This window comes from Streptomyces sp. NPDC028298, from assembly GCF_055565895.1.
This window is the reverse complement of the sequence record NZ_JBVHTL010000009.1, coordinates 244,173-358,025: the sequence shown is the minus strand read 5'-3', so window position 1 is coordinate 358,025 and position 113,853 is coordinate 244,173. Positions and strand designations below refer to the sequence as shown.

At 71.8% G+C, this 113,853-nt stretch carries 98 protein-coding genes and 1 tRNA gene (2 of these 99 running past the window's edge); 50 read left to right on the top strand and 49 right to left on the bottom strand.

Annotation, left to right across the window (positions count from 1 at the left end; genetic code table 11):
* Positions 1-698: the 3' portion of a DNA polymerase III subunit alpha gene (locus ACZ4TO_RS34415; protein WP_468026258.1), read on the top strand. 3,019 nt of this gene lie to the left of the window's left edge; only the last 698 of its 3,717 coding nucleotides appear in the window; its start codon lies off the left edge, out of view; its stop codon occupies positions 696-698.
* Positions 695-1,669, top strand: coding sequence for a DNA polymerase Y family protein (locus ACZ4TO_RS34410; RefSeq protein ID WP_468026257.1), 975 nt, complete (start codon positions 695-697; stop codon positions 1,667-1,669). Before ACZ4TO_RS34415 ends, ACZ4TO_RS34410 begins: the two co-directional genes overlap by 4 nt.
* A gap of 12 nt (positions 1,670-1,681) precedes the next feature.
* On the opposite strand, the gene ACZ4TO_RS34405 is transcribed toward ACZ4TO_RS34410, so the two are convergent.
* Positions 1,682-2,056, bottom strand: a complete 375-nt coding sequence (locus ACZ4TO_RS34405; RefSeq protein ID WP_382789440.1) for a cupin domain-containing protein — start codon at positions 2,054-2,056, stop codon at positions 1,682-1,684.
* 126 nt (positions 2,057-2,182) lie between these two features.
* Between ACZ4TO_RS34405 and ACZ4TO_RS34400 the strand changes: the two genes are divergently transcribed.
* Together ACZ4TO_RS34400 and ACZ4TO_RS34395 are read left to right on the top strand one after the other, a co-directional pair.
* The gene (locus ACZ4TO_RS34400; RefSeq protein WP_385042613.1) at positions 2,183-2,629 is read left to right on the top strand and encodes a MarR family winged helix-turn-helix transcriptional regulator; all 447 of its coding nucleotides are present in this window, start codon (positions 2,183-2,185) and stop codon (positions 2,627-2,629) included.
* A gap of 169 nt (positions 2,630-2,798) precedes the next feature.
* The gene (locus tag ACZ4TO_RS34395) at positions 2,799-3,659 is read left to right on the top strand and encodes an esterase/lipase family protein (protein ID WP_382789434.1); all 861 of its coding nucleotides are present in this window, start codon (positions 2,799-2,801) and stop codon (positions 3,657-3,659) included.
* 157 nt (positions 3,660-3,816) lie between these two features.
* Here ACZ4TO_RS34395 and ACZ4TO_RS34390 read toward each other — a convergent pair whose 3' ends face one another.
* Positions 3,817-4,863, bottom strand: a complete 1,047-nt coding sequence (locus ACZ4TO_RS34390; RefSeq protein ID WP_468026256.1) for a lytic polysaccharide monooxygenase auxiliary activity family 9 protein — start codon at positions 4,861-4,863, stop codon at positions 3,817-3,819.
* Between the two features lie 503 nt (positions 4,864-5,366).
* Between ACZ4TO_RS34390 and ACZ4TO_RS34385 the strand changes: the two genes are divergently transcribed.
* Entirely contained in the window at positions 5,367-5,912 is a 546-nt protein-coding gene (locus ACZ4TO_RS34385; RefSeq protein WP_385042608.1) for an NUDIX hydrolase, read from the top strand.
* A gap of 61 nt (positions 5,913-5,973) precedes the next feature.
* Here ACZ4TO_RS34385 and ACZ4TO_RS34380 read toward each other — a convergent pair whose 3' ends face one another.
* A complete protein-coding gene (locus ACZ4TO_RS34380) occupies positions 5,974-7,119 on the bottom strand; it encodes a hypothetical protein (RefSeq protein ID WP_468026255.1) in 1,146 nt (381 codons plus the stop codon).
* Positions 7,120-7,406: 287 nt separating this feature from the next.
* Between ACZ4TO_RS34380 and ACZ4TO_RS34375 the strand changes: the two genes are divergently transcribed.
* Positions 7,407-7,904 carry a GNAT family N-acetyltransferase gene (locus ACZ4TO_RS34375; RefSeq protein WP_468026289.1) on the top strand — a complete coding sequence of 166 codons (498 nt, stop codon included), beginning with the start codon at positions 7,407-7,409 and terminating at the stop codon, positions 7,902-7,904.
* 150 nt (positions 7,905-8,054) lie between these two features.
* Here the strand turns inward: ACZ4TO_RS34375 and ACZ4TO_RS34370 are convergent, their stop codons facing one another.
* Complete coding sequence (locus tag ACZ4TO_RS34370; RefSeq protein ID WP_263974428.1) at positions 8,055-8,189, bottom strand: hypothetical protein; 135 nt, start codon at positions 8,187-8,189, stop codon at positions 8,055-8,057.
* Positions 8,190-8,406: 217 nt separating this feature from the next.
* Between ACZ4TO_RS34370 and ACZ4TO_RS34365 the strand changes: the two genes are divergently transcribed.
* Entirely contained in the window at positions 8,407-9,030 is a 624-nt protein-coding gene (locus ACZ4TO_RS34365; protein WP_468026288.1) for a class I SAM-dependent methyltransferase, read from the top strand.
* Between the two features lie 202 nt (positions 9,031-9,232).
* On the opposite strand, the gene ACZ4TO_RS34360 is transcribed toward ACZ4TO_RS34365, so the two are convergent.
* Positions 9,233-9,733 carry a ribonuclease FAU-1 family protein gene (locus ACZ4TO_RS34360; protein WP_468026254.1) on the bottom strand — a complete coding sequence of 167 codons (501 nt, stop codon included), beginning with the start codon at positions 9,731-9,733 and terminating at the stop codon, positions 9,233-9,235.
* Positions 9,714-10,643 carry a GNAT family N-acetyltransferase gene (locus tag ACZ4TO_RS34355; RefSeq protein ID WP_468026253.1) on the bottom strand — a complete coding sequence of 310 codons (930 nt, stop codon included), beginning with the start codon at positions 10,641-10,643 and terminating at the stop codon, positions 9,714-9,716. Before ACZ4TO_RS34355 ends, ACZ4TO_RS34360 begins: the two co-directional genes overlap by 20 nt.
* Before the next feature lie 71 nt (positions 10,644-10,714).
* Between ACZ4TO_RS34355 and ACZ4TO_RS34350 the strand changes: the two genes are divergently transcribed.
* A complete protein-coding gene (locus ACZ4TO_RS34350; RefSeq protein WP_382789402.1) occupies positions 10,715-11,089 on the top strand; it encodes a GntR family transcriptional regulator in 375 nt (124 codons plus the stop codon).
* Between the two features lie 55 nt (positions 11,090-11,144).
* Here the strand turns inward: ACZ4TO_RS34350 and ACZ4TO_RS34345 are convergent, their stop codons facing one another.
* Positions 11,145-12,239 (bottom strand): DUF5925 domain-containing protein, encoded by a 1,095-nt coding sequence (locus ACZ4TO_RS34345; protein ID WP_382789400.1) that lies wholly within the window; start codon positions 12,237-12,239, stop codon positions 11,145-11,147.
* A gap of 352 nt (positions 12,240-12,591) precedes the next feature.
* On the opposite strand from ACZ4TO_RS34345, the gene ACZ4TO_RS34340 reads away from it, so the two are divergent.
* On the top strand, positions 12,592-13,398 hold the full coding sequence (locus tag ACZ4TO_RS34340) for an SGNH/GDSL hydrolase family protein (RefSeq protein WP_382789398.1): 807 nt from the start codon (positions 12,592-12,594) through the stop codon (positions 13,396-13,398).
* A 106-nt stretch (positions 13,399-13,504) separates the two neighbouring features.
* Here the strand turns inward: ACZ4TO_RS34340 and ACZ4TO_RS34335 are convergent, their stop codons facing one another.
* From ACZ4TO_RS34335 to ACZ4TO_RS34320, 4 genes are all read right to left on the bottom strand, one after another.
* Positions 13,505-15,145 carry a serine/threonine-protein kinase gene (locus tag ACZ4TO_RS34335; RefSeq protein ID WP_468026252.1) on the bottom strand — a complete coding sequence of 547 codons (1,641 nt, stop codon included), beginning with the start codon at positions 15,143-15,145 and terminating at the stop codon, positions 13,505-13,507.
* A gap of 45 nt (positions 15,146-15,190) precedes the next feature.
* Positions 15,191-17,083 (bottom strand): urease accessory protein UreH domain-containing protein, encoded by a 1,893-nt coding sequence (locus ACZ4TO_RS34330; RefSeq protein ID WP_468026251.1) that lies wholly within the window; start codon positions 17,081-17,083, stop codon positions 15,191-15,193.
* Positions 17,080-18,771: a tetratricopeptide repeat protein gene (locus ACZ4TO_RS34325; RefSeq protein ID WP_468026250.1), complete on the bottom strand. Its 1,692-nt coding sequence runs from the start codon at positions 18,769-18,771 to the stop codon at positions 17,080-17,082. The genes ACZ4TO_RS34330 and ACZ4TO_RS34325 overlap by 4 nt, the downstream gene beginning before the upstream one ends.
* A 150-nt stretch (positions 18,772-18,921) precedes the next feature.
* Positions 18,922-20,463 (bottom strand): DUF4331 domain-containing protein, encoded by a 1,542-nt coding sequence (locus ACZ4TO_RS34320; RefSeq protein WP_382789387.1) that lies wholly within the window; start codon positions 20,461-20,463, stop codon positions 18,922-18,924.
* Positions 20,464-20,746: 283 nt separating this feature from the next.
* On the opposite strand from ACZ4TO_RS34320, the gene ACZ4TO_RS34315 reads away from it, so the two are divergent.
* From ACZ4TO_RS34315 to ACZ4TO_RS34305, 3 genes are all read left to right on the top strand, one after another.
* Positions 20,747-21,289, top strand: a complete 543-nt coding sequence (locus tag ACZ4TO_RS34315) for a sigma-70 family RNA polymerase sigma factor (protein ID WP_382789619.1) — start codon at positions 20,747-20,749, stop codon at positions 21,287-21,289.
* 55 nt (positions 21,290-21,344) lie between these two features.
* A complete protein-coding gene (locus ACZ4TO_RS34310) occupies positions 21,345-22,133 on the top strand; it encodes an anti-sigma factor (protein WP_382789385.1) in 789 nt (262 codons plus the stop codon).
* Positions 22,134-22,248: 115 nt separating this feature from the next.
* The gene (locus ACZ4TO_RS34305) at positions 22,249-22,518 is read left to right on the top strand and encodes a hypothetical protein (RefSeq protein ID WP_382789382.1); all 270 of its coding nucleotides are present in this window, start codon (positions 22,249-22,251) and stop codon (positions 22,516-22,518) included.
* A 156-nt stretch (positions 22,519-22,674) separates the two neighbouring features.
* Here the strand turns inward: ACZ4TO_RS34305 and ACZ4TO_RS34300 are convergent, their stop codons facing one another.
* The 4 genes from ACZ4TO_RS34300 to hmgA form a co-directional block, all read right to left on the bottom strand.
* Positions 22,675-23,883 carry a CaiB/BaiF CoA transferase family protein gene (locus ACZ4TO_RS34300; protein ID WP_468026249.1) on the bottom strand — a complete coding sequence of 403 codons (1,209 nt, stop codon included), beginning with the start codon at positions 23,881-23,883 and terminating at the stop codon, positions 22,675-22,677.
* 70 nt (positions 23,884-23,953) lie between these two features.
* Entirely contained in the window at positions 23,954-25,168 is a 1,215-nt protein-coding gene (locus tag ACZ4TO_RS34295) for a type ISP restriction/modification enzyme (RefSeq protein ID WP_468026248.1), read from the bottom strand.
* Between the two features lie 41 nt (positions 25,169-25,209).
* On the bottom strand, positions 25,210-25,959 hold the full coding sequence (locus tag ACZ4TO_RS34290) for a GntR family transcriptional regulator (RefSeq protein ID WP_382789373.1): 750 nt from the start codon (positions 25,957-25,959) through the stop codon (positions 25,210-25,212).
* Positions 25,960-26,008: 49 nt separating this feature from the next.
* A complete protein-coding gene (hmgA, locus tag ACZ4TO_RS34285; protein WP_382789371.1) occupies positions 26,009-27,349 on the bottom strand; it encodes a homogentisate 1,2-dioxygenase in 1,341 nt (446 codons plus the stop codon).
* A gap of 192 nt (positions 27,350-27,541) precedes the next feature.
* On the opposite strand from hmgA, the gene ACZ4TO_RS34280 reads away from it, so the two are divergent.
* From ACZ4TO_RS34280 to ACZ4TO_RS34245, 8 genes are all read left to right on the top strand, one after another.
* A complete protein-coding gene (locus tag ACZ4TO_RS34280; RefSeq protein ID WP_382789368.1) occupies positions 27,542-28,051 on the top strand; it encodes a hypothetical protein in 510 nt (169 codons plus the stop codon).
* Positions 28,052-28,287: 236 nt separating this feature from the next.
* Entirely contained in the window at positions 28,288-28,905 is a 618-nt protein-coding gene (locus ACZ4TO_RS34275; RefSeq protein WP_382789365.1) for a TetR/AcrR family transcriptional regulator, read from the top strand.
* Between the two features lie 219 nt (positions 28,906-29,124).
* Positions 29,125-31,383 carry a molybdopterin oxidoreductase family protein gene (locus ACZ4TO_RS34270; RefSeq protein WP_468026247.1) on the top strand — a complete coding sequence of 753 codons (2,259 nt, stop codon included), beginning with the start codon at positions 29,125-29,127 and terminating at the stop codon, positions 31,381-31,383.
* 151 nt (positions 31,384-31,534) lie between these two features.
* Positions 31,535-32,287, top strand: a complete 753-nt coding sequence (locus ACZ4TO_RS34265) for a hypothetical protein (RefSeq protein ID WP_468026246.1) — start codon at positions 31,535-31,537, stop codon at positions 32,285-32,287.
* On the top strand, positions 32,274-33,050 hold the full coding sequence (locus ACZ4TO_RS34260) for a class F sortase (protein ID WP_468026245.1): 777 nt from the start codon (positions 32,274-32,276) through the stop codon (positions 33,048-33,050). The genes ACZ4TO_RS34265 and ACZ4TO_RS34260 overlap by 14 nt, the downstream gene beginning before the upstream one ends.
* A gap of 239 nt (positions 33,051-33,289) precedes the next feature.
* On the top strand, positions 33,290-34,633 hold the full coding sequence (locus ACZ4TO_RS34255; protein WP_468026244.1) for an ABC transporter ATP-binding protein: 1,344 nt from the start codon (positions 33,290-33,292) through the stop codon (positions 34,631-34,633).
* Between the two features lie 164 nt (positions 34,634-34,797).
* Positions 34,798-36,186, top strand: a complete 1,389-nt coding sequence (locus tag ACZ4TO_RS34250) for an aldehyde dehydrogenase family protein (protein WP_382789352.1) — start codon at positions 34,798-34,800, stop codon at positions 36,184-36,186.
* A gap of 10 nt (positions 36,187-36,196) precedes the next feature.
* The gene (locus ACZ4TO_RS34245) at positions 36,197-37,279 is read left to right on the top strand and encodes a Zn-dependent alcohol dehydrogenase (protein WP_382789350.1); all 1,083 of its coding nucleotides are present in this window, start codon (positions 36,197-36,199) and stop codon (positions 37,277-37,279) included.
* Here ACZ4TO_RS34245 and ACZ4TO_RS34240 read toward each other — a convergent pair.
* Together ACZ4TO_RS34240 and ACZ4TO_RS34235 are read right to left on the bottom strand one after the other, a co-directional pair.
* The gene (locus ACZ4TO_RS34240) at positions 37,276-38,277 is read right to left on the bottom strand and encodes a DMT family transporter (protein WP_468026287.1); all 1,002 of its coding nucleotides are present in this window, start codon (positions 38,275-38,277) and stop codon (positions 37,276-37,278) included. The two genes, ACZ4TO_RS34245 and ACZ4TO_RS34240, sit on opposite strands and share 4 nt — an antisense overlap.
* 343 nt (positions 38,278-38,620) lie before the next feature.
* Positions 38,621-39,271: a TetR/AcrR family transcriptional regulator gene (locus ACZ4TO_RS34235; protein ID WP_382789345.1), complete on the bottom strand. Its 651-nt coding sequence runs from the start codon at positions 39,269-39,271 to the stop codon at positions 38,621-38,623.
* 80 nt (positions 39,272-39,351) lie between these two features.
* Between ACZ4TO_RS34235 and ACZ4TO_RS34230 the strand changes: the two genes are divergently transcribed.
* The 3 genes from ACZ4TO_RS34230 (at position 39,352) to ACZ4TO_RS34220 (ending at position 41,543) form a co-directional block, all read left to right on the top strand.
* Positions 39,352-40,503 (top strand): acyl-CoA dehydrogenase family protein, encoded by a 1,152-nt coding sequence (locus ACZ4TO_RS34230; RefSeq protein WP_468026243.1) that lies wholly within the window; start codon positions 39,352-39,354, stop codon positions 40,501-40,503.
* Between the two features lie 65 nt (positions 40,504-40,568).
* Positions 40,569-40,823: a YiaA/YiaB family inner membrane protein gene (locus tag ACZ4TO_RS34225; protein ID WP_382789340.1), complete on the top strand. Its 255-nt coding sequence runs from the start codon at positions 40,569-40,571 to the stop codon at positions 40,821-40,823.
* A 93-nt stretch (positions 40,824-40,916) separates the two neighbouring features.
* Entirely contained in the window at positions 40,917-41,543 is a 627-nt protein-coding gene (locus tag ACZ4TO_RS34220) for a TetR/AcrR family transcriptional regulator (RefSeq protein ID WP_382789337.1), read from the top strand.
* Between the two features lie 30 nt (positions 41,544-41,573).
* Here ACZ4TO_RS34220 and ACZ4TO_RS34215 read toward each other — a convergent pair whose 3' ends face one another.
* Positions 41,574-42,035 carry a MaoC family dehydratase gene (locus ACZ4TO_RS34215; protein WP_382789334.1) on the bottom strand — a complete coding sequence of 154 codons (462 nt, stop codon included), beginning with the start codon at positions 42,033-42,035 and terminating at the stop codon, positions 41,574-41,576.
* Between the two features lie 106 nt (positions 42,036-42,141).
* Between ACZ4TO_RS34215 and soxR the strand changes: the two genes are divergently transcribed.
* Positions 42,142-42,690 carry a redox-sensitive transcriptional activator SoxR gene (gene soxR, locus ACZ4TO_RS34210; protein WP_468026242.1) on the top strand — a complete coding sequence of 183 codons (549 nt, stop codon included), beginning with the start codon at positions 42,142-42,144 and terminating at the stop codon, positions 42,688-42,690.
* 15 nt (positions 42,691-42,705) lie between these two features.
* Here soxR and ACZ4TO_RS34205 read toward each other — a convergent pair whose 3' ends face one another.
* Complete coding sequence (locus ACZ4TO_RS34205) at positions 42,706-43,812, bottom strand: RNA ligase (ATP) (RefSeq protein WP_468026241.1); 1,107 nt, start codon at positions 43,810-43,812, stop codon at positions 42,706-42,708.
* 157 nt (positions 43,813-43,969) lie between these two features.
* Entirely contained in the window at positions 43,970-44,572 is a 603-nt protein-coding gene (locus ACZ4TO_RS34200) for a hypothetical protein (protein WP_382789327.1), read from the bottom strand.
* Positions 44,573-44,870: 298 nt separating this feature from the next.
* On the opposite strand from ACZ4TO_RS34200, the gene ACZ4TO_RS34195 reads away from it, so the two are divergent.
* Positions 44,871-47,663, top strand: coding sequence for a penicillin acylase family protein (locus tag ACZ4TO_RS34195; protein WP_382789324.1), 2,793 nt, complete (start codon positions 44,871-44,873; stop codon positions 47,661-47,663).
* A 78-nt stretch (positions 47,664-47,741) separates the two neighbouring features.
* Here ACZ4TO_RS34195 and ACZ4TO_RS34190 read toward each other — a convergent pair whose 3' ends face one another.
* Positions 47,742-49,064: a lipase family protein gene (locus ACZ4TO_RS34190; protein WP_468026240.1), complete on the bottom strand. Its 1,323-nt coding sequence runs from the start codon at positions 49,062-49,064 to the stop codon at positions 47,742-47,744.
* 122 nt (positions 49,065-49,186) lie between these two features.
* Positions 49,187-50,434 carry an exo-beta-N-acetylmuramidase NamZ family protein gene (locus ACZ4TO_RS34185; RefSeq protein ID WP_468026239.1) on the bottom strand — a complete coding sequence of 416 codons (1,248 nt, stop codon included), beginning with the start codon at positions 50,432-50,434 and terminating at the stop codon, positions 49,187-49,189.
* A 216-nt stretch (positions 50,435-50,650) separates the two neighbouring features.
* Here ACZ4TO_RS34185 and ACZ4TO_RS34180 point away from each other — a divergent pair, with 216 nt between their 5' ends.
* The 3 genes from ACZ4TO_RS34180 (at position 50,651) to ACZ4TO_RS34170 (ending at position 53,729) form a co-directional block, all read left to right on the top strand.
* Positions 50,651-51,415, top strand: coding sequence for an SDR family oxidoreductase (locus tag ACZ4TO_RS34180; RefSeq protein ID WP_385042585.1), 765 nt, complete (start codon positions 50,651-50,653; stop codon positions 51,413-51,415).
* Complete coding sequence (locus ACZ4TO_RS34175; protein WP_468026238.1) at positions 51,412-53,073, top strand: class I adenylate-forming enzyme family protein; 1,662 nt, start codon at positions 51,412-51,414, stop codon at positions 53,071-53,073. The genes ACZ4TO_RS34180 and ACZ4TO_RS34175 overlap by 4 nt, the downstream gene beginning before the upstream one ends.
* Before the next feature lie 62 nt (positions 53,074-53,135).
* Entirely contained in the window at positions 53,136-53,729 is a 594-nt protein-coding gene (locus ACZ4TO_RS34170; RefSeq protein ID WP_328454182.1) for a TetR/AcrR family transcriptional regulator, read from the top strand.
* 275 nt (positions 53,730-54,004) lie between these two features.
* On the opposite strand, the gene ACZ4TO_RS34165 is transcribed toward ACZ4TO_RS34170, so the two are convergent.
* From ACZ4TO_RS34165 to ACZ4TO_RS34140, 6 genes are all read right to left on the bottom strand, one after another.
* The gene (locus ACZ4TO_RS34165; RefSeq protein WP_382789310.1) at positions 54,005-55,219 is read right to left on the bottom strand and encodes an acyl-CoA dehydrogenase family protein; all 1,215 of its coding nucleotides are present in this window, start codon (positions 55,217-55,219) and stop codon (positions 54,005-54,007) included.
* A gap of 6 nt (positions 55,220-55,225) precedes the next feature.
* On the bottom strand, positions 55,226-56,248 hold the full coding sequence (locus tag ACZ4TO_RS34160; protein WP_468026237.1) for a phosphotransferase family protein: 1,023 nt from the start codon (positions 56,246-56,248) through the stop codon (positions 55,226-55,228).
* Positions 56,249-56,453: 205 nt separating this feature from the next.
* A complete protein-coding gene (locus tag ACZ4TO_RS34155; protein ID WP_468026236.1) occupies positions 56,454-56,786 on the bottom strand; it encodes a DUF202 domain-containing protein in 333 nt (110 codons plus the stop codon).
* Positions 56,783-57,175 carry a YidH family protein gene (locus tag ACZ4TO_RS34150; RefSeq protein ID WP_382789302.1) on the bottom strand — a complete coding sequence of 131 codons (393 nt, stop codon included), beginning with the start codon at positions 57,173-57,175 and terminating at the stop codon, positions 56,783-56,785. The genes ACZ4TO_RS34155 and ACZ4TO_RS34150 overlap by 4 nt, the downstream gene beginning before the upstream one ends.
* A 166-nt stretch (positions 57,176-57,341) precedes the next feature.
* On the bottom strand, positions 57,342-57,857 hold the full coding sequence (locus ACZ4TO_RS34145; protein ID WP_385042582.1) for an NUDIX hydrolase: 516 nt from the start codon (positions 57,855-57,857) through the stop codon (positions 57,342-57,344).
* Between the two features lie 94 nt (positions 57,858-57,951).
* A complete protein-coding gene (locus ACZ4TO_RS34140; RefSeq protein WP_382789296.1) occupies positions 57,952-58,845 on the bottom strand; it encodes a DMT family transporter in 894 nt (297 codons plus the stop codon).
* A gap of 300 nt (positions 58,846-59,145) precedes the next feature.
* Between ACZ4TO_RS34140 and ACZ4TO_RS34135 the strand changes: the two genes are divergently transcribed.
* From ACZ4TO_RS34135 to ACZ4TO_RS34115, 5 genes are all read left to right on the top strand, one after another.
* Positions 59,146-60,801 carry an FAD-binding dehydrogenase gene (locus ACZ4TO_RS34135; protein ID WP_468026235.1) on the top strand — a complete coding sequence of 552 codons (1,656 nt, stop codon included), beginning with the start codon at positions 59,146-59,148 and terminating at the stop codon, positions 60,799-60,801.
* A 292-nt stretch (positions 60,802-61,093) separates the two neighbouring features.
* Positions 61,094-62,044 carry a hypothetical protein gene (locus tag ACZ4TO_RS34130; protein WP_382789290.1) on the top strand — a complete coding sequence of 317 codons (951 nt, stop codon included), beginning with the start codon at positions 61,094-61,096 and terminating at the stop codon, positions 62,042-62,044.
* A gap of 40 nt (positions 62,045-62,084) precedes the next feature.
* Positions 62,085-63,650, top strand: coding sequence for an APC family permease (locus tag ACZ4TO_RS34125; RefSeq protein WP_382789287.1), 1,566 nt, complete (start codon positions 62,085-62,087; stop codon positions 63,648-63,650).
* A 195-nt stretch (positions 63,651-63,845) separates the two neighbouring features.
* Entirely contained in the window at positions 63,846-64,580 is a 735-nt protein-coding gene (locus ACZ4TO_RS34120; RefSeq protein WP_382789617.1) for a molybdopterin-dependent oxidoreductase, read from the top strand.
* Positions 64,564-65,199, top strand: a complete 636-nt coding sequence (locus ACZ4TO_RS34115) for a cytochrome b/b6 domain-containing protein (RefSeq protein WP_382789285.1) — start codon at positions 64,564-64,566, stop codon at positions 65,197-65,199. The genes ACZ4TO_RS34120 and ACZ4TO_RS34115 overlap by 17 nt, the downstream gene beginning before the upstream one ends.
* Before the next feature lie 111 nt (positions 65,200-65,310).
* Here the strand turns inward: ACZ4TO_RS34115 and ACZ4TO_RS34110 are convergent, their stop codons facing one another.
* The gene (locus tag ACZ4TO_RS34110) at positions 65,311-66,708 is read right to left on the bottom strand and encodes a GntT/GntP/DsdX family permease (protein ID WP_382789282.1); all 1,398 of its coding nucleotides are present in this window, start codon (positions 66,706-66,708) and stop codon (positions 65,311-65,313) included.
* A gap of 189 nt (positions 66,709-66,897) precedes the next feature.
* Complete coding sequence (locus ACZ4TO_RS34105; RefSeq protein WP_468026234.1) at positions 66,898-67,425, bottom strand: gluconokinase; 528 nt, start codon at positions 67,423-67,425, stop codon at positions 66,898-66,900.
* Between the two features lie 130 nt (positions 67,426-67,555).
* Here ACZ4TO_RS34105 and ACZ4TO_RS34100 point away from each other — a divergent pair, with 130 nt between their 5' ends.
* Entirely contained in the window at positions 67,556-68,257 is a 702-nt protein-coding gene (locus tag ACZ4TO_RS34100) for a FadR/GntR family transcriptional regulator (protein ID WP_468026233.1), read from the top strand.
* 14 nt (positions 68,258-68,271) lie between these two features.
* Here ACZ4TO_RS34100 and ACZ4TO_RS34095 read toward each other — a convergent pair whose 3' ends face one another.
* From ACZ4TO_RS34095 to ACZ4TO_RS34070, 6 genes are all read right to left on the bottom strand, one after another.
* Complete coding sequence (locus tag ACZ4TO_RS34095) at positions 68,272-68,646, bottom strand: YchJ family protein (RefSeq protein ID WP_382789274.1); 375 nt, start codon at positions 68,644-68,646, stop codon at positions 68,272-68,274.
* Between the two features lie 4 nt (positions 68,647-68,650).
* Positions 68,651-70,066: a M1 family metallopeptidase gene (locus ACZ4TO_RS34090; RefSeq protein WP_468026232.1), complete on the bottom strand. Its 1,416-nt coding sequence runs from the start codon at positions 70,064-70,066 to the stop codon at positions 68,651-68,653.
* Positions 70,067-70,139: 73 nt separating this feature from the next.
* Positions 70,140-74,015 carry a Pls/PosA family non-ribosomal peptide synthetase gene (locus ACZ4TO_RS34085; protein WP_468026231.1) on the bottom strand — a complete coding sequence of 1,292 codons (3,876 nt, stop codon included), beginning with the start codon at positions 74,013-74,015 and terminating at the stop codon, positions 70,140-70,142.
* A 338-nt stretch (positions 74,016-74,353) separates the two neighbouring features.
* Positions 74,354-75,349: a polysaccharide deacetylase family protein gene (locus ACZ4TO_RS34080; RefSeq protein WP_468026230.1), complete on the bottom strand. Its 996-nt coding sequence runs from the start codon at positions 75,347-75,349 to the stop codon at positions 74,354-74,356.
* Between the two features lie 35 nt (positions 75,350-75,384).
* The gene (locus ACZ4TO_RS34075; RefSeq protein ID WP_468026229.1) at positions 75,385-76,410 is read right to left on the bottom strand and encodes a glycoside hydrolase family 11 protein; all 1,026 of its coding nucleotides are present in this window, start codon (positions 76,408-76,410) and stop codon (positions 75,385-75,387) included.
* Positions 76,411-76,766: 356 nt separating this feature from the next.
* Positions 76,767-76,854 (bottom strand) — tRNA-Leu (locus ACZ4TO_RS34070).
* A gap of 225 nt (positions 76,855-77,079) precedes the next feature.
* Between ACZ4TO_RS34070 and ACZ4TO_RS34065 the strand changes: the two genes are divergently transcribed.
* The 3 genes from ACZ4TO_RS34065 (at position 77,080) to ACZ4TO_RS34055 (ending at position 80,125) form a co-directional block, all read left to right on the top strand.
* Positions 77,080-78,405, top strand: coding sequence for a M20/M25/M40 family metallo-hydrolase (locus ACZ4TO_RS34065; protein WP_468026228.1), 1,326 nt, complete (start codon positions 77,080-77,082; stop codon positions 78,403-78,405).
* 215 nt (positions 78,406-78,620) lie between these two features.
* Positions 78,621-78,854 carry a chaplin ChpH gene (gene chpH / locus ACZ4TO_RS34060; RefSeq protein WP_359021972.1) on the top strand — a complete coding sequence of 78 codons (234 nt, stop codon included), beginning with the start codon at positions 78,621-78,623 and terminating at the stop codon, positions 78,852-78,854.
* A 212-nt stretch (positions 78,855-79,066) separates the two neighbouring features.
* On the top strand, positions 79,067-80,125 hold the full coding sequence (locus ACZ4TO_RS34055; protein ID WP_468026227.1) for a chaplin: 1,059 nt from the start codon (positions 79,067-79,069) through the stop codon (positions 80,123-80,125).
* Positions 80,126-80,356: 231 nt separating this feature from the next.
* Here the strand turns inward: ACZ4TO_RS34055 and ACZ4TO_RS34050 are convergent, their stop codons facing one another.
* Positions 80,357-80,545, bottom strand: a complete 189-nt coding sequence (locus ACZ4TO_RS34050) for a DUF5703 family protein (protein WP_081223519.1) — start codon at positions 80,543-80,545, stop codon at positions 80,357-80,359.
* Positions 80,546-80,592: 47 nt separating this feature from the next.
* Between ACZ4TO_RS34050 and ACZ4TO_RS34045 the strand changes: the two genes are divergently transcribed.
* Positions 80,593-81,291: a hypothetical protein gene (locus tag ACZ4TO_RS34045; protein WP_385042575.1), complete on the top strand. Its 699-nt coding sequence runs from the start codon at positions 80,593-80,595 to the stop codon at positions 81,289-81,291.
* A gap of 408 nt (positions 81,292-81,699) precedes the next feature.
* On the opposite strand, the gene ACZ4TO_RS34040 is transcribed toward ACZ4TO_RS34045, so the two are convergent.
* Positions 81,700-83,985, bottom strand: coding sequence for a helix-hairpin-helix domain-containing protein (locus tag ACZ4TO_RS34040; RefSeq protein ID WP_468026226.1), 2,286 nt, complete (start codon positions 83,983-83,985; stop codon positions 81,700-81,702).
* Positions 83,982-84,965 carry an aldo/keto reductase gene (locus ACZ4TO_RS34035; RefSeq protein ID WP_382789248.1) on the bottom strand — a complete coding sequence of 328 codons (984 nt, stop codon included), beginning with the start codon at positions 84,963-84,965 and terminating at the stop codon, positions 83,982-83,984. The genes ACZ4TO_RS34040 and ACZ4TO_RS34035 overlap by 4 nt, the downstream gene beginning before the upstream one ends.
* Positions 84,966-85,109: 144 nt before the next feature.
* Between ACZ4TO_RS34035 and ACZ4TO_RS34030 the strand changes: the two genes are divergently transcribed.
* Complete coding sequence (locus tag ACZ4TO_RS34030; protein WP_382789246.1) at positions 85,110-86,165, top strand: LLM class F420-dependent oxidoreductase; 1,056 nt, start codon at positions 85,110-85,112, stop codon at positions 86,163-86,165.
* A 227-nt stretch (positions 86,166-86,392) separates the two neighbouring features.
* Positions 86,393-87,181: a ferritin-like domain-containing protein gene (locus ACZ4TO_RS34025; protein ID WP_382789243.1), complete on the top strand. Its 789-nt coding sequence runs from the start codon at positions 86,393-86,395 to the stop codon at positions 87,179-87,181.
* Between the two features lie 13 nt (positions 87,182-87,194).
* Here ACZ4TO_RS34025 and corA read toward each other — a convergent pair whose 3' ends face one another.
* Complete coding sequence (gene corA, locus ACZ4TO_RS34020; RefSeq protein ID WP_385042572.1) at positions 87,195-88,193, bottom strand: magnesium/cobalt transporter CorA; 999 nt, start codon at positions 88,191-88,193, stop codon at positions 87,195-87,197.
* 164 nt (positions 88,194-88,357) lie between these two features.
* Between corA and ACZ4TO_RS34015 the strand changes: the two genes are divergently transcribed.
* From ACZ4TO_RS34015 to mshC, 4 genes are all read left to right on the top strand, one after another.
* Positions 88,358-89,044 carry a histidine phosphatase family protein gene (locus ACZ4TO_RS34015; protein ID WP_382789240.1) on the top strand — a complete coding sequence of 229 codons (687 nt, stop codon included), beginning with the start codon at positions 88,358-88,360 and terminating at the stop codon, positions 89,042-89,044.
* Between the two features lie 115 nt (positions 89,045-89,159).
* Positions 89,160-89,750, top strand: coding sequence for a DUF3090 domain-containing protein (locus ACZ4TO_RS34010; protein ID WP_326788750.1), 591 nt, complete (start codon positions 89,160-89,162; stop codon positions 89,748-89,750).
* Positions 89,714-90,541 (top strand): SCO1664 family protein, encoded by an 828-nt coding sequence (locus ACZ4TO_RS34005; RefSeq protein WP_385042571.1) that lies wholly within the window; start codon positions 89,714-89,716, stop codon positions 90,539-90,541. The genes ACZ4TO_RS34010 and ACZ4TO_RS34005 overlap by 37 nt, the downstream gene beginning before the upstream one ends.
* A gap of 94 nt (positions 90,542-90,635) precedes the next feature.
* Positions 90,636-91,865: a cysteine--1-D-myo-inosityl 2-amino-2-deoxy-alpha-D-glucopyranoside ligase gene (gene mshC, locus ACZ4TO_RS34000; protein ID WP_382789234.1), complete on the top strand. Its 1,230-nt coding sequence runs from the start codon at positions 90,636-90,638 to the stop codon at positions 91,863-91,865.
* 100 nt (positions 91,866-91,965) lie between these two features.
* Here the strand turns inward: mshC and ACZ4TO_RS33995 are convergent, their stop codons facing one another.
* From ACZ4TO_RS33995 to ACZ4TO_RS33965, 7 genes are all read right to left on the bottom strand, one after another.
* The gene (locus ACZ4TO_RS33995) at positions 91,966-92,631 is read right to left on the bottom strand and encodes a hypothetical protein (RefSeq protein ID WP_468026225.1); all 666 of its coding nucleotides are present in this window, start codon (positions 92,629-92,631) and stop codon (positions 91,966-91,968) included.
* 64 nt (positions 92,632-92,695) lie between these two features.
* Positions 92,696-94,444 (bottom strand): S8 family peptidase, encoded by a 1,749-nt coding sequence (locus ACZ4TO_RS33990; protein ID WP_468026224.1) that lies wholly within the window; start codon positions 94,442-94,444, stop codon positions 92,696-92,698.
* A 318-nt stretch (positions 94,445-94,762) separates the two neighbouring features.
* Entirely contained in the window at positions 94,763-95,914 is a 1,152-nt protein-coding gene (locus ACZ4TO_RS33985; protein ID WP_468026223.1) for a PAC2 family protein, read from the bottom strand.
* 294 nt (positions 95,915-96,208) lie between these two features.
* Positions 96,209-97,825, bottom strand: a complete 1,617-nt coding sequence (locus tag ACZ4TO_RS33980) for a glycerol-3-phosphate dehydrogenase/oxidase (RefSeq protein WP_382789223.1) — start codon at positions 97,823-97,825, stop codon at positions 96,209-96,211.
* A 19-nt stretch (positions 97,826-97,844) separates the two neighbouring features.
* A complete protein-coding gene (gene glpK / locus ACZ4TO_RS33975; RefSeq protein WP_382789220.1) occupies positions 97,845-99,383 on the bottom strand; it encodes a glycerol kinase GlpK in 1,539 nt (512 codons plus the stop codon).
* 116 nt (positions 99,384-99,499) lie between these two features.
* A complete protein-coding gene (locus ACZ4TO_RS33970; RefSeq protein ID WP_382789217.1) occupies positions 99,500-100,288 on the bottom strand; it encodes an MIP/aquaporin family protein in 789 nt (262 codons plus the stop codon).
* A 463-nt stretch (positions 100,289-100,751) separates the two neighbouring features.
* Positions 100,752-101,516, bottom strand: a complete 765-nt coding sequence (locus ACZ4TO_RS33965; protein WP_355774955.1) for an IclR family transcriptional regulator — start codon at positions 101,514-101,516, stop codon at positions 100,752-100,754.
* Positions 101,517-101,783: 267 nt separating this feature from the next.
* On the opposite strand from ACZ4TO_RS33965, the gene metH reads away from it, so the two are divergent.
* The 3 genes from metH to ACZ4TO_RS33950 all read left to right on the top strand — a co-directional run bounded on the left by metH (position 101,784) and on the right by ACZ4TO_RS33950 (position 108,221).
* A complete protein-coding gene (metH, locus tag ACZ4TO_RS33960; RefSeq protein ID WP_468026222.1) occupies positions 101,784-105,311 on the top strand; it encodes a methionine synthase in 3,528 nt (1,175 codons plus the stop codon).
* Positions 105,312-105,451: 140 nt separating this feature from the next.
* Positions 105,452-106,153 carry an HAD family hydrolase gene (locus ACZ4TO_RS33955; RefSeq protein ID WP_382789211.1) on the top strand — a complete coding sequence of 234 codons (702 nt, stop codon included), beginning with the start codon at positions 105,452-105,454 and terminating at the stop codon, positions 106,151-106,153.
* 466 nt (positions 106,154-106,619) lie between these two features.
* Positions 106,620-108,221, top strand: coding sequence for an ABC transporter substrate-binding protein (locus tag ACZ4TO_RS33950; protein ID WP_382789208.1), 1,602 nt, complete (start codon positions 106,620-106,622; stop codon positions 108,219-108,221).
* Positions 108,222-108,451: 230 nt separating this feature from the next.
* On the opposite strand, the gene ACZ4TO_RS33945 is transcribed toward ACZ4TO_RS33950, so the two are convergent.
* Together ACZ4TO_RS33945 and ACZ4TO_RS33940 are read right to left on the bottom strand one after the other, a co-directional pair.
* Positions 108,452-109,123 (bottom strand): response regulator, encoded by a 672-nt coding sequence (locus ACZ4TO_RS33945; protein WP_037628456.1) that lies wholly within the window; start codon positions 109,121-109,123, stop codon positions 108,452-108,454.
* 14 nt (positions 109,124-109,137) lie between these two features.
* The gene (locus ACZ4TO_RS33940) at positions 109,138-110,073 is read right to left on the bottom strand and encodes a RecB family exonuclease (protein ID WP_382789206.1); all 936 of its coding nucleotides are present in this window, start codon (positions 110,071-110,073) and stop codon (positions 109,138-109,140) included.
* Between the two features lie 194 nt (positions 110,074-110,267).
* Between ACZ4TO_RS33940 and ACZ4TO_RS33935 the strand changes: the two genes are divergently transcribed.
* The 3 genes from ACZ4TO_RS33935 to ACZ4TO_RS33925 form a co-directional block, all read left to right on the top strand.
* Positions 110,268-112,079, top strand: a complete 1,812-nt coding sequence (locus ACZ4TO_RS33935; protein WP_468026221.1) for a site-2 protease family protein — start codon at positions 110,268-110,270, stop codon at positions 112,077-112,079.
* Positions 112,080-112,120: 41 nt separating this feature from the next.
* The gene (locus tag ACZ4TO_RS33930) at positions 112,121-113,023 is read left to right on the top strand and encodes a tRNA (adenine-N1)-methyltransferase (protein ID WP_269658250.1); all 903 of its coding nucleotides are present in this window, start codon (positions 112,121-112,123) and stop codon (positions 113,021-113,023) included.
* A 772-nt stretch (positions 113,024-113,795) separates the two neighbouring features.
* Positions 113,796-113,853 carry the 5' end (the start) of a hypothetical protein gene (locus tag ACZ4TO_RS33925; RefSeq protein ID WP_385042562.1) on the top strand. The gene runs 521 nt beyond the window's last position, so 58 of the gene's 579 nt are visible here — the first part of the coding sequence; the start codon lies at positions 113,796-113,798; its stop codon lies beyond the right edge, outside the window.

The following is a 113,853-nucleotide window of genomic DNA, read 5'->3' as shown; positions in this document are numbered from 1 at the left end:
TGGACGCCTCGCGGAACCTGATGGACGACCACCGTGCGTTCCTGGGGGAGCTGGGCGTCGTCACGGCACGTCGGCTGCGCGAGGCGCGGCACGGGGAGACGGTCCTGGTCGCGGGCGCCAAGGCGGCCACCCAGACCCCGCCGATCCGCTCCGGCAAGCGGGTCATCTTCAGCACGCTGGACGACGGGACGGGCCTGGTCGACCTCGCCTTCTTCGACGACTCCCACGACGCCTGCGCCCACACGGTCTTCCACTCCTGGCTGCTGCTCGTGCGCGGAGTGGTGCAGCGCCGCGGCCCGCGCAGCCTCAGCGTGGTGGGCGCGGCGGCCTGGAACCTCGCCGAACTGGCCGAGCTGCGCGCCGAGGGCGGCCTCGACGTGGTGGCGGCGCGACTGGCCGAACCCGCGCCGCGGAAGCCGGGGGAGCCGGACGGACCGGGGGAGTCGAGCGCTCCGGGTGAGCCGGGCGGTCCGCGGGGATCGCGGCGGCCGGGACCGTCGGGCGACGGCGGCCCGTCCGGCGATGGCGGTCCGTCCGGTGACGGTGGCCGGTCCGCTGACGGCGGCCGGTCCGGGGGCCGGACGATCCGGATGCCCACGGGGTACGAGATGCACCCCTGGGCCGATCTGCGTCCCGCGGGCGAAGGGCCCGCGGGTGGAAAGAAGTTGTGGCACCAGAGCCCGGGGAGTGCGGGATGACCATCCTCTGCGTACGTTTCAAGCTGCCTCCGATGTACGAGGCCGCCCTGCCCCGACTCCTCGGCGTCCTGGAGGAGTTCACCCCTGTCGTCGAGGCGCTGCCACCCGACGGCGCCCTGCTCGATCTGCGGGGTGCCGAGCGGTACTTCGGGCGCGGCACCGTCGAGTTCGCCTCGCTCATCCGGGTGCGGACCCTCGCCCTGCACGGGATCGACTGCGTGATCGGCGCCGGGCCCGGACCGATGCTGGCGCGGATGGCACTGCGGGACGCCGTGCCCGGCGTGCCCCGGGTGGTGCCCGAAGAGCCGGACGCCGTCGCGGAGTTCCTCGCCGACCGGCCCGTCGCCGCGCTGCCCGGCGTCGGCGGTGCCACCGCGCGCACCCTGTGCGAGTACGGCCTCGACACCATCGGCAAGGTCGCGGCCGCGCCCCTGTCCACCCTTCAGCGTCTCACCGGTGCCCGGCCCGGCCGCGAACTGCGCGAGAAGGCGTCCGGCATCGACCGCGGCCGGGTCGTGCCGAACGCCACCTCGCGCTCTCTGGCCGCCGAACGAGCCTTCCGGAGCGACGAGTTGGATCCGGTCCAGCACCGCCGGGCGTTGCTCTCCGTGACCGAGGAGCTCGGCAGCCGGCTGCGCTCCCTGGAGAAGGTCTGCCGCACGCTGACCCTCACCGTGCGGTACGCCGACCGCTCCGCGACCACCCGCGGCCGCACCCTCAAGGAGGCGACCGCCCACTCCCCGACGCTGACCGGCACCGCGTACCGCATGTACGAGGCGCTCGGCCTCCAGCGCGCCAGGGTCCGTGTGATCGCCCTGCGCGCCGAGGGGCTGACCTCCGCGGAACAGGCCTCCCACCAGCTCACCTTCGACCCGGTCGACGAGAAGGTCCGCCGCATCGAGGAGGTCGCCGACCGGGCGCGGGCGCGGTTCGGCCCGCACGTGATCGGCCCGGGGACGCTGGCCGCGTAGGAGCCCCGGGCCCTAGTTGGCCCAGGGCGGGGTGAGGGTCGTGCCGTCGGCCAGCTCCGCGCGGAGGCCGATGGACGTGGTGACCCAGGAGAGCGCGGCCTCCTGGGTCGGGTTCTCGATGCCGAGGACCGCGCCCGGCGTGATGATCACGGTGTCCCCCGCGGTGATCCGCTCGGTGCGGCCGTCGAGGGTGACCAGCAGTTCCCCGGAGAGGAGATGGAAGATCTCCTCGCGGTTGACGGTGTGCACGGGGGCCTGATGCCCCGCGGGGATCTCCGCGCGCCAGGCGCACAGCTCCTTGCTGCCGCTGCGGGGAGCGGCGTACGAGGTGAAACGGGCGCCGTGGACCTCGTGGACCACGGCTTCGGACGAACGGACGACGGGCACGGGTGCCTCCGGAATCGGCGGGGTGTCCGGCCAAGGGCTCGGAATATGGTCAATCTGCTTGACTACTTGCTCCAGGAAGATGGTCAAGCAGCTTGACCGAATAGTCAAGGGTGTTTGAATGCGTGCGTGCAGAACTCCGAGGCCATGGCCCTGTCCGCCGCCCTGCTCGCCGCCGCCGGCGAGCTCACGCAACGTATTCACGAGGGTGTGGTCGCCCGGGGGTTCGAGGGGGTGCGGCCCGCGCACGGCTTCGCCTTCGCGCGGCTCGCGCCGGGCGGGGCGACCGTCACCGAGGTCGCGGCCCATCTGGGGGTCACCAAGCAGGCCGCCAGTCAGCTCGTCGAGGAGCTCGTCCGCAAGGGGTACGTGGAGCGGCGGCCGCACCCCGACGACGCGCGGGCCCGGCTCCTCGTGCTCACCGAACTCGGATGGGCCTGCACCCGGGCGGCGGAAGAGGCGGCCGCGGACGCCGTACGGGCGTGGGCCGAAGTGCTGGGGGAGGGTGAAATGCGCGCGTTGTGCACGCGTTTGGCGAGCATCGCGCCCTACGGTCCCATCAGGCCCGCCTGGTGACGCTCGGTCACCGTCGGCGGCCGCCTGGTTATCACTGAAAGTTTTTACTGACGCGTAACTTCACACGTCTGCTACTCGACCGTAACTTGACGAGTGAACAGCATCCTCGTGATCCGGATCACTGGGCGTACACCCCCACAACTCCCTTGAGCCGCAAGGAGATCACCCGATGCTGCCCTGGAAGCGAGTGCTCAGACCCCTGGCCGCGCTGATCCTGACCGCCACGGTCGCGGTCGTCCCCGCTGCCACAGCACAAGCTGATTCCGCCCCCAGCAGTGGCTGGAACAACTACTCCTGCAAGCCCTCCACCACGCACCCCCGCCCCGTCGTCCTCGTCCACGGCACCTTCGGGAACTCCGTCGACAACTGGCTGGCCCTCGCCCCCTACCTGACCAGCCGCGGGTACTGCGTCTTCTCCCTCGACTACGGGCAACTGCCCGGCGTCCCCCTGTTCAACGGTCTCGGCCCCATCGACAAGTCGGCCGCACAGCTCCAGGTCTTCGTCGACAAGGTCCTCGCCGCGACCGGCACCGCCAAGGTCGACGTGGTGGGCCACTCGCAGGGCGGCATGATGCCCCGCTACTACCTCAAGTTCCTCGGCGGAGCCGCCAAGGTGAACGCCCTCGTCGGTCTCGCCCCCGACAACCACGGCACGACCCTCAACGGACTCACCAAACTGCTCCCGTACTTCCCGGGCGCGGAGGACCTGCTGACCACGGCGACCCCGGGACTCGCGGACCAGATCGCCGGTTCGGCGTTCATGACCAAGCTCAACGAGGGCGGCGACACCGTCCCCGGCGTCCACTACACGGTCATCGCCACCAAGTACGACGAGGTGGTCACGCCGTACAGCTCCGGGTTCCTGAGCGGATCCGACGTCCACAACGTCCTGTTGCAGAACCTGTGCGGGCTCGACCTCTCCGAGCACGTGGCCATCGGGATCTTCGACCGGATCGCGTACCACGAGGTGGCGAACGCGCTCGACCCGGCGCACGCGACCACCACCAACTGCGCCTCGGTCTTCAGCTGACAGGCTCGGCGGACCACTCGTCCATGACGGTCCGCCCGAGCGCCCCGGCGTGACCGTCCGTCCGTCCGCGTTCCCCCCTGCGGAACGCGGACGGCGGGCCACGCCGCCGGGGGCTGTCCGGCCTGAGCCGCCGGTCAGCCCCCGGAGTCGTCCGCGGTCAGCGCCCGCGCCGGCCGCCCGGCGTCGCGCGCCGCCGCACGGAGGCGAACAGCGCCGCGGCACCGAGCGCGAGCGCGGCGGCACCGCCGATCGCGATGTACGAGGTGGAGGCGTCGCCACCGGTCTCGGCGAGGCTCCGGGGCGAACCGGCGGCCTCCGGCCGGTCGTCCGGGACGTCCGCGGAATCGGTGCCCGCCGCCGACGCGTCCTCGGCCCCACCGGAAGTGCCCCCGGCCGCCTTGGTGGTGCCGGTGCCCGGGGTCGGCTCCGCCGACGTGGCGGCGTCGTCGTCGCCGTGGCCGTGGTGCTCCACGGTCGACTCGTCGCTGCCGTCCTCGATCTGCTTCTCGGAGGGCGCCGAGGCGCTCGGCGCGGGAGCGCCGCCGCCGGTGCCCTTGCCGCCGCTCGCGCCGCCGAACGCCACGTCGGAGCAGGAGTAGAAGGCCTCCGGGCTGTCCGAGCGCTGCCAGACCGCGTACAGGAGCTGCTTGCCCGAGCGCTCCGGCAGGCTGCCGGAGAACGTGTAGAAGCCGCCCGAGGCCACCGGGTCCGTGGCCGTCGCGACCGGATGCGCCAGGTCGAGATCGCCCCAGCCCAGCGGCCGCGAGGGGTCGTAGCCCGCCTTCGTGATGTACACCTTGAACGTGCCCTTGTGGGGTGCGGTCACCCGGTACTTGAAGGTGTACGAGCCGGCGCTCACGCCCGTCGCGGGCCAGTCGGAGCGCGCCAGGTCGAGCCCCTTGAACTCTTCGTTGCCGGCGCTGCACAGCTTGCCGTCCGGGATCAGCTCCTGGTGCCGCCCGTTCGCGTCGCCGATGCGGATGCCGTTCCAGTCGTAGAGCGCCTGCGTGCCCCCCGCCGCGACAGCCGCCTTGCAGGCGTCCGACCTGGGGTTCTCCGGCCCTTCCGCGTAACACTGGGACACCCGGCTCACCGGGTCCCCCATCGACCCGTGCGCCGAGGCGGGCACCGCGGCCAGCGCGGACAGGGCGAGCGGTACGACACCGACGACGGCGACACCGAGGGCCTTGCGGCGTACGGACATGGGGAACTCCTCGAACGGTCCAGATGCGTGGGGTGAGCGAGCCCCGCACGACGCCGCGTGCGGGGGGATCCCGTGGGGGGTGATCAGAAAACTAGCCCCAAGAAACCGCGAAATCGCCTGCTGAAGCCGGGTGGGGGAGATCCTTATGGTGGCTTTAAGGCGGGGCTAACGGGGGGCTGAGGAAGGGGGGTTGGGGAGGCCGCGTTGAACTGCTGCCGAGCGCTGCCGCTGTCCGTGGTGGTCCACGCTCGTCCGTCGTCGGACGCCTCGGTTGGCTCCCAAGGGCCGTCGGCCCGTGGGGGCCGTTCCCGCCACTCCACCGTCAGACGCAGGTGGTGATGGACCTGTATACGAGCGTCGGTCAACAAGTCGTCGAGGAAGGCCGTTCCCTCGACCTTTCCCCGCTTCGGGAGTAGGTCGATCCCTCGGCCTTCCCCCGCTTCGGGCGTGCTCACCCGCTGTAGCGTGATGTCGCCTGATGAATCCGTTCTCGGAGGCCGTCGATGCAACCACGTCGTATCCGCAGGCAAGAGGCCGTCGAGGTGTACCGGAACGCCTACGGGAGCCTGTACGACGATGCCGTCGTCTCTCCGGAGGGAAAACCGGGGCGCTATCTGCGGTGGGCGTGGTCGACGCCGGGTGTCGTCGTCGTGCCCCGGTGGGCCGACACCGTCGCGCTCGTTCCCGCGTTTCGCTATCCGATCGGCGAACTGTCCTGGGAATTCCCGCGAGGAGGCCGGGAGCCAGGTGAGTCGGCCGAGGAAGCCGCGGTCCGGGAACTGAACGAGGAGACCGGTCTGACCGCGGCCACCACCAAGCGACTGGGCGCGCTCTACGCGGAGACCGGCCTGATCGAGTCTCCCATCGAGGTGGTCGAGGCCTTCGTGGAGGGCCCGGAATTCGGGAAGCGGTCACCGGACGTCATGGAATCGGTGGAGGAACCGGTCTGGTTCAGCTCCTCCGAGTTGCTGACCGCCTTCGCGGACCAGCGAGTACGGTGCGCGATCACCATCGCCGCCGCCGCACTCGCGTGGCCACGGGAGTCCTAGGGCCTGCCTGACAATTCCCGCCCGCCCGGCGACGCCTGGCATGCCTTGGCGGCCGTTCATCTCATTCGGGAGGTTCCGTCGGGCTGACGATCCGCAGCAGCTTCTCGTGCTCGGGGAGCTGCTTCTCCAGCCGCCAGGCGTTCTTGAGCCGCTCGGATTCCCGCTTCAGTTTCCTCTCCTTCTTGTCCTGGGCGATGTCGAAGGGCATGGAGAGCAGATTCAGCATGAGCGAGGCGGGGCTGAAGCCGGAACTGATCAATCCGATCAGGGTGTCGAGCGACCCGGTGGCGACGGACGACGCCGAGACGTGGAGCCTGGCCGTGACCCGCTCGTCCCGGACAGCGACCAGGGCGTCGGCGTCGAGGCCACGGAAAGCGGCGACCGCGGCTTCCTGGAGGTGCATGCAGAAGTCCTCGACGCCGTCCCTCAGCGCGTCGGTGTCCACCGGTCGGCCGCCGTGAGCCTTCGCGAACTGATCGACGACCACTTTCCGGGATTCCAGCCCGACGGCTTCGTTGACCACGCCCGCGGGGAGGCGTGCCAGCACATAGGGGTTCAGTACATAGCCGGGCAGGGTCAAGTCGCCTCGGGGAGCGTCCCCTTGCAGCGCGACCGTGGACGGCGTGCGCTGGGCGCCCCATGCCACGGGTATCTCCAGTTCGGCGGGCAAGGAGGTCCTGTAGGCCCAGTTCGCCGACCGCTCGACAGCCGCCAGCGCGACCTCGGAGCTCTCCCGGTGAGCCGTTCGCCGCTCCTCGATCCATCGGCGCAGGGAGTTGTAGTACAGCGGATCCTGGCCGTGGATCCATTCCACCGCGGCACGCAGGGTCCGGGCATAGGAGTCGTCGGGCGGCCCGATCAGCTCGGTCAGACGGTCCTCCGTCCTGCGCTTGAAGCGCTCGCTGACCTTGTCCACCGAGTACGGGGTGATGTGCCCTTCGGTGATCTCGTCCATGAGCTCGGCGTATTCCTCGGTCGGGACATCGCCCACACCGCGCGCCTCATGGTCGTCCCGGATCTCACGAAAGGAACCCGCCGCGTCGCGGCGCACGACGACCAGCATGCCCGAACTGATCAATTCGGCGAGATCCGCGCGCCATTCGCGGGTCGACGGGGTCCGCCCGTCGAGGAGTGAACGCAATGCCACGTTGAGGAGCACCTGGGAATCGGTGACGACCAACCGCTCGGCGAAGAGGGCGTTCTGCACTATCCGCGCCCGTAATCCTCCAGGGTCGGTGACAGCGCCGCCATGATGTTCCGTCTCGCTCAGAAAGACATGGGTGCTGTTTCCCGCAGCAGGAGACACTCTTCCTCCGACAGTGGTGTTTTCGGGCGTGCCCGAGAAAGGCACGCTCGCGGTCTTCGCGGCGACGGTATCGGCTCCGGCGCGCCGCCTCCAGGGCTCTCGGCGGCGCAGCGTCGCGGCGGCGTTCGGTGTACAAGGGGGCGTACGTGACGGCGATCAAGTGGGCAGGTGGGCAGGTGGGTGCGGGCATGGCGCGGACGCCGGGCGAATCCGGGGACACGGGCGAGGGGTTCGGGGTACGGCCGGCCCGCGCCGCCGACGTGCCCGTCGTGAAGGCAGTGATCGACGCCGCCTTCCAGCCCTACGTGGAGCGCATCGGGCTCGTTCCGGTGCCGATGGAAGCCGACCACGCGGCGAACGTGGCCGCGGGGCGGGTGTTCGTCACGGGGGAGCCCGTGCTCGGACTCGTGGTCGTCGAGGAACGCCCGCACCATCTTTACCTCGACATCGTCGCGGTCCGGCCCGATGCCCACGGTCAGGGCATCGGAGGCCGGCTGCTGCGCTTCGTCGAGGCACACGCGCGGGCGCTCGGGCTGGACGAGATCAGGCTCTACACCAACGCGATGATGTGGGAGAACCAGAAGATCTACCCGAGGTACGGGTACGAGGTCGCCGAGCGGCGCGCCGACGGGCCGTACGACCGGATCCACTACCGCAAGCGGCTGACCGGACCGGACCCGTCGTGAGCGGCCGACCGGACCGCAACGGCCGCGAGCGGCTGACCGGACCGGTCGTGAGCGGTCTGCGAGAGTCCACCGTCATCCGGTCGTGAGCGCCCCGGGGGAGGGGAGTCCACCGCGATCCGGCCGCACGCGCGCCGGCCACGGCACGGTGGCTCAGCCGTCCGGCCACCAGGTGCGCGCGATGTCCTTCCGGACCTCCGGGCGCTCGGCGGGGCGCTCGTCGGGCTCGTCCCGCACACGGCGGGAGTCCGACTTCCTCAGGGGCTTCTGCACGGTCACACGGCGCATGGCTGCCTCCTCGGGCGTCTACCGGATTCCGCGGTTGTACGGAGGTAGACCCTTTCGGGGAGAGTTCCTCATCGGTCGCGATCTGTCTGTGGCGGCCGTCACCCAACGGGTCCCCCATCGCCCCCCCATGGCCCCGCATGGGCCGCCCGCGGCCTGTCCACGGACCGACCGCGCAGGCCGAGGCCGATTGTCAGTGGTGGGTGACATCGTGGAACGCATGGTGAGCGACGGCGGTACGCAGGCAGGGGCGGACTTCGACTGGGACGCGGAGTCCGGCACGTTCGACGAGGAGCCCGACCACGGGCTGCGCGACCCCGAGGTGCGCGCCGCCTGGGCTGCGCGGCTGCGCGACTGGCTGCCCGAGAAGCCCGGCGATCTGCTCGACGTCGGCTGCGGCACCGGCAGCCTGTCGCTCATAGCCTCCGAGCAGGGCCACAGCGTCACCGGCGTCGATCTCGCCCCGGGCATGATCGACCGGGCCCGCGCCAAGCTGGCCGGGCGTGACGCGGTCTTCCTCCTCGGCGACGCGGTGGCGCCGCCCGTCGGAGAGCAGCGCTTCGACGTCCTGCTCAGCCGCCATGTGCTGTGGACGCTGCCCGATCCCGCGCGCGTGCTGCGGCACTGGCGCGGGCTGCTGCGCCCGGGAGGGCGGCTGGTGCTCGTCGAGGGCGTGTGGGGGACCCTGAGCCCGGTCGGCATATCCGCCGAGCGGACGGCCGCCCTGCTCCGGCCGCTGCTGTCCGACCCCGCCGACCTGCGGGTGGAGCCGCTGTCGGCCGACGCGCGGCTGTGGGGCCGGGACGTGGAGGACGAGCGGTACGCGGTGGTGGCCCGCTTCTGAGCACCGAGTCGGGCAGTGTCACCGGGCAGGCTCCAGGGCGTGCCCGGTGGCACTGCCGTGCGGGCCCGCCCTAGGGCCCGCACGCACGGTCTCGCACGCACGGTCTCGCACGCACGGCCTCGCACGCACGGCCTCGCCGGCCGGAGACGCCTGGCACGGTCCCCCGAGCTCTTCGAGCAGGGGGACCCCACCCGGACAGGCCCTAGGCGAGCAGGGCCTCGAAGCCGCCCTCGCGGGCGAGGTGTTCGAGGTCGTCCAGGGCCTTCTCGGCGGCGGCCGCGGCGGCCGGGTCGCTGCTCGCCAGCCCGCTCTCCGCGAACTCGTCCTCGTCCAGGCGCCGTACGTCCCTGCCGTCGGCCGAGCGCCACAGGTCGAGGTCGAGGTCCTCGACGACGAGCCGGTCTCCGGACACGGTGGCCGGGCGGGTGATGTCGCAGTACCAGCCCTTGCGTTCACCCGAGGCGTCCCGGACCTCCTTCACCGAGTACCAGCGGTCCCGCCAGTAGTACTCGGTGAAGATGTCGCCCTTCTCGAACTGCACGAAGCCGAAGTCGCGGATGCCGTCCCCGGCCCAGGGGGCACGGACGACCACCCGGGTGCCGTCGTCGGCGAGCAGCTCGGCCGGGTAACTGATCTTCGTACGGCCTGCCTTGACGAGTACGATCTCCAACGTGCCGGGCGTGTCAGCCGAGGTCACGGACATACTTCACCTCCGTCGCGCAGATTTCATAGCCGAACCATGTGTTGATCGCCAGCATCGGGCCGTTGCCGGCGTCGTTGCCCGTGAAAGCCTCCGTGAACCCCGCCGCGCGGGCCCGGTGCAGGGAGTGGTTCTTGGCGAGTTTGGCCAGACCCCGGCCCCGGAAGGCGCGGGCGGTGCCCGTCATCACGGTGCCGTAGCGGGTGCCGCCGTCGGTGCGGGCCGCGCTGAACGCCGCCGGGCGTCCGTCGACGAGCGCGACGGACGTGAGTTCACGGTCCAGGAGAGGGTGGTTCCAGGTCTCCGTCAGCCAGGCCTCGTAGTCCGTGAACTCGCGCTCGATGTCGCTCGGTTCGTCGAGAAGCGTCTCCGCGTCCAGCCTGAACAGCGGCCGGGGGTCGTCGGCGAAGTCCGCTCCGGTACGCAACTCCACACCGTCCGGCGGGGACTGGAGCGGGGGCAGGGTGCCGTTCGCGAGGTCGAGGCGGAGGAAGTGCGCCGAGCGGGCGGCGCGATAGCCGCGCTTCTCGGCGAAGGCGCGGTTCTCGGGCGTGTCCAGCACCCAGGCGTGCAGGCGGGTCGCGCCCAGGGCGGCCAGTCGCTCCTCGGCGGTGCGGGCCAGCAGCGAACCCGCCCCGCGTCCCGTCCGTTCCGGGTGCACGTAGATGTTGAGGTTCCCCTGGCCGGGCTCCGGGCTGTCGTACACGAGGCCCACCTGCGCGGTGCCGATCAGCTCACCGTCCTCCTCGGCCAGCAACGGCCGGTAGTGGGAGTCCGGGTGGGCGCCCTCCACGTCGTAGACGACGGACTCGGGGGTGAAGAGCATGAACGGGAGTGCCTGGTGCCGGACGCGCGCGTAGCCCGCGGCGTCCTCCGGGTCGTCGTGCCGAAGTTCGCGAACGATCACGGTCATGTGATCGCACGTTACGCGGGCGCCGTGGGCGGATGCCTCTCATTTTCGCGCGCGTACGGGACAATCGCCGGGTGACCCTGAAGATCCGCATCGCAGAGGGGGCCGCGCCGTACGAGCAGGTGCGCGCCCAGATTTCCGAGCAGGCCAGGTCCGGTGAGCTGCCGGTCGGCTACAAGCTGCCCACGGTACGGGGGCTGGCCGAGTCGCTCGGTCTCGCGGCCAACACCGTGGCCAAGGCGTACCGGGCGCTGGAGTCGGACGGGGTGATCGAGACACGGGGCCGCAACGGTACGTTCGTGGCCGCCGCCGGGGACGCCGCGTCCCGCGAGGCCGCGTCGGCGGCGCAGGCCTACGCGGAGCGCGCACGCCGGCTCGGCCTGACCGAGGACACCGCGCTGGCCGCCGTACGGGACGCCCTGCGGGCAGCCTTCGAGGACGCCGGCTAGCCACCCTCCCTCGGGTCCCCCGGGCCCCGGCCCTCCGGCCTTCGGGCCCGGGGTGTCACAGATACAGCCCCGCGTCCGCGCCCTCGCGTTGGTCCGGGACCGACGTCGGGGTCGTTCCGCGGCGCAGTGCGTACAGCTCCGCCAGGGTCGCGCCCTCGCGTGAGACGCCTTCCTCGGTGCCCAGCCAGCTCACCGCCTCGCGGCGGGTGAGCGCTCCGACCTCGATGCGGGCGAGGCAGCGGCCGGGGCGGACGACGGCCGGATGGAGGCGCTCCAGGTCCTCGTTGGTGGTGACCCCGACGAGGACGTTGCGGCCCTGGCCGAGCAGTCCGTCGGTGAGGTTGAGCAGCCGGGACAGGGCCTGGCCCGCGGTGTGCTTGGCCTCGCCGCGGATCAGTTCGTCGCAGTCCTCCAGGAGCAGGAGCCGCCAGCGGCCCTTGCCGCTGCCGTCCTCCTCGCCGATCGCGATGTCCATCAGATAGCCGACGTCGGAGAAGAGGCGCTCGGGGTCCAGCACGCAGTCCACCTGGCACCAGTCGCGCCAGGAACGGGCCAGTGTGCGCAGGGCGGAGGTCTTGCCGGTGCCGGGCGGGCCGTGCAGCAGGAGCAGCCGGCCCGCGATGTCCTCCGGCGTCGTCTTCATCAGGCGGTCCATGGCATCCGCGACCGGCGCCGTGTAGTTGGGGCGGACCTCCTCCCAGGTGCCCGCCGAGATCTGCCGGGTCGTGCGGTGCGGTCCCCGGCGCGGTGACACGTACCAGAAGCCCATCGTGACGTTCTCCGGCTGCGGTTCGGGCTCGTCCGCCGCGCCGTCCGTGGCCTGCTTCAGCACCTTCTCGGCGAGCTCGACGCTGGTCGCGGTCACCGTGACGTCGGCACCGCGGTTCCAGCGGGACACCAGCAGCGTCCAGCCGTCGCCCTCGGCGAGGGTCGCGCTGCGGTCGTCGTCGCGCGCGGAGCGCAGCACCCGGGCGCCCGGTGGGAGCAGCGTGGCCCCGGACCGTACGCGGTCGATGTTCACCGCGTGCGAGTGCGGCTGCTCGCCCGTCGCGAAGCGACCGAGGAACAGCGCGTCGACGACGTCCGACGGCGAGTCGCTGTCGTCGACGTTGAGCCTGATCGGCAGAGCGTCGTGTGGGTTCGCAGACATGTCGCCATGATCTGTCACGCGGGCGCCCCGTGCACCCGGTTTCCGCGGTGCGTCGCATGTGTCGCGCTCGTTCCCGCTCTTCGGGTGTATCCCCTCCCTCTTGTTCCCCAAGGGCGTTGCGGCCGTCCCGGACCGGACGGCCGCTGATCTCCCGTGCTGCGTAAGGGAGTTGACGCCTCGTGTCCTCGTGTCACGCGCCGGTCATCCAACCGACATGGACATGTAGAGAAATATGTGATGAACGGGGGCGGATCGGCTGGTTGATGCATAAGAGTCTTGGCATGGACACTTCCTGTCAACACGCGTAGCTGCTACCAAAGTCGTGGCAGAGATCCTGCTAAAGGGAGGTTCCATGAGACGTCCCAGATTTTCGGCATACATGACCTCACTCCTCCTGGCCGCCGGCCTCGCCCTCACCGGGGCGGCAGCGGCTCAGGCGCAAACCGCGGCGGCCACCGGCTATGTGGCGCTCGGTGACTCCTATTCCTCCGGTGTCGGCGCGGGCAGCTACATCAGCTCCAGCGGCGACTGCGACCGCAGCACGAAGGCGTACCCCTATCTCTGGAACGCCGCGCATTCACCGTCGTCGTTCGACTTCACCGCCTGCTCGGGCGCTCGTACGGGTGATGTCACGGCGAATCAGCTCGGCCCGCTCAGCTCCTCCACGGGGCTCGTCTCGATCACCATCGGCGGCAACGACGCGGGCTTCTCGGACGTCATGACGACCTGTGTCCTGCAGTCCGAGAGTTCCTGCCTCTCACGCATCGCCACGGCGAAGGCGTACGTCGACTCCACGCTCCCCGGCAAGCTCGACTCGGTCTACTCGGCGATCAGCGCCAAGGCCCCGGCGGCCCACGTGGTCGTCCTCGGCTACCCCCGCTTCTACAAGCTCAACGGAAGCTGCCTGACCGGCCTTTCGGAGGCCGAACGGTCCGCCATCAACGGCGCGGCCGACTATCTGGACAGCGCCATCGCCGCTCGTGCCTCCGCCCACGGCTTCACCTTCGCCGACGTCAGGGGCAACTTCACCGGCCACGAGATCTGCTCCGGCAGCGCCTGGCTGCACAGCCTGAACTGGCTGGACATCGGCGTGTCGTACCACCCGACCGCGACCGGTCACTCCGGCGGTTACCTGCCGGCCTTCTCCGGAGCCGCCTGACCTCCGGGTCCCCACCCCGGACTCCGGGCCCCACCCCGGAACCCTTCGAGAGAACACCCGTCCCGGCAGGGAGAACGCCCGCCCTGCCCGGGACACCGCCAGCCCCTCAGGGGGAGGCGGACACGGATGCGGAGGCCCCGTCCGTCGGGGTCTCCGTCTCACACGTGATGGTGAACGGAACGGAGTCGGAGGTCACCCGCACCGGGCTGCGCACCTCCACGCTGATCGAGTTGGCGAACTCCCCGCTCGTGTCGTACGTCGTCGCCACCACCGTCTTCTGCTGCGTCCTGCCGCCGCTCGCGGGGAACGACAGCGTCTTCCATCCCGGATCGGTCACCTCGCCCGTCTTCGTCACCCAGCGGTACTCGACATCCACCGGAACACGGCCCACCGTGAACGTCGCCGTGAACGAGGGAGCCTCTCCACTCGGCGGGGGACAGGTGCCCCGGTAGTCGGTGTGATGCCCCGTCAGCGTCACATGGACGGACTGCGCGGGCGGCGCGGTGGTCGAACTCCCGCCCCCGGGAGCGCTGCTGGAGGGACTCTGACCGCCGGTCGCGCCCGCGGTCGCGCTCTCGCTCTTCCTGCCCGAGGTACCGCCGTCGGTGGTGCCGGTGCCGCCGCTGCTGGTGTTCCCCTGCCCGGTGTTGTTCCCGCCGTCACCCTTGTCCTTGTTCAGCAGGGCGTACGTCAGTCCGCCGAGGGCGAGTGCCAGCGCGACCAGGCCCGCGATGATGGCGAAGGCCGCCCGGCGATTGCGCTCGGGCTCCGCGGCGGGGGTGGCCGAGGGCAGGGTCGCGGGAGGCGGGCCGAACCCCTGGGGCGGTGTCGCGGAGGACGGCCCCGGCACGCCGAACCCCCCGACGGTCGGCGCCTCGGAGGAGCGGGTCGCGGCGCCCATGGGGCGCGTGGGCGCCGTACCGCCCGCCGCGACGAGCCGCAGCTCGCGCTCGGCCGACTCGGCGCTCGTCCGTTCGGCCGGATCCTTGGCGAGCAGCCCCTCGATGACGGGGGCGAGCGGGCCCGCGCGACGGGGCGGCGGCAGCGGTTCGTCGACGATGGCCCGCAGGGTGCTCAGCGGAGTGGGCTGCCGGAAGGGCGAGTTGCCCTCGACCGCCGCGTACAGTAGTACGCCGAGCGACCACAGATCCGACTCGGGTCCGGGGGTGCGTCCCAACGCCCGCTCCGGGGCGAGGAATTCCGGCGATCCGATGACCTCGCCCGTCATGGTCAGGGCGGAGCTGCCCTCGACCGTCGCGATGCCGAAGTCCGTCAGGACGACCCGTCCGTCGTTCGCCATCAGCACGTTGCCCGGTTTGACGTCCCGGTGCAGGACCCCCGCCTCGTGCGCGGCGCGCAGCGCGGCGAGGACCTCGGCGCCGATGTGGGCGGCGCGCTGCGGATCCAGCGGACCCTCGGCGTCCAGCAGGTCGGAGAGGGCGATCCCGCGGATCAGCTCCATCACGATCCACGGCCGGCCGTCCTCCATGGCCACGTCGTACACCGTCACGACATTGCGGTGGGAGACACGGGCGGCCGCCCACGCCTCCCGCTCCAGACGCGCGTACATCCGCTCGATCTCGGCGTCGGGAAGCCCGGCCGGGGCACGGACCTCCTTCACGGCGACCTCGCGTTGCAGCACTTCGTCGCGTGCGCGCCACACCGTGCCCATGCCGCCTTCGCCCAACGGCGAGAGCAGCCGGTAGCGCCCCGCGATCACACGTTCACTGCCCGGATCTTCGGACACGTGCGTCCCCCATTCGCATCCGCGCGTTTTCTCCCCAAAAGTAGCTCAGCCGAGTACGGATGCCGCCCCCTTGAGCACCAATCCGGCCCCGAGCGCCACGACGATCAGCGCCGAGCCGAGGGGCGCGAACCTGCGGACGAGGAGGACGAGGCGGCCTCCGGCCCAGCGCCGGCGTCCGGCGAGGGCGCGGTTCACGCCGCTGCCGAGCTTGACGACGGCGAACCCGGCCGCCGTCAGCGTCAGGGCGAGTCCGACGCCGTACGCGAGGACGAGAAGAAGGCCGAACCAGGCCTGTCCGAGCGCCGCGGCGCCCACGAGGACGACGACCGCCGACGGACTGGGCACCAGCCCACCGGCGAACCCGAGCAGGATCGTCCCGCGGACGGTGGGCGCGATCTCGTGGGTGTGGGTGAAGCCGCCGTGGGTGTGTTCGAGGGTGGGGGAGTGGGGGGCGCGGGCCGGGACATGGCCGTGGTCGTGGTCGTGGTCGTGCGGATGGGGGTGCGGGTGCGTCTGGACGTGGTCGTGGGTGCGGGTCGCCGTCGCCGTCACGGTGGCGGTCCCGGCCGTGGCGGACGCGGTGGCATGAGCCAGAACCAGGGGACGCGCGGTGTCCATGTGGTCGTGGCCGTGCGCGTGATCGTCGTCGGGCGCGTGCGTGTGCGCGGGGACGGACACGGGCTCCCGCTCGTGCTCGTGCGCGTGGTCCCGGCCATGGTCGTGGGGATGGACCGGAGCGCGATCGTGATCGTGATCGTGCGCGTGGTCGTGAGGGGATGAGTGGTCGTGGTCGTGCGCATGGCCGTGGTCGTGCCCGTGCCCGTGGTCGTGCCCGTGCCCGTGGTCGTGCCCGTGTCCGTGCTCATGCCCGTGCTCGTGGTCATGGCCGTGCGCGTGTGCGGAGGGCCGGTTGCGCCAGGCCCGGCGCAGGAGGGTGGCGCCCGCGCCCGTGACGAGGACGCCGCTGGACACGCCCAGCCAGGCGATCACGGAGGGGGCCGCCGCCGAGCCCGCGGTGACCAGCAGGCCGAGCGCGACCACTCCGAGTGTGTGGGTGACCGTCACCGAGGCGGCCAGCGGCAGCACGTCCTTGAACCGGGCCCGGCCCCCGCGCGCCGCCGCCGTCGCGGCCATCAGGGTCTTGCCGTGGCCGGGCGCGAGCGCGTGGAGTGCGCCCAGGCCCACGGCGATGACGAGGGCGAGGGCGGCGAAGCCGAAGGTGAGGTCGTGGCGGGCCACCAGGTTGTTCAGCGCCTGGGTCCAGCGGTCGGCGCCGCGCGGGAGCACGGAGGCGGCCGGGGCGTCGCGCCGTTCCTCGACGAGGGCGGGGCCACCGGGGCGGATCCGCAGCGAGGCCGTGGCGGTGTCGGCGGGCGAGGAGAGCAGTGCCTTCGGGTACTCGGTCAGCTCCGCCGAGACGGACTTGCGCGGCACGTCCGAGGAGGTGAGCGTCATCCGGTCGCCCCGGGCGGTGATCTCCCGCCAGCCGGGGCCGTGATCGGCGCCCGCGCCGTGGAAGCCCACGGTGAGCGCGCCCTCGCCGGACAGCGGAGCCGTCAGCCGGCACTCGACGCGCAGGGTGTCGAGTCCCGCCTGGCCGGGCCGCAGGTGTGCCGTGCTCGCGCCCGCGGTCAGCTTCACCGGCCGCCCGTTCACCGTGACCGCGCTGCCGTGCGCGGCGGTCTCGCACCGCTGCCGGGCCCAGTCGCCCATGCCGAGCCGCTTGATGTCCGGCTTGGCCTGGGTGGCGGGGATCTCGGCCAGGTCCTCGACGTGATCGACACGCAACTGCCCGGGGGCGGCGACGAGTCCGTCGTAGCGGTTGACGGTGAAGTTGCCGAGCGGATGCGCGTCGGCCGCCCCCGAGGGGACCAGCACGAGCGCGCAGGCCGCGGTCAGGACCGTGCCGCACAGGGCGAGGAACCGGGGCGCCCTCACTTCGTGGCCTCCAGACCCTTACGGGCCTCGCGCGCGCCCAGCGGCGAGAAGCCCGGGTTCAGGTCCAGGGCCGCCGTGAGCGCGGTGCGGGCCTTGCCGGTGTGGCCGGTGGCCTTCTCGATGACACCGAGGTGGTAGAGGAAGGACGCGTTGCGGTAGCCCGTGGCCGTGGCCCGGCGCGCGTACGGCAGGGCCTCGGCGTCGCGGCCCGACACGTGCAGGGCCCAGGCGAGCGCGTCCGCGGTGTGCACGGTGTGCCGGCGGGCCCACTCCGCGCGGGCCGCCGTGAGCGCCGCCTTGTGGTCGCCGTGGTCGGCGGCGGCCAGCGCCGTGTCGAGGTCGGCGTTGACACCGTAGGCGTGGGCGAGCGAGATCCAGGCGTTCACCAGCGTGTACTGGTCGCGGGCCTTCTGCTTGTCGCCGGCCGCGCCGCGCGCCTCGTACAACTCCCCGAGCTCGACGAGAGGTTGAGGCAGGGGATAGCGCTGCACGACCAGTTCCATCCCCTTGATCGCCGCCGCCCGGTCGCCCTTGGCGGCCTGGGTGCGGGCCCGGCCCTCCAGGGCGGGGAGGTAGGCGTCGTCGGCCGCGAGCGCGCGTGCGTAGTAGGTGAGGGCGGAGTCGTAGTCGCCCTGGTTCCAGGCGAGTTGGCCGAGCGCGGAGGCGACGTACGAGATGTCGCCGCGGCTGGTCGCCGTCGCGAGCGCCTGCTCCAGGACCCGCCGGGCCGTCTTCACGTCGCCGCGCAGCTCGTGGACGTAGGCGTAGCGGGTGAAGACGGGGACGCCCGGGCGCCGCGAGTCCGCGAGGTCGGCGGCCTTCGACGCCTCGTCGTAGCGGCCGAGTTCGACGAGGGCGTCGATGCGGGAGGACAGGGCGCGCTCGCTGTACGGGTTCTGCTTCAGCGCGAGGTCCGCGTACGTGAGGGCGTCGGTGAAGTCGTGCCGGGCGGCGGCGAGTGCGGCCTGTCCGGCGAGGGCGGGATCGTAGTCGGGGCGCAGCTTCAGGGACTTGCCGAGCGCCTTCTGCGCCTGGGGGTAGCGGGAGGGGTCGCCCTTGGTGCGGGCCTGCTCGACATAGGCGAGGCCGAGGGTGGCCCAGCCGCCGAAGTCCTTGGGCTGGGAGCGGAGATGGGCCTGGAGGGAGAGGACGCTCGCGTCGAGGTCGCCGCTCGCGAGCAGTTGCGGTGACACGCCGTTGGACACGGCCGCGACGGCGGGAGTCGTCGCGCCGTCCCGCAGCGCGCCGAGCACCACGGCGCCCGCCGTCATGGCGACGGCCAACGCGGCGGCACAGAAGCCGAGTTGAGCGGCCCGCCAGCGGCGCTGCGCCTGCGAGACCCGGCGCACGGCGGCCACCCGCTCGTCACCGCCGTCTCCGACGCCGTTCTCGGCGTGGGTCTCCGCGTCAGGCACGGTCACCGGGGCGTCCGGGCCGCCCGTGGTCTCCGCGGCCGGAGTCGGCGGCTCGGCAGGAGTCGCCTCCGCGGCCGGAATCGCCTTCTCGGCGGGAGTCGCCTCCGCGGTCGGAGTCGGCTCCTCGGCAGGAGTCGCCTCCGCGGCCGGAATCGCCTTCTCGGCGGGAGTCGCCTCCGCGGTCCTCTCGGCGGGCGTGGCCCCCACGGGGGTCTCGTCGGGCGTGGCCCTGTCGGCGTCCGGCGTCGCGTTGTCGTTCGTACGCGGGGACATGCCCTCTCCTCAAAGTCCTTGGTGGAACGGTCGTCCTGGGGGGTGGGGCGGCGCGGCCCGCACCGTGGGGGGTCTAACTGCGTGCGGGCCGCGCCAGTAGGGGAGCCGGGTCAGTACACCCGGTGTCGGGTCAGTACGCCCGGTGCCGGGTCAGTACGCCCGGTTGTACATCCGTCGGCGCCACCACAGCAGACCGGAGCCGATGAGCAGGATGCCCGCGGCGCCCGCCGCGGCGGAGCCCGCGATCAGCACGGTGTCGGTGCCGCCGCCGGAGCCGCTGCCGGCCGGCTGCAGCGCGTCGCCGAGCTGGCTGCGCACGTCGGTCCCGCTGGTCGTGCCCTTGGCGAGCGCGCCGCGCGAACCCGAGGTCGGCTCGGCCACGTACGGGAACGACTTCTCGAAGCCCTTGTCGTTCTTGTCGACCGCGTCGCCCAAGTCGTTCTTGGAGCCGACCAGTTCACCCTCGACGACCTGGAGCGAGGCGTCGATCACGTCGTCCGTGAGCCGGCGCCCGTTCGGGAAGCCCGCGTTGTCACCGTCGAGGACACCGAGCCGCTTGGGGTGCATGGTCGGCTTGATCGAGGTGTTGAGGCGCAGTTCCTCCGCCGGACGCACGTGCGGCGGCTGGTTGAGGCCCTTGACGCCCTTGAGGAACACGTCGACCAGGTCGTTGCGGGGCTCGGCCGGGGCCTTGATCTTGTAGATCCCCTCGATGAGCTTCGGCAGCTCCGGGTTGGTCACGTTCTTCAGGAACTGGGCGTCCTCCCAGGGCGCGGACGCGTTGAACTTGTCCTTGTCCTTCTGCGGGTTGACGACCTCGTTGACCAGCGGCATGCCAAGACGCGAGACCTGGGTGTAGTGGCCGCGGGCGTCCCTGCGCTGCGTGGTGGACCAGATGCCGACGATCGGCTGGCCCTCCGACTCACGGATCATGTCGTTCGGGACCTGCAGGGCTATGGAGTTGACGTTGTAGCCCTTGAGAGTGTCCCGTCCGACCTCGGTCAGGTTCCCGCCGTACAGCAGGTCGAAGACGCGCAGGTCCAGGAAGAACGGGTCGTCCGCCTGGCCGGCGAACGTCGTCGTGCCGCCCGCGAGCTTGGAGATCGCGTGGTGGCGCAGCTTCGCGTAGTCCGGCATCGACGCCTTGCCGACGTTGGACGGCGCGACCGGGACGTCGTCCGCGACCTTGGTCTTCGACACCAGCCGCTGGTTGTGCAGCCGCAGCAGATCGATGTCGTACGTCTGCGTGATGTTGAGGTCCGGGTCGTCCAGGCTGGTGACCGGACCGGTGTTGTAGAGGAACGTGTCCCCGTTCTTGCGGTGCGTCTTGAAGGTGTAGCGGTAGATCAACTCACCTTGCGCGTCACCGTTGTTGTCGATGTGGATGTCGTACTGGGCGTCGTCCGCGAACGTGTAGAAGTTCGGTCCGCCCGCGGGCTCCTCGAAGGGGATCCAGTTCGCCACGATCGTCGTCGTGTCCGGCTTGTCCGGGCTGACGAAGGCGTACACGTCCGTGTTGTCGTACTGCGGAGTGCCCGAGATCAGCGGGGCCTCCCGGTGGCTGGAGGCGGAGGCCGCCCCCGGCGTCAGCGCCGTGGCGCCGGCGGCCGCGAGCCCCCCGGCAGCCAGCGCACCGCATACGAGGGTCACGAGAGTCCTGCGACCCGCGCCGCTCCTGGAGATAGGTGTCATGCCGTCCGTCCTCTGTCCAACTTGCCTGACGCACGCCATTCGGAGCGGTCGCCGGGGTGGATTGGTCGAAATCCCAAACGTCTTTACGGCGGTTCCCCCGGCTTGTTTCATCTGCGGGGAGGCTTCTTCGGCCGGACGGGCGGGCCGACCGCTCGCGGACACCGGAACTGATCAGCGAAGAACACGCGTTTTCGGCTTCCTGATCCGTAACCCATCCGTAGACGGGTTCGCTGCGAAGACGTAAGGGAAAGGACGGTCCGTGCACGGCCGCAGAGGGGGACGGGTGGAGGCTGACGAACTACTGGTACTGGTGGCCGGAGGCGACCAGAAGGCGTTCGAGGAGCTGTACGGACTGGTGTCCGGGCCGGTGTTCGGACTGGTGCGCCGTGTGGTGCGCGACCTCGCGCAGTCGGAGGAGGTGTCGCAGGAGGTCCTGCTCGAACTCTGGCGCTCCGCGCCGAAGTTCGACCCCCGCCGCGGCAGCGCGCTGTCCTGGATTCTCACGCTCGCGCACCGCCGTGCCGTCGACCGGGTGCGCAGCGCCCGCGCGGCCACCGAACGCGAGCAGCGCGAGGGGCAGCGCCATCACCACCCCGCCTTCGACCAGGTCGCGGAGGAGGTCGAGGCGGGGCTCGAACGCGAGTGGGTCCGCCGCTGCCTGGACCGGCTCACCGCCCTGCAACGGCAGTCCGTCACGCTCGCCTACTACGACGGCTACACCTACCGAGAGGTCGCCGAACGGCTCTCCCTGCCGCTCGGCACCGTCAAGACCCGTATGCGCGACGGGCTCACCCGCCTGCGCGACTGCCTGGGAGGAGTCGCGTGAACGCCACCGACCGCCTGCCGGGCCGTGATCCGAACGGAAGAGAGGGGGGTGCCGCATGAGCGTCCTCGACCGACTGCTGGGCCGCGATCTGCACTCACTCGCCGCCCCCTACGCCCTCGACGCGCTGGACGGCGACGAGAAGCGCCGCTTCGAACGCCATCTGAGGGGCTGTGACCGCTGTGCCGAGGAGGTGCGGGCGCTGACGGAGGACGCGGTACGGCTCGCCTGGTCCACGGCGGCGGCCCCGCCGGCCGCGCTGCGCGAACGGGTGCTGACCGCGATACGCACGGCACCCCAGGAACCCGCCGGACGGGAGCTGCCCCGCGTGCGGCCCTCCCGGCAGCCCGCGCGTGCGCGCGCCCCCCGGTTCCGTCCGCTGTTCGCCCCGCTCGCCACCGCCACGGCCGCCGCGGCGCTCGTCGTCGCCGCGCTCTTCGCCGTGCAGGCGACCCAGGCGCGCGACGACCTGAACCAGGAGCGCGCCCAGGCGCGTGAGATCGCCCACGTTCTGGCGGCGCCGGACGCGCGGGCGACCGCGGAACGGGACGCGCGGGGCCGCGGAATCGGAGTAGTGGCCTCCGCGTCGGAGCGGCGCGCCGTCGTGACACTGAGCGGACTCGGCACCCCCGCCGGCGGACGCGTTCATCAGCTCTGGCTCATGCGCCCCAACGAGAAACCGCGTTCCCTCGGTCTCTTCGACGGCGACACGCCCCTCGTCGCCGACGGACTGAACCCGAGCGCGACGTCACTCGCAGTGACCGTCGAGCCTCACGGCGGATCGGAACAGCCCACCACCTCGCCTGTTGTCCAACTCGCCCTGGAAACGGTTGGATTCGGAGAGTAACCGTCAACCCCCTTACGGGGAAGGTGAATCCTTTGTCCGGGATACACGCGCGCCACGAGGGGGCGATAGGGTTAGTCTGCCCGGGCCGGGTGGACTTGTACGGGTGGGGAGTGACATGGAACAGATAACAGTGCGCAGCAGGGCACGCGTCCCTGCGATCACGTGCGGGAGCAGCGCGACCAGTTCGCGCCTCGACCGACATCTCGCGGTGCTCGGCGGTCCCGCCATACCGCAGCGCGAGACGGTCGAGGCGACGTCGCTGATGCGTGAGCTCACGACCCGCGACCACGCGCGCGACAGCGGCTCCAGGGGTGCGCGCGTGCGGCGGGTCTCGCTCTTCGCCCCGCTCAGGCGGCTGCGGCGCTCGCTGTTCGGCGACCGCTGACCGCTGTCGGTACCGGCCTTCTCGACCCGCGCTCCGGCGACTCCACCGCACCGGCGCACCGCTGTCCTTCCGCGTCCGTCATCCCCACGGCGGGCAGCGTGCCCGGTGATCACCACCTCCGGAGCGCGGGTCACCACCCTCACTGAGCCCTGAGGCTCAGCGCACCACCCCGTCCCGCCGCAGCTCGGCGACGTCCGCGTCCGTCATGCCCAGCGCCCGCAGCACCGACCCCGTGTGTTCGCCGAGCCGCGGTACGGGCCCCATGCGTGCCTCCTCCCCGCCCGGCAGCGTGATCGGAGGCAGCAGCGCCCGCAGCGGCCCCACCGGCGATCCCACCTCCCGCCAGCGGTTCCTGGCCGCGAGCTGCGGATGCTCCGCTACCTCCGTCACGTCCCGCAGCCGCGCGCAGGCGATGCCCGCGGCCTCCAGGCGGGCCACCGCCTCGTCGGCGCCGAGCTTGCCCAGTGCCTCGGCGACGAGGGCGTCCACCGTCTCCCGGTGGGCCACCCGTGCCGCGTTCGTCGCGAAGCGCGGATCGTCCGCCGTCTCGGGCCGCCCCACCACCTGCTGGGCGAGCCGCCGCCACTCGCGGTCGTTCTGCACCGACAACAGCACGCGTCCGCCGTCCGCCGTCGAATAGACGTCGTAGGGGACGATGACGGCGTGGGCGAGGCCCGTACGGGCCGGCGGGGTCCCGTCGTGCATCGCGTGGTGCAGCGGATGCCCCATCCACTCCGCGAGCGCGTCCAGCATCGACACCTCGATGGGGCCCCCGCGCCCGGTCGTGCCGCGCCGCACCAGGGCCGCGAGGACCCCCGAGAACGCGTACATGGCCGCCGCGATGTCCGCGGCCGGGATGCCCGCCTTCACCGGGTGCTCGGGCGTCCCCGTCACCGACACGAGCCCCGCCTCGCACTGCACGAGCATGTCGTACGCCCGCTTGCCGGCGTACGGCCCCGACGGCCCGTAGCCGGAGACGTCCACGGCGATCAGCCGGGGGTGCTCGGCGCACAGGGTCGCCGCGTCCAGGCCCAGCCGTGCCGCCGCCCCCTGGGCGAGGTTCTGCACGAACACGTCCGCGTCCGCGACGAGACGGCGTACGACGTCGAGTCCGCGCGGGTCCTTCAGGTCGAGGGCGACGGACTCCTTGCCCCGGTTGCACCACACGAAGTGCGAGGCCAGGCCCTGGGCGGCGGTGTCGTAGCCGCGCGCGAAGTCCCCGCCGTCGATCCGCTCGATCTTGACGACCCGGGCGCCGAGATCGGCGAGCTGCCGGGTCGCGAAGGGCGCGGCCACGGCTTGTTCGACGGCGACGACGGTGATGCCTTCGAGGGGCAGAGGATCGGGCTGCATGCGATGGATCATGGACCCTGGACATACTTTTGTCATGCACTGATTTCGTGGAGGTGCCGCGGCGGCCGTCCGCCGGCGGATCCTAGATCAGGGCGAACTGGCCGTCCGGACCCTCCTCGTGGTGGTCGAGCACCGAGGCCGGGCGGCGTGCCGCGGCCGGGACGGGGAGGACGCCGGCGGTGCGCAGCTCCGCCCGGGTGATCGGTGAGACCGGCTCCAACGCGGCCTGCTGGGGACGCAGTTCCGCGAGGAGGGCGAGCACCGTGATGAGTTCGAGGAGCTCGGACGTCCAGGCCTGCGGCCAGCCGGCCGGGCCGATCGCCTCCAGCGTGCCGGGCTCGCTCGCCCCGGTCCGCGCCGCGAACCACTGTTCCAGCACGCGCACGCCGCCGACCTCGAAGTCCCAGGCCTCGGGCGGCACGGGCGAGATCCTGCCGTCGCCGAGGTGCAGGCTTTCCTCGGCGCGGTCGTAGAACGGGTCGGTGAGGAGCGGGCCCGTGACCGGCCGGACTCCCTGGGGGAGCGCGGACAGCGGCGCGCGCACATAGGGGCGGCGGCCGCCGGGGAGTTTGGGGCGCTCGCCGTCGCGCCGCATCAGCCGCAGCATGCTCCGCCCCAACTCGACGCCGTGCGACCACACTTCCGGGTCGGCGGTGAGCGGGACCAGGCAGCCGTCCCGGCCGTGCCGCGCGACCGCCATCGTCCAGGCGAGGACGTCGACGGGCGCGGGAGCGTGGCCCAGACGTGCGCCAAGATGCTCCAGCAGACCCGGCGCCAGGTTCGGTTCGCGGCCGCCGGGGCGCCGGTAGAGGGGACGCACCCGCCCGCCGCGGCCCGCGCTCAGCGGCAGCACGGAGGCGGCCAGCAGGGCCGGCCCGGAGGACTCGGGCACCGGGGTCTGCTCGACGGCGAAGACCTGTTCCTCGCCCGCCACCCGCCACAGCTCGGGGCGGGCGGAGTCGATCAGCCGGTGGTCGGGAATCAGCCACTGTTCGTCGAAGGGCGCGCTCAGCACGCGCACCGGTACGGGACAGGGGTCCGACACCCGGGCGAGGCGGCCCGTCCCGCTGGACTGGCCCGGGAGCTGGGCGACCGCGGAGTGCGTGGTGCGCGCCCGCGTCGGCCCGAACAGCGCCTCCCGGTCCTCCCCCTCGGCCCGTACGAGGGCGTCCCAGCGTGCTTTCAGGGACGCCGCGTCGGGGGCCGTCGGCCACCTCCGGCCCAGCCTCGGCGGTGCGACGGACCACGGCATGAGATCCGCGAGCAGCGGAGCGGCGTCGGACGTCACGCTCGGCATCGTACGACGCGGGCGCCTCCCGCCGTCCCCGGACGCCATCGTCAGTGGGCGTCGAGCGTGACCGTGAACGAGAAGCGGTCGCCCCGGTAGTGGATGACCGCCACGTCCAGCGCCTGCCCGTCCGTGCCGTGGATGACGCCCGTGTAGCGCAGGATCGGGCTGAGCAGCGGCACTTGGAGCAGCCGCGCCGTCTCCGGGTCCGCGAGCGTGGCCTCCACCGTGTCGGTGATCCGGCTGATGCCGACCCCGAGCACGTCCCGCAGCACCTTGGTCATCGGCCAGCGGATCAGATCCTCCCGGTCGATGCGGTCGGCCAGCTCCGGCCGCAGGTAGTTGCGCGCGTGGTTCGTCGGCTCGCCCGTCGTCTCGTCACTGCGCAGCCGGTGGTACGTCGCCACCTCGTCCACATCCGGGAAGAATTCCGCCAGTTCGCCGGACACGGGCGTCTTCCCCTGGTCCAGCAGCTCGGTCGTCATGCCCGACTGCTGCGCCACGATCGCGTCCACCGAGCCGAGCAGCCGCACGGGCGCGCCCCGCCGGGCGCTCGGCTCGATGAACGTGCCCCGCCGGCGGTGCCGGGTGATGAGCCCCTCGGCCTCCAGCTCCTTGAGCGCCTGCCGCATGGTCAGCACGCTCACCCCGTAGTGCCCCGCGAGCTGCTCCTCGGTGGGCAGGCGCAGGGGATCCTGAGGGGTGCGGCCGAGTATGGAGGCGCGCAGGGACTGCGACACCTGATACCACAGCGGCAGCTTGCGGTTCAGGACGATCGAATCGGGAGCGAAGGAGGTCACGAGGGTATCCGTACCGGTCGCGGGCGTGGAAGGCAACGGCCGGCGCTGTTCAGCCGGCCGGACGGAAGTGCCGTCCGAGCCCCTTCCACACGTCGTCGTAGCCGCGCTGGAGGTGTTCCGCCCCGGCCGCCTGGGCCGTCGCGGTCACCGGCCACCGGGTCTCGAACATGAACGCCAGACCGTCGTCGATCTTCTGCGGCTTCAGCTCGGCGGCGCTGGCGCGCAGGAAGGTCTCCTCGTCCGGTCCGTGCGCCGACATCATGTTGTGCAGCGAGCCGCCGCCCGGCACGAAGCCCTCCGCCTTCGCGTCGTACGCGCCCTCGATGAGGCCCATGTACTCGCTCATCACGTTCCGGTGGAAGTACGGGGGCCGGAACGTGTCCTCGCCCACCAGCCAGCGCGGCGCGAACACGACGAAGTCGACACCGGCGAGCCCCGGGGTGTCGGACGGCGAGGTGAGCACCGTGAAGATCGAGGGGTCCGGGTGGTCGTAGCTGATGGAGCCGATCACATTGAAGCGGTGCAGGTCGTAGACGTACGGCACGTGGTTGCCGTGCCAGGCGACGACGTCCAGCGGCGAGTGGTCGTACGTCGCCGTCCAGAGGTTGCCGCAGAACTTGTTCACCACCTCGACCGGGCCCTCGACGTCCTCGTACGCGGCGACCGGGGCGAGGAAGTCGCGGGCGTTGGCGAGGCCGTTGGCGCCGATCGGGCCGAGGTCGGGGAGCTGGAAGGGCGCCCCGTAGTTCTCGCACACATAGCCCCGGGAGCCACGGCCGCGGCCGCCCTCGGGCGCCGTGTCCAGCAGCTCCACCCGGAAGCGCACCCCCCGGGGGATCAGCGCGATCTGCCCCGGCTCCACGTGCAGCAGGCCGAACTCGGTGCGCAGCAGCAGGCCGCCGCGCTCCGGCACGATCAGCAGCTCGCCGTCGGCGTCGCTGAACACCCGCTCCATCGAGGAGTTGGCGTGGTAGAGGTGCACCGCCATGCCGGTGCGCTGGCTCGCGTCGCCGTTGCCGCCGAGGGTCCACAGGCCCGCGAGGAAGTCCGTCCCGGCGGGGGGCTCGGGCAGCGGGTTCCAGCGCAGCCGGTTCGGGTCGGGCACCGTCTCCGTGAACGGCGCCGTGCGCACCGCGCCGTTGTCGGCGCGGGTGAACGCGGGGTGCGCGGCCGACGGGCGGATCCGGTAGAGCCACGAGCGCCGGTTGGACGCCCTCGGTTCGGTGAAGGCCGAGCCGCTGAGCTGCTCCGCGTACAGGCCGAGCGGTGCGCGCTGCGGCGCGTTGCGGCCGTGCGGCAGGGCCCCCGGGACCGCCTCCGAGCTGTGTTCGTTGCCGAATCCGGTGAGGTAGGCCAGCCCCTCGGCCGTCTTCCTCGCGTCCCCGCTCATGATCGCTCCCTCGCGCCTGATTCCTATGCATCACCGTAGGATTCGGTTCGGTCCCGCGCAAGAGGTGGACCGGAGCGGTTCGCGGGTTGGCCGGATTTGCCAGGGGACTAGTCCTCAAGGGCGTCCGCGCGGTCGAAGAACCCGACTTCAGGGGGATCCGGCCGGGATGGGCCTTGTTCTACGCTCCCGCCCATGCGGTGGACACGAGGACTGCTCGCCGCGCTCGCGATCTGCGCCCTGTCCGGCGGAGCCGCGGGCTGCGGCGCCGGTGAAGCGCACGAGCGGGGGACCAGGATCTCGGCCTCGCCCGTGGGCACGTTGCTCGACGAGATGGACGAGGAGGGGCGGCTCTACCGTGAGGTGGCCAGGAAGGGGGCACCCGAGGTCGCGATCGAGATCCAGCCGGACTCCGCCTCCGGCTGGGACGTGCGGCTGACCGTCCGCCACTTCGGCTTCTCGCCCGCCGGCACGCGCGCCGTGCCGGTCGCCGGGCGCGGCATCGCCCACCTGTACGTCGACGGCCGTACCGTCGCGCGGCTGCGCACCGCCGAGTACCACCTGGCCGAGGACCTGGTGCCGCGCGGCACCCACCACGTCACCGCACGGCTGTACGCGGACGACGGCACCGTCTGGGCCGTCCGCGGCAAGCCCGTGGAGAGCACCGCCGACATCACGGCCTCGGGTTCCGCCGCGAACGGCTGACGCCGGCGGCCGCGCCGTCCGGTGCGCAGTGACCGGGCGTTCTCGGAGAAGGCCGGCGTCGGGCGCCCGTGCGACCTCGGGGACGCCTGCGTCGTGCCTCCGGGCGCCGTCGACGGCGCCCGGTCCGGGGTGCGACGGGTGGTCACGGCACGCGAGCGCCCGCCGGAAATGAGTGGTCACGGCACGCAGACGCGTACTGAAGGGCGAGGTTCACCCGACCCCGGCGGAAAGGCATCATGAAGAGCGTGCCCCATGCGACATCGCTCCGCAGAGCGCCCGTACAGCGGCGTAGCGCAGAACGACTGACCAGAATCCTCGACGCCTGCGCCGACCTCCTCGACGAGGTGGGCTACGACGGGCTGAGCACCCGGGCCGTGGCCCAGCGGGCCGGTGTGCCCATCGGCTCCGTCTACCGCTTCTTCGGCAACAAGCGGGCGATGGCCGACGCACTCGCCCAGCGCAACCTGGAGCTCTACACCGAGCGCGTCACCCAGAGCCTGAGCGAGACGGGCGGGGGAGACTGGCGGGCCGCGATGGACGCGGTGCTCGACGAGTACCTGGCCATGAAGCGCACCGCGCCGGGCTTCTCCCTCGTCGACTTCGGCAACCAGATCCCCGTCGGAGCCCGGTACGCCGAGCCCAACACCCGGGTCGCCGACCGTCTCACCGACCTGCTCTCCGGCTATCTCGACCGCACCCCGGACGACGATCTGCGCCGCTGCTTCCTCGTGGCCGTGGAGAGCGCCGACACCCTGGTCCACCTCGCCTTCCGGGTCGATCCGCAGGGGGACGAACGGATCATCGAGGAGACGCGCGAACTGCTGCGGGCCTATCTGGCCAGGGTCCTCGACTAGCCGGACCCCGGCCCGCTCGGCCCCGTCCGGCCACCGACTCCCGCTTCCCGGCCGTCCGCCGCCCCCGGGTGCCCCGGCCGTTCGCCCGCTTCCCGGGGCCCGTCGGCGTCCGCGCGCCGGAATCCGACATGACCCCCCTCACGCCCTCCCCGTCATGCGTACCGGTCGGTATGCTCGCTCGCGTCCGTGCCGTCCCTGTCACCGCCTCCGGGAGGACCCGTGTCCCGTACCTCCGGTACCACCCCCGACTCCCGAACCGCGCTGCGCGTCTGTCCCCTGTGCGAAGCCACCTGCGGGCTCACCCTGACCATCGAGGGCACCCGGGTGACCGGCGCCCGGGGTGACCGCGACGACGTGTTCAGCAAGGGCTTCATCTGCCCGAAGGGCGCCTCCTTCGGCGCGGCCGACGGCGACCCCGACCGGCTGCGCACCCCCCTCGTCCGCGAGGACGGCGCACTGCGCGAGGCCACCTGGGAGGAGGCCTTCGACGCCGTGGCCGCCGGACTGCGCCCGGTCGTCGAGCGGTACGGGCCGCACGCCCTCGGCGTCGTCCTCGGCAACCCGAACGTGCACACCATGGCCGGCGCCCTCTACCCGTCCGTCCTGCTCGGCGCCCTGCGCACGCACAGCGTCTTCTCGGCCTCCACGCTCGACCAGATGCCCAAGCACGTGTCGAGCGGCCTGCTGTACGGGGACGCCAACGCGATCCCCGTGCCCGACCTGGACCACACCGACCACCTGCTGCTCATCGGCGCCAACCCGCTGGAGTCCAACGGGAGTCTGTGCACCGCCCCCGACTTCCCCGGCCGGCTCCGCGCGCTGCGGGCCCGCGGCGGCACGCTGACCGTCATCGACCCGCGGCGCACCCGCACGGCCAAGCTCGCCGACCGTCACGTGGCCATCCGCCCCGGAACCGACGCGATGCTGCTCGCGGCGATGGCGTACGTCCTGTTCGAGGAGAAGCTGGTCGACCTCGGCGCGCTCGCGCCGCATGTCCAGGGGGTCGACGAACTCCCGGACGTGCTCGCGGACTTCACCCCCGAAGCGGCGAGCGCGGCCTGTGACGTGGACGCCGGGACGATCCGGGAGCTGGCGCGCGAGCTGGCCGCCGCGCCCACCGCCGCCGTCTACGGCCGCATCGGCAGCTGCACGGTCCCGCACGGCACCCTGGCGAGCTGGCTGGTGGACGTCCTCAACATCCTCACCGGCAACCTCGACCGGCCCGGCGGCGCCCTGTTCCCGACGGCCGCCACCGACCGGACACCGCGCCCGGCGGGCCCCGGCCACGGCTTCGCCCTCGGCCGCTGGCACAGCCGCGTGAGCCGGCACCCGGAGGCGAAGGGCGAACTGCCGCTGGCCGCGCTGGCGGAGGAGATCGACACCCCGACCGAGGAGGGCACCCCGGTCCGCGCGGTCGTCGTCGTCGCCGCCAACCCCGTCCTCTCCGCGCCCGACGGCCTCCGCCTCGACAAGGCCCTCGAATCGCTGGACTTCATGGTCAGCGTCGACCCCTACCTGAACGAGACCTCGCGGCACGCCCACGTCGTCCTGCCGCCGCCCCCGCCCTCCCGGAGCGCGCACCACGACTTCGCGTTCAACACCCTCGCCGTCCGCAACCAGGTCCGCTACAACCGCCCCGCCGTTCCCCTGGAGGAGGGCCGGATGGCGGAGACCGAGATCCTCGCCCGGCTCGTCCTCGCCGCGACCGGCATGCACGGCGCCGACCCGTCCGCCGTGGACGCCATGGTCGTCGAGGGCACCCTCGCCAAGGCGGTCGGGGACACCGCCTCGCCGGTGCACGGACGCGACCCGCGGGAACTCGCCGCCGCCCTCACCGGCGAGAACGGCCCCGAACGCCGGCTCGACATGATGCTGCGCCTCGGCCCGTACGGCGACGGCTTCGGCGCGCGCCCCGACGGCCTGACCCTGGACCGGCTGCTGGAGCACCCGCACGGCATCGACCTCGGACCGCTCGCCTCCAGCCTGCCGCGCCGGCTCAAGACCCGCAGCGGGAGGATCGAACTGCTTCCCGGACCGATCGCGGACGATCTGCCGCGGCTGCGGGACGCGCTGCGCGAACGCCCGGCGGCCATCGTCCTCGTCGGCCGCCGTCATCTGCGCTCCAACAACAGTTGGATGCACAACGTCCCCGCGCTCACGGGCGGTTCCAACCGCTGCACCCTGCACGTCCACCCCGACGACGCCGCCCGGCTGGGGCTCGCCGACGGGTCGGCCGTGCGCGTCAAGGGGGCCGGGGGAGAGGTGACCGCGCCGGTGGAGGTCACCGACACCGTACGGCGCGGGGTGGTGAGCCTTCCGCACGGCTGGGGGCACGACCGCCCGGGCACCCGCATGAGTCACGCCGCCCTGGACCCCGGCGTGAACGTCAACCAGCTTCTCGACGGCTCGCTGCTCGACCCGCTGTCCGGAACGGCGGTCCTCAACGGCGTGCCCGTGGAGCTGACGGCCTGCCCCTGATCCGGCACCCGGGAGGCGGGGCGCCTTTGCGCCGGTCGAGCGATACCTGACCGGGGTCCGGGCGCAGTTGCGGCCCTCCGTGGATCTTCTGTGAGAAGTAGTCAGATGACCAGAAATATGTATGAAAATCATCTGACTCGGAGGAGTCCGCATGCCGACCCCGTCCCTCTCCGCGCCACAGCGCGGCACCGGTGTTCTCTCCGCGCCCCGGCGCGGCGCAGGCGCCCTCGCCGCCCTCGCGGTCGCGGGCACCGCTCTCCTCGGTGCCCCGGCCGCCGTCGCCGCCCCCGGTGACAACGGCGACGTCAAGGTCCACGACGCGAACACGCCGTTCGACAACCAGCGGGACGATCCGAAGGTCTGCCGGTTCTACCTCGACGGCTTCAACTTCGACGCGGGGCAGCAGATCTCCTGGTCGATCGCGCACCAGCCCGGCGCGGCGGGCGATCCCGTCCTGGCGGGCACGCTCGCCGCGTCCCCGACCGGGCGCGCCGGGACCCGCATCCTCACCCTGCCCGACGGCCAGTACAAGCTGACCTGGAACTTCCAGGGCGAGAACGGCGCGGGCAAGAGCAAGGTCTTCAAGGTCGACTGCCCCGTGAGCGCTCCGAGCCCGACACCGACCGGCAGCGGCGGACCGAGCGGGACACCCGGCCCGCAGGGCGGCCCCGGCGGACAGCAGGGTGGCCCGGGCGGACAGCAGGGCGGTCCGGGCGGGCAGCAGGGTGGCCCCGGCGGGCAGCAGGGCGGCCAGGGCCCCAACGGCGGACCGCCTGCGGGCGGCGGCGGACTCGCCCACGCGCGTGACTTCTCGCCGGTGGCCGGTGCGGCGGCCGCCGGTCTCGTCGTGGCCGGGGGAGTCGTGTTCCTGCGGCTGCGCCGACGCGGCAATGGCGCCGCGTAGACGACGGAGGCCCTGGTACCGGACGCGCGCCTACCGCCTGACGAGGACCCTGGTGGTCGCCGTCGCGCTGGTGGTGGGCGGCGTCTGGTGGGCGGGCGACGACGAGCCCGCCGGGACGGTGGCGTCCGGAGCCGTACGCGACGACGGCGCCGCCTCCCGGGCGCCGTCCGGGAAGCCGGGCGCCGGGCCCACGCCCGACGCCCGCCCCGGCGGCGCGCACGCCCCGCGGCGGCATCCGTCCCCGGCCGCCCGCCGGGCGGCCCGGCCCGCGCCCCCGCCCGCACCGCTGCCCCGCTCCCGGGCCGCCTCCCTGCGCATTCCCTCTCTCGGCGTCGACGCGCCGGTCATCGGTCTCCGGCTCGACCGCGAACGACGGCTCACCGCCCCGCCCGTGGACGACCCGAAGCCCGTCGGCTGGTACACGGACGGCCCCTCGCCGGGCGAACGCGGCACGGCGCTCGTCGTCGGCCACCGCGACACCCGGACGGGACCAGCCGTCTTCGCCCCGCTCGAACGCATCCGTCCCGGCGCGCGCGTCGAGGCACGGCGCGTGGACGGGCGTACCGCCGTCTATACGGTGGACGTCGTACGCACGTACGCGAAGGCGCACTTCCCCGACCAGGAGGTGTACGGCGCCCGCGGGCGCCCCGAACTGCGTCTGATCACCTGCGGCGGCGCCTACGACCGGAAGACGGGGTACGCCGCCAACGTCATCGCCTTCGCCCACCTCACCCAGATCCTGGGGCGGGCCGGCCCCCGCTGAGACGAACCCCGGTACGGATCACCGCAGTTGCGGCCACGGCTCCCGTGACCGTCCCCGCCCCGACCGGTAGCCGATCGTCCGTTTCCGCCCGTACCGAACCCGCCCGTCCGAATCCGCCCCGTGTCTTCCCCCGGACGTGTGCGGTCCGTTAGCTTCCGTGACTCAAGGTCCCGTACGACCCGTGCGGGACGACCGGCCGCGGAGCACCAGCGCCTTGCACGCCCCCGGGGGCACCTGTCATGACACGCGCCATCTCCCTGCACCACGTCAGCAAGTCGTACGCCCGCGGGCCCCGCGCGGTGGAACGGTTCTCGCTGGACATCAGGCCCGGCGAATTCCTCGTGCTGCTCGGCCCCTCGGGCTGCGGCAAGTCGACCGTGCTGAGGATGATCGCGGGGCTCGAGGAGGTCACCGAGGGCGAGGTGCGCCTGGACGGTGAGTACGCCAACGACCTGCCGCCCTCCGAGCGCGACATGGCCATGGTCTTCCAGAACTTCGCCCTCTATCCGAGCATGACAAGCCGCGACAACATCGGCTTCCCGCTGCGGATCGAGACGCCCGGCGAGGACCCCCGGGCCCGGGTGGACGCCACCGCCCGGATGCTCGGCATCCAGGACCTCCTCGACCGCTTCCCCAACCAGCTCTCCGGCGGCGAGCGGCAGCGCGTCGCGATGGGGCGGGCGATAGCGCGCCACCCCTCCGCGTTCCTGATGGACGAGCCGCTGTCCAACCTCGACGCCAAACTCCGCAACCACCTGCGGGCCGAGATCTCCAAGCTCACCAGGGACCTGGGCGCCACCACGGTCTATGTCACCCACGACCAGGCGGAGGCCATGTCGCTCGGCGACCGGGTCGCCGTGATGCGCGGCGGCGTCCTCCAGCAACTGGGCACGCCCCGCGCGGTCTACGGGCTGCCCGCGAACGTCTTCGTCGCCGCGTTCATCGGCACCCCGCGGATCAACCTGCTGCGCGGACTCGTCCGGGCCCCGCTCGACGGCGCCATGACGATCAGCCTCGGCAAGCAGTATCTGCGCCTGCCCGAACCCCTGTGCCTGGACCACCAGTTGCTCCGGGTGCAGCAGGGCCGCGAGGTGATCGTGGGGCTGCGCTCCGAGGCCATCCGGCTCGCCAGGGCGTCGCAGGCGCGGCCGGGCGAGGTGCCGATCACCGGTCTGGTGGAGCACGTGGAGTTCCAGGGGCACGAGGTCCTCGTCCACTTCAACACGGGCTCGCGGCCCGCCTTCGTGCCCGAACTGGAGTCGCCGCGCCCGTCCCGCCCGACACGCCGGCGGCGCCGTGACGGCACCGTCCTGGACCGGCTGCGGGGGCGCGCCGGGGCGCTGCGGGCCGGACCCGTCGTCGTCCTCGACCATCCCACGGACGACGAGGCCGATCACGCCGGACACACACCGCCCGAGGGGCGCCTGCCCGGCGATCTCGTCGTGCGCACCACGCCCGACATCGACCTCCGCCACGGCATGCAGGTCCCGCTGCTCGTGGACCTGGCCCATCTGTTCGTCTTCGACCGGAGCGGCGAGCGGATCTGCCCGGCGCCGGAGCGGCTGCCCGATCTGGAGGAGTGACGTGCCGGGCGTGGGGCGGACTCCCTGGGGCGAGGGTGGCGGACTGCCCGGGCGAGGGTGACCGGTGCCGCTGACCTGCGGTGCGGCAGGTCACCCTGGCGCCGCAAAACTATCATCGCTAGTTTAGGGTCCGGACGACGCTGCCCCCGCCCGGGAGGAACACGATGAAGGCACATGACGGCATGTACATCGACGGGGCATGGCGCCCCGCCGCCGGACGGGACACGATCGAGGTCGTGAACCCGGTCGACGAGCAGGTGATCGGCCAGGTCCCGGCCGGCACCGCCCTGGACGTCGACGCCGCCGTACGCGCCGCGCGTGCCGCGTTCCCCGGCTGGGCCGCCACCCCGCCCGCCGAACGGGCCGCCCGCCTCACCGCGCTCAGGGACGTCCTGGCCGCCCGCAAGGACGAGATCGCCGAGACCGTCACCGCCGAACTGGGAGCGCCGCTCGCGTTCTCCCAGGCGGTGCACGCCGGCGTCCCCGTGCTGGTCGCCGGCTCCTACGCCGAACTGGCGGCGACGTACGCCTTCGAGGAGAAGGTCGGCAACTCGACCGTCTACCAGGAGCCCGTCGGTGTCGTCGGCGCGATCACGCCCTGGAACTACCCGCTGCACCAGATCGTCGCCAAGGTCGCCCCCGCCCTCGCCGCAGGCTGCACCGTCGTGCTGAAGCCCGCCGAGGACACCCCGCTCACCGCCCAGCTCTTCGCCGAGGCCGTGGCCGAGGCGGGCGTCCCGGCCGGTGTCTTCAACCTCGTCACCGGCCTCGGCCCGGTCGCTGGCCAGGCACTCGCCGAGCACCCGGGCGTCGACCTGGTCTCCTTCACCGGCTCCACCGCCGTCGGCCGGCGGATCGGCGCGACCGCGGGCGCCGCGGTCAAGCGCGTCGCCCTCGAACTGGGCGGCAAGTCCGCCAACGTCATCCTGCCGAGCGCCGACCTCGCCAAGGCCGTGAACGTCGGCGTCGCCAACGTGATGTCCAACTCCGGTCAGACGTGCAGCGCCTGGACCCGCATGCTGGTCCCCGCCGAGCGCTACGACGAGGCGGTCGAGCTCGCCGCGGCCGCCGCCGCGAAGTACGGCGACCGCATCGGACCCGTCGTCAACGCCAAGCAGCGGGACCGGGTGCGCGGTTACATCGAGAAGGGCGTCGCCGAGGGCGCGCGGCTCGTCGCGGGCGGCACCGAATCCCCGCGCGAGCAGGGGTACTTCGTCAGCCCCACCGTCTTCGCCGACGTCACCGAGCAGATGACGATCGCGCAGGAGGAGATCTTCGGACCGGTCCTGTCGATCCTGCGCTACGAGGACGAGGAGGACGCCCTGCGGATCGCCAACGGCACCGTGTACGGGCTCGCGGGCGCGGTGTGGGCGGGCGAGGAGTCCGAGGCGGTCGCCTTCGCCCGGCGGCTCGACACCGGCCAGGTCGACATCAACGGGGGACGCTTCAACCCCCTGGCCCCTTTCGGGGGTTACAAGCAGTCGGGCGTGGGGCGCGAACTCGGCGCCCACGGCCTGTCCGAGTACCTCCAGACCAAGTCCCTCCAGTTCTAGGAGCGTTCACGTGGTTCGCGCCGCCGTCCTGCCCGCCGTGGGTGCCCCGCTGGAGATCGCCGAGATCGAACTCCCCGATCCCGGACCGGGCCAGGTCCGGGTGCGCCTCGCCGCCGCCGGGGTCTGCCACTCCGACCTGTCCCTGTCCAACGGCACCATGCGGGTCCCGGTGCCCGCCGTGCTCGGCCACGAGGGCGCCGGCACCGTCGTCGCCGTCGGCGAGGGCGTCGACCAGGTCGCCCCCGGCTCGCCCGTCGTCCTCAACTGGGCTCCCTCCTGCGGCCGTTGTCACGCCTGCTCGCTGGGTGAGGTGTGGCTGTGCGCCGACGCGCTCACCGGTGCGGGGTCGGTGTACGCCCGCCGCGCCTCCGACGGGAGCGATCTGCACCCCGGCCTGAACGTCGCCGCGTTCGCGGAGGAGACGGTGGTGCCGGTCTCCTGCGTGCTCCCCGCCCCGGACGGCATCCCGCTCACCGAGGCCGCCCTGCTCGGCTGCGCCGTCCTCACCGGCTACGGCGCCGTCCACCACTCCGCCCAGGTCCAGCCGGGCGAGAGCGTCGCCGTGTTCGGGGCCGGCGGGGTCGGGCTCGCCGCCCTGCAGGCCGCCCGGATCGCGGGCGCCCCGAAGATCGTCGCGGTGGACGTCTCGCCCGAGAAGGAGTCCCTCGCCCGTGAGGCCGGGGCCACCGACTACGTCGTGGCCTCCGACACCACCGCCCGCGAGATCCGTGCCCTGACCGGCGGTCACGGTGTCGACGTCGCCGTCGAGTGCGTCGGCCGTGCCGTCACCATCCGTACCGCCTGGGAGTCGACCCGGCGCGGTGGCCGCACCACCGTCGTCGGTATCGGCGGCAAGGACCAGCAGGTCACCTTCAACGCCCTGGAGATCTTCCACTGGGGCCGGACCCTGGCCGGCTGTGTCTACGGCAACTCCGACCCGGCGCGCGATCTCCCGGTGCTCGCCGAGCACGTACGCGCGGGCCGGCTGGACCTCGGCGGCCTGGTCACCGACCGCATCGCCCTGGACGGCATCCCGGCGGCCTTCGACAACATGATCGCGGGCAAGGGGGGCCGGGCACTGGTGGTCTTCTAGCCGCGGCTCTCCGGGGCGGCCGCACCGGACGCGTCGGCCGCACCGGACGGGTCGACGGTTCCGGCGGCGGCCGGCACGGGCGGCCGCTCCGGGGCCGCCTCCCGGCGGGGCCGGGAGCGCGACACCGCCACACCCGCCAGGCACAGCACCCCGCCGGCCAGCGTCAGCAGCCCCGGGACCTCGTCGAGGAAGAGCCAGGACATCAGCACCACCAGGGCGGGCACCGCGTACGTCGTCGCGCCCATGCGGCTCGCGCTCGTCCGGGACAGGGCGTACGCCCAGGTCGTGAAGGCCAGCGCGGTCGGGAAGACGCCCAGGTAGACCATGTCGAGCGTGGCCGACAGGGGAGCGGCGGCCGCGTCGTGGACGAGCTGTCCCGCGAACGGGAGACACACCACGGCCCCGACCAGACAGCCGAACGTCGTCACCTGGAGCACGCTCGCCCGCCCGAGCGCCGGCTTCTGCGCGACGACGCCCGCGGCGTATGCGACGGCGGCGAGCAGACACAGGACGACCCCGAGCACCGAGGAACCGCCGCCGCCGGACATCGACAGCCCCACCGCGACCGCGCCCGCGAACGACACGGCCATGCCGGCCAGCAGCCGTGGCGGCATCGCGTCCCCCAGCAGCCGGGCGCCGAGCAGGGCGATCAGGATCGGGCCGATGTTCACGACCAGTGCCGCCGTACCGGCGTCCACCTGCTGCTCGCCCCAGTTCAGGGCGACCATGTAGAACCCGAACCACAGCACCCCGGATATCGCGATGCCGCGCCACGCGCCGCGCGGCGGCAGTCCCTCACCCCGGACGACGCACACGGCGCCGAGCACCAGGGCTCCGGCCAGCAGTCGTCCGAGCGCCAGCGCGCCGGGTGAGTACGCGGCGCCCGCGCTGCGGATCGCGACGAACGCGGAGGCCCACAGCCCGACGGTGACGGTCGCCGCACCGGCGGCGAGCAACGGGGCGCGTCGGCCGGGCGCCGAGACGGGGGAGGTGTTCATCATGCTCCAGAGGCTAGGCGGGACACCGCGGCCGGTCTCGCGGATTTCCGACGTCGAGCCCGCCCCGACCCCGCCCCTGCCGCAAGCCGGCACCCGACCCCGCGGCCTGCCTCAAGCGGGCGCCCGAGCCCGCCGCGGCCTCAACCCGGCACCCGACCCCGTCGCCTGCCTCAAGCGGGCAGCCGAGCCCGCCGGGGCCTCAAGCCGGCACCCGACCCCGCGGCCTGCCTCAAGCGGGCAGCCGAGCCCACCGGGGCCTCAAGCCGGCACCCGAGTCCGGCCCCGGCCTCAGGCCCGCACCGGCCTCAAGCCCGCCCCCGAGCACCCCCGGACCCCGGCCTGCTCAGCCCTCCCCGGCCAGCCCCGCGTACTGCACCGCGAGGCCGTCCAGCAGGGCGCCGAGCCCCGTCTCGAAGGCCCGCTCGTCGATCTTCTCCTGCTGTTCGGCGAGCAGGTGCGCCTGCCCCAGGTGGGGGTAGTCCTCCGGGTCGTACGCGCTCTCGTCGTCCACGAAGCCGCCGGCGAACGAGCCCAGCGCGGACCCCATGATGAAGTACCGCATCAGCGCCCCGATCGAGGTGGCCTGGGCCGGCGGCCAGCCCGCCCGGACCATGGCACCGAACACGGCGTCCGCGAGCCGCAGTCCGGCCGGCCTGCGGCCCGGCCCGCGCGCGAGGACCGGAACGATGTTCGGGTGGTCGCGCAGGGCCGCGCGGTAGGAGACGGCCCAGTCGTGCAGCGCGGTCCGCCAGTCACGGCCGTCCTCGAACATCGACAGCTCGACCTGCGCGCTCACCGAGTCCGCGACCGCCTCCAGGATCTGGTCCTTGGTGCTGAAGTGGTTGTAGAGGGAGGGCCCGCTCACTCCCAGTTCCGCCGCGAGCCGACGCGTCGAGACGGCCGCGAGGCCCTCGGCGTCCACCAGCGCCCGTGCCGTCTCGACGATGCGGTCGGTGCTGAGGAGGGGCTTGCGCGGTCGGGCCATGGCGCACATAGTAGGGCTGCACCATGAAACTAGCAGTGCTAATTTAAATGTTCGGCATTCAAAGTCCGCTACCAGTGGGGTGACCCGGCATGAACCTCGGGCTCAGCGATGAGCAGACCGCCGTCCGGCAGCTCGCCAAGGACTTCGTGCACCGCGAGATCGCCCCGCACGTCGTCGCGTGGGACCGCGCGGAGGACGTCGACCGGTCCATCGTGAAGAAGCTCGGCGAGGTCGGCTTCCTCGGCCTGACCATCGACGAGGAGTACGGCGGCAGCGGCGGCGACCACCTCGCCTACTGCCTGGTCACCGAGGAACTCGGGCGCGGGGACTCCTCGGTGCGCGGGATCGTCTCCGTCTCGCTCGGGCTCGTCGCCAAGTCGATCGCCGCCTGGGGGGACGAGGAGCAGAAGCGGCGCTGGCTGCCGGGGCTGACCTCCGGCGAGTACGTCGGCTGCTTCGGGCTCACCGAACCCGGCACCGGCTCCGACGCGGGACAGCTCTCGACCCGGGCCGTGCGCGACGGCGACGACTACGTGATCAACGGCAGCAAGATGTTCATCACGAACGGCACCTGGGCCGATGTCGTGCTGCTCTTCGCCCGCTCCACCGACGCCCCGGGCCACAAGGGCGTCTCCGCCTTCCTCGTGCCCACCGACACCCCCGGTCTGACCCGCCGCACCATCAACGGCAAGCTCGGGCTGCGCGGCCAGGCCACCGCCGAACTCGCCCTGGAGGACGTGCGCGTGCCGGCGAGCGCGATGCTGGCGCCCGAGGGCAAGGGCTTCACCGTGGCCATGTCGGCGCTCGCGAAGGGCCGGATGTCGGTGGCCGCGGGCTGTGTCGGCATCGCCCAGGCCGCCCTCGACGCGGCGGTGGCCTACGCGACCGAACGGGAGCAGTTCGGGAAGACGATCGCCCACCACCAGCTCGTCCAGGAGCTGATCAGCGACATCGCCGTCGACGTGGACGCGGCACGGCTGCTGACCTGGCGGGTCGCCGACCTCGTGGACCGCGGACTGCCGTTCGCGACCGAGTCCTCCAAGGCCAAGCTCTTCGCCTCCGAGGCGGCCGTGCGCGCGGCGAACAACGCCCTCCAGGTGTACGGGGGTTACGGCTACATCGACGAGTACCCGGTCGGCAAGCTGCTGCGCGACGCCCGCGTGATGACCCTCTACGAGGGCACCAGCCAGATACAGAAACTGGTCATCGGACGCGCCCTGACGGGTGTCTCGGCGTTCTGACCCTGAGTACGTGTCTGAGTACGACGGCGGATGTGGCGGCGGCCACATCCGCCGATCCTTGTCCCATGACCGAGACACCCGTCAAACAGCAGAACACGGCCGCCTTCTACGGACAGGCCGTGGCCTCCTTCTCCGTCGCCATGGCCGCCACCGCGCTCGGCATCTTCAAGCTCCAGGCCGACGCGTGGGTGCGGGGCTTCCTGGCCATCGCCGTCCTCTATCTGGTGACGTCCTCCTTCACCCTGGCCAAGGTGATCCGCGACCGCCAGGACGGCGGCCGTCCCGGCGGCCGGGTCTACGACCCCTTCGAGAAGCTCTGATCACGGTGCGGCCCGGAGCCGGTCGGCGCTAAGCGCCCGCTCAGGTTCGGGGGTATGGTGTTCACCCTGTCAGTGGAGAAGGGGCGAACAGCGATGAGTGCGGCGCAGGAGACGTCCGGCGGCGAGATGCAGCCGTGGGCCGAGGTGACCCCTGACGCGGCGCGGCGGCTGCTGGTGGCCGCGGTGGAGGCCTTCGCCGAGCGCGGGTACCACGCGACGACCACCCGGGACATCGCGGGCCGCGCGGGCATGAGCCCGGCCGCGCTGTACATCCACTACAAGACCAAGGAAGAGCTGCTTCACCGGATCAGCCGCATCGGCCACGACAAGGCGCTCGACATCGTGCGCACCGCCGCGGAGGCCGAGGGCACGCCGTCCGAGCGGCTCTCCGACGCCGTGCGGTCCTTCGTACGGTGGCACGCGGGCCAGCACACCACCGCCCGCGTGGTCCAGTACGAGCTGGAGGCCCTCGGGCCCGACGCGCGCGCGGAGATCATCGCGCTGCGCCGGCAGGTCGACGCGGAGGTCCGGCGCATCATCCAGGACGGTGTCGCGACCGGCGAGTTCGACGTCCCGGACGTCCCCGGCACCACCGTCGCCGTGCTGTCCCTGTGCATCGACGTGGCCCGCTGGTTCAACGTCGAGGGCCCCCGCACGCCGGACGAGGTCGGTGCGCTGTACGCCGACCTGGTCCGGCGGATGGTGGGCTTCAAGGGGTAGCCCCGGCCCGTCGCGGCCCGGGGCGTGGTGTCAGAGGTAGTAGCGCGAGACCGACTCCGCCACGCAGACCGGCTTGTCGCCGCCCTCGCGCTCCACGGTGAAGGCGAGGGAGACCTGTACGCCGCCGGGCACGTCGTCCACCGCGGTGATCGTGCCGGTGGCGCGCAGCCGCGAGCCGACCGGGACGGGCGCGGGGAAGCGGACCTTGTTCGTCCCGTAGTTGACGCCCATCCTCACGCCCTCGACGCCGATGAGCTGCGGGCCGAAGAGCGGCAGCAGCGACAGGGTGAGATAGCCGTGCGCGATCGTCGTGCCGAACGGACCCGCCGCGGCCTTCTGGGGGTCGACGTGGATCCACTGGTGGTCGCCGGTGGCCTCCGCGAAGAGGTCGATGCGCTTCTGCTCGATCTCGACCCAGTCCGTGTACCCAAGCTGCTCGCCCACGGCGTCCCGCAGTTCCTCGACCGTCGCGAACGTCCTCGGCTCTGCCATGTCCCTGGCCTCCCGCATCTCATAGTCTAAGCGACTGCTTAGCATGGTCGGCCGGGCGGCGCATGTCAACGGACCGGACGGGTGGCGCGGTAGGTAGGTTGGAGGAGTGCCCCAGATCCCCGAGACGGTCCACGAGCTGACCGTCGGACAGTTGTCGGCCCGCAGCGGCGCGGCCGTCTCCGCCCTGCACTTCTACGAGTCCAAGGGCCTGATCTCCAGCCGCCGCACCTCGGGCAACCAGCGCCGCTACCACCGGGACGCGCTGCGCCGCGTCGCCTTCGTCCGGGCCGCCCAGCGCGTCGGCATCCCGCTCGCCACGATCCGGGAGGCGCTGGCCGAACTCCCGGAGGAGCGCACGCCGACCAGGGAGGACTGGGCCCGGCTGTCCCGGGCCTGGCGCTCCGAACTCGACGAGCGCATCAAACAGCTCGGCCGGCTGCGCGACCACCTCACGGACTGCATCGGCTGCGGCTGCCTCTCCCTGGAGACCTGTGTGCTCTCCAACCCCGACGACGTCCTCGGCGAGCGCCGGGCCGGCTCCCGGCTCATGACGGAGCCCGCCGGCGCACAGCCGCCGGCCCCGCGGGAACGGAGGCCGGCGGCGTGCGAACCCGGACCGTCGCGCGGGGAGCCGGCGGCGGGCGACCGCCGCTGACGCCCCCGCCCGCGCCTACTCGTACTCCGTGCCGCCCTTGCGGGTCAGGTAGGCCGGGCTGACCGCCTTCGCTATGGCCCGTCCGCCCGTCACCGGGCTGTAGCGCTCGGCGGCGACGAAGGTCCCCTCCGGTCCGTCGGGCGCGGGAGCGCCGGGGCGGATCACGACGCCCTCGCGCAGATGCAGGGCGCGGCCGGACACCGTCTCCCGGCCGGACGCGATCCCCAGGACGCGCTCGACGTCGTACGGACCCTCGTACAGCCGTGGCACCAGCGGGAGTTCACCCTCCAGCAGCTCCTGCGCGTCCAGCCAGCGGACCTCGCCGTCGATCTCCGCGGACACGTCGAAGACGGCGTAGCCGATCGTCTCGCGGCGGCCGTCGGCGCCGTACGACAGGTCCTGCACACCGGCCCCGTACACCTCGCCGAAGACGCCGACGCGGCGCGCGCCGAGGCGTCCGGCGATCCGGGCGGCGGCCTCCGCGACCCCGTGTCCGCGCACCGCGCGCCAGTACAGATTGCGCGGATCCTCCTTCAGGGCGAGGGACTTGGCGCCGAAGCCCTTCGAGGACACCTGGACCCGGTCCTCGTCGGCGAGGTAGGTCAGCAGACAGGCCGAACCGTGCAGCTTCTCCGTCACGACGACGGGCTCGCCCGGGGTGAAGATGTCCGGATAGCGCTGGATGTTCTCGATGTCGACCCAGGGCAGCAGATCGGGCGCCGCCTCCACGTCTCCGTTCATCGTGGGCGGGACCGGCGGGACCCACTTCACGATGCCGAGGAACTCCGCGAAGTCCGTGCCCTCCTCGGCGGCCCGCGCCAGGTCCACGTCCGCGAGCGCCTTCGGACGGCACACGATCCCCTGCGACAGCTCGCCGCGCAGCCGCACCGCCTTGACCCGGTCCGCCGAACTGCCCGCCAGGCGCCCCGTCAGCCCCAGCTCCTCGATGAGCGGGGCCGGCAGCACGGACTGCTCCGGGATGTAGAGCGCCCACTCGCCGGTGCGGTACGCGCCCTTGGCGACCACGGCGCGGTACAGGCCCACCTGGGCCAGTTCGAGCGCGTCGGCGTTCGGATGGTCGTGGACGGTCAGCACTTCGGCGGTGACGCGCAGCGTCGACATGGAGGACTCCTCGGGTTGCTCAGCCGTGTTTCATCGCACCCAACTGTCCGGTGGGGAAACGGCTGGAACCAGCGGATTTCCTGCTGCTACCGTCGCCACGCCGCCCTCGCGACGTACACCCGGCCGCGCGGGCGGACCGCTCGGCCGGGCGGGGTGCTCACGCGGACACGAGCAGCCGGCCGCGCCTGGCGCCGGCCAGCGCCTCCGGGGTCAGGACGGGCCGCGGCACCACGATTCCGCAGCTCGTGCAGACGGGGCCCGACGACGGTTCGTGGGCCAGTTCGTACATCCAGACCAGGCGCTCGCCGGCGCACACGGGGCAGACGGTGCCCGGTTCGCGCTCCAGGGCCGCGATCAGCCGTCGCAGCACCTCGGCCAGCGGTTCATGGGGGTGGACACGGGGGTTGTCGCACCAGGCGACGCCGAAGCCGCCCCAGGTCAGCCGGTGCCAGTCGTCGACACTGCCCGGCCTGCGCAGCCCGTCGTGCTTCTCCTTCTTGCGGCGCTTGGCGAACTCGACCTCGTAGGCGAGCCAGACGGAGCGGGCCTCCTCCAGTTCGTCCAGTGCGGCCACGAGCCGCGCCGGATCGGGGGAGCGGTCCTCGGGGCCGAACCCCGCCCGGGAGCACAGATGGTCCCAGGTCGCCCGATGCCCGTAAGGGGCGAACCTCTCCAGGCACTTGCGCAGTGAGTACCGCCGCAGTGCCAGATCACACCTCGGATCTCGCGCCTGTCTCGCCAGACTCCGGAAACCGGCCATCGTCCTGCACCTCCGTCACACCTGCACCTGTACTCCGGTCACTTCGGCGCCGTCCCGTACGGACGTCGTCGAGTAGACGTATCGACAAGCGATTCGGCTCCATCCAATTTTTCGACGACCCCCGAGAGCCACCCGCCGAGTGTCCTGAGCCCGCCTCCCGTCACCGTCGGCCGGCCGCCCACCGGATCTCCGGCGGGACCTCGTTCACTGTGAATCCAAAAAACTGACGCATGTTCATCTTCAAACTCGGGGATACCGGCGGTAACGTCCGGCCCACCCCCCGTCGGTAGGAGCTGACATGCCACCGAGCACCCCACGCACCACCTTGGACAGACTGAGAACTCCCCGCCGATTCCCCAAGTTCCTCAAGGCGGCATCCCTATGCGTGCTCATTGCCGGTCTTTTGTCGCCGCTTTCCCCGGCGGCCGCCGCGGACACCTCGGCCGCGGCCGCCGCGAACGACTACTGCGGCGGCCAGTGTTCGGACATCCTGCCGCCCGGTGAGAACGGCAACGCCACCCTCGCCCAGATCCTGCTCAACCAGGTCTTCGGCACCCAGCCCGGCCACGCCGAGGACCAGCTCGGCCTCTACGGCAACCTGCCCTCCGGGTACTCCACGCTCACCGACACCAAGATCAACGACTTCTTCAACGACGCCTCCTTCGGCGTCGCCTCCGGCCAGGTCGAGTCGACCACCAAGCCCGGCGGCCGCACGGACGTGACGATCGTCCGCGACAAGAAGACGGGCGTCCCGCACATCACCGGCACCACCCGCTACGGCACCGAGTACGGCGCCGGGTGGGCCGCCGGCCAGGACCGGCTGTGGCTCATGGACGTCTTCCGGCACGTCGGACGCGGCCAGCTCACCAGCTTCGCCGGCGGCGCGCCCTCCAACCAGGGCCTGGAGCAGGAGTTCTGGCGCAGCGCGCCCTACACCGAGGCCGACCTGCAGGCCCAGATCGACAGCGCCACCGCCAAGGCCGGAGCCCGCGGCGCCCAGGCCCTCGCGGACGCCAACGCCTACATCGACGGCATCAACGCCTACATCGACGCCTCCGACAGCGGCCGCTACTTCCCCGGCGAGTACGTCCTGACCGGCCACAAGGACTCCATCACCAACGCGGGCACGATCGACCATTTCAAGCTGACCGACCTCGTCGCGCTGGCGTCCGTCATCGGCTCGCTCTTCGGCTCGGGGGGCGGCGGCGAGGTCAACAACGCCATCTCCCTGCTCGCCGCCCAGTCCAAGTACGGCGTCACCGAGGGCACCAAGGTCTGGGAGTCCTTCCGCGAGCGCAACGACCCGGAAGCCGCGCTCACCGTGCACGGCGGCGAGAGCTTCCCGTACGCCTCCAAGCCCGACAGCGCGCAGGGCCAGGCCCTGCCCGACGCCGGCTCGGTGACCCAGGAACCCCTCGTCTACGACCGCACCGGCAGCGCGGCCACCGCGAGCGCCACCGGCGCCTCGGCGACCGCGGCCACGACCTCGCTCACCTCGGCCAAGCGGGGCATGTCCAACGCCCTCGTGGTCAGCGGCAGACACACCGCCAGCGGCCACCCGATCGCCGTCTTCGGGCCGCAGACCGGCTATTTCGCGCCACAGCTCCTCATGCTCCAGGAGATCCAGGGACCCGGGATCAGCGCCCGCGGCGCCTCCTTCGCGGGTCTGAGCATGTACGTCGAACTCGGCCGCGGCCAGGACTACTCCTGGAGCGCGACGACCTCCGGCCAGGACATCATCGACACGTACGCCGTCGAACTGTGCCAGGACGACTACCACTACCTCTACCACGGCACCTGCACGGCGATGGACAAGGTCGAGCGGACCAACTCCTGGAAGCCGACCACCGCCGACGGCACCGCCGCCGGTTCGTACCGGATGCAGGTCTACCGCACCAAGTACGGGCCCGTGGAGTACCGCGCGACGGTGGGCGGCAAGAAGGTCGCGTACACCACCCTGCGCACCTCCTTCCTGCACGAGGCCGACTCGATCATCGGCTTCCAGATGCTCAACGACCCCGACTACGTGAAGAGTCCGGCGACCTTCCAGAGCGCCGTGCAGAACATCAACTACACCTTCAACTGGTTCTACGCGGACTCGGCGCACACCGCCTACTACAACAGCGGGGACAACCCGGTGCGGGCGAGCGGCGTCGACGCGGAGTTCCCGGTGTGGGCGCAGTCCGCGTACGAGTGGCGGAACTGGGACCCGGCCACGAACACCGCCTCCTACACGCCCGCGTCCGCGCACCCCAACTCGGTGGACCAGGACTACTACATCTCCTGGAACAACAAGCAGGCCAAGGACTACACCACGGCCTCCTGGGGCGACGGCTCCGTGCACCGCGGGGACCTGCTGGAGGACCGGGTGTCCAAGCTCGTCGCGGCGGGCGGGGTGACCAGGTCCGCGCTGGTGAAGGCGATGGCCGACGCGGCACTCGCCGATCTGCGCGCCGAGGACGTGCTGCCCGGACTGCTCAAGGTCGTCAACAGCTCGCCGGTCACGGACTCCACGGCCGCCGCGGCCGTCAGCAAGCTCTCCGCGTGGGTGACGGCGGGCGCCAAGCGCAAGGAGACCTCGTCGGGTTCGCACACCTACGCCGACGCCGACGCGATCCGCATCCTGGACGCCTGGTGGCCGCTGCTGGTGAAGGCGGAGTTCCAGCCGGGGCTCGGCAGCGACCTGTACACCGCGTTCGGCAACAACCTCCCCGTCGACGAGGCGCCGTCCGCCGGACACGGACCGACCGGCTCGCACGCCGGAAGCTCCTTCCAGTACGGATGGTGGAGCTATGTCGACAAGGACATCCGGGCGGTGCTCGGGGAGCCCGTGCAAGGCGGTCTGTCGCAGACGTACTGCGGCGGAGGCAGCCTCACCGCCTGCCGGGACCTGCTGATCAGCTCGCTGAAGGAGGCGGCCGGCAAGACCGCGGCGACCGTCTACCCCGGGGACGACCAGTGCTCGGCGGGTGACCAGTGGTGTGCCGACTCGATCGTCCAGCGGACGCTCGGCGGCATCAAGCACGGCAAGATCACCTGGCAGAACCGGCCGACCTTCCAGCAGGTCGTCGAGTACACCTCGCACCGATGAGCACGAGCGCACAGCGGCACCGGCGCAGCACCCTTCGGGGCACGCCCTAGGGCGGTTCGGAGCCGAAGCGGCGGCGGGTCAGCGGACGCGGCCCGCCGCCAGCACCACCTGGGCCAGCTCACGGTGGCAGATGTCGCTGTGCGCGCCCGCCGGGGCGCCGCCGCGGCACACCACCGAGGCGGCGTCGACGTTCACGCACCCCGAGACCGGAAGCCGGGTGCGCAGCGCCTCGGCGAGCGTGAACGACTTCGTCCCCGGCACCGCCTGCACCCCGTCGTGGCCCATCGCACCCCACTGCGCGCCGAGCGCGCGGCCGATCCCGAAGTCCGCCACCACGGACCGGTCGTCCCCCGCCATCCGCGAGGCCAGCGGGTAGACCGTGCCGAGCGCCGAGTCGAAGTGGGAGTAGCAGCACACCAGCGGGCCGTCGATCCGGTGGTACTGGCCGTCCAGCACACCGCTCGCGCGCGGATCGTGGGGCAGCCGCGCGGCGAACGCGTAGTGCGAGAAGGCGCCTTGGAGCAGTGTCACCGACTTCACCGCGCGCACTCCGGGAGGCAGTCCGCGCAGCGCGAAGGAGACCAGCCGGCCGCCGAAGCTGTGCCCGACCAGGTGCACGCGCACGTCGGGCGCCACCGCCGCGAGCCGGCCGATCGCCGGCCCGAGCCCGCGTTCGCCGACCGTGCCCGCGCGTCTCTTCATCGCGTAGTACGTCGCCTGGCGCAGCAGTTCGAGCGCCCCGTCCCAGAGCCGGGGCAGCGCGAACGTCCCGGCGCCGGGGGCGTCGGTCCCGGCGAGCGCCCGCGCGAACTCGCCGCACACCGCCGCGGTGTCCCCGAAGAGCATCTCGGGGTCGCTCTCCGGGACGCCCTCGGCGAGGGTGTCCGCGGCGAAGGAGGTCTGCGGTCCCTGCGGCCGGACCTCGACGAGCAGCCGTACGAGACGGCCGAACTCCTCCAACGAGGCCTCGTCGTCCGGCTGCTGGTCGAGCAGCCTGGCTATCTGCTCGACCACGGTGGCCCGGCCGGGGAACACCTCCAGGAGGGCGTGCCGGGTGTCCTTGTCGAGGGGTGAGGCGCTGTCCGGGACGAGGGCGGCGGCCACCGACCGCGGGAAGTCGGGGATCGGTTCGTCCGAGAACCGCATCGAGGGCCAGACCACCCCCACGTAGCCCAGGCGCGCGGCCGGCGCGAGCTCGGGGACCGGGGCGAAGAACTGGCTGAAGAGGCGGGTGGCGGCCGAACGGTCGCTGTTCCAGCCGTGCGTGAAGACGATCAGGTCGCGGACCTTTCGCCGTGGCACCTCCTCGAGCCACCGGTCCCGTTCTCGGCCGTCCACGTCACCGTCCGCGTCGAACGTCAGCTCCCAGTAGGGAGAAACACTCACTGCCGGTTCCGTCATGTCAGGCCCCCTGACCCCGCGGGCGGTGCGATATGGGCGCATCGTCCACCCGGCGGGGAAAGTTGGCCATACATGACGACCTATCCGTCACGCATTCACTCGTTCGTGGAAGCGGACCCGGCCTACTTGTAGCTGAGGTAGTGCTTCCGGACCGTGCGGAAGGCCTCCAGGTCGTCCTGCCAGGCGGCCACGACCTCGTCGGTTCCGGCGCCCGCGTCGATCATCGTGCGCACCTGCGTCGAGCCCGTCAGCTTGTCGATCCAGTTGTCGGAGCGCCAGGCGAAGCCGCTCCAGACCTTCTTCGCGGTCACCAGAAGGGCGATCCCGGTGCGGACCGGCTCGTACGCCGCCCGGTCGTGCACATGGATCTGCACGCCCCCGATGGTCTTTCCCTGGAACTTGGAGAACGTGGGAGCGAAGTAGGCCTCTCTGAAGTGCACGCCGGGCAGGGCCAGTTCACCGGCCGCCGCCGCCCAGCGCCCGTCGACGCCCTCCGCGCCGAGCAGTTCGAACGGACGCGTCGTGCCCCGGCCCTCCGACAGGTTCGTCCCCTCGAAGAGGCAGGTCCCGGAGTACACCAGCGCGGTGTCCGCCGTCGGCATGTTCGGGCTCGGCGGCACCCAGGGCAGCCCCGAGGCGTCGTAGAACCGGTCGCGGCGCCAGCCGGACATGAGCACGGTGTCCAGTTCCACCGGCGCCGCCAGGAACTCCCCGTTGAAGAGCCGGGCCAGCTCCGCCACCGTCATCCCGTGCGCCTGCGCGATCGGCTGCCGCCCGACGAACGTCGCGAACTCCTTGTGCAGGACCGGCCCTTGGGCCGAGCGCCCGGTGACCGGGTTCGGCCGGTCGAGGACCACGAACCGTTTCCCGGCGAGCTGCGCCGCCTCCATGCAGTCGTACAGCGTCCAGATGTACGTGTAGAAGCGCGCCCCCGCGTCCTGGATGTCGAAGACGACGGTGTCCACGCCGGACGCGGTGAAGACGTCCGCGAGCGCCTGGCCGCTCTTCAGGTACGTGTCGTAGACGGGCAGTCCGGTCGCCGGATCGTCGTAGCGCCCCTCGGACCCGCCCGCCTGCGCGGTGCCCCGGAAACCGTGCTCGGGGCCGAAGACCGCCGTCAGGTCCACACGGGAGTCCGCGTGCATCACGTCGACGATGTGCCGGACGTCGCGGGTGACGCCCGTGGGGTTGGTGACGATCCCCACACGGCGGCCGTCGAGCAGGGCGTACCCGTCCCCGGCCAGACGCTCGAATCCGGTGCGCAGCCGGGCGCCGGGACTCGCTCCCCGCTCCGCCGCTCCGGCGGGCAGGGGGGTCAGGGCGGCCGCGGCGGTGCCGGCCGCGAGCAGGGACCGTCGGGACATGCGCATGATGGGACCTCCGTGATCGCGGAAGGCTGGCACAGGCACGCTAAGGGCTCCGGGGGGAGGTTCGCAGGGTCCGGATACGGCCGACCTGTGTGGACTCGTGGCGGGGGTTGTGTCCGGACCGTCCGCGCGGCCGCCTGGAGCCCTTCCCTTGTTACATACCGACTGGTTAGTCTGGCGTCGCAGCAGAGCCGTGTCACGTCGCGTCGAAGGAGACCCGTGGTGGAAGCCATGCAGGGTGCGGGAGTCGTCGTCACCGGAGCGGGGGGCGGGATCGGGGCCGCGCTGGCCCGCCGCTTCGCCGCCGAGGGAGCGCGGGTCGTGGTCAACGACCTCGACGCCGCCAAGGTGAAGGCCGTGGCCGACGAGATCGGCGGCATAGCGGTCGTGGGCGACGCCTCCCGCATCGTGGCCGAGGCCCGCGACGCCCTCGACGGCACCGTCGACGTCTACTGCGCGAACGCCGGAGTCGGCTCGGGCGGCTCCGAGGCGGCCGACGAGAGCGTGTGGGCCCTGGCCTGGGACGTCAACGTCATGGCCCACGTACGCGCCGCCCAGGCGCTGCTCCCGGACTGGCTGGAGCGCGGCGGCGGCCGGTTCGTCTCCACCGTCTCGGCCGCCGGACTGCTCACGATGATCGGCGCCGCCCCGTACAGCGTCACCAAGCACGGCGCCTACGCGTTCGCCGAGTGGCTGTCCCTGACGTACCGCCACCGCGGCGTGAAGGTGCACGCGATCTGCCCCCAGGGCGTGCGTACCGACATGCTGGAGGCCACCGGCAGCGCCGGCGACCTGGTGCTCCAGCCCACCGCCATCGAGCCCGAGGCCGTCGCCGACGCGCTCATGAAGGGCATCGAGGAGGACCGCTTCCTGGTCCTGCCGCACCCCGAGGTCGCCGGCTACTACCAGGCGCGCGCCGCCGACCCCGACCGCTGGATGACGAACATGAACCACCTCCAGCAGAAGTGGGAGACCGCCGAGTGACCCGCTACGCCGACAAACCCTGGGTGGCCCTGCTCAGCGAGGCCCAGCGCGGCCCGGTGAACCCCGCCGACACCCTCGTGCACGCCCTCGCGGACGTGGTCGGGCAGACCCCGGACCGCACCGCGCTCGCCTACTTCGACGGTCGGCTGAGCTACCGCGAGCTCGACGAGTTGAGCGACTCCGTGGCCGGACACCTCGCCGCCCGGGGCGTCGGACGGGGCGACCGCGTGGCGATCATGCTCCAGAACTCGCCGCACTTCGTCCTCGCCCTGCTCGGCGCCTGGAAGGCCGGCGCGACGGTCGTGCCCGTCAACCCCATGTACAAGTCGGGCGAGGTACGGCACGTCCTGCACGACGCCGAGGTGGCCGCCCTCGTCTGCTCCGACCGCGCCTTCGACGCGTACCTGCGCGAGACCGCCGCCGACTCGCCCGTGCGCGTCGTCCTGACGGCCTGCGAACTCGATCTCCAGACCCGGAACGACCCGCGCGTGCTGGCCTTCGAACGCCTGCCGCTCGACGACACGGCCGACGACCTCCTCGCCGTCGCCCGCCAGGGCCACAAGGCTCCCGGCGACCGCTCCCTCGGCCCGTCCGACATCGCGCTCATCAGCTACACCTCGGGCACCAGCGGCACCCCCAAGGGCGCCACCAACACCCACGGCAACATCATGTACAACGCGGAGCGCCAGCGGACCGGCCTCGCGCTGCCCGAGGCGCCCGTGTACTTCGCGATGGCGCCGCTCTTCCACATCACCGGGATGGTCTGCCAGCTCGCCGCCTGCCTCGACAGCGCGGGCACCCTGGTCCTCGCCTACCGCTTCGAGTCCGGAGTCGTCCTCGACGCCTTCGCCGAACACCGGCCGCTCTACACCGTCGGCCCCTCGACCGCGTTCATGGCGCTGGCCGCGCACCCGGACGTCACGCCGGACCACTTCTCCTCCTTCGTGAACATCTCCTCCGGCGGGGCCCCGCTGCCGCCCGCCCTCGTCGAACGGTTCCGGGCCGGCTTCGGCCCGTACATCCGCAACGGCTACGGGCTCACCGAGTGCACCGCGCCCTGCGCCTCCGTGCCGCCCGGCCTGGAGGCACCGGTGGACCCGGCCTCCGGCACCCTGGCCGTGGGCGTCCCCGGCCCCGAGTCGGTCGTACGCATCGTGGACGACCTCGGCCAGGAGGTCCCCTTCGGAGAGCAGGGCGAGATCCTCGTCCGCGGCCCGCAGGTGGTGCCCGGCTACTGGCGCCGCCCCGAAGCCACCGCCGAGACCTTCCCGGACGGCGAACTGCACACCGGCGACATCGGCTTCATGGACGAGAACGGCTGGCTCTACGTCGTCGACCGGAAGAAGGACATGATCAACGCGTCCGGCTTCAAGGTCTGGCCGCGCGAGGTCGAGGACGTCCTGCACACCCACCCGGCGGTCCGCGAGGCGGCCGTCGTGGGGGTCCCCGACGGCTACCGCGGGGAGACCGTCATGGCGTACATCAGCCTGCGCCCGGGGACCGCCGAGGACCCCGAAGCGCTGGCCGCGTACTGCAAGGAGAGACTGGCCGCCTACAAATATCCCCGGCGGGTGGAGATCCTGCCCGAACTGCCGAAGACGGCGAGTGGGAAGATCCTTCGTCGGGAACTGCGTTCCCGGTCCCAGGACTCCCAGTAGTCTCCAGGACTCCCCGCAGACGACGGACATCGATGTGAACGCACGGAAGGCAGGTGGCGGCAGTGCCCAGGACGACGGACGGTGACGGCACGCCCGTCCCGCAGCGGCTGCTCGCCGCCGCCACCCGGCTCTTCGCCGAGCAGGGCTACGACCGCACCTCGGTGCAGGAGATCGTCGAGGCGGCCGGCGTCACCAAGGGGGCGCTGTACCACTACTTCGGCTCCAAGGACGACCTCCTGCACGAGGTCTACGCGCGCGTGCTGCGGCTCCAGCAGGAGCGGCTGGACGCCTTCGCGGACGCCGACGCGCCGGTCGAGGAACGGCTGCGGCGAGCAGCGGCCGACGTGGTCGTCACGACCATCGACAACCTCGACGACGCGTCGATCTTCTTCCGGTCCATGCACCATCTCGGGCCCGAGAAGCTCAAGCAGGTGCGGTCCGAGCGGCGGCGCTATCACGAGCGGTTCCGCGCGCTGGTCGAGGAGGGCCAGAAGAAGGGCGTCTTCTCCACGGCCACGCCGGCCGACCTGGTCGTCGACTACCACTTCGGCTCGGTCCACCACCTGTCCACGTGGTACCGCCCCGACGGCCCCCTGGCCCCCCAGGAGGTAGCCGACCACCTGGCCGACCTCCTCCTGCGCGCCCTGCGCCCGTAAGAACGTCTCTCGCCCCCCCGCCCCTACCCTCCCCCAAGGTCTCGGCTTCGCTCGACCAGGGGGACCCCCATCGTCCCCGGGGGCGCTGCCCCCGGACCCCCGCTCCTCAAGCGCCGGAGGGGCTGAACTTTTCCCCGCCGGGAAGTTCCAGCCCGTCCGGCGCTTGAGGACGAGGCCGTTCAGGCCGAAGCGGGGGTCTGGGGGCGGCAGCCCCCCAGGTAAGGGACGGGCAGGGGCGGAGGGGGCGAAGAACGTCCGCCCCCGCCCCCGCGGCGTCAGACGTGCTTCTTGATCTCCCGGTGGGCCAGCGAGCGCTGGTGGACCTCGTCGGGACCGTCCGCCAGCTTCAGCGTCCGGGCCGCGGCCCACAGCTCGGCCAGCGGGAAGTCCTGGCTGACCCCACCCGCCCCGTGAAGCTGGACCGCCTTGTCGAGGATGTCCACGACCGCCCGCGGAGTGGCGATCTTGATGGCCTGGATCTCGGTGTGCGCACCCTTGTTGCCGACCGTGTCCATCATCCACGCGGTCTTCAGGACCAGCAGACGAAGCTGCTCGACGGCCACCCGCGCGTCGGCGATCCAGTTCTGCACGACCCCCTGCTGCGCCAGCGGCTTGCCGAACGCCGTACGCGACACCGCCCGGCGGCACATCAGCTCGATGGCCCGCTCGGCCATGCCGATCAGCCGCATGCAGTGGTGGATCCGGCCCGGGCCCAGCCGCGCCTGCGCGATGGCGAAACCGCCGCCCTCCTCGCCGATCAGATTGCTCGCCGGAACCCGCACGTGGTCGAAGACGACCTCCGCGTGCCCGCCGTGCGAGTGGTCCTCGTAGCCGTACACCTGCATGGCCCGCCGGACGACGAGCCCGGGGGTGTCGCGCGGGACCAGGATCATCGACTGCTGGCGGCGGATGTCGGCGCCGTCCGGATCCGTCTTGCCCATCACGATGAAGATCTTGCAGTCGGGGTTCATCGCCCCGGAGATGTACCACTTGCGCCCGGTGATGACGTACTCGTCGCCGTCCCGCTCGATCAGCGTGGTGATGTTCGTGGCGTCGGAGGAGGCGACCTCCGGCTCGGTCATCGCGAACGCGGAGCGGATCTCCCCGGCGAGCAGCGGCTCCAGCCACTGCTTGCGCTGCGCCTCGTCACCGAACTGGGCGAGCACCTCCATGTTCCCGGTGTCCGGGGCCGCGCAGTTCAGCGCCGTGGGCGCCAGGTGCGGGCTGCGGCCGGTGATCTCGGCCAGCGGCGCGTACTGGAGGTTGGTCAGCCCGGCACCGTACTCGGAGTCCGGCAGGAAGAGGTTCCACAGACCCTGCCTGCGGGCCTCGGCCTTCAACTCGCCGACCACGGCGGGCGTGTCCCACGGCGAGGCCAGCAGCGCGCGCTGCTCCTCCGCGACCGCCTCCGCCGGATAGACGTACTCGTCCATGAAGGCGAGCAGCTTCCCGCGCAGCTCTTCGGTGCGCGCGTCGAATGCGAAGTCCATGGCGGATCAGCCTTCCTGAAGGGTGGTCAGGCCGTGCTCGATGAAGACGGGGACCAGCTCGCCGATGCGGTCGAAGCCCGCGCCGACCGTCTGGCCCTTGGTGTAGCGGTAGTGGATGCCCTCCAGGATCACGGCGAGCTTGAACCAGGCGAAGGCCGTGTACCAGGAGACCGCGGAGACGTCGCGCCCCGAGCGCGCGGCGTACCGCTCGACGATCTCGGCCGCCTCGGGATGTCCGGCGGCCGAAGCGGTCGTGCTGATGGGGGAGTCGGGCAGCTCCAGGCGCGTGCTGTACATGACGAGCAGCCCGAGGTCGGTGAGCGGATCGCCGAGGGTGGACATCTCCCAGTCCAGGATCGCCCTGATCCGGTCGTCGGGCCCGATCAGCACGTTGTCCAGGCGGTAGTCGCCGTGCACGACGGTGGGCGCGGGGGAGGTGGGCAGTTCGCGGCCCAGCGCGGCGTGCAACTCGTCGATGCCGGCGAGTTCGCGGTTGCGGGAGGCGTCCAACTGCTTGCCCCAGCGCCGCAGTTGCCGGTCGAGGAAGCCCTCGGGACGGCCGAAGTCGGCGAGGCCGACCGCGGCGGGGTCCACCGCGTGCAGCTCGACCAGGGTGTCCACGAGGGCGAGGACGGCGTCGCGCGTGCGCTGCGGGCCGAGCGGGGCGAGCTGGTCGGCGGTGCGGAAGGGGGTGCCCTCGACGAACTCCATGACGTAGAACGGGGCACCGAGCACCGAGTCGTCCTCGCACAGCAGCACGGGGTCCGGGACCGGCACGGCCGTCGGGTGCAGCGCGCTGATCACCCGGTGCTCGCGCTTCATGTCGTGCGCCGTGGCCAGCACGTGGCCGAGCGGGGGCCGCCGTACGACCCAGCGGGAGGCGCCGTCGGAGACCGCGTAGGTGAGGTTCGACCGTCCGCCCTCGATCAGCCGGCCGGTCAGCGGGCCGTTCACCAGTCCGGGCCGCTCACGGTCGAGCAGGGCTCGCAGCCGGTCGAGATCGAGACCTGGCGGGTGGTCCGGGCTCATCTGTTGCTCCTCAGCACGCGGGTGACAGGACATGACCATGATGCCGACCAGTCGGTATGTCGTCCAGCGGCAGCACCAAACGTGATCGGCGTCTCGCCCCCGGAACACCCGCGCGGGGGAGCGGGCCGCGGTGCCGGGGCGGCCCGCGGCCGTGCGGGAGTCCGCCGGTGCGCCAAGGCACGCACGCCCACGGGACGCCGGTGTCTCAGAACACCAGGGCCACCGCGAACACGGCCAGCGCCACCGTGCACAGGGCCGCCGCCGTCGCGTGCCGGGGCGCGAGCGCGGCCGGACCCGCGGGGCCCGCGACCGCCGCCAGGGTCCGGATACGGCGGTGGGCGAGGGCCAGGAACGCCAGCCAGACGACGCAGCAGAACGCGAACGCCACGATCGCGGCGGCCGAGTCCCGCCCGTGCAGGGCCGCCTTCGCGGCGAGCACGGCGACGACGGTGCTGGAGAGGGTCGTACGGCGCCACGCCAGCCGCGTGCGCTCCGGCTGGAGGCCCGGATCGCGCTCGGGCCCCGGTGGGGTGCTCATCCCGCCCAGCCGCCGAGGACGACGACGACCATGGCGATCGCGACGATCGCGACGACGATGCTCAGCACCGCGGGGAAGCGCGACACCGGCAGGTCCTCGCCGCGCCGCATCGCCCGCTCGCAGCGCACCCAGTGATTGACGGCCCGCAGCGCGCACAGCACGCCCGCCGCGAGCAGCGCCAGGGCGAGACCCGCCCGCCAGGCCCAGCGCAGGTCCGGCAGGAACTGGTCCACCGCGAAGCCGCCGCCGATGAGCGCGAGCGAGGTGCGCAGCCAGGCCAGGAAGGTCCGCTCGTTGGCCAGCGAGAACCGGTAGTCCGGGGTCGCGCCCTCGGACCGGATCTCCTGCGGCGCGAACCACAACCGGACATTGCGCACGAGTTCGATCACGACCAGGACCCTACCGGGCAGCCTCGCGCGGGGCTCCTCCGGAGCCGCCCTCGCGGGGTCCGGGCCGGACGGCCGATCCGTCCGATCCGTCCGACCCGTCCGGCCCGGACGGGTCGAGCGGGTCGGTCGGCCGTCCGTGCGTCAGCGATCCGTCCGGCCGGACCGATCAGTCCATCGCCCGGTAGTCCGTGAGCCGCTCGTAGGCGGCCAGTCCGTCCGGCACCCACGTCCACTCGTCGAGGCGACGCTCAACCTCGCCGTCCGTGAGGAAGTCGTGCCAGGCCACCTCCTCCACCTGCGGATTCACCGGCAGCTCGCAGCGGACCTCGTACACGGCCGACCACCAGCTCGCGCCCGCCCCGTCGTCGTACAGGAACTTGAACAGGGGGGTCGGCCGGGGCAGCCCGGAGACGCCGAGTTCCTCCTCGGCCTCGCGGAGCGCCGCGTCGTCGTAGGACTCGCCCGCGCCCACGACCCCGCCCACGAACATGTCGTAGAACGAGGGGAACACCAGCTTGGTGGGGGTGCGCCGGTGGACGAAGAGCCGCCCCCGGGCGTCCCGCGCCTCGATGAACACGCACCGGTGGCGCAGCCCGCGCGCGTACGCCTCCCCGCGCGGGGACTGCCCGATGATCTCGTCGTTCTCGTCCACGATGTCGAGGATCTCGTCAGCGGCACTCATGGGTTCCATCCAAGCAGTTCCCGCCTCCGCGGAGGGTCCCCACGAGGGGCGCGCACGGCCGTCGGAGTGGTGCGCCGTGCCGGGGCGCGGGGACTCAGTGCGGCTGGAGGTCGCGCGAGCGTTCCGGTTCCGCGGTGCCCGAGGGCATCGCCGGGTGCATGCCCAGCAGGACGATCCCGGTCACGATGCCGGCGAGGCCCGCGGCCTGCCAGGCGAGAGCGCCGGGATCGGTGCGGAGCTGGTCCCCGAGGAAGCCCACCCCGCAGGCGATCCCCGCCAGCGGCTGGGCGGCGGTCAGCGCGGGCAGCGACATGCGCAGCGGTGCCGTCTCGAAGGCGCTCTGGACGAGGATCAGCCCGGTCACGCCGAGGACGAGCACCGCGTACGGCTGCCAGCCCGTGAGCAGTTCCGACATGCCGCCCGCGCTGAACCGCTGGCCGCTGACCCGGGTCAGCGCGTCCTGCAGTCCGTACAGCAGACCGGCGGCGGTGGCGAGCAGCACGGGTCCGGCGCTCAGCCGGGACCGTTTCGCGCAGGTGGTGAGCAGCAGGGCGAGCCCGACCACGATCCCGATGATCAGCCAGTGCCGGAGCGGGTCGTCGATGGCCTCGCCGCCCTGGGGCTGCCCGGCGATGATGAAGGCCGAGACACCGCCCGCGAGCAGCAGCAGCCCGGCCCAGCCCTGCCGGCCCAGCGGCTGTTTCGTCTGGTGTCGGGAGAGCGCCAGCGCGAAGAGCAGATTGGTGGCGAGGAGCGGTTCCACCAGGGAGACCTCGCCGTTGCCGAGCGCGATCGCCCCGAGCACCATGCCGCACACCATGAGCCCGATGCCGCCCAGCCAGCGGGGGACCCGGATGAGGTCGAGCAGGATGCGGGGGGAGAGGAAGTCGCTCAGCGGGGCGTGCGAGGCGGCGTTCTGCTGGAGCACGAAGCCGAAGCCCAGGCAGCAGGCCGCGCTCACGGCGAGGACCAGAACCAGTACCGACACGCTGGGTACCTCGATGCGTCAGAAGTCGGGGCGGGCCAGTGTTGCGTATCCCGCCGACTGTAGTGCCATGGTCCGCGCGCCCGCCCCCGGGAACAACCGGAACCGGGCAGTTGACTCGGTCACCTTTCTTGCCGAGGATGCGGACCCATCAGTAACAAGTGCTGGTCGGCCGCATGGTCGACCGGCGTCAATGTCTCACCAACCAGCGACGCCGCCGATCGGTTCGTGACAAACGTCATCAAGACGTCCTCGCGACGCCCGACCCGATCAGACCCGTCGGAATGCCGAGAGGACGGGCCCATGGCCTACGACGCAGATGTGATCGTCATCGGAGCGGGCCTGGCGGGGCTCGCGGCGACCGCGGAACTCGTCGACGCCGGCCGCAAGGTGATCCTTCTCGACCAGGAGCCCGAGCAGTCGATCGGTGGCCAGGCGCACTGGTCCTTCGGCGGTCTCTTCTTCGTCGACTCGCCCGAGCAGCGCCGCATGAGGATCAAGGACACGCACGAGCTGGCCCTCCAGGACTGGATGGGCACGGCCGGCTTCGACCGCCCCGAGGACCACTGGCCGCGCCGCTGGGCCGAGGCGTACGTCGACTTCGCGGCCGGCGAGAAGCGGCCCTGGCTGCACGCGCAGGGCGTGCGCTTCTTCCCGGTGGTGGGCTGGGCCGAGCGCGGGGGCTACGACGCCAACGGGCACGGCAACTCGGTGCCGCGCTTCCACATCACCTGGGGGACCGGTCCGGGCCTCGTGGCGCCCTTCGAGCGCCGGGTGCGGGAAGGGGTGGCCCGCGGACTGGTCGAGCTGCGCTTCCGGCACCGGGTCACCGGCCTGTCCCGCAGCGCGGGCTCCGTCGACACCGTCACCGGGGAGGTGCTGGAGCCGTCCGGCATCGAGCGCGGCCAGGCCAGCAGCCGTACGGTCACCGGCGCCTTCGAGCTCAAGGCCCAGGCCGTGATCGTCACCTCCGGCGGCATCGGCGGCAACCACGACCTCGTGCGCGCCAACTGGCCCGAGCGCCTCGGCACCCCGCCCGAGCGGATGATCTCCGGCGTCCCCGCGCACGTCGACGGGGCCATGCTCGGGATCGCGGAGGAGACCGGGGCCCGCCTCATCAACCGCGACCGCATGTGGCATTACACCGAGGGCATCCAGAACTGGAACCCCATCTGGGACAAGCACGGCATCCGCATCCTGCCGGGCCCCTCCTCCCTGTGGCTGGACGCGCGCGGCAACCGGCTGCCGGTACCGCTCTTCCCGGGCTTCGACACGCTCGGCACCCTCGAACACATCATGAAGACCGGGTACGACTACACCTGGTTCGTGCTGGACCAGAAGATCATCGGCAAGGAGTTCGCGCTCTCCGGCTCGGAGCAGAACCCCGATCTGACCGGCAAGTCCATCAAGGGCGTCATCGGACGGGCCCGCGCGGACGTGCCCGGACCGGTCAAGGCGTTCATGGACAACGGCGTCGACTTCGTCGTCGAGAAGGACCTCGGCGCGCTGGTGCGCGGGATGAACGCGCTCACCGAGAAGCCGCTCATCGACGAGGCGGCGCTGCGCCGCGAGATCGTCGCGCGGGACCGGGAGGTCGCCAACCCGTTCACCAAGGACCTCCAGGTCATGTCGATCCGCGGGGCCCGCAACTACCTCGGCGACAAGCTGATCCGCACCGCGCCCCTGCACCGCATCCTCGACCCCGCGGCCGGCCCGCTGATCGCGGTGCGCCTGAACATCCTGACCCGCAAGACCCTCGGCGGACTGGAGACGGACCTCTCCTCGCGGGTGCTGACCGACGGCGGCGACCCGCTGGAGGGTGTGTACGCGGCCGGCGAGGCCGCCGGTTTCGGCGGCGGCGGAGTCCACGGATACCGCTCGCTGGAGGGCACCTTCCTCGGCGGCTGCCTCTTCTCCGGCCGCACGGCGGGCCGGGCGGCGGCCAAGGCCGTGAGCTGATCGTGTCCCGCCGGGCGCTGATCGCGCCCGATGCACAAGTCGTCCGCCCCGGGCGGCCGTTGTCATCAGGACAGTGACGGCCGCCCGCGGTTCGGCGACAGGGGAAGCTGCCAAGTCGGGCGGACAAGGCACCTGTTCAGGACTTTGCGGAACAGTGTGCAGGTAACTGGTGTGTACAAGTGGCCAGTTGACACGTGTAGTGCCCCGGCTCGAGCTTGACTTGAACCCGTGGCTCCGGGTTTGCTGTGCGTGATCACCCTTTGACGAACCGCGCCTGTGAGGTTGAGCAGCGGTGTCACCACCCCCACCACCGCTGGGCCGCGGCCGCAAGCGGGCGTCCCAGGCCTTCGACGCCGCTCTCGACGACGCCGAACTCGTCACCGTACGCGCCGCGTTGAACCAGGGGCGGTGGACCGAGGTCCGGGCGCTGCTCGCCGCGACCGGCGACGACTGGGACCGCCGCGGGCACCGCGTCACCGTCCTCGCCCAGGAGTCCGCGACGCTCGCCTGGGCCCGCGACTGGCAGCTCGCCGAACCGGAATCCGCCGACGCCGCCGTCCTCCTCGGCTGCGCCGCCGTGGAACGCGCCCTGCGCGGCAAGGAACGCCCGGACGCGGCCCGCGAGGCCTGCCACCGTGCGGCGGACCTCGCCCCCGACGACCCCACCCCCTGGCTCGGACTCCTCCTCCTGGAGCGCTCGCTCGGGGCCGAGGACGACGTGGTCCGCCTCTTCGACGAGGTGCGCCACCGGCACGCCGTCCATCACCACGCGCACCACCTGATGGTCGCGAGGCTCGCCGAGCGCCGCGCCGCCGCGGGCCAGGACCCCCTGCACGAGGTGTACGACTTCGCCAACTGGTCGGCCGAGCAGGCGCCCGCCGACTCGCCGCTGGCGATCCTGCCGGTCGTCGCGCACGCCGAGCGCTTCCGTGTGCTCGCCGGCGCCGGGAGTGAGCCCGCCGACCCGGTCGCCTCGGGGCACTGGGCCGGGCGCCGGGCCCGCCAGGTGATGAAGGCCGCCTTCGACTGGTGGCTGGAGTGGGAGCACGGCGACCACCCGCGCCGTCTGGTCGACCTCAACTACCTCGCCCACGCCAAGATCTGCGAGGGCCGGGACGGCGAGGCGGCCGCCCTCTTCCTCCGGATCGCGGACCACCCGACCGCGGCTCCGTGGTCGTACCCGGACCGCGACGGACACCAAGCCTTCCGTGCCGCACGCGACCGCGTGCTCGGCACGGTGTGAACGCCCCCGAAGACCCGACATCCGAAAGGACGACCCCGCGATGACGACGGGCAGTTCGAGCACACCGAGTACGTCGAGCACGGGAAGACCCGACGCCGAGAGCGCCGGCATCAGCACGTTCAAGGGGCAGGACCGGGCACTGCGGGCCGGCCGGCTGGGCACGGCGGGCCTGCTGCTGTCCGTGCTCGCGGCGACCGCCCCGCTCATGGTGGTAGCGGGTGTCATGCCCACCACATTCGCGGTGATGGGCATCGTCGGGCAGCCGCTGCTCTTCGTCATCCTCGGCATCGTCCTGGTGCTCTTCAGCGTCGGCTACGCCGAGATGAGCCGGCACGTCCACAACGCCGGCGCCTTCTACGCGTACATCTCGCGCGGACTCGGCGGCACCCCGGGCGCGGGCGCCGCCGCGGTCGCCCTCGTCGCCTACAGCGCGCTGCAGGTCGGCATCTACGGCCTCTTCGGCTACGAGGTCTCCGGACTGTTCGCCACCTACCTCGACACCGAACTCGTCTGGTGGATACCGGCGTTGGCCGCCGTGCTCGTCGTGGGCGCGCTCGCCTGGCTGAAGATCGACGTCAACGCCTGGGTCCTCGGCGTCCTGCTCGTCATCGAGGTGACCCTCGTCGTCGTCTTCGACGTCGCCGCCGTCGGCGACCCCGCCAAGGCGGGCCTGTCGCTGCACGCCTTCAACCCCGACACCCTCACCGGGGCGGGCGTCGGCACCGCGCTGTGCTTCTGCATCGCCGCCTTCACCGGCTTCGAACAGGCCCCGGTCTACGCCGAGGAGACCAGCCGCCCGCACATCCTCGTGCCGCGCGTCATGTTCCTCGCGATCGGTTTCGTCGCCGTCTTCTTCGCGATCAGCTCCTGGGCGCTCACCGTCGCCACCGGACCCTCCGCGATCGTGGGCACCTCCCAGAAGCAGAGCGCCGGACTGCTGTTCTTCCTCACCGAGTCACGCCTCGGCTCCACGTTCACCGACGTCCTGCACGTCCTCTTCGTGACCGGTATGTTCGCGGCGCTGCTCAGCTTCCACAACGTCGTCGCGCGGTACGCCTTCGCGATGGGCCGCGAGGGTCTGCTGCCCGCCGCCTTCGGCCGGACCTCCGAGGCCAGCGGAGCCCCCGGAACCGGCTCGCTCCTGCACACCGTCGTCTCCCTGATCGTGGTCGGCGGCTTCGCCCTGTCCGACGACAAGCCGACCGGAGACCCGACCGCGCCGGTCCTCAGGCTCTTCACCTGGGGCGGCAACGTCGGAGCGCTCGGCGTCACCCTCCTCATGGCGGCCGCCTCCCTCTCGGTCATCGTGTTCTTCGTCCGCCGCGGCGCGGCCCGCGCCCAGTCCTGGCGTCTGGTCACCTCCGCGATCGCGGGTCTCGCCCTGCTGGTCATCGCGGTCTACACCGTCAAGGACTTCGACGTCCTCGTCGGCTCGGGTCCGGACTCCGTCCTGAACGTGCTGCTGCCCGCCGTCATCGGGGTCGCGCTGATCGCCGGACTCGTCCAGGGGCTGCTCCTGCGCTCCCGCAAGCCCGAGGCGCACGCCCGGATCGGTCTCGGCAACGAGGCGTTCCAGTTGGACAAGGCGGCCGAGTCCTCCTCCTGATGAGGCCCTGCCGTCCTCTCCACGGCCGAACTTCCGGGCCCGCAGGTGAGAAGAGATGACGGAACGCTGACGAGCACCCGCGACCGCTGGCTTTTTGGGGGTCGCGGGTGCTCGAATCAAGGAGTGAACACTGAACGGCCCGGGGAGCCCGACGAACACGGGGAACGTGGCGAGGACCGGGAACCCGACGAGCAGATGGAACGTGACGAGCACGAGGCGTCCGGCGGGCGCGGCAGGCCCATCGGCCGCCGGGTGCTGCTCGGCACGCTCGGACTCGGCGCCCTCGGCGTCCTGACCGCCCCCGCGCTCCAGCGCGCCACGGACGCCTTCCTCGCCGGCGCCTCCCAGAAGGACCCCACCGGCCTGACCGGACTGCTGCCCAACGGCGGCGGCTTCCGCTACTACTCGGTGGCCGCCTCCGTCCCCCACAAGAACGAGACGAACTACCGCCTCACCGTCGACGGCCTGGTCGACCACCCCACCAGCTACACCCTCGCCGACCTGCGCGCCCTGCCCCAGACCCGGCTCGTCCACGACGTCCAGTGCGTCACCGGCTGGCGGGTCCCGAGCACCCCCTTCGAGGGCGTACGCCTGTCGGACCTCCTCGACGCCGCGGGAGTGCACCACACGGCCGGCGCCATCCGGTTCACCTGTTTCGACGGGACGTACACGGAGAGCCTCACCCTGCGCCAGGCCCGGCGCCCGGACGTCCTGGTGGCCCTGCGCATGCAGGACAAGCCCGTCGGCCACAACCACGGCGGTCCCGTCCGCCTCTACGTGGCCCCGATGTACTTCTACAAGTCCGCCAAGTGGCTCTCCGGCATCACCGTCACGAAGGACGTCCGCCCCGGGTACTGGGAGGACCGGGGATACGACGTCGACGCCTGGGTCGGCCGTTCGAACGGACGTGACGATGACCCCACGAGCTGACGAGTCCCCGGCCGTGGCCGCGCACTCCTCCCACGTACGCCGCTTCACCCGGGCCGAGCACTGGGTCCACCGCGTCACCGGCCTGCTGATGGGCCTGTGCGTGGCCACCGCAGCCTGCCTGTACATCCCCCAGTTCGCCGAACTCGTCGGCCGCCGCGAACTCGTCGTCCGGGTCCACGAGATCGCCGGTGTGATGCTCCCGCTGCCGGTCCTCGCCGGCCTCGCCTCGCGCGCCTTCCGCCGGGACCTGGGCTTCCTCAACCGCTTCGGCCCGCACGACCGGGTGTGGCTGCGGGCGGCCCTGCGCCGCGACAAGGACCCCGAATCCCGCCCGGCGGGCAAGTTCAACGCCGGCCAGAAGATCTACGCGGCCTGGATCGCGGGGGCCACGCTCGTGATGCTGGGCACCGGTCTGCTGATGTGGTTCACCCACCTCACCCCGCTGATGTGGCGTACGTCGGCGACCTTCGTCCACGACTGGCTGGCCCTCACCGTCGGCATCGTCCTCGCGGGCCACATCGGTATGGCGCTCGGCGACCCGGAGGCCCGGCGGGGTCTGCGCACGGGGTCGGTGAGCCGCCAGTGGGCGGACCGCGAACATCCGCTGTGGCGGCCCTGATCGTCCGCCGAAGCCGAACGGGCCGTGGGGAGAACCGAGTCCGGTTCTCCCCGCGGCCCGTTCGGCCCTTCCGCCCGGCCGTGACAGGAACGGCCCGGCGGAGACAGCCGTCTAGATCACGAGCGACAGCAGCAGCACCAGCGCTCCGGCCACCACCGAGATGATCGTCTCCATGACCGACCAGGTCTTGACGGTCTGGCCGACGTTCAGGCCGAAGTACTCCTTCACCAGCCAGAAGCCGGCGTCGTTGACATGGCTGAAGAACAGCGAGCCCGCGCCGATCGCGAGGACGAGCAGCGACGTGTGGGCGGTCGACATGTCGGCCGCGAGCGGCGCGACCAGACCGGCCGCCGAGATGGTGGCGACGGTCGCCGAACCGGTCGCGAGCCGGATCGCCACCGCGATCAGCCAGGCCAGCAGCAGCGCGGGGATCGACCAGTCCTTGGAGATCTCCAGGATCATCTGGCCCACACCGGAGTCGATCAGCGTCTGCTTGAATCCGCCGCCCGCGCCGACGATGAGCAGGATGCCGGCGATGGGCGCGAGGGACTTCTCGGTGGTCGCCGCGATGCGCTCCTTGGTGAAGCCCGCCGCCCGGCCCAGCGTGAACATGCCCACGATCACGGCCGCCAGCAGCGCGATCAGCGGCGCGCCGACCACGTCGAAGACACGCTGCGTCATGTCCGTCGGGTCGTCGACGACGATGTCCACCAGCGCCTTGGCCAGCATCAGGACCACCGGGAGCAGCATGGTGGCGAGGGTCGCTCCGAAGCTCGGACGCTTCTCCAGGTCCTCCGAGGCGCGCGCCGGGACCATGCGGTCCGGGGCCTGGACGTCGACCCAGCGGGCCGCGTACCGGGAGAACACCGGACCGGCGATGATCACCGTGGGGACGGCGACCAGGACGCCGAGGACGAGGGTGACGCCCAGGTTCGCCTTGACCGCGTCGATCGCGACCAGCGGACCGGGGTGCGGGGGGATCAGACCGTGCATCACCGACAGGCCCGCGAGCGCCGGGATACCGATGCGCATCAGCGAGTAGTTGCCGCGCTTGGCGACCATCAGGACCACCGGGATCAGCAGCACGATGCCGACCTCGAAGAACAGCGGAAGACCGACCACCGAGGCGATCAGCACCATCGCCCACGGCATGGCGCGCCCGCCGGCCTTGGCGAGGATCGTGTCGACGATCTGGTCGGCGCCGCCCGAGTCGGCGAGCAGTTTGCCGAGGATCGCGCCGAGGGCGATCAGGACACCCACACCGGCCACGGTCGAGCCGAGTCCGGTGGTGAAGCTGACGATGGCCTTGTCGAGCGGGGCGCCGGCGAACGCGCCGAGCGCCAGAGAGCCGATGGTCAGGGCGAGAAAGGCGTGCAGCTTGAACTTCGTGATGAGCAGGACGATGACGGCGATGCCCGCCAGCACGGCTATGCCCAGTTGAGCGTGGCCCGCCGAGGTGATCGGTTCGACGGCGTCCGCTGCCAGCATCTCGACACTGAGTCTGGTCACGGTTGATCCCTTGCTTGAGAAAAGGACGCGGGGGAGGGTCGTGCGCGCTGCCGCCCGGGCGACAGCGTTGTCACGGGTACGCGTACGAGTACGGGTACGGGTGGGAGGTACGGGGTACGGCGTCGGAGCCCCGGGCGTGCCGGGGCCGGGTGCCGGGACCGGGGTGCTACGGCACTGGGACCGGGGGTGCTACGGCCTGGGCGGTTCGAGGGCGCCGAGCGCCGACACGGCGCGCTCGGTGATCTCGGCGGGCTCGCCGGCGACGTCGACCTCGACGCCCGCCTCGTCCGCCGCCAGCGGCTGGAGCGTGGCGAACTGCGAGTCCAGGAGCGCGGTGGGCATGAAGTGCCCCGTGCGGTGCGACATCCGGTCCTCGATGAGCTCGCGGTCGCCGGTCAGATGCACGAAGACGACCCCGGGCGCGGCCGTGCGGAGCCGGTCCCGGTAGACGCGCTTGAGCGCCGAACTGCTGACCACACCGCCCAGCCCCGCCCGCTCGTGCGCCCAGCGCCCGATGGCGTCCAGCCACGGCCACCGGTCGTCGTCGGTCAGCGGAGTCCCGGCCGTCATCTTGGCGATGTTCGCCTGCGGGTGGAAGTCGTCGCCCTCGGCGTAGGGCACGCCGAGCCGGGCCGCGAGCAACGGGCCGATGGTGGTCTTCCCGGTGCCTGCCACGCCCATGACCACGACGACATGGGGGGTGGGACTGTGCTGCATCACGCTCTCGCTGTCTTCGTCGACATCTGATGTCGACGCCACTGAAACGCATTAGGTACGACGAATTCAAGAGTGTGTGACATATAAGTCTGACTTTTTGTTCGTGACGTATGCCTCGTACCCTGACCCCATGACCACACGGGGCCGGGGGCTGCACGGACACGTACTCGAAAGCCTCGGGCCGGCGATCACGGCGGGCGACTACCCACCGGGCAGCGTGCTACGCACCGACGAACTCGCCCAGCGCTTCGAGGTGTCCCGCTCCGTCATGCGCGAGGCGGTCCGCGTCCTGGAGTCGATGTACCTGGTCGAGTCCCGCCGCCGCGTGGGCGTGACGGTCCGCCCCAAGTCCGAGTGGAACGTCTACGACCCCCAGGTCATCCGCTGGCGGCTGGCCGGCGCCGACCGCCCCCACCAGCTCCGTTCCCTCACCGTCCTGCGCTCGGCGATCGAACCCGTCGCCGCGGGACTGGCCGCACGGCACGCCACACCCGAGCAGTGCGCGGAACTCACCGAGTGCGCGCTCGGCATGGTCGCCACCTCACGCGGGCACCAGCTCGATGGCTATCTCGTCCACGACGTCGCCTTCCACCGGGTGATCCTCAAGGCGTCCGGCAACGAGATGTTCGCCCGCCTCGGGGACGTCGTCGCGGAGGTCCTGTCCGGCCGCACCCATCACGACGTCATGTTCGAGGACCCCGACCCCGCCGCCGTCACCCTGCACGTCCAGCTCGCCGAGGCCGTCCGCGAGGGCGACGCCGCGCGCGCCGAGGAACTCACCCGGGAGATCACCGTCGGAGCGCTCCAGGAACTGGACGTCCTGGCCCCCTGACGGCCCGCCCGAGGTCAGTCGAGGAACTCCCCGTCCACGTACACCCAGGCCCCGTCCACCCGTTCGAAGCGGCTTCGCTCGTGCAGCGAACCGCCCCGGTAGGAAGCCCGGAAGGTCACGGTGCCCGTGGTGTGGAACGCCGATCCCTGACCCGTGTCCAGGATCTCCAGGCCGCTCCACCGCATCCCCGGGTCGAACTCCAACCGGGCCGGCCGCGTCCGGGGATGCCAGGTCCGCAGCAGGTACGCCTCGTCCTCCTTCACGAAGGCGCAGTAACGCGACCGCATGAGCGCCTCGGCACTCGGCGCCGCGGCCTCACCGCGATGGAAGCGCCCGCAACAGCGCGCGTACGGCTCAGGGAGCCCACAAGGGCAGGAACGGCTGGTCATCGCGTCATTCTCCCCGGACCCGGGCCGAATCCGCGCTCGGCGGGGGATAGGTGGGCGGATAGGCGGGCCGGGCCGGCATCCGCGGCGCCGCCTCCGGCAGCGACGGCAGGGGCGGCAGCGCCGTCTCGTACAGCCACGCCGTGAAGAGATCGTCCAGCGGCTCGGCCGCGAAGCGCGAGACGTGCGCGGTGAAGACGGACGTGGTGACCGTGCCGCCCCGGTGAAGCGTCGCCCAGCCGCGCAGCATGCGGAAGAACGTCTCGTCGCCCATCGCGCACCGGATCGCGTGCACCGTGAGCCCGCCGCGCTGGTAGAGCCGGTCGTCGAACATCAGCTTGCGGCCCGGGTCCGCCAGCAGCAGATCCTGCGGCAGCGCGGCCAGCTTCCGGTGCGCGGCGGCGGCGAGCTGGTGGGCCGGCCGCCCGCCGGAGCGCTCCGACCACAGCCACTCGGCGTACTTCGCGAGCCCCTCGTTGAGCCAGATGTGCCGCCAGTCCGCGATGGTCACACTGTTGCCGAACCACTGGTGCGCCAGCTCGTGCGCGATCAGCCGCTCCGAACCCCGCGCCCCGTCCACATGATTGGCGCCGAACAGCGAAAGACCCTGGGCCTCGACCGGGACGTCGAGCTCCTCCTCGGTCACCACCACCGCGTACTCGCCGAACGGATACGGCCCGAACAGGCTCTGGAACAGCTCCATCATCGCGGGCTGCCGGGCGAAGTCCCGGGAGAACTCGGGCAGAAGCTGCGCGGGCAGATGCCCGGACTGCGGCACGCCGGACAGACCCGGATCGCCGAGCAGCACCGTCTGGTACTTCCCGATCGACAGGCCCACCAGATAGCTGGAGGTCGGCGCCGGCTGCTCGTACACCCAGGTCGTCGTCGACGCCTTCGTCGTCCGCGTCAGCAGACGCCCGCCCGCCACCACCGCGTACGCGGACGGCGTGGTGACCGAGATCTGGTACGCGGCCTTGTCGGCCGGCCGGTCGTTGCACGGATACCAGGACGGCGAACCGACCGGCTGGCTCGCCACCAGCGCCCCGTCCTCCAGCTCCTCCCAGCCGATCCCGCCCCAGGGACTGTTCACCGGTTTGGGGTTGCCCGACCAGTGCACCTCGACGGTGAACGCGGCGCCGGCCCGCAGCGGCTTCGGCGGACGGATCCGCAGCCTGCCGCCCCGGTGCGTGTAGTGCGGGGCCTTGCCGTCGACACGGACCCGGCCGATCCGGAAGTCGGCCAGGTTGAGCTGGAACTCGGTCAGCGGGGAACGGCCCGCTATGGCGTTGATCCGCGCGGTGCCGGAGAGCCTGTTCGGGCCGGGGCGGTAGTCCAGCGCCAGCTCGTACCGGTGCACCCGGTAACGGGGGTCTCCGTTGGCCGGGAAATAGGGGTCCGGTCCCGCTGTCTGCTGAACGCTCACTGCTGCGACTGCTCCCTGCCCTGTGCTCGACTCTCCGCTGTACCGCCCTTCAGATCCGATCGGGTCGAGTCCGCTACGAGCGCCAGGCCTCGATCGGGTTGCCCAGCCAGCGGGTGTCGTCGGGAACGGACTCCGCCGCCATCACCAGCGACGCGGGACCCAGAGTGGAGCGGGCCCCGACGGTGCTGCCGGGCAGGACGATTCCGCCCGGACCCAGAGTGGCGCCCTCACGGAGGACCACAGTATCCGTCCGCAAGATCCGGTCGTGGAAGAGGTGGGTCTGCAGCACACAGCCCCGGTTGACCGTCGTCGCGTCCCCGAGCGTCACGAGATCCGACTCCGGCAGCCAGTAGCTCTCGATCCACGCACCCCGCCCGATCCGGGCGCCGAGTCCCCGCAGCCACGCGGTCATCAGCGGCGTACCGGGCACCGATCCGGCCAGCCACGGCACGGCGACGACCTCCACGAAGGTGTCCGCCAGCTCGTTGCGCCACACGAAACCGCTCCACAGCGGGTGCTCACCCGCACGATGCCGCCCCACCAGCAGCCACTTCGCCACGACGGAGACCAGACACGCGAGGACACCCACGGCGAGCAGCACCACACCCGCGAACGCCCACGCCCACGGCCCCAGCGCGCACAGCGCGGCGACCGTCAGCACGGCCAGCGCCGCCGAACAGAACACCGGCACCAGCCGGCACAGCTCCACCAGACCGCGCGCCCACAGCAGCCGCGCCGGCGGCTCGTACGTACGGCTCTGATCGCCGCCCTGCGCCGCACGCGGCAGCTTCATCGGCGGCAGCCCCAGATACGAGCTGCCCTTTTTCGCCTTCTTCGGCGTCGCCGACAGCACACCGACCAGACCGCCGTCCGGAACGCTGCGGCCCGGAGCGGTCATCCCGGAATTGCCGAGGAACGCCCGCCTCCCGATCTCGGCCCGCCCGATGCGCATGTAGCCGCCGCCGAGCTCGTACGGAGCCGTCAGCGTGTCGTCCGCCAGGAACGCGCCGTCCCCGACCGTCGTCAGACTCGGCAGCGCGAGCACCGTCGACACCTCGGCGCCCCGGCCGATCCGCATGCCGAGCAGCCGCAGCCACACCGGCGTGATCAGCCCGGCGTACAACGGGAACAGCGTCTCCCGGGAGCGGTCCATGAGCTGCGTGACCGTCCAGGCCTGCCAGCCGATCCGGCTGTGCGTCGGATGCGTGCCCTCGTGCAGCCCCAGACTCAGCAGCCGTACCGCGACCAGCAGCAGCAGCGCGTACGCGAGACCGAACGCCAGCGTCGCCGGAACCAGCGCGAGCCCCGCACCGCGCAGCGCCGCGCCGAGCCCCGCGTCCGCGCTCACGAACACCCGGGCCACGAGCAGCGCCGCCACGGCCGCCAGCACCGGCAGCGCGCTCAGCGCGAACCCGGTCGCGCCGTACATCATCCGCCAGGACGTGCCCCGCTGCGGCCGGTCCTTGGGCCACGCCCGCTTCGCCTTGCCGAGCTTGACCGCGGGAGCCCCCGCCCAGCGCTGCCCGGTCGGGATCTGGCCCGTCACGGCGGAACCCGGAGCCACCTCGGCCCGCTTGCCCACCCGGGACCCCGGGAACAGGATGCTGCGCGTCCCGACCACGGCACCGGCGCCCACCTTCACCGCACCGATCTCCAGCCGGTCACCGTCCAGCCAGTACCCGGACAGGTCCACCTCCGACTCGACGGCGGCACCCCGGCCCATCTTCAGCAGGCCGGTGACCGGCGGCAGCGAGTGCAGATCCACGTCCTGCCCGATCCTGGCGCCCAGCGCACGGGCGTACCGCTCCAGCCAGGACCCCGTCAGCGAGGTCGCACCGCTGAACGCGGCCAGCCGCTCGGCCGTCCACAACCGCAGATGGACACTCCCGCCGCGCGGATACCGGCCGGCCTTCACTCCGCGCAGCAGCAGCCGCGCACCGCCCGCGCCGACGGCGAGCCGTCCCGGCGGACTGTAGAGGACGAGTGCGCCGGCACCCACCAGCCACCACGAGGCGCCGGGCGCCCACGGATAGGGGCCGAACCAGTGCAGCACGTTGCCGAGCGCGGCCAGCGCCACCGTCCAGCGCAGCCCGAGCAGGCAGAACAGCGGCACCAGCACGAGCAACTGGACCAGCTTGGCGCGCACCGGGACCGGCGCGACCACCCGCTCCGCGCCGTCGTCCTGCCCCGATCTCTCCAGATGCCGGGCCAGCTTGCGCAGCACCGGCTGCTGATAGATGTCGAGCACGGCCACGTTCGGATAGCGGGCGCGCAGCCGCGTCGTGAGCAGGGCGGCCGCGAGACTGCTGCCGCCGATCGCGAAGAAGTCGTCTCCGGCCCCGCCGACCGGGATGCCGAGGACCTCGCTCCACTGCTCGGCGAGCCACGCCTCGGTGCCGTACAGCTCCTCCTTCGCGCCGCCGGCCTCCAGACCCTCCAGCGGCCAGGGCAGCGCGTTCCGGTCGACCTTGCCCGACGTCCGGGTCGGCAGGTCCTCCACCGGCGCGATCAGCGGAACCAGCGCGGCGGGCAGCTCGGCCCGCAGCTTCTCGACGGCGGCCGCGTGGTCCCAGCCCTCCTGGGTGACGACATAGCCGACGAGGAGCTGATTGCCGCCGCGCGCCGTGCGCACGGCCGCCGCGGCACCCGCGACACCGGGCAGCGCCTGGAGCGCCGCGTCCACCTCGCCGAGCTCGATCCGGCGCCCGCCGAGCTTGATCTGCTCGTCGGCCCGGCCGAGGAAGATCAGCCCCTCGGGCTCCGCCTTGACCAGGTCACCGCTGCGGTACGCCCGCTCCCAGCCCAGTGAGGCGAGCGGCGCGTACTTCTCGGCGTCCTTCTCCGGGTCCAGATAGCGGGCGAGTCCGACCCCGCCGATCACGAGCTGGCCACTGGCGCCCATCGGCACCGGCTCCCCGGCCTCGTCGACGACCGCGAGCTCCCAGCCGTTCAGCGGCAGCCCGATACGGATGGGCTCGTCGCCGGTCAGCAGCGCGGCACAGGCCACGACGGTCGCCTCGGTCGGCCCGTAGGTGTTCCACACCTCCCGGCCCTCGGTCACCAGGCGCTGGGTCAGCTCGGGCGGGCAGGCCTCGCCACCGAAGATCAGCAGCCGGACCTCGTTGAGGGTCTCGGGCTCCCACAGCGCGGCGAGGGTCGGCACGGTGGAGACGACGGTGATCTCCTGCTCGACCAGCCAGGGGCCGAGATCGGCGCCGCTGCGCACCTGGGAGCGCGGCACGGGCACCAGGCAGGCCCCGTAACGCCAGGCCAGCCACATCTCCTCGCAGGAGGCGTCGAAGGCCACGGACAGGCCCGCCATGACCCGGTCGCCGGGGCCGATGGGCTCCTCGGCCAGGAACAGATCGGCCTCCGCGTCGACGAAGGCGGCGGCGCTGCGGTGGCTCACGGCGACGCCCTTGGGCTTGCCGGTGGAACCCGAGGTGAAGATGATCCACGCGTCGTGCTCGACGCCGGGCCGCCCCGCGGGGACCTCGGAGCGCCCGTTGACGGTCAGCTCGTGCCCGGCGCCGACGACGGCGCGCACACCGGCCTCGCCGAAGACCAGCTCGGCCCGCTCGTCGGGGTCCTCGGCGTCGACGGGGACGTAGGCGGCCCCGGCGGTGAGGACGGCGAGGATCGCCACGTACAGCTCGTTCGTGCCGGACGGGACCCGTACGCCGACCCGGTCGCCGAGGCCGACCCCGGCCTCCGCGAGCCGCGACCGCAGCACGTCCACCTCGGCGGCCAGGGCGCGGTAGGTGAGGGCGCGCCGGCCGTCGTCGAGAGCGGGCTCGTCCGGGTACGCCCGTACGGCGGCGTCGAGGATGTCGACGAGCGTGCGGGGCGAGGCGGCAGAGGCGGCGGAGAAGCGGGCCTGGTCACCGAACTCCGCACGCACCTCGTCGTCGGACAACGCGAGTGCGGGGCCTTGCTGGAGGGCTGCCATCGGGTCCTCACGTGTTGTTCCCGGATACTCCGGGGAGCCGGTGGGCCCGCAGGTACGCCTGGGGATATTCCGGTCCAGCTCCGAACAAGCCTGCAATTTTAGTACGACGCTAGCTTCGGACCTGCGGATCAGCGATGCGAGACCCTCCCGAGCGGCCCTTCCGACCCCCTCCTCCAGCGCTGTGACGTGGGAATATGTCAGCGTGACGAGATCTGCCCCACATCTTTCCGTGACGCCGTGAACACAGTGAGCGAGGGCCCCGGAAGTGGTGATCGGGGCCCTCGCCCGCCGTGCCCGGTGACGCGGGGCGGCGCTGTTCCTCGGTGCGGTCGCGGAGGTCAGCCCGCGGCGCAGGAGACCGTCGGCCACGTCCACGTGCCGTTGGTCTGAACGGTGACGCCGAAGGTGTTGCCGCTGCCGTTGGGCTTGGCCGTCAGCACCTGGGCGCTGGGGTAGGTGGCCGTGGTGTTCCAGGTGGCGATGATCTTCTCGGGTGCGGGCACGTTCATCGTCACGGTCCAGTTGCTCGATCCGGTGACGGCGACGTTGAGGTTGTACCGGTCGCTCCACTGCTGTCCGGCGGACAGCGTCGCGGTGCACCCGCCGCCACCGCCGCCACCGCCTGTGCCGCCGCCGTCCGGTGCCACGGCGCGGCCGGTCGCCGGGGAGATCATCCCGGCGCACAGGCCGCGCGAGGCCAGTCCCTGGGCGATGCGCGGGATCGCGGCGATCGTGTTGGCCGGCCAGTCGTGCATGAGGATGATCTGGCCGCTGGTGAGCCGGCCCGCCGCCTGCACGATCGCGTCGGTGCTCGCGCCGTTCCAGTCCTGCGAGTCCACGTCCCAGATGATCTCGGTCAGGCCGTACTTGGCCTCGACCGACTTCACCGTCGCGTTGGTCTCCCCGTACGGCGGCCGGAACAGTTTCGGCGTCCCGCCGCCGGCGGCGGCGATGGCCTGCTGGGTCCGGGAGATCTCGGAGTCGATCTGAGCCTGGCTCTGCTGGACGAGATGTGGGTGGGTGTAGCTGTGGTTGCCCACCCACATGCCGGCGTCGACCTGGGCCCGTACCTGGGCCGGGCTGGACGCCGCGTACTGGCCCTCGTTGAACATCGTGGCCCGCAGGCCGTTCTGCTTGAGGGTGTTGAGCAGGGTCGAGGTGGTGCTCGACGGGCCGTCGTCGAAGGTGAGTCCGACGTACCCGTTGCAGGTGGCGGCCCGCGCCGGTCCGGTGTCGAGGGCGAGGGTGCCCGCGGCGGCCGTCGCCACGACGGCCAGTCCCGTGATCAGCGACCGCAACGGGCCGAGCCGTGCCGGTCTGGTGCGCGATCTCATGCGAAGTGCTCCTTCGGCCTGGTGGGGGCGGGGGGTCAGCTCGTGCTGCAGGAGACCGTGGGCCAGGTCCAGTTGCCGTTGGGCTGGATGGTGACGCCGAAGGTGTTGCCGCTGCCGTTGGGTTTGGCCGTCAGGACCTGGGCGCTGGGGTAACTGGCGCTGATGTTCCAGGTCGAGAGGATCTTCGCCGGGGACGGCACGTTCATCGTCACGGTCCAGTTGCTGGAGCCGGTGACGGCGACGTTGAGGTTGTAGCGGTCGTTCCACTGCTGGCCGGCGGACAGGGCCGCCGCGCACCCGCCGGAGCCGCCGCCCCCGCCTCCGGACCCGCCGCCCGATCCGGTGTCGCCCACCGTGATGTTGGAGTTGCCGCTGCTCTGATAGCCCTCGGTGGCGAGGATCATGTAGTAGTTGAAGCTGCCCAGGTTCATCCCGGCGCGGGCCCAGGCGTCGAAGTGGTTGCCGGTGGTGATGGTCCCGCCCGTGCGCTTCGACTGCCGGACGCTCCAGTACTGGTCGAAGGTGCGGGTGCCTTCGACGGAGGGCGCGTTGGTCCGCGTCGTCTTGTAGATGTCGTACGTGCCGCCGTCGGTGGTGACGGTGCCCTTGAACGTTCCCGTGGGCCGGTAGGTGCCCCAGTTGTCGACGATGTAGTACTCGACGAGCGGGTTGGACGTCCATCCGTAGAGCGACAGGTAGGCGTTGCCGGACGGGTTGAAGGTGCCCGAGTAGGTCACGGTCCTGCGTCCGCCGTTGCTCCAGCCCTTGCCGGCGACGAAGTTCCCGGTGTTGCTCCACGAGGTGCTGTAGTTGCCGCCGGAGCCCAGGTTCATGGACACCGTGCCGCTGCTGTCGGTCCAGAACGAGTAGTAGTACCCGTTGTTGGTGCCGGTCTGGTTCGACGTGACGACCGTGTCGGCCCGGGCGGTCCCGGGCAGGGTCATCGCGGCCACGGCGACCAGCAGCATGGTGCAGACACCGCTGATGAGCAGCCTGACGTTGCGGAACGTTCCCGGCCGACCGCTGCGGCGGCCCGGCGGATGTGCGGATGCGTCGGTCATGTGCGTGTTTCCTCCTCGTTCCCGTGAGGTGACGCGCTGCGAATCGCCCACAGTGTTGAACTGGCCCTGTCAAGTGTCAATACTTTCGACGTCCAATCCGAAACATTCGCTAGTGCTGGCAATGGCGAACGGCGGAGTTCTGGCAGCTCAAGTGGGTCGCCTGGACAGTTTCCGGATGGCGGATCTCGGAGGGCGGCGCTGGAGAGATCGGCGAATGCTTTCGACTTCTCGAAAGGTTTCGAAAGATTTCCCGATCGCGCTATCGGTCGGCGGACCATTCGGAAAGGGCTGGAGACGCGCCGTGCCGCGGTAAAGACTCCGGACATGCAAAAGACCCCACCGAAGTGGGGTCCTGCTGGTGTCCGAGGGGGGACTTGAACCCCCACGCCCGATAAAGGGCACTAGCACCTCAAGCTAGCGCGTCTGCCATTCCGCCACCCGGACAAGGTGTCTGTCGCGCGGGGTTTCCCTCGCGGCGACAGGTGAAACATTACCAGGCTTCCGAGGGTTCCCAGATCACCCCCCGTCCCGGCGTGACCCCCCGTCCCCGTGTGAGCGCCCCGTCCCGGCATGAACGCCGTGTGACGGGCCGGGGCCGCCCTTGGGCAGGAGGGCGGGTGGGAGAGAGGATGAGGGGGACCACCAGCGGCGACAGTGGGAGGAACCAGCGTGAGCGAGAGCGGCACGACCAGGAACGTCACGGGCGAGGACGAGGTCGTGGACCTCTGTCGTGAGCTGATCCGGATCGACACCAGCAACTACGGGGACCACTCAGGCCCGGGCGAGCGCGAGGCCGCGGAGTACGTCGCCGAGAAGCTCGCCGAGGTCGGCCTCGAACCGCAGATCTTCGAGTCGCACAAGGGCCGTGCCTCCACCGTGGCCCGTATCGAGGGCGAGGACCCCTCACGGCCCGCGCTCCTCATCCACGGCCACACCGACGTCGTCCCCGCCAACGCGTCGGACTGGACCCACCACCCCTTCTCGGGCGAGGTCGCCGACGGGATGGTCTGGGGCCGTGGCGCGGTCGACATGAAGGACATGGACGCCATGACGCTCGCCGTCGTACGGGAGCGGATGCGCACGGGCCGCAAGCCTCCGCGCGACATCGTCCTCGCCTTCCTCGCCGACGAGGAGGCCGGCGGTACGTTCGGCGCCCGGCACCTGGTGGACAAGCACCCGGACCTCTTCGAGGGCGTCACCGAGGCGATCGGCGAGGTGGGCGGATTCTCCTTCACGGTCAACGAGAAGCTGCGGCTGTACCTCGTCGAGACCGCGCAGAAGGGCATGCACTGGATGAAGCTGACCGTGGACGGCACCGCCGGGCACGGTTCGATGATCCACAAGGACAACGCGATCACGGAGCTGTCCGAGGCCGTCGGGCGGCTCGGCCGGCACAAGTTCCCGGTGCGGGTGACGAAGACCCTGCGGCACTTCCTCGACGAACTCGGCGACGCCCTGGGCACCGAGCTCGACCCCGAGAACATGGACGAGACGCTCGCCAAGCTCGGCGGCATCGCCAAGCTCATCGGCGCCTCGCTGCAGAACACCGCCAACCCGACCCAGTTGGGCGCCGGTTACAAGGTCAACGTGATTCCGGGGCAGGCCACCGCGCATGTCGACGGCCGCTATCTGCCGGGCTACGAGGAGGAGTTCCTCGCCGACCTCGACCGGATCCTCGGTCCCCGGGTCAAGCGCGAGGACGTCCACGCGGACAAGGCGCTGGAGACCGGCTTCGACGGCGCCCTCGTCGACGCCATGCAGACCGCGCTCTCGGCCGAGGACCCGATCGCGCGCGCCGTGCCCTACATGCTCTCGGCCGGCACCGACGCCAAGTCCTTCGCCGATCTCGGCATCCGCTGCTTCGGCTTCGCCCCGCTGAAGCTGCCCCCCGAGCTGGACTTCGCGGGCATGTTCCACGGGGTCGACGAGCGGGTCCCGGTGGACGCTCTCCAGTTCGGCGTGCGAGTGCTGGACCGATTCATCGACGCCTCCTGACGTGCCGCCGGCGGCACGTCCCGCCCGGGCGTCGGCGGGCTGACCTGCCGAACCGCCCGGGAGGTGCGGGGTGTTGACGCCGGCATTCGACCGCGCGTGCGGAGATCGCCCGGGACGAGTGAATGCGACCATAAGCCCATAGCTCTACTACTCCCTCCTCGTTACAGGTGTTGCGATCCGCTGCTTTGGACCGCATTTGCCTACCAGGAGGAATAATGATCAAGAAGATCGTCGCCGCCGCTGCTGCCACGGGTGGTCTGGTTCTCGCGGGTGCGGGTCTGGCCGTCGCCGACTCGGGTGCCCAGGGAGCCGCTGTGCAGTCCCCGGGCGTCGCCTCCGGCAACGTCATCCAGGTGCCCGTCCACGTTCCGGTGAACGTCTGCGGCAACACGGTCTCCGTGATCGGGCTGCTGAACCCGGCCTTCGGCAACACCTGCTTCAACCACTGACATCGCGCCTCATCCCATGAGGGGGATCCCATGGGTCACCTCATGAGGGTCACTTCGTGAAGGTCTGAGCCCGTCGGCCCCGGAGTGCGCGCCATGCGCTCCGGGGCCGACCGGCTTCCCCGCGTACGTCACTGGCGTGCGCGTGCTCTCGATGGTCCACGTCCCAAGGACTGTTGGTCCACGTCCCAGGACTGAAGGCAGGGATTTCAGCTATGCGACAGGTCACCCGCAAAGGCCTGATGACCGTGGCGGCGGCCGGTGGTGTCCTCGCGGTCACCAGCGTCTCCGCGCACGCCGACTCGGGCGCGTTCGGCGCCGCGTCGAACTCTCCCGGCGTGCTGTCGGGCAACACCGTGCAGGCGCCCGTGAACGTGCCGGTCAACGTCTGCGGCAACACGGTGAACGTGGTCGGGCTGCTCAACCCGGCGATGGGCAACACCTGTGTCAACCACGGCGGCGGAGGCGGTTCGTCCGCGGGCCGGGGGCATCAGGGCGGTCATGGTGGTCACGGCGGCGGCGCGCAGGCCCGCGGCGGCGCCGCCCACTCGCCGGGCGTGGGCTCCGGCAACCACGTCCAGGCGCCGGTCGACGTCCCCCTGAACCTCTGCGGCAACAGCGTGAACGTCATCGGGATCGGCAACGCGGCGGCGGGCGACAGTTGCGCGAACGGCGCGGGCACGGGCGGCCACCAGCCCGGCCACCCCGGCCATCCCGGTCATCCGGGTCAGCCCGGCCACCCCGGTCACCCGGGTCAGCCCGGTCATCCTGGCCACCCCGGACATCCGGGTCACCCGGGGCACCCTGGGCACGGCGGTGACTGTGAGCACCCAGGTCACCCGGGGCACCCCGGACACCCGGGCGAGCCCGGTCACCCCGGTCACCCTGGCGAGCCGGGCCATCCGGGTCAGCCGGGTCAGCCGGGTCAGCCGGGTCAGCCGGGTCAGCCGGGTCAGCCGGGTCAGCCGGGTCAGCCGGGTCAGCCCGGAACCCCGGGTCACCCCGGCAACCCCGGTACCCCTGGTCACCCGGGCAACCCCGGTGGCTCCGGTCACCCCGGCACCTCCACCCCGGGCGGTGGCAAGCACCGGGCCGGTGCCGTGCAGGTCGGTCAGACCGGCTCGGGGGCCGTCGTGCGGACGCCGGCCGTGGACGGAGGGGCCGAGCTGGCCCACACCGGCAGTGACCTGCCGGTCGGAGCTGCCGTACCCGCGGCAGCCGCCGCGCTGCTGGCCGGCGCCGTGCTCTACCGCCGGGCGCGTGCCGCTGCGTGACGCGGCGACGTCGCGCGGCCGGAGAGATCGAGCGGTAGCGCGGCCGGAGAAGTTGCGATGATCACAGCGGGGAGCGGGGAGCGGGGAGCGGGGAGCGGGCGTGATCTCACGCGCGCAGGACTGATCGCTGCGCGGCACGGCTGCGACCGAGGCGCCCCGGCCTTCCCGGTGACGTGAGTGACCGTGCGGGCCTCGCGATGGCGGGGCCCGCACCGGTTCAGCGGCCTTGTGTCACCACGTGGCGCGTACCTGGCGGATGATCCGGCGGCGCAACCGCACTCTGCGGCTGCCGTCACGGAGCAGGCTCAGGCGGTCCAACTCCCAGTGTCCGTACTCGGCATGGTCCGTCAGCAGACGTGTCGTCTCCTTGCGGGAGACCCCGCGAGGTACGTACACGTCGACAAATTCGTATTCCGGCATCGCATCTATTGTGCGGGCAGAGGCCCAGTACGGATAGCGTCTGCACTATGTCTGATGCTGTGCAGCCCACCGCTGCCGAGGTACGCGCCGCCGCAGAGGCTGTCAAGACCGCACTCGACCGCCACCTCGCGGCGGTCGAGCGCAGGACGGGCGATGACGACCCGGACGTCTACGAGGCTTTCAACGAGCTCGCCGCGGCGGCCGAGGAGTACGACGAGCTCCTCTACGACCGTTACGACGAGGTCACGCCCTTCGAGATCCCCGGCGGTGACGACACGCTGCCTCCCTACACGGGGCCCGAGGAGCCGAACGCGCTGAGCGTGGTGATCCGCCGGGACTACGCGGTGGTGGAGCCCCAGCGGCTGCTGGCGCAGGCCCAGCGGGTGGAGGCGGTGGAGGAGGACGGCGCCACCGCCGACGAGGGCTTCGACGCGGCGGCCGGCACCGTTCACGGTGCGTTGGGGGTCCTCTTCGGAGAGTTCGAGCCCGACGAGATCGCCAGCCGGCACAAGGAGTTCGGGCTGGAGGAGGGCGACTCCACGCTGTGGGTGACCGCCGCCGACGAACCGGCCGAGCCGGGTGAATGGCTGGAGACGCCCTTCGAGTCGATCGACCCGCAGCGGGTGGTCTGCCGCTTCGACGTCAGCTCGGTCTTCGACGAGGAGTCGGACGACGACGACCTGGACGACGACCTCGGCTCCGGCGCGGACATCGACTCCGAGGACCGCCTGGACGCGGATCGCTGACCCACCCCGGCACGCACGTGCCCCGCAAGTGGCGGCCACCGACCCTCGGTGGCCGCCACTCGCACGTTCGTGGCCGGACCGGCGCCCGACCGCGCGACTGCCCGGCTCTCGGCAGCCCGGTTCCGCGGCCGCGCCTGACGGCCGCCCGGGCCCAGGGGCGCCGGCCTCAGGACTGCCCGGGTCCCAGGGCAGCCCGGCTCCGCAGCCGCCCGGCCTCAAGTCGCCTGGCACCCGGTCGCCAGGCTTCAAGGCCGCTTGGGCCCGGTCGCTCGGCTTCAAGGTCGCTTGGGGCCCGCGGCCGCCCGGCGGCCCGACCAAGGCTGCCCGGCCCCACGGCTGCCGGCCGTGGCCCCCTGGACCTGCCCAAGGCGGCCCCGGCCCCCCGGCCCGGCCGGATCAGCCGCGCGATCAGGCCGACGTAGGCGTCTGCGCCTTCAGCAGGGCCTGAAGGCGGGTCGTGCGGGGCTTCTGGGGGACCTCGGCCACCGCGTGCGGCAGGGCCTGCTCGACTCCGTGCACGACGGAGAGGTGCCGCTCGGCCCGCCCGAAGGCCGTGTAGACCCAGGGCCGGGTCAGGGCCCCGGCGGCGTCACCGGGCAGCACCACGACGGCGGCCGGCCAGCGCAGCCCCACCGCCTGGTGCGCGGTGAGCGCCCAGCCGTGCCGCACGGTCTGCTCCACCCGGTCCTTCGGCACGACCACAGGGGTGCCCGAGCAGTCCAGGTGCAGTCCCTCGGCGTCGGCCCGCACCACCCGGCCCGGCAGTGAACGGCCCGGTGCGGGGGAGTGGACGATCCGGTCGCCCGGGTCGAACCCGCCGAAGCGGCCGGGACCGGGGTTCAGCCGCTCCTTGAGGGCGGTGTTCAGTGCGCGGGTGCCGACCGGGCCGCCGTGCCCCGGGGTGATGACCTGCGTCTGCTCGGCCGGCACGCCGATCGCACGCGGCACCGAGTCCGCGACGAGCTGAACCGTCCGGTGGACCGCCTCGCCCGCGTCACGCACCGGGACGATCACCACCTCCTTGCCGGGCGCCTCGACCTGGTTGAGCTCGCCGATGCCGATCCCGGATACCAGCTCGCCGATGGGCCCGGGATCGGGGGTCCGCGAGGCCACCTGCGGGCATGCCCGCGCGGCGATCAGGTCCGCGAAGACCCGGCCGGGGCCCGCCGACCACAGCACACCCGGATCACCGCTCAGCACGAGCCGCGCCCCGTCCGGCAGCGACTCCGCGAGCATGGCCGCCGTCTCGACGTCGAGCTGCGGCGCGTCCAGGACGACCAGGACGTCCAGGTCCAGGGCACCGTCCGCGTCCCGGCCCGGGCCCTCGGCGCCGGAGAGCAGCCCGGCGACCGTGGCGGCTCCGGTCGCCTCGCCGCCCGTGGGGCGGTCCGCGGCGCCGTCCGCCGGCTCGTGCCGGGCCAGTCGGGCGGCGAAGTCGTCGCGCCCGCCGGAGGTGTGTGCGGCGGCCCAGCCGCGCAGTCCGAGCGCGCGGGCCGCGTGCAGCAGCGCCGCGACCTCGGCCCGCGAGGCCTCGCCGCCGGTGTGCAGCACCAGGCCGTGGGCGCCGCCCGCGCGGATCAGCTCCCCCGCCGAGCGGGGTGCCGAGGCGGCCTCCCGCTCCCAGCCGGCGGCCGAACCGTCCTCCTTCGGCACCGAGTTCACCAGCCGGGCGAGTCCGTCGGCCAGGCTCTCCTCCGCGAGTGCGTACCGCTCCAGGCCGATCAGGATCCGCACCGGGCGCTCCTGCGGCTCCTCCGCGTCGTCGTCCGCGGCCGCCGCGGCCGGGGGAGCGGAGTCCAGCGCGTCCTGGAAGACCAGGGCCTCGCCCTCCGCGACGGCGCTCTGCACGGCCGTGTCCGGGTCGGGCACCGAGCGCTGGGAGAGCGCCGCGATCAGCGCCGGGGCGTCCAGAGCGGTGTGCCCGGCGACGGCGGCCTGCTCCAGCAGCCACACGGTCAGCGCCGTGCCACGGCGTTCGTCGTCCGGACCGCACTCGGCGCCGAGCAGCGCCCGCGCGAACCCGTCGGCCTGCTCGGGCCGCACCCCGGGCACCCGCAGCAACTGCCAGGGGTCCTCGCGGAGCCGGTCGTCCGCGCCCTCGCCCAGAACCGTGACGACCTGGGCCGCGAGCCCCTCGGGGGCGCCGGCCCCGGCCAGCACGGCACGGACGGCGGCGACGGCCTCCGGGGGCGCTCCCGGGGCCGGCGCGGTCGGCGCCGCGACCGGCTGCGGTCGCCGTACGGGCTCCGGGGCGGCCCGGCGCGGAGCGGGATCCGGCTCGCGGAAGGCGGTGGCCACGGGCTTCTCGCCGCTCTCCACGGCCCGTACCGCGGCGAGCAGGTCCGCGGCCGTGCCGCTGAGCTTGGTGCCGGCCTCGATGGGCGCCCGCTTCTCCGCCTTGCGCCGCTCGATCCGCTCCCGCTCCACCCGCTGGGCCGCGAGCTCCGCGGCCGCCTCGGACACCTGAGCGGCACCTTCGGCCGTCCCGGCCCCCTCGGCGCCCGTGCCCTCGCCTGTGTCCTCGCCTGTGCCCTCGCCCTCGCCCGTGCTCTCGTCGGCGGAGACGTCCCCGTCCCCGGAGGGCTCGGCCGCCCGGTCCACGCCCTCGCCCGTCGGCTCGGAGGCGCCGGCGGCCGACTCCGCGCCCGGCGTCCCCGGCTCCGCGTCCTGAGTGGTCTCGGGCTCCGTGCTCACAGCGTGCTCCAGTCGTGATCGGGATAGTGGTGCACCGGGGCCGACACGTCGTCGAGCGCCCGGCAGATCTCGTCAGGAAGACTAAGCGCCTCCACTGACAACGCGGCCGTGAGCTGCTGTGCGTTGCGCGCGCCGACGACGGGCGCGACGACCCCGGGCCGGTCGCGGACCCAGGCGAGCGCCACCTGCAGCGGGGTCACGGCGAGACCGTCCGCCGCGGTCGACACCGCCTCCACGACGCTGCTCGCCGTCTCGTCGAGATAGGGCGCCACGAAGGGCGCGAGGTGTTCGGACGCGCCCCGGGAGTCGGCCGGTGTCCCGGCCCGGTACTTGCCGGTGAGCACACCGCGCCCGAGCGGCGAGGAGGGCAGCAGGCCGATGCCCAGGTCGAGGGCGGCGGGCAGCACCTCACGCTCGATGCCGCGCTGCAGCAGGGAGTACTCCATCTGCGTACTGGCCAGCCGCGTGCGTATACCGGGTGCCGAGATCTGCCAGGTCGCGGCCTTGGCGAGCTGCCAGCCGCAGAAGTTGGACACGCCGGCGTAGCGCGCGCGGCCGCTGGCGACGGCCAGGTCGAGGGCCTGGAGGGTCTCGTCGAGCGGCGTGTGGGAGTCGTAGGCGTGCACGTGCCACACGTCCACGTAGTCGGTGCCCAGGCGGGCGAGCGAGGCGTCCAGGGCCGACAGGAGATGACTGCGCGAGCCGTCGAAGCGGCGGTCCGGCTCGCGCACGCTCCCCGCCTTCGTCGAGATGACCAGGTCACGGCGCGGGACGAGCCCTTCCATGAGCTGCCCGAGGAGATACTCCGCCTCCCCGTCGCCGTACACGTCCGCCGTGTCGACGAGGTTCCCGCCCGCTTCCCAGAACGTCTTCAAGAGGTCCGCGGCGTCATGCTCGTCGGTGTCCCGCCCCCACGTGAGGGTGCCGAGCCCGATCCGGGAAACACGCAGGCCGGTACGGCCGAGATGCCTCTGCTCCATGGACGCCGAGATTACTGTCCGGCACCGGCGGTGTGGGGGCCTGTGGACAACGGAAATCCGGCGGAAGGCCGCTCCCCGCCGGGGGCGCCCGCACGCTAGGGTCTCGGACACAAGGGACGTTACTGATCAGTAAGGGGATCGGCCATGCAGCTCGGCATCAATCTCGGCTACTGGGGCGCCGGAATGGACGCGGACAACCTCGCCGTCGCCCGGGAGGCCGACCGGCTCGGATACGCCGTCTGCTGGGCCGCCGAGGCCTACGGCTCCGACGCGGCCACCGTGCTGAGCTGGGTCGCCGCCCAGACCGAGCGGATCGACGTCGGTTCGGCCATCTTCCAGATCCCGGCGCGCCAGCCCGCGATGACCGCGATGACCGCCGCGACGCTGGACTCGCTGTCGGGCGGCCGCTTCCGCCTCGGCCTCGGCGTCTCGGGCCCGCAGGTCTCCGAGGGCTGGTACGGCGTCAAGTTCGACAAGCCGCTGGCCCGCACCCGCGAGTACGTGGAGATCGTGCGCAAGGCCATGACGCGCGAGCGGCTGTCGTACGAGGGCGAGCACTGGACCCTGCCGCTGCCCGGCGGCCCCGGCAAGCCGCTCAAGCTGACCGTGCACCCGGAGCGTGAGCACATCCCGCTGTACATCGCCGCGATCGGCCCGAAGAACCTGGAGCAGACCGGCGAGATCGCGGACGGCGCGCTGCTCATCTTCCCCTCGGCCGAGCACATCGAGGACACCGCGCTCACCTACCTGCGCGCGGGCCGCGAGAAGGCCGGGAAGACGCTGGAAGGGTTCGACGTCTGCCCGACCCTGCCGCTCGCCGTCGGCGCCGACAAGGACGTCCCCGCGCTCGCCGACATGTTCCGCCCGTACACCGCCCTGTACGTCGGCGGCATGGGAAGCCGCAAGCAGAACTTCTACAACCAGCTCGCGCAGCGCATGGGCTACGAGAAGGAAGCCGCCGAGATCCAGGACAAGTACCTGTCCGGCGACAAGGAGGCCGCCGCGGCCGCCGTCCCGCACGCCCTGATCGACCAGACGACCCTGCTCGGCTCGGTGGACCGCATCGCCGACCGCATGAAGGCGTACGCCGCCGTCGGTGTCACCACGCTCACGCTGGCCCCCGCGGGCTTCACGCTGGAGGACCGGCTCGCCTCGCTGCGGGCCGGCACCGAGGCCCTGGAGCGGGCCGGACTCGCGTAACCCCGGCTGAATCGCCGCCGGGAGGTTTCTGCGGCCGTGGTGGGGGCTCGGGGGTCTTCCCCGCCACGGCCGTCACGGAGAACAACGCGCCGACGGCCCCTTGGTTACGCGTGCGGGGCCGCCGCGCCGTCCATCGTTCGGCCGATTTGTCGGACACATCGGTTGCCGGGCCCCGGACGACCCATTTGACTCGTTTTCTGCACAACTCTGCAGAGAGGGTGTCAACCATGCTGTCCGCCAAGAGCCTGTTCCAGGAAATCCTCGACAACGACGAGTCGTACCGCCTCTTCTGCTCCATCGCCGCGAGCGGCGAGTCGCAGGGCGGCTGGGAGAACGCCCGGATCGCCGCGCTGGTCCCGCCGGGCGAACGCGCCCTCGCCCCCAAGATCGCCCGGCACGGCGCCGACGAGGACAAGCACGGACGGATCTTCAACGCCCTCCTGAAGAAGCGCGGCCTCGAACCCGTCGAGGTGCCGTCCGACACCGACTACACGATGCTCCTGGAACGCCACGGCATCGGCCTCGCGCACGACAAGCTCAAGGGGGACCAGCCCCTCACCGTGCAGGACATCGTCACCTATCTGGCCCACAGCCGGGTCACCGAGCAGCGCGCCTCCGAGCAGATGGACCTGCTGCGCAAGCACTTCGCCGACCACCCCGACATCGGCCGCGCGGTACGGATGATCTCGGCCGACGAGGACAACCACCTCGCCTACTGCCACGAGGAACTGCTGCGCTTCGCCTACGCGGGACACGGCCGCGCCATCCAGCGGGCCCTGCGCGAGTGCGCGCTCGCCGAGATCCGCATCTACCGGGACGTCAGCCTCGCCGTGATGGCCCACATGGGCCGCCTCCTCGGCTGGTCCCGGGCCAAGGCGGCCGTCCTCGCCGCGGGCATCCACGCCGTGTACGCCTACGAGCGCGCCGCGGGCTGGCGCCGGATGGTCACCCTGGAGATGCCCGAGCGGCGCGGCGCCCTGAACGGCCCCGCCACCCCGGCACCGGAATTCGCCTGAACCGCGCGCGGAGCTACAGCCAGCCCCGCCGCTTGAACAACCGGTACAGCGCGAACTCCAGGACGACCATGCCCCCGATCACCGCCGGATACGACCACAGCCAGTGCAGCTCGGGCATGTGATCGAAGTTCATGCCGTAGATCCCCGCGATCATCGTGGGGACCGCGGCCATGGCGGCCCACGCCGAGATCTTCCGCATGTCGTCGTTCTGCCGCACGCTCATCTGCGCGAGATGCGCCGACAGGATGTCGGACACCAGCCGGTCCAGGCTCTCCACGGACTCGTTGACCCGCAGCAGGTGGTCGTTGACGTCACGGAAGAAGGGCTGCGCCTCGCCGTCGACGAAGGGCACGTCCGCCGTCTTCAGGCCCGAGCCCGCGAGCCGGGACAGCGGCATCGCCAGCGGCACGGTAGCCCGGCGGAACTCCTGGACCTGCCGCTTGAACGCGTAGATCCGCGAGGCGGTGTGCCGCGAGCCGCCGAGATGGGGCGAGAAGACCTCCGCCTCCAGCTCCTCCAGGTCGGTGCCGAGTTCGGTCGCCACGTCCAGGTAGTGGTCCACGGTGGCGTCCGCGATCGAGTGGAGCACCGCCGTCGGCCCGTGCCGCAGCGTCTCCGGATCCGACTCCAGCCGCCGCCGGACCGCCTGCAGCGGCGACTCCTCACCGTGCCGCACGGTCACCACGAACGAGTCGCCCACGAAGACCATGACCTCGCCCGAGGTGACCGTGTCGCTCTGCGGCTCGTACGACACCGGCTTGAGGACCATGAACAGCGAGTCCTCGTACACCTCCAGCTTGGGGCGCTGATGGGCCTTGAGGGCGTCCTCGACCGCCAGCGGGTGGAGCCCGAACTCCTGCGTGACCAGGTCGAACTCCTTCTCCGTCGGCTCGTGCAGGCCGATCCACACGAACGCGTGGCCCCCGGCACGGCACTGGGCCAGCGCCTCGGAGAGGTCGTCGGCGCCCTCGGTCCGGCGGCCGTCACGATAGATGGCGCAGTCGACGATCACGGTGCGCATTCTCCCGCCGTCATGGCCCCGCCGCACACCGGGGGCCGCTTTCCACTGGGCTCACCGCACACCGGCGGCCGCTTTCCGCCGGTCCCGCCGGGCACCGGGGGCCGCTTTCCACAGGGCCCGCCGCCTTCCCGGGCCGTCCGTTTACGCTGGGCCGCATGCCCACCCTGATCCTCGTCCGGCACGGACGCTCCACCGCCAACACCGCGGGACTGCTCGCCGGCTGGACGCCCGGCGTCGCGCTCGACGAGCGCGGTACGCAGCAGGCCCAGGCCCTGCCCGGCCGGCTGGCCGGGCTGCCGATCGCCGAGGTCGTCACCAGCCCCCTCCAGCGCTGCCGGGAGACCGTCCAGCCGCTCCTCGAGGCCCGCCCCCAGGTCCCCGTGCACACCGAGGAGCGCATCGGGGAGGCCCACTACGGCGACTGGTCGGGCCGCAAGCTCGCCGAGCTCAAGGACGAGCCGCTGATGGACGTCGTCCAGGCGCATCCGTCCGCGGCCGCCTTCCCCGGTGGCGAGTCGATGCGGGCCATGCAGCACCGCGCCGCCGAAGCGGTCCGCGAGTGGAACGCGCGCGTGGAGCGCGACCACGGCGGTGACGCGGTCTATCTCATGTGTTCGCACGGCGACATCATCAAGTCGCTCGTCGCCGACGCACTCGGACTTCATCTCGACCTCTTTCAGCGGATCTCTGTGGAACCGTGTTCCATCACAGCGATCCGTTACACCCGGCTCAGGCCCTTTCTCGTGCGTCTCGGGGACACCGGCGATCTCGCCTCCCTGGCCCCGCGCGAGGAAACCCCGGACGGCGACGCACCGGTCGGGGGCGGTGCGGGCGCACCGTGATCGTCGGCCGCAGTAGGGTGAAGCGGTCGAACCAGCACAGCAGTTGTCAACCCGTTCTCAGCCGACGCGGGCCGATGGCCGGCCGGCTCCCCTGCCGATTCAATGGAGACAGGACGTGTCCCGTCAGGTGTTCCTCTACGACCCCCCGGACCGCTTCGTGGCCGGTACGGTCGGGTTGCCCGGACGCCGTACCTTCTTCCTGCAGGCATCCTCCGGCCCCCGGGTGACGAGTGTGGCCCTGGAGAAGACCCAGGTCGCCGCGCTCGCCGAGCGCATGGACGAACTCCTGGACGAGGTCGTCCGGCGCACCGGAGGCAGCGCCCCGGTCCCGGCCATGGCCCCCACCGAGGTCTCCGACACCGCCCCCCTCGACACCCCCGTGGAGGAGGAGTTCCGCGTCGGCACCATGGCACTGGCCTGGGACGGCGAGGAACAGCGCATGATCGTCGAGGCGCAGGCCCTCGTGGAGGTCGAGGCGGAGTCCGACGAGGACCTCGCCGAGGCCGAGGAGCGGCTGCTCCAGGACGAGGAGAACGGGCCGCCCATGCTCCGCGTCCGGCTCACCGGAGCCCAGGCCCGCGCCTTCGCCAAACGGGCCCTCGACGTCGTCAACGCCGGCCGGCCCCCCTGCCCGCTGTGCAGCCTCCCGCTCGACCCGGAAGGACACGTATGTCCGCGCCAGAACGGATACCGCCGCGGAGCGTGACGACCGCCGAGCTGCTCGCCCGGGGCGAGCTGAAGGTACGCGGACGGATCCGCGAGGCCTCGAACGCGGTGCTCTACTGCTCCGTGTCCTACGAGGGCCATGAGGCCTTCTGCGTCTACAAGCCCGTCGCCGGGGAACGGCCGCTGTGGGACTTCCCCGACGGCACGCTCGCCCAGCGCGAGGTCGCCGCCTACGAGGTCTCCGAGGCGACCGGCTGGGGGCTCGTGCCCCCCACCGTGCTGCGCGACGGACCGTACGGCGAGGGCATGTGCCAGATGTGGATCGAGCCCTCCGCCACCGAGGACGGGGACGGGCTGCTCGCGCTCGTGCCGGGCGAGGAGCCCGCCGAGGGCTGGAAGGCCATCGGATTCGCCGAGGTCGGCGAGGGCGAGACGGCGCTGCTCGTGCACGCCGACGACGTCCGGCTGCGACGCCTCGCCGTCCTCGACGCCGTGATCAACAACGCCGACCGCAAGGGCGGCCATCTGCTGCCCGCGGAGGAGGGCCGCCTCTACGGCATCGACCACGGGGTCACCTTCAACGCCGAGAACAAGCTGCGCACCCTGCTGTGGGGATGGGCGGGCGAGCCGCTCACGGACGAGGCCCTCCAGGTCCTGGCCACCCTGCGCGAGGCCCTGGCCCCGGGCGCACCCCTGGCCACCCGCCTGGCCGAACTCGTCACCCCGGCCGAGATCGAGGCCACCCGGGCGCGCGTCGAGGGCATGCTGGCCTCCGGAAGACACCCGGAGCCGAGCGGTGACTGGCCCGCGATCCCCTGGCCTCCGGTGTAGCGCGCCGCCGCGTCCGCACCGTACGACACGGTCCCACCGCCCTCGGTCCATGCCCAGTTCGTATCCGGAAGTCCCGTCCGGTTACGCTCATGACATGTATGCCTGGCCCGCTTCTGAGGTCCCCGCCCTGCCTGGTGAGGGCCGCGACCTCCGGATCCACGACACCGCGACCGGTGGGCTCGTCACCCTTGCCCCCGGTCCCGTCGCCCGTATCTACGTGTGCGGCATCACGCCGTACGACGCCACCCACATGGGACACGCGGCGACCTACAACGCGTTCGACCTCGTGCAGCGCGTGTGGCTCGACACCAAGCGGCAGGTTCACTACGTCCAGAACGTGACGGACGTCGACGACCCGCTGCTGGAGCGGGCCGAGCGCGACGGCGTCGACTGGGTGGGACTCGCCGAGAAGGAGACCGCCCTCTTCCGCGAGGACATGACCGCCCTGCGGATGCTGCCGCCGCGCCACTACATAGGCGCCGTCGAGGCGATACCCGGCATCGTGCCGCTCGTCGAGCGGCTGCGGGACGCCGGAGCCGCCTACGAACTCGAAGGCGACGTGTACTTCTCCGTCGAGGCCGACCCCGACTTCGGCAAGGTGTCCAACCTGGACGCCGCCACGATGCGCCTGCTCTCCGCCGAACGCGGCGGCGACCCGGACCGGCCCGGCAAGAAGAACCCCCTCGACCCGATGCTGTGGATGGCCGCCCGCGAGGGCGAGCCGAGCTGGGACGGCGGCTCACTGGGCCGCGGCCGTCCCGGCTGGCACATCGAGTGCGTCGCCATCGCCCTCGACCACCTCGGCATGGGCTTCGACGTCCAGGGCGGCGGCTCCGACCTCGCCTTCCCGCACCACGAGATGGGCGCCTCGCACGCCCAGGTGCTGACCGGCGAGTTCCCCATGGCCAAGGCGTACGTCCACGCCGGCATGGTTGCCCTGGACGGCGAGAAGATGTCGAAGTCCAAGGGAAACCTCGTCTTCGTGTCCCGGCTGCGGCGTGACGGGGTCGACCCCGCCGCCATCCGGCTGGCGCTGCTCGCGCACCACTACCGGTCCGACTGGGAATGGACGGACGCCGTCCTGGAGGAGGCCGTCGCGCGCCTGGAGGACTGGCGGGCCGCGGTGTCGCGTCCCGACGGGCCGTCCGCCGACGCCCTCGTCGAGGAGATCCGCGCCGCGCTCTCCGAGGACCTCGACGCACCGGCCGCGCTCGCCGCGGTCGACCGCTGGGCCGCGCTCCAGCACGAGACGGGCGGCACGGACGAGGGCGCCCCCGGCGTCGTCTCGCGGGCCGTCGACGCCCTTCTCGGCGTCGCGCTGTAGAACCCCCCTCCCGCCGCGCTCCCCACGAGCGCGGCGGGACACCCGAGTGCCGGGCGGAGATCCTCCGCCCGGCACTCTTCGTGTTCCTGGAGCCCCGCGCCTACCTGGTCACGATGACGGACTGGAGGGCGCCGGTGCCGGTGTCGTAGATCCCGTGGACCTGCTGCCCGAAGGCGAAGGCCCTCTGGACCACGTCATGGGTGACGGGGTCGGGGTGCACGAGGCGGCGCCAGCCGTTGTCGATGAACAGGTACAGCGCCCGCGGCTGGCCCGGGAGCGGGGTCACGACGTCCTGGAAGTGCTGGGCCGTGCCGATGGCCAGCGCCCGGGTCTCGACGGCGCTCGGCAGGATCATCGGCTCACCCTGCTGGATCTGCTGGCTCTGGTGCTGCTGCTGCCCGCCGAGCTGCTGGAGCAGTTGCTGGAACGGCTGCTGCCGGCCGAGCTGCTGGAGCTGCTGCTGCAGGTGCTGCGGAACCTGCTGCCCGATCTCGTGCCGGTCGAAGGGCTGCTGGAACTGCTGCCCCGTCTGCGTCTGATCGGCCGGCATCTGCTGACCGATGGGCATCTGCTGACCGATGGGCATCTGCTGGCCGATGCCCATCTGCTGCCCGAACGGCGTCTGCTGCCCGAACGGCTGCTGTTGGGCGATGCCCTGCTGCTGGTACGGCGACGTGCTCGGGTACTGCTGCTGGTAGGGCGACGTGCTCGGGTACTGCTGCTGTCCCTGTTGTCCCTGCTGGCTCATCTGCGGGATCACGCTCATGCGGGGGTGCCACCTTCCATCCGTGGTTGGTTGCGTTCCGTCCCGGTCCGGTGGGACCACGTCCTCAGCCCGTGACGACCAGGCCGACGATCTCGTCGTCCGAGAACCAGACCCGTACATCGGGCTGTCCCGCCGCGAAGGCGGCGTGCACCGCCTGCCGGATCTCGGGGGACGGCCGGTCGAGGTTGCGCCAGGCGCCGGACACGTACAGCCGGAGCCTCGGCGGGAGTTCGTGCGGATACGGCAGCAGCTCGTCCCAGTACCGCTCGGCGCGGCCCGAGCCGACCGCCTCCGGCAGCAGCCGGGTCACCGCCGCCTTGATGTCGGGCCGGCTGCCGATCCGCTGGGACGCGGGCCGGCCCGGCGCGTCCTGCTGCGGGGAACCCGTGCCCCGCAGCAGGACGCGCGCACGTTCCGAGGACATCGGTGGCCGGCCCGCGGCCTTGAGCATGCCCTGCAGCGCGGCCAGGGCGCCGACCACCACCGGGGAGGCGGAAGACGTCCCCGAGAACGTGTCCGTGTACCAGGTGATCTCCTCGGCCCCGCCCTGCAGATCGCCGGGCCGGTCCCAGAAGCCACCGGTGGTCGTGACCTCGCGTCCCCAGCCCTGGGCGTCCACGCGGGCGCCGTAGTTGGAGAACGCGAGCCGTGAACGGTCCGGCCCGTGGTCGCGGCCGTGGGTGCCGGGCGGCGGCGCGCCCGCGCCGACCAGGATCGCCCCGGAGGACGGGTTGGAGGGGTTGAAGGGATTGCGCCACCACTCGGGGAACTCCGCCGGCCGGCGTTCGTAGAGCGCGTCGTCCAGCGACTCGCCGCCGTTGCCGGCGGCGGCCACCACGAGGATGCCCCGGGAGGTCGCGTCCTGGATGGCCGCGAAGTCGTCGGGCCACCATTCCAGCGCGATGTATCCCTCCTGGCTGTCGCGCTCCTCGAAGTCGAACCGGGGCCCCGGAGCGTGCAGTTCGACGAGGACGATGTCGCCGGGGCCCAGCCGCTCCGCCGCCGCGTGGATCGCCGCGGCCGTCCCGATGCCCCGGAACGACGCGGCCGCCGTCACGGCCTCCGGCGCGATGCCGGTGATCCCGTGCTCGTTGCGGTCCCCGCCGATCACGCCGATGACGGCGGTGCCGTGGTTGCGCCAGGCGAGGTCCGTGTGCGGCGTGCCCACGACCACCCCGGCGAGCTTCGACGCCAGGTCCTCGTGCCCGAGCTGCCAGGCACCCTCGACGTCGATCACCGTGACGCCCCGGCCCGCACCGCCCGGCCGCTGCCACGCCCAGTACGCGTCGACGCCCTCGGGCGCCGGGCGCAGGTAGCCCTGCCTGCTGGTGAAGTCGGGGGTGACCGGCGCCCCTTCCTTCAGCCGCCGGCCCTCGTCGGCGCTCCGGCCGGTCCACGCCGCCGGTTCCGGTGCCGCGGGAACGGCACCGGGCTTCACGTACGCCGTGTCGATGCCCGGCAGCGCGGCGATCCGGGCCCGCAGCTCCTGGGCGCGGTTGCGCGCGCCGCGCAGCCGGTAGAAGAGCGCGAGGTCGGGCCCGCTGCCGGTGCCCGCCTCCGTGGACTGCCGGAGCCGGTCCTCGCTGCCGAACAGCGGCTCCAGGACGAGCTGTTCGTCGCTGAGGAACATGTCGAGGGCGGAGACGTCGGCGCCCGCCGCCGACCGCACGCCCTCGGCCCCGGCGCGCAGCCTGGCCTCCGGACGGGCGACGACGATCAGCTCCTGCTCGGCTCCTCGGTAGGTGAATCCGGCTCCGTCGGGCCCCGGCCCGGTCGTTCCCGGGCCTCGCGCCGGCTGTACCTGGTCGGTCATCGCGTACCGCTCCCTTCGATCCCTGGGGTGCCGGTCCCTGCGTGTGCCGTACGCCGCACAACCTGGCACGCCCCCGGCATCCCGTCCACCCCGAATTCGCCAACTTGGTTTGGGAACAAGTTGAATTGGGCAACGTGTGCAATCCGTCCTGAAACAGATGTCACGCCGCATTCACGCCAAAGGCCAAGGAGACGGATGGGGTGTGGTGGGACGGCAGCGGCGTCCGGACACGCGGAAGGGGGGGTACGCGCGTGACGCGTACCGCCCCTTCCCGGCCCGTGGAGCCGTGTCCTCGATCCCCGCGGCTCGGCCGGGAGTTCAGCTCTCGGAGGAGTCCGTCCCGTCCGAGGTGTCCGGCGTGTCACCGGACCCGGGCCCGGATCCCGGCGTGCCGGGCGTGTCCGAAGGGCCCGGGGAGTCCTCGGAGCCCGGTGCGCGGTCCTGCGCTTCCGCGCCGGCGCCGTCGTCCGTCGCCTTCAGCGGTTCCCCGGCCCCGGTGTCCTGTCCGGACTCCGACTCCGGGCGCTGGGGCAGCGGTGGCCGGGAGCGGCCGCCGGGGGTGTCACGGAGGTACGAGGCCGGCTCGCCGCTCTCCGTCGCGTGGCCCGGAGAACCGGCCGTCGGCCCGCCGCCGTCCCTGCGGCGCAGATAACGCTCGAACTCGCGGGCGATGGCCTCGCCGGACGCCTCCGGCAGCTCGGCGGTGTCCCGGGCCTCCTCCAGCGTCTGCACGTACTCGGCGACCTCACTGTCCTCGGCGGCGAGCTGGTCGACGCCGAGCTGCCAGGCCCGCGCGTCCTCGGGCAGCTCGCCCAGGGGGATGCGCAGGTCGATGAGGTCTTCCAGACGGTTCAGCAGCGCCAGCGTCGCCTTCGGGTTGGGCGGCTGCGACACGTAGTGCGGTACGGCCGCCCACAGGGACACGGCGGGTACGCCCGCGTGCGTGCACGCCTCCTGGAGGATGCCGACGATGCCCGTGGGGCCCTCGTACTTGGTCTCCTCCAGATCCATCGTGCGGGCCAGGTCGGAGTCCGAGGTGACACCGCTGACCGGCACCGGACGGGTGTGCGGGGTGTCGCCGAGCAGCGCGCCCAGGATCACCACCAGCTCCACGCCCAGTTCGTGCGCGAAGCCGAGCAGTTCGTTGCAGAACGAGCGCCAGCGCATCGACGGCTCGATGCCCCGGACCAGCACCAGGTCGCGCGGCTTCTCGCCGCCGATCCGGACCACCGACAGACGCGTGGTCGGCCAGGTGATCTTGCGTACGCCACCGTCCAGGAACACGGTGGGGCGGTTCACCTGGAAGTCGTAGTAGTCCTCGGCGTCCAGCGCCGCGAACACCTCGCCCTTCCATTCCCGGTCCAGGTGCGCGACCGCGGCGGAGGCGGCGTCGCCGGCGTCGTTCCAGCCCTCGAACGCGGCCACCATGACTGGGTCGATCAGCTCGGGAACCCCCTCCAGCTCGATCACCCAGCGCCTCCTTCCGATCTGCCCTCGCGTACGCCTCAACCTTACGGCGTGCCGAGGGGACCTCCGCAGCCCCCTTGCACGGGGGAGTGAACGGATCACTGCCCCGTCGAAGGCCCGGAAACACGCGAGCCCGCCACCGCGCCGCACCCGCCCGTCCGGGCCGCCGCCCACCAACTCGTCCGCCCGCCATCGGCGTTGCCGTGCGGGAGACGGCCTCGGAGCACGCGGGCGCCCACCACAGGGGTGAGGGGCGGCACCCCCCGTGGGAGCCGCCCCTCACCCGTCCGTGGAGGCCTACTTGCCGTCGAGCAGGTCCTGCACCCTGCCGCGGACCTCGTCCGTGGCCAGACCCCGGATCGTCAGCGTCGTACGGCGGCGCAGCACGTCGTCCGCCGTCTCGGCCCACTCGTTGTCCCGGGCGTAGACGACCTGTGCCCAGATCTCCGGGGCGTCGGGGTGGACGCGCTCGCCGAGCGCCGGGTTCTCGTTCGCCAGCCGGGCGATGTCGAAGGCCAGTGAGCCGTAGTGGGTGGCCAGGTGCCGGGCCGTGTCGGCGGCCATGCGCGGACCGGGCGCGGGACCGTCCACCAGCAGGCGGTGGGCGACCGCGCGCGGGTTGGCGACACCCGGGAGCGGCAGCTTGCGCGGCAGCTCCGAGATCGGCTCGAAGTCCTCGCCGAGCGGCCGGCCCGGCAGCGCCTCCAGCTTCTTCATGACGGTCCGGCCGATGTGCCGGAAGGTGGTCCACTTGCCGCCCGCGACGGACAGCATGCCGCCGCGGCCCTCCGTGACGACCGTCTCGCGCTTGGCCTTCGACGTGTCGCCGGGACCGCCCGGCAGCACCCGCAGGCCCGCGAAGGAGTAGGTGATCAGGTCGCGCGAGAGCTGCTGGTCGCGGATGGAGAACGCGGCCTCGTCGAGTATCTGCGCCGTGTCCTTCTCGGTGACCGCGACGTCCGCCGGGTCGCCCTCGTACTCCTCGTCGGTGGTGCCGAGCAGCAGCATGTCCTCCCAGGGGAGGGCGAAGGTGATGCGGTACTTGTCGATCGGGGTGGCCAGCGCGGCCTTCCACGGAGAGGTGCGCTTGAGGACCAGGTGCGCGCCCTTGGACAGCCGGATCGACGGAGCCGCGTTCGGGTCCTCCAGCTTGCGCAGGTGGTCGACCCACGGGCCGGTCGCGTTCAGCACGAGACGGGCGTTCACGCCGAACTCGTCGCCGGACAGCCGGTCCCGCAGCTCCGCGCCCGTCACCCGGCCCCGGGTGAAGCGCAGGCCCGTGACCTCGGCGTGGTTCAGGACCGCGGCCCCCGACTCGACGGCGGCGCGGACCGTCATGAGGGCCATGCGGGAGTCGTTCATCTGGTCGTCGCCGTACACGGCCACGGCCTTGAGGTTGTCGGTGCGCAGCTCGGGCACGTCCTGCGCGGCCTTGGAGGGGCTGAGCAGGTGTCCGACGCCGTCACCGAACGCCGACAGCGCGGAGTAGGCGAAGACGCCCGCCCCGAGCTTCGCCGCGCCGTGCGGCCCGCCCTTGTACACGGGGAGGTAGAACGTGAGCGGATTCGCCAGGTGGGGTGCCACCTGGCGGGAGACCGCACGGCGCTCGAAGTGGTTCTCCGCCACCAGCTTCACCGCGCCGGTCTGCAGGTAGCGCAGACCGCCGTGGAGGAGCTTGGAGGACGCGGAGGAGGTGGCGCCGGCGAAGTCGCCGGCGTCGACCAGAGCCACCCGCAGCCCGGACTGCGCGGCGTGCCAGGCGGTGGAGATGCCCAGGATGCCGCCGCCGATGACGAGAAGGTCGTACGTCGCCTTGGAGAGCTGCTCCCGGGTCTCGGCGCGGCTCGGGTTGGAGCCGGAGGCCGGGTGCGTACCGAGGGCAGGCACGGACTGCAGGGTGGACTGGCTGGTCATTGCGGGTTCTTACTCCTCGTCAGTTCTCGTCTTCGATCCAGCCCATGGTCCGCTCGACGGCCTTGAGCCAGCTCTTGTACTCACGGTCGCGGACGTCCGCGGCCATGTTGGGGGTCCATTCCGCGGCCCGGCGCCAGTTGGCGCGCAGGTCCTCGGTGTTGGTCCAGAAGCCGACGGCCAGACCGGCGGCGTAGGCGGCGCCGAGGCAGGTGGTCTCGGCGACCATCGGGCGCACCACGGGGGCGTCCAGGACGTCGGCCAGGGTCTGCATCAGCAGGTTGTTGGAGGTCATGCCGCCGTCGACCTTGAGCGCCGTGAGCTCGACGCCGGAGTCCTTGGTCATGGCGTCGCTGATCTCACGGGTCTGCCAGGCGGTGGCCTCAAGGACGGCGCGTGCGATGTGCGCCTTGGTGACGTACCGGGTCAGGCCGGCGATCACACCGCGGGCGTCGGGACGCCAGTACGGGGCGAACAGACCGGAGAAGGCCGGCACGAAGTAGGCGCCGCCGTTGTCCTCGACCGAGGACGCGAGGGTCTCGATCTCGGCGGCGGACTGGATCAGGCCCATCTGGTCGCGCATCCACTGCACCAGCGAGCCGGTGACGGCGATGGAGCCTTCCAGGGCGTAGACCGGATCCTGGTCGCCGATCCGGTAGCCGACCGTGGTCAGCAGGCCCGAGTACGAGTTGATGATCTTGTCACCGGTGTTCATCAGCATGAACGTGCCGGTGCCGTACGTGGACTTGGCCTCGCCCTCGGCGAAACAGGTCTGGCCGAACAGGGCCGCCTGCTGGTCGCCGAGCGCGGAGGCGACCGGGATGCCGCCGAGCAGCTCGCCGAGCGGGCCGCCGGTGACCTCCCCGTACACCTCGGCGGAGGAGCGGATCTCCGGCAGCATCGCCAGCGGGACGCCGATCGACTCGGCGATCTTCTCGTCCCAGGCCAGGGTGTGCAGGTTCATCAGCATGGTGCGCGAGGCGTTGGTGACGTCGGTGACGTGCTTGCCGCCGTCGGGACCGCCGGTCAGGTTCCAGATGACCCAGGTGTCCATCGTGCCGAAGAGGATGTCCCCGGCCTCGGCGCGCTCGCGCAGGCCCTCGACGTTGTCGAGCAGCCAGCGCGCCTTCGGGCCGGCGAAGTACGACGCGAGGGGCAGGCCGGTCTCGCGGCGGAAGCGGTCCTGGCCGACGTTGCGGCCGAGTTCCTTGCACAGCGCGTCGGTGCGGGTGTCCTGCCAGACGAGCGCGTTGTGGACGGGCTCACCGGTGTTCTTGTCCCACAGCAGCGTGGTCTCGCGCTGGTTGGTGATGCCGATGGCCTTGATGTCGTCACGGGTGATGCCGGCCTTCGAGATGGCCCCGGCGACGACCTCCTGGACGTTGGTCCAGATCTCGGCGGCGTCGTGCTCGACCCAGCCCGGCTTCGGGAAGATCTGCTCGTGCTCCTTCTGGTCGACGGAGACGATGCGTCCGTCGCGGTCGAAGACGATGCAGCGCGACGAGGTGGTGCCCTGGTCGATGGCGGCGATGAAGGGGCCGGCGGTGTGTGCGTCGGTCACGGTGTGCTCCTGGTTTCCGTGGGAGAGGGGCTGTATACGGCGCGGTGCTTCAAAGCGGTGCTGTGCGGCTCATGGTGCATGGGGCGCGGCTTCCAAGCGTGCTGGAGCGGGGGCTCCTAGGCGAAGGCGACGTTGTATATGCCTGCCGCGATCGCGCCGCCGATGAGCGGGCCGACGACCGGGATCCAGGCGTAGCTCCAGTCGGAACCACCCTTGTTGGGCAGGGGGAGCAGGGCGTGCACGATGCGCGGACCGAGGTCACGGGCCGGGTTGATCGCGTAGCCGGTGGGGCCACCGAGGGAGAGACCGATGCTCACCACCACGAAGGAGGTGATCAGGGCGCCGAGGACGCCGAGGCCGTCGCCGTTGTTGTTCAGTCCCTGCGTGAGGATCGCGAGGATCAGCACCACGGTGCCGATGATCTCGGTGGCGAGGTTCTGCACGGCGTTGCGGATCTCGGGGCCGGTGGAGAAGACGCCGAGCACCGGGCCGGCGGCCGCCTCCTCGGCCTCGACGGCCTTCGCGACCTTCTCCTCGGGAACCCCGACGATCTCGCTGTCGGTGAGGTGCGCGAGGAACTGGCCGTAGTAGGCCACCCAGACCAGTACCGCGCCGATCATGGCGCCGAGAAGCTGCCCGCCCCAGTAGGTGGCGAGGTTGCTGTAGTCGTCGTCCTTGATCGCGAGGGCGAGGCTCACGGCCGGGTTGAGGTGCGCGCCCGAGAGCGGCGCCGAGATGTAGACCGCGGTCATGACCGCGAAGCCCCACCCGAAGGCGATGGCCAGCCATCCGGCGGCTCGCGCCTTGGAGGCCTTCAGCGTGACGGCGGCGCACACGCCACCGCCGAGCAGGATGAGAACGGCGGTACCGATGGTCTCGCCGATGAAGATGTCGGAGCTGGACACCCGCGACTCCTTTGTCCTTCGTCCAGGGGAAGCCGAACCCCGGGTCCCACCGGTGGTTCGTGCTCTCGGGGAGTGAGAGCGATGTCGGCCCTGGCATTGGCACACCCTAACGCTTATTGCCGGTAGGTGTTCGACAATGCCGACCGATGGACGGGAGTCTTGCTCTCGCTTCGTCGACTCGTCAAGGGTTCGGTTATCGAAAGCGCGATCGTTATTGATTGCTGTGTGCTATCGATGCGTCGCCGCACGTCGCAGGGCATGCGAAAGAGGCCGGGAAGCGTTCCGCTTCCCGGCCTCGAACCCTGCTGACCCCGGCCCTCACCCGGTACGAAAACGGGACCGAGGTGTGTGAAAAAGACCGCCGCGCGACGGACGCGTCAGCACCGCCGGCCGGGCGTGCGCACACAGGAGCCGTCCCGAGGGCGCTGTACGCGCCGGTACGGCCCCGCGAACGCCGTTCGCGTCAGAACCGCCCCGCGCCCAGGTCGCGCGACACCGCGCGGGCACAGTCGCGCACCGCGGCGATCAGCTCCGGACGCAGCTCACCGTCCTTGCACACCCGCTCCACGGCCCCGGTGATGCCCACCGCGCCGACCGGCATGCGCCGCCGGTTGTGGATCGGGGCGGCGACCGAGGCGACACCCGTCCACGTCTCCTCGACGTCCTCCGCGTACCCCCGCGCGCGGGTCACGTCGAGAACGACCTCGAAGTCGTCCAGTTCGCTGATCGTCCGCGGGGTGAACGGCTTGCGCTCGACCTCCAGGACCTCGCTGTGCGCCACCGGGTCGTAGGCGGACAGCACCTTGCCCAGGGCCGTGGAGTGCAGCGGCTGCATCGCCCCCACCTCCAGCACCTGGCGGCTGTCGTCGGGCCGGAAGACGTGGTGCACGATCAGCACGCCCTGCTGGTGCAGCACGCCCAGATAGACGCTCTCGCCGCTGGAGCGCGCCAGGTCGTCCGTCCACACCAGGGCGCGCGCCCGCAGTTCGTGCACGTCGAGATACGTGGTGCCCAGCCGCAGCAGCTCGGCGCCGAGCTGATAGCGCCCCGAGGCCGAGTCCTGCTCGACGAACCCCTCCTGCTGGAGGGTGCGCAGGATGCCATGGGCCGTACCCTTGGCCAGGCCGAGCGAGGAGGCGATGTCCGACAGGCCGAGCTGTCGCTCGCCGCCCGCGAGCAGCCGCAGCATCGCCGCTGCCCGTTCGAGCGACTGGATGTTCCGTGCCATCGCCGTGCTGCCTCCGTCCCCTTCGACCGTCGGCGCGACTGCCCGCAGCCGTTCGGCAATGTCGAACACTACCGGTCGTCACCGAGCTCCCGCCAATGGGTCGTCGCCCCGCGTTCCGACCGTCTCCACACCGCCGTCACCCACGCCACGCCCGTCCGCCTCGTGGACGCCCATGCCTCATCCGCGGTGCTCCGGGCTACCCTGACGGCGTGCGCCTTCCATGGGAAGCGCAAAGCCGACAGCCGTCGCACTCCAGGGAGCACCTTCATGGCCTCGTTGCCGAACCCGTCCCTTTCGTCCGGTCTTTCCGAAGGCCGTGAACGAACCGACGCACTCCGAGAAGCGCTCGCCACCCGTGTCGTGGTGGCCGACGGCGCGATGGGCACGATGCTTCAGGCGCAGGACCCGACCCTCGAGGACTTCGAGAACCTCGAAGGCTGCAACGAGATCCTCAACATCACCCGCCCCGACATCGTGCGCTCCGTCCATGAGGCCTACTTCGAGGTCGGCGTCGACTGCGTCGAGACGAACACCTTCGGTGCGAACCACTCCGCCATGGCCGAGTACGACATCGCGGACCGCGTGCACGAACTCTCCGAGGCCGGCGCCAGGATCGCCCGCGAGGTCGCCGACGCGTTCGGCGCCCGCGACGGCCGCCAGCGCTGGGTCCTGGGCTCCATCGGCCCCGGCACCAAGCTGCCGACCCTCGGTCACGTCTCCTACGGCACCCTGCGCGACGGCTTCCAGGCCAACGCCGAGGGCCTGCTCGCCGGCGGCGCCGACGCCCTGATCGTCGAGACCACCCAGGACCTGCTCCAGACGAAGTCCTCCGTCCTCGGCGCGCACCGCGCCATGGAGGCCACCGGCGTCCGCGTGCCCCTGCTGGTCTCGATGGCCTTCGAGACCACCGGCACCATGCTCCTCGGCTCCGAGATCGGCGCCGCGCTGACCGCGCTGGAACCTCTCGGCATCGACATGATCGGCCTGAACTGCTCGACCGGCCCCGCCGAGATGAGCGAGCACCTGCGCTACCTCACCCGGCACTCCCGCATCCCCCTGCTGTGCATGCCGAACGCCGGCCTGCCGGTCCTGACGAAGGACGGCGCCCACTTCCCGCTGGACGCCGAGGGACTCGCCGACGCCCAGGAGAACTTCGTACGGGACTACGGCCTCTCCCTGATCGGCGGCTGCTGCGGCACCACCCCCGAGCACCTGCGCCAGGTGGTCGAGCGGGTCAACGGCCTCACGCCCGTCGAGCGCAACCCGCGGCCCGAGCCCGGCGCCGCCTCCCTCTACCAGACGGTCTCCTTCCGCCAGGACACCGCCTACATGGCGATCGGTGAGCGCACCAACGCCAACGGGTCGAAGAAGTTCCGCGAGGCCATGCTGGAAGCCCGCTGGGACGACTGCGTCGAGATGGCCCGCGACCAGATCCGCGAGGGCGCGCACATGCTCGACCTGTGCGTCGACTACGTCGGCCGCGACGGTGTCGCCGACATGGACGAACTCGCCGGCCGCTTCGCCACCGCCTCCACCCTGCCCATCGTGCTGGACTCCACCGAGGTCGACGTCCTGCGCGCCGGCCTGGAGCGCCTGGGCGGCCGGGCGGTCCTCAACTCGGTCAACTACGAGGACGGCGACGGACCCGAGTCCCGCTTCGCCAAGGTGACCCGGCTCGCCCGCGAGCACGGCGCCGCGCTCATCGCCCTGACCATCGACGAGGAGGGCCAGGCCCGCACGGTGGAGACCAAGGTCGCCATCGCCGAACGGCTCATCGAGGACCTCACCACCAACTGGGGCATCCACGAGTCCGACATCCTCATCGACTGCCTGACCTTCACGATCTGTACGGGCCAGGAGGAGTCCCGCAAGGACGGCATCGCGACCATCGAGGCCATCCGCGAGCTCAAGCGCCGCCGCCCCGACGTCCAGACCACGCTCGGCCTGTCCAACATCTCCTTCGGCCTCAACCCGGCCGCCCGCATCCTCCTCAACTCCGTCTTCCTCGACGAATGCGTCAAGGCCGGCCTGGACTCGGCGATCGTGCACGCCTCCAAGATCCTGCCGATCGCCCGCTTCAGCGAGGAGGAGGTCACCACCGCCCTCGACCTCATCCACGACCGGCGCGCCGAGGGCTACGACCCGCTGCAGAAGCTCATGGCCCTGTTCGAGGGCGCCACCACCAAGTCCCTCAAGGCGGGCAAGGCCGAGGAACTGGCCGCCCTCCCGCTGGACGAGCGCCTGAAGCGCCGGATCATCGACGGCGAGAAGAACGGCCTGGAGGCCGACCTCGCCGCCGCCCTCGAGGACCGCCCCGCCCTCGACATCGTCAACGAGACCCTCCTCGACGGCATGAAGGTCGTCGGCGAACTGTTCGGCTCCGGCCAGATGCAGCTCCCCTTCGTCCTCCAGTCCGCCGAGGTCATGAAGTCGGCCGTCGCCTACCTCGAACCCCACATGGAGAAGTCGGACGCGGAGGGCAAGGGCACCATCGTCCTGGCCACCGTGCGCGGCGACGTCCACGACATCGGCAAGAACCTCGTCGACATCATCCTGTCCAACAACGGCTACAACGTCGTCAACCTCGGCATCAAGCAGCCGGTCTCCGCGATCCTGGACGCCGCCGAGGAACACAAGGCCGACGTCATCGGCATGTCGGGACTCCTGGTCAAGTCCACGGTGATCATGAAGGAGAACCTGGAGGAGCTCAACCAGCGAGGCATGTCCGCCGACTACCCCGTCATCCTCGGCGGTGCGGCCCTGACCAGGGCCTACGTCGAACAGGACCTCCACGAGATCTACCAGGGCGAGGTCCGCTACGCCCGCGACGCCTTCGAGGGCCTGCGCCTCATGGACGCCCTCATCGGCGTCAAGCGCGGAGTCCCCGGCGCCGTACTGCCCGAACTCAAGCAGCGCCGGGTCCGCGCCACCGCGTCCGCCCCGATCGAGGAGCGCCCGCAGGAGGGCCACGTCCGCTCCGACGTCTCCACCGACAACCCCGTCCCCAAGACCCCCTTCACCGGCACCCGCGTGATCAAGGGCATCCAGCTCAAGGAGTACGCCTCCTGGCTGGACGAGGACGCCCTGTTCAAGGGCCAGTGGGGCCTCAAGCAGGCCCGCGCCGGCGACGGCCCCACCTACGACCAGCTCGTCGAGACCGAGGGCCGGCCCCGGCTGCGCGGACTGCTCGACCGGCTCCAGCGCGACAACCTGCTGGAAGCCGCCGTGGTCTACGGCTACTTCCCCTGCGTCTCCAAGGACGACGACCTGATCATCCTCGACGACCAGGGCAACGAGCGGACCCGCTTCACCTTCCCCCGCCAGAGCCGCGGCCGCCGGCTGTGCCTCGCCGACTTCTTCCGCCCCGAGGAATCCGGCGAGACCGACGTCGTCGGACTCCAGGTCGTCACCGTCGGCTCCCGCATCGGCGAGGAGACCGCCAAGCTCTTCGAGGCCAACGCCTACCGCGACTACCTGGAACTGCACGGCCTGTCCGTCCAGCTCGCCGAGGCCCTCGCCGAGTACTGGCACGCCCGCGTCCGCTCCGAACTGGGCTTCGCCGGCGAGGACCCCGACGAGATCACCGACATGTTCGCCCTCAAGTACCGCGGCGCCCGCTTCTCCCTCGGCTACGGCGCCTGCCCCAACCTGGAGGACCGCGCCAAGATCGCGCAGCTCCTGGAACCCGAGCGCATCGGCGTCCACCTCTCCGAGGAGTTCCAGCTCCACCCCGAGCAGTCGACCGACGCCATCGTCATCCACCACCCGGAAGCCAAGTACTTCAACGCACGGTGACGGTCCCGACGCGCCGCGGCCCGCGCCACGACGCACACTGATCGGATAAGTCGTACACTGGTCGGTCCACCGCAGGCCGGTTGTCCCCTGGCTCACCAGGGCACAGCCGGCCTGATCGTCCCTCAAGGAGGTGCGCCAGGATGACCAGTACGGTCCCCGCGCTCGGAACCCGTACGGCCGAAGGCTCAGCCCTGCAGGCCGTGCTCCTCGACATGGACGGAACCCTGGTGGACACCGAGGGCTTCTGGTGGGACGTGGAGGTCGCGGTCTTCGCGGCCCTCGGGCACGCGCTGGACGAGTCCTGGCGCCATGTGGTCGTCGGCGGCCCCATGACCCGCAGCGCCGGATTCCTCATCGAGGCCACCGGCGCCGACATCACCCTCCCCGAACTGTCCGTGCTGCTCAACGACGGTTTCGAGGAGCGCATCGGCCACTCGCTGCCGCTGATGCCGGGCGCCGCCAGACTCCTCGCCGAACTCGCCGCGCACGAGATCCCCACCGCCCTCGTCTCCGCCTCGCACCGGCGGATCATCGACCGCGTCCTGGGCGCGATCGGCTCCCACTTCTTCGCCCTGACCGTCGCCGGCGACGAGGTCGAACGGACCAAGCCGTTCCCCGACCCCTATCTCCTCGCGGCCGCCCGGCTCGGCGCCGAACCGGCCCGCTGCGCCGTCATCGAGGACACCTCGACCGGTGTCGCCTCCGCCGAGGCGGCGGGCTGCCAGGTCGTCGCCGTGCCCTCCGTCGCGCCTATCGCCCCGGCCGCCCGCCGCACGGTCGTGCATTCCCTCGAAGAGGTCGACCTGCCCTTTCTGCACCGTCTGATGACAAAAGCCATCTGACTGATCACTGAACGTCGAACGGCACATCACTCAGCGTGCGGATCGCCGTGCGCGGGAAAGTCACGGCCCTTCCGTGTGGTAAGCGCGGGCGAGGGACTGCCGGAATGCATAACGGGGCGGATCAACGAATTCCGGGTGCGTCTCAATCAATTTTATGGTGTGACGTTCACCACGTGACGGAGGGTCGACAGCAAGGCCGACTTGTGCCCGCCCCGCCCATTCGTGAAGGTCCGGTGTGCCCTTGTGTCCCGATTGATGGAACGCTGCACTAATCCTTCCCGTGTCGGGTTATCGGTGCGTCCACGCCCGGTTTCGCAGCGTGAGCGGAAGAGCGCTCCCGCACAGGCCGGCCGACCTTGTGGTGCGGACTAATGTCATCGCGAGAACATCGCCGTATCCCCGTGACCGAGCCGCGCCACCCCTGCATGCCGGTTCGCGGAACCTACAGCTCTGGAGAAACACGAGCATGAACCGCAAGACTTTGGTGCTGCCGGCCGTGGTCGGCCTGCTCGCCCCAGTGCTCGCCGCGTGCGGCGGGTCCGCCAGCGGGGGCGACAGCGGGGATGCCATCGTTGTCGGTACCACGGACCAGTTCACCGCCTCGAAGGACGCCCCGGCGCCCTTCGACCCGGCGTACGCCTACGACGTCGGCACCTGGAACGTGCTCCGTCAGACCGTGCAGACGCTGATGGTGCAGCCGCGTGGTGACGGTGACCCGCAGCCCGAGGCCGCCGAGAAGTGCGGCTTCACCGACAGCGGCAACGAGCGCTACGTGTGCACGCTGCGCGAGGGCCTTGAGTTCTCCAACGGTGACGCGATCACCGCCAAGGACGTCAAGTTCTCGATCGACCGCGCCAGGGCCATCAAGGCCGACTCGGGCGTCTTCGCCCTGCTCTCGACCATCGACACCGTCGAGACCCGCGGCGACCGCGAGGTGATCTTCCACCTCAACAGCGCCGACGCGACCTTCCCGTTCAAGCTGTCGACCCCGGTCGCCGGCATCGTGAACCCGAACGACTACGAGAAGAACAAGCTGCGCGACGGCTTCTCGGTCGACGGTTCCGGCCCCTACACCGTGGAGACCGAGGTCAAGGACGACACCGTCGTCAAGGCCGTCTTCACGAAGAACTCCCACTACAAGGGGCAGTTGAAGGTCAAGAACTCCAAGGTCGAGCTGCGCTCCTACACGAGCGCCGACGACATGGGCACCGCCCTCGAAAAGGGCGACATCGACCTGATGACCCGCTCCATGACGCCGGACCAGATCAACAAGCTGGACAACGCGTCGGGCGGCAACATCAACCTGAACGAGATGCCGGGCCTCGAAATCCGCTACCTCGCCTTCAACACGAACTCCGCCTCGGTGAAGTCGACGGCCGTCCGTCAGGCGATGGCGCAGATCATCAACCGCGGCGAACTCGTCTCCAAGGTCTACGGATCGCAGGCCGAGCCGCTCTACTCGATGGTCCCGGCGACCATCGCGGGCCACGCCAACGCCTTCATCAACAAGTACGGCGACCCGAGCGTCAGCAGGGCCCAGGCGCTGCTCACCAAGGCCGGCATCAGCACCCCGGTCAAGGTCACCCTTCACTACACGACCGACCACTACGGTTCGGCCACCGAGAAGGAGTTCGAGGTCCTGAAGTCGCAGCTCAACAAGAGCGGCCTCTTCGACGTCAGCATCCAGGGCACGACCTGGGACAAGTTCGTCCCCGCCGAGCGCGCCGGCAAGTACGACGTCTGGGGCATGGGCTGGTTCCCCGACTTCCCCGACGCCGACAACTACCTGGCGCCGTTCCTCGACAAGGACAACTTCCTCAAGTCGCCCTACTCGAACTCCGACATCATCAAGAACCTCATCCCCGCCTCCCGGCGCGAAGAGGACCGCACCTCCTCCAAGGCCCTCACGACCATGCAGGACATCGTCGCCAACGACGTCCCGCTGATCCCGCTCTGGCAGGGCAAGCAGTACATCGCCGCGCGTGACGACATCACGGGCTCGGAGTGGGCGCTCAACTCGTCCTCCACGCTCCAGCTCTGGGAGCTGGGCCGAGGCGTCAGCGAGTAACCTGCCCCACCGACCCGGGGCCGACAGGTCCCGGGCCCGACCCGGGACCCGACGACGGTCCCGGGTCCTTCGGGTTCACAGACCCGGGTCCGCCGGGTCCGTACAACCCCGTGCGACGCCCAACCGTGCAACGTCAAAGGGCGCCCGTTCCACAAAGGAACGGGCGCCCTTTCACATTCGTATCCGCATTCACATCTGACGGAGGGTGTACGAACCGTCCGGCCCGGGCCCTACTGCGCCCCGGGACGCACCAGCCCACTCTCGTACGCGTACACCGCGGCCTGCACCCGGTCGCGCAGCCCCAGCTTCGTCAGAACATGCCCCACATGCGTCTTGACCGTGGTCTCGCTGACGAACAGATCGGCCGCGATCTCCGCGTTCGACAGACCACGCGCCACCAGCTTCAGCACCTCGACCTCACGATCGGTCAACGTGTGCAACGTGTCCGGAACCGGCTCGTCCCCCGACGGAAGATGACCCGCGTACTTGTCCAGCAGCCGCCGCGTGATGCTCGGCGCGAGCATCGCCTCACCCGCCGCGACCACCCGGATCGCCTGCACCAGCTCATTGGCCGGCGCGTCCTTGAGCAGGAACCCACTGGCACCCGCCCGAAGCGCCTCCACCACGTACTCGTCGAGGTCGAACGTCGTCAGCACCAGAACCTTCGCCGGACCGTCCCGGCCCGGACCCGTGATCTGCCGCGTCGCCTCGACACCGTCCATCCGCGGCATACGGATGTCCATCAGAACCACATCGGGCTGCAGGGCACGCACCTGATCGAGTGCCTGGAGACCGTCACCGGCCTCGCCGACGACCGCCAGGTCCGGCTCCGCTTCCAGAATCATCCGGAAGCCGGTGCGCAGCAGCGGCTGGTCGTCGACCAGTAGGACGCGGATGGCCACGTGAGTCTCCTTCGCTAGTCCGGCCCCATTCTGCCCTGCTCCACGACACCCGACCCGGGCGCCCTGACCGGGAGCGGATATGCCGGGGGAGTACCACCGAATTCCGGACACACGGCCTGGTGATCACACCAGCCGCACAGCTTCGTGGGCCGCGGCCGCCACTCACCCGTCTCCGTCGCCTCCCGGATCGCGTCCCACAGCGCCAGCAGCTTGCGCTCGACACGCTCCAGATCACCGATCTCCGGGTCGTACGTCAGCACGTCACCGCTGCCCAGATAGACGAGCTGAAGACGGCGCGGAACCACCCGCTTCAGCCGCCACACCACCAGCGCGTAGAACTTCATCTGGAACAGCGCACCCTCGGCGTACTCCGGCCGCGGCGCCTTCCCCGTCTTGTAGTCCACGATCCGGACCTCGCCCGACGGAGCCACGTCGACCCGGTCGATGATCCCGCGCAGCGTCAGCCCCGAATCCAGCCGAGCCTCCACGAACAGCTCCCGCTCCGCCGGCTCCAGCCGCGTCGGATCCTCCAGCGTGAACCAGCGCTCCACCAGCCGCTCGGCCTCCCCGAGCCAGCGCGCGAGCCGCTCGCCCTCCGGATCGTCGGCGAACAGCTCCACGACCTCCGGCTTCGTCTCCCGCAGCCGGTCCCACTGCGCCGGGATCAGCGACTTGGCGCGAGGCGCGGTCCGGTCCGCGGCCGGAGCGTCGAAAAGCCGCTCCAGGACCGCGTGCACCAGCGTCCCCCTCGTCGCCGCCTCACTCGGCTTCTCCGGCAGCTTGTCGATCACCCGGAACCGGTACAGCAACGGACACTGCATGAAGTCACTGGCACGCGAGGGCGACAGCGAGGCGGGAGCGCGCGCGACCACCGGAGCCGGACCGCCGTCGACGGCTCCGCCGGCCACGGCCGATTCTTCGGGCACGGCGCCCTCGGTGCTGGTTTCCATGACAACAGACCATAAGGCCCGCCACCGACAGTGAACCCACGACCGACGCCGAAGCGGTCCCGGCGGGCACCGCGGCACGGAAAACAGAAGGGGTGCCGGGGCGGAACGCACCGCGGCAGCCGCATACCATCGACCCCAGACCCTCCCGTTCCGCATGGCCCGGGGGCGGGGGACGCTTCGAACGAGGGGACATCGTGGACGAGAGCGGCGGGAGCGGGCAGCCGCGGTCCGGCACCGAGGCCACCGAGCACCACGAGAGGCCGTCGGCCACCACCGGTCCGGCCTCGGGCGCGCGCCCCGGACCGGCAGGGCCCGGGACCACCGGGTCCCGGCCCACGGCCCCCGGACACGACTCCACCGAGCACACGGACGAAACCACGCCCCACGGCGAGCACACCGAGCCCGTCGACACCGTCGACATCTCCAGGGCTCCCGAGCCCTCCGGCCCCTCCGAGAACTCGGGGGCCACAGATCCCTTCGGGGCCTCTGGGGCTTCCGGGGATCCTGGGCATTCTGGAAATCCTCGAGTTTCCGAGGCCACCGGAGCCTTCGAGCCCTCGGCCTCCGAGCCCACCGGGTCCTCCAAGTCCTCCGGGTCTGCTGAGCCCTCGGAGCGCTCCGCGCCCCTTGAGACCGCAGGGTCGCCCGGTGCTTCCGGTGCTTCCGGTGCTCCCAGGGCCCCCGAGGCTCCCGGTGCTTCCGAGGCCTCCGGCGTCTCCGGCGGCCCGTCCGGCCCCTTCGAGGCCGCCCGGCAGCCCGACGACCGGGGACAGGACCACGACGACCCCGCCGCCGCCCACCGCACCCCCGCCCGCACCGGCACCACCAAGGGACGCCCCCCGCGCCGCCCCAAGGACCCCGGCGGCGGACTCCTCATGGGCCGCCCCTTTGGCGTCCCCGTGTACGTCGCACCGAGCTGGTTCCTCGTCGCCGCACTGATCACCTGGGTCTTCGGCGGCCAGCTCGACCGCGTCCTGCCCGACCTCGGCGCCGCCCGCTACCTCGTCTCCCTCTTCTTCGCCGTCGCCTTCTACGCCTCCGTCCTCGTCCACGAACTCGCCCACACCGTCGCCGCCCTCCGCTTCAAACTCCCCGTCCGCCGCATCCAGCTCCAGTTCTTCGGCGGCGTCTCCGAGATCGAGAAGGAAGCCGAGACCCCCGGCCGCGAGTTCGTCCTCGCCTTCGTCGGACCGCTGCTCTCGCTCGTCCTGTCCGGCCTCTTCTACCTCGCCATGCTCCCCGTCGAGCCCGGCACCGTCCCCGGCGTCCTCCTCGCCGGCCTGATGGTCTCCAACCTCATCGTGGCCGCCTTCAACCTGCTCCCCGGCCTCCCCCTCGACGGCGGCCGCATGCTCCGGGCCGTCGTCTGGAAGATCACCGGCCGAGCCATGAGCGGCACCGTCGCCGCGGCCTGGGTCGGCCGCGCCCTCGCCGTCTCCGTCCTCATCGGCCTGCCCCTGCTCACCCAGTCCTCGGCACTGGGCGCCGCCCCCGAGAACGCCGGCAGCATGGACACCATCACCGACGCCCTCCTCGCCGCCATCCTCGCGGCGATCATCTGGACCGGCGCCGGCAACAGCCTCCGCATGGCACGCCTGCGCGAACACCTCCCCGAACTGCGCGCCCGCTCCCTCACCCGCCGCGCCGTCCCCGTCGAGACCACCACCCCCCTCTCCGAGGCACTCCGCCGCGCCAACGACGTCGGCGCCCGCGCCCTCGTCGTCGTCGACGCCGACGGCGAACCCCTCTCCCTCGTCCGCGAGGCCGCCATCGTCGGCGTACCCGAACACCGCCGCCCCTGGGTCGCCGTCAGCGGCCTCGCCCAGGACCTCACCGACGGCATGCGCGTCTCCGCCGAACTCGCCGGAGAGGACCTCCTCGACGCCCTGCGCGCCAGCCCCGCCACCGAATACCTCGTCGTCGAGGACTCCGGCGAGATCTACGGCGTCCTGTCCGCCGCCGACGTGGAACGCGCCTTCGTCAAGGCCATGGCCCGCCCCTCCTGACCGTGGTCGGCGGCCCCGTCCGGGACCGGTAGGCTGTTCACATGTCCGAACCGACCGGTGCCGCCCGCAGGCGCGGGCCCTTCAAGGTCGGGGACCAGGTTCAGCTGACCGACCCCAAGGGCCGCCACTACACGTTCACGCTCGAGGCCGGGAAGAACTTCCACACCCACAAGGGTTCCTTCCCCCACGACGAGCTGATCGGCGCTCCCGAGGGCAGCGTTGTCCGCACCACGGGGAACGTCGCCTACCTCGCGCTGCGCCCCCTGCTCCCCGACTACGTCCTGTCCATGCCCCGCGGCGCCGCCGTGGTCTACCCCAAGGACGCGGGGCAGATCCTGGCCTTCGCCGACATCTTCCCCGGCGCCCGCGTCGTGGAAGCGGGGGTCGGCTCCGGCTCGCTGAGCAGCTTCCTGCTGCGCGCCATCGGCGACCAGGGCATGCTGCACTCCTACGAGCGCCGCGAGGACTTCGCCGAGATCGCCCAGCAGAACGTGGAGCGCTACTTCGGCGGCCCCCACCCCGCCTGGCAGCTCACCGTCGGTGACCTCCAGGACAACCTGAGCGACACCGACGTCGACCGCGTCATCCTCGACATGCTCGCCCCCTGGGAATGCCTGGAGGCCGTCTCCAAGGCACTCGTCCCCGGCGGCATCCTCTGCTGCTACGTGGCGACCACCACCCAGCTCGCGCGGACCGTCGAGTCGATCCGCGAGATCGGCTGCTTCAACGAGCCGACCGCCTGGGAATCGATGATCCGCAACTGGCACATCGAGGGCCTGGCCGTCCGCCCGGACCACCGCATGATCGGCCACACCGGCTTCCTGCTCACCGCCCGCCGCCTCGCGGACGGCGTCGAGCCGCCCATGCGCCGCCGCCGCCCCGCCAAGGGCGCGTACGGCGAGGACTACGCCGGCCCGAACGCCGACGGCGGCTCCGGCCGCTGATCCACCCAACGCATCCCGCCTGTGGCCGAGTTCCCGGAACCCTCCGGGAACTCGGCCACAGCGCTGTTCCGTTGACGCGCCACCAGAAACCCCGCCCCGAACCGCAGAAGCCCGAGGGCACACCCCAGGACGTCCCGGCCCCGCGCTGCCGAAGCGACCGCTTCCACCCGCCCGCCGAAGGCCTCGGGACGCGACCCGGCCTGCCCCACGGCCCGCGGCGGCTCGTCGCGGCGCCGCACCTTCCAGGTGATCCGCTCCGGGATCGCGGAGGGACCCGCGGCCGACTCGGTCCACGCGCGTGAGCCGGCTCGCTCCGAGTCACGGGGCGGCCCGGCGGCGACCGGGCCCACCTCTTCCGAGCTGCCCCTGCGGGCCACCCGGGCCCGGGTGGCACAGACACCCCGTGCCGGCTCCGCCCGGTGCCGCGCCGCAGCGCTCGGGCAGCGGCCCGGTGCTGCGCCGCGAGGCCTATCGCGGTCCTGCCCGGACTCAGTCGTGGGACATCCGGCGCCCCGGCCGGGGCTGTGTCATGGGGGCTTCGGGCAGGCCCGTCGGAGATCCGTCGTGGGGCTGTCCGGAGGGCCTGCCGGCGACGTGTCGTAGGGCCTCCCGCGGCCCCGGGTGGGGCCGTGCCGGGGCCGTACGGCCGCCCCGGCGGAAACCGTGCCGGAACTCTTCACAACTCCGGACCCCGCCGTTCCACAGGGCTGTGACGTGTGGCACCATGCGGACACCCACCCCACCGGCACAGCCCTCGCGGGAGACACCCCTAGTGCAGCAATCCGTTGTCCCGGAACTGGCACACACGCAGGCCAGCCCCATCCAGTGGG

Bases quoted from the DNA above. Each gene is read 5' to 3' on its own strand.
- ACZ4TO_RS33930 (WP_269658250.1), top strand. From the start codon at position 112,121: ATGTCCGAACCGACCGGTGCCGCCCGCAGGCGCGGGCCCTTCAAGGTC.
- ACZ4TO_RS34295 (WP_468026248.1), bottom strand. From the start codon at position 25,168: ATGCCGAGCGTGACGTCCGACGCCGCTCCGCTGCTCGCGGATCTCATG.
- ACZ4TO_RS34045 (WP_385042575.1), top strand. From the start codon at position 80,593: ATGTCTGATGCTGTGCAGCCCACCGCTGCCGAGGTACGCGCCGCCGCA.
- metH (WP_468026222.1), top strand. From the start codon at position 101,784: ATGGCCTCGTTGCCGAACCCGTCCCTTTCGTCCGGTCTTTCCGAAGGC.
- ACZ4TO_RS34075 (WP_468026229.1), bottom strand. From the start codon at position 76,410: ATGACCGACGCATCCGCACATCCGCCGGGCCGCCGCAGCGGTCGGCCG.
- mshC (WP_382789234.1), top strand. From the start codon at position 90,636: ATGTATGCCTGGCCCGCTTCTGAGGTCCCCGCCCTGCCTGGTGAGGGC.
- ACZ4TO_RS34030 (WP_382789246.1), top strand. From the start codon at position 85,110: ATGCAGCTCGGCATCAATCTCGGCTACTGGGGCGCCGGAATGGACGCG.
- ACZ4TO_RS34115 (WP_382789285.1), top strand. From the start codon at position 64,564: ATGACCCCACGAGCTGACGAGTCCCCGGCCGTGGCCGCGCACTCCTCC.
- ACZ4TO_RS34135 (WP_468026235.1), top strand. From the start codon at position 59,146: ATGGCCTACGACGCAGATGTGATCGTCATCGGAGCGGGCCTGGCGGGG.
- ACZ4TO_RS34155 (WP_468026236.1), bottom strand. From the start codon at position 56,786: ATGAGCACCCCACCGGGGCCCGAGCGCGATCCGGGCCTCCAGCCGGAG.
- ACZ4TO_RS34160 (WP_468026237.1), bottom strand. From the start codon at position 56,248: ATGAGCCCGGACCACCCGCCAGGTCTCGATCTCGACCGGCTGCGAGCC.
- ACZ4TO_RS34370 (WP_263974428.1), bottom strand. From the start codon at position 8,189: ATGCGCCGTGTGACCGTGCAGAAGCCCCTGAGGAAGTCGGACTCCCGC.
- ACZ4TO_RS34035 (WP_382789248.1), bottom strand. From the start codon at position 84,965: ATGGAGCAGAGGCATCTCGGCCGTACCGGCCTGCGTGTTTCCCGGATC.
- ACZ4TO_RS34320 (WP_382789387.1), bottom strand. From the start codon at position 20,463: ATGACACCTATCTCCAGGAGCGGCGCGGGTCGCAGGACTCTCGTGACC.
- ACZ4TO_RS34375 (WP_468026289.1), top strand. From the start codon at position 7,407: ATGGCGCGGACGCCGGGCGAATCCGGGGACACGGGCGAGGGGTTCGGG.
- ACZ4TO_RS34345 (WP_382789400.1), bottom strand. From the start codon at position 12,239: ATGTCTGCGAACCCACACGACGCTCTGCCGATCAGGCTCAACGTCGAC.
- ACZ4TO_RS34005 (WP_385042571.1), top strand. From the start codon at position 89,714: ATGTCCGCGCCAGAACGGATACCGCCGCGGAGCGTGACGACCGCCGAG.
- ACZ4TO_RS34205 (WP_468026241.1), bottom strand. From the start codon at position 43,812: ATGTCGACGCTGCGCGTCACCGCCGAAGTGCTGACCGTCCACGACCAT.
- ACZ4TO_RS34235 (WP_382789345.1), bottom strand. From the start codon at position 39,271: ATGTGCGCCATGGCCCGACCGCGCAAGCCCCTCCTCAGCACCGACCGC.
- ACZ4TO_RS34220 (WP_382789337.1), top strand. From the start codon at position 40,917: ATGAGTGCGGCGCAGGAGACGTCCGGCGGCGAGATGCAGCCGTGGGCC.
- ACZ4TO_RS33965 (WP_355774955.1), bottom strand. From the start codon at position 101,516: ATGGCACGGAACATCCAGTCGCTCGAACGGGCAGCGGCGATGCTGCGG.
- ACZ4TO_RS34165 (WP_382789310.1), bottom strand. From the start codon at position 55,219: ATGGACTTCGCATTCGACGCGCGCACCGAAGAGCTGCGCGGGAAGCTG.
- ACZ4TO_RS34280 (WP_382789368.1), top strand. From the start codon at position 27,542: ATGCGGTGGACACGAGGACTGCTCGCCGCGCTCGCGATCTGCGCCCTG.
- ACZ4TO_RS34265 (WP_468026246.1), top strand. From the start codon at position 31,535: ATGCCGACCCCGTCCCTCTCCGCGCCACAGCGCGGCACCGGTGTTCTC.
- ACZ4TO_RS34215 (WP_382789334.1), bottom strand. From the start codon at position 42,035: ATGGCAGAGCCGAGGACGTTCGCGACGGTCGAGGAACTGCGGGACGCC.
- ACZ4TO_RS34255 (WP_468026244.1), top strand. From the start codon at position 33,290: ATGACACGCGCCATCTCCCTGCACCACGTCAGCAAGTCGTACGCCCGC.
- ACZ4TO_RS34015 (WP_382789240.1), top strand. From the start codon at position 88,358: ATGCCCACCCTGATCCTCGTCCGGCACGGACGCTCCACCGCCAACACC.
- ACZ4TO_RS34355 (WP_468026253.1), bottom strand. From the start codon at position 10,643: ATGACCGTGATCGTTCGCGAACTTCGGCACGACGACCCGGAGGACGCC.
- ACZ4TO_RS34385 (WP_385042608.1), top strand. From the start codon at position 5,367: ATGCAACCACGTCGTATCCGCAGGCAAGAGGCCGTCGAGGTGTACCGG.
- ACZ4TO_RS34360 (WP_468026254.1), bottom strand. From the start codon at position 9,733: ATGTCCGTGACCTCGGCTGACACGCCCGGCACGTTGGAGATCGTACTC.
- ACZ4TO_RS33995 (WP_468026225.1), bottom strand. From the start codon at position 92,631: ATGAGCGTGATCCCGCAGATGAGCCAGCAGGGACAACAGGGACAGCAG.
- ACZ4TO_RS34310 (WP_382789385.1), top strand. From the start codon at position 21,345: ATGAGCGTCCTCGACCGACTGCTGGGCCGCGATCTGCACTCACTCGCC.
- ACZ4TO_RS34080 (WP_468026230.1), bottom strand. From the start codon at position 75,349: ATGAGATCGCGCACCAGACCGGCACGGCTCGGCCCGTTGCGGTCGCTG.
- ACZ4TO_RS34260 (WP_468026245.1), top strand. From the start codon at position 32,274: ATGGCGCCGCGTAGACGACGGAGGCCCTGGTACCGGACGCGCGCCTAC.
- ACZ4TO_RS34230 (WP_468026243.1), top strand. From the start codon at position 39,352: ATGAACCTCGGGCTCAGCGATGAGCAGACCGCCGTCCGGCAGCTCGCC.
- ACZ4TO_RS33950 (WP_382789208.1), top strand. From the start codon at position 106,620: ATGAACCGCAAGACTTTGGTGCTGCCGGCCGTGGTCGGCCTGCTCGCC.
- ACZ4TO_RS34340 (WP_382789398.1), top strand. From the start codon at position 12,592: ATGAGACGTCCCAGATTTTCGGCATACATGACCTCACTCCTCCTGGCC.
- ACZ4TO_RS34105 (WP_468026234.1), bottom strand. From the start codon at position 67,425: ATGCAGCACAGTCCCACCCCCCATGTCGTCGTGGTCATGGGCGTGGCA.
- ACZ4TO_RS33980 (WP_382789223.1), bottom strand. From the start codon at position 97,825: ATGACCAGCCAGTCCACCCTGCAGTCCGTGCCTGCCCTCGGTACGCAC.
- ACZ4TO_RS34410 (WP_468026257.1), top strand. From the start codon at position 695: ATGACCATCCTCTGCGTACGTTTCAAGCTGCCTCCGATGTACGAGGCC.
- ACZ4TO_RS34365 (WP_468026288.1), top strand. From the start codon at position 8,407: ATGGTGAGCGACGGCGGTACGCAGGCAGGGGCGGACTTCGACTGGGAC.
- ACZ4TO_RS33955 (WP_382789211.1), top strand. From the start codon at position 105,452: ATGACCAGTACGGTCCCCGCGCTCGGAACCCGTACGGCCGAAGGCTCA.
- ACZ4TO_RS34300 (WP_468026249.1), bottom strand. From the start codon at position 23,883: ATGATCCATCGCATGCAGCCCGATCCTCTGCCCCTCGAAGGCATCACC.
- ACZ4TO_RS34200 (WP_382789327.1), bottom strand. From the start codon at position 44,572: ATGGCCGGTTTCCGGAGTCTGGCGAGACAGGCGCGAGATCCGAGGTGT.
- ACZ4TO_RS34195 (WP_382789324.1), top strand. From the start codon at position 44,871: ATGCCACCGAGCACCCCACGCACCACCTTGGACAGACTGAGAACTCCC.
- ACZ4TO_RS34395 (WP_382789434.1), top strand. From the start codon at position 2,799: ATGCTGCCCTGGAAGCGAGTGCTCAGACCCCTGGCCGCGCTGATCCTG.
- chpH (WP_359021972.1), top strand. From the start codon at position 78,621: ATGATCAAGAAGATCGTCGCCGCCGCTGCTGCCACGGGTGGTCTGGTT.
- ACZ4TO_RS34125 (WP_382789287.1), top strand. From the start codon at position 62,085: ATGACGACGGGCAGTTCGAGCACACCGAGTACGTCGAGCACGGGAAGA.
- ACZ4TO_RS33990 (WP_468026224.1), bottom strand. From the start codon at position 94,444: ATGACCGACCAGGTACAGCCGGCGCGAGGCCCGGGAACGACCGGGCCG.
- ACZ4TO_RS33940 (WP_382789206.1), bottom strand. From the start codon at position 110,073: ATGGAAACCAGCACCGAGGGCGCCGTGCCCGAAGAATCGGCCGTGGCC.
- ACZ4TO_RS34085 (WP_468026231.1), bottom strand. From the start codon at position 74,015: ATGGCAGCCCTCCAGCAAGGCCCCGCACTCGCGTTGTCCGACGACGAG.
- ACZ4TO_RS34275 (WP_382789365.1), top strand. From the start codon at position 28,288: ATGAAGAGCGTGCCCCATGCGACATCGCTCCGCAGAGCGCCCGTACAG.
- ACZ4TO_RS34145 (WP_385042582.1), bottom strand. From the start codon at position 57,857: ATGAGTGCCGCTGACGAGATCCTCGACATCGTGGACGAGAACGACGAG.
- ACZ4TO_RS34305 (WP_382789382.1), top strand. From the start codon at position 22,249: ATGGAACAGATAACAGTGCGCAGCAGGGCACGCGTCCCTGCGATCACG.
- ACZ4TO_RS34190 (WP_468026240.1), bottom strand. From the start codon at position 49,064: ATGACGGAACCGGCAGTGAGTGTTTCTCCCTACTGGGAGCTGACGTTC.
- ACZ4TO_RS34055 (WP_468026227.1), top strand. From the start codon at position 79,067: ATGCGACAGGTCACCCGCAAAGGCCTGATGACCGTGGCGGCGGCCGGT.
- ACZ4TO_RS34225 (WP_382789340.1), top strand. From the start codon at position 40,569: ATGACCGAGACACCCGTCAAACAGCAGAACACGGCCGCCTTCTACGGA.
- ACZ4TO_RS34120 (WP_382789617.1), top strand. From the start codon at position 63,846: ATGGAACGTGACGAGCACGAGGCGTCCGGCGGGCGCGGCAGGCCCATC.
- ACZ4TO_RS34390 (WP_468026256.1), bottom strand. From the start codon at position 4,863: ATGTCCGTACGCCGCAAGGCCCTCGGTGTCGCCGTCGTCGGTGTCGTA.
- ACZ4TO_RS34240 (WP_468026287.1), bottom strand. From the start codon at position 38,277: ATGAACACCTCCCCCGTCTCGGCGCCCGGCCGACGCGCCCCGTTGCTC.
- ACZ4TO_RS34095 (WP_382789274.1), bottom strand. From the start codon at position 68,646: ATGACCAGCCGTTCCTGCCCTTGTGGGCTCCCTGAGCCGTACGCGCGC.
- ACZ4TO_RS34100 (WP_468026233.1), top strand. From the start codon at position 67,556: ATGACCACACGGGGCCGGGGGCTGCACGGACACGTACTCGAAAGCCTC.
- ACZ4TO_RS34050 (WP_081223519.1), bottom strand. From the start codon at position 80,545: ATGCCGGAATACGAATTTGTCGACGTGTACGTACCTCGCGGGGTCTCC.
- ACZ4TO_RS34185 (WP_468026239.1), bottom strand. From the start codon at position 50,434: ATGCGCATGTCCCGACGGTCCCTGCTCGCGGCCGGCACCGCCGCGGCC.
- hmgA (WP_382789371.1), bottom strand. From the start codon at position 27,349: ATGAGCGGGGACGCGAGGAAGACGGCCGAGGGGCTGGCCTACCTCACC.
- ACZ4TO_RS34025 (WP_382789243.1), top strand. From the start codon at position 86,393: ATGCTGTCCGCCAAGAGCCTGTTCCAGGAAATCCTCGACAACGACGAG.
- ACZ4TO_RS34325 (WP_468026250.1), bottom strand. From the start codon at position 18,771: ATGTCCCCGCGTACGAACGACAACGCGACGCCGGACGCCGACAGGGCC.
- ACZ4TO_RS34250 (WP_382789352.1), top strand. From the start codon at position 34,798: ATGAAGGCACATGACGGCATGTACATCGACGGGGCATGGCGCCCCGCC.